94 protein-coding genes and 1 tRNA gene (2 of these 95 running past the window's edge) are annotated in these 115,343 nt (G+C 56.5%); 49 read left to right on the forward strand and 46 right to left on the reverse strand.

Going from position 1 to position 115,343, the window contains the following annotated elements:
* Positions 1–716, forward strand: the 3' portion of a protein-coding gene (locus ABD890_RS09685) for a winged helix-turn-helix transcriptional regulator (RefSeq protein ID WP_345088273.1). Its footprint begins 1 nt before the window's first position; only the last 716 of its 717 coding nucleotides appear in the window; only part of the start codon is in view: it crosses the left edge, with 2 bases visible at positions 1–2; it ends in the stop codon at positions 714–716.
* 351 nt (positions 717–1,067) lie between these two features.
* Positions 1,068–1,355, forward strand: coding sequence for a hypothetical protein (locus ABD890_RS09690; protein WP_345088275.1), 288 nt, complete (start codon positions 1,068–1,070; stop codon positions 1,353–1,355).
* 147 nt (positions 1,356–1,502) lie between these two features.
* Here ABD890_RS09690 and ABD890_RS09695 read toward each other — a convergent pair whose 3' ends face one another.
* The 3 genes from ABD890_RS09695 to ABD890_RS09705 form a co-directional block, all read right to left on the reverse strand.
* On the reverse strand, positions 1,503–3,362 hold the full coding sequence (locus ABD890_RS09695) for a sodium:solute symporter family protein (RefSeq protein ID WP_345088277.1): 1,860 nt from the start codon (positions 3,360–3,362) through the stop codon (positions 1,503–1,505).
* A gap of 3 nt (positions 3,363–3,365) precedes the next feature.
* A complete protein-coding gene (locus ABD890_RS09700; RefSeq protein WP_345088279.1) occupies positions 3,366–3,641 on the reverse strand; it encodes a DUF4212 domain-containing protein in 276 nt (91 codons plus the stop codon).
* A gap of 552 nt (positions 3,642–4,193) precedes the next feature.
* The gene (locus tag ABD890_RS09705) at positions 4,194–5,012 is read right to left on the reverse strand and encodes a formylmethanofuran dehydrogenase subunit C (RefSeq protein ID WP_345088281.1); all 819 of its coding nucleotides are present in this window, start codon (positions 5,010–5,012) and stop codon (positions 4,194–4,196) included.
* 68 nt (positions 5,013–5,080) lie between these two features.
* On the opposite strand from ABD890_RS09705, the gene mobA reads away from it, so the two are divergent.
* The 9 genes from mobA to ABD890_RS09750 all read left to right on the forward strand — a co-directional run bounded on the left by mobA (position 5,081) and on the right by ABD890_RS09750 (position 13,731).
* Positions 5,081–5,716: a molybdenum cofactor guanylyltransferase gene (mobA, locus tag ABD890_RS09710; protein ID WP_345088283.1), complete on the forward strand. Its 636-nt coding sequence runs from the start codon at positions 5,081–5,083 to the stop codon at positions 5,714–5,716.
* Positions 5,717–5,788: 72 nt separating this feature from the next.
* A complete protein-coding gene (locus ABD890_RS09715; RefSeq protein ID WP_345088285.1) occupies positions 5,789–6,298 on the forward strand; it encodes a DinB family protein in 510 nt (169 codons plus the stop codon).
* Positions 6,299–6,632: 334 nt separating this feature from the next.
* Positions 6,633–7,436, forward strand: a complete 804-nt coding sequence (locus ABD890_RS09720) for an ABC transporter ATP-binding protein (RefSeq protein WP_345088287.1) — start codon at positions 6,633–6,635, stop codon at positions 7,434–7,436.
* Positions 7,436–9,085, forward strand: coding sequence for a hypothetical protein (locus ABD890_RS09725; RefSeq protein ID WP_345088289.1), 1,650 nt, complete (start codon positions 7,436–7,438; stop codon positions 9,083–9,085). The genes ABD890_RS09720 and ABD890_RS09725 overlap by 1 nt, the downstream gene beginning before the upstream one ends.
* Positions 9,082–9,627 (forward strand): hypothetical protein, encoded by a 546-nt coding sequence (locus ABD890_RS09730; RefSeq protein WP_345088291.1) that lies wholly within the window; start codon positions 9,082–9,084, stop codon positions 9,625–9,627. The genes ABD890_RS09725 and ABD890_RS09730 overlap by 4 nt, the downstream gene beginning before the upstream one ends.
* A gap of 57 nt (positions 9,628–9,684) precedes the next feature.
* Positions 9,685–9,807, forward strand: coding sequence for a hypothetical protein (locus ABD890_RS09735; protein ID WP_345088293.1), 123 nt, complete (start codon positions 9,685–9,687; stop codon positions 9,805–9,807).
* A gap of 4 nt (positions 9,808–9,811) precedes the next feature.
* A complete protein-coding gene (locus ABD890_RS09740) occupies positions 9,812–10,666 on the forward strand; it encodes a hypothetical protein (protein ID WP_345088295.1) in 855 nt (284 codons plus the stop codon).
* Between the two features lie 24 nt (positions 10,667–10,690).
* Positions 10,691–10,900, forward strand: coding sequence for a hypothetical protein (locus ABD890_RS09745; protein WP_345088296.1), 210 nt, complete (start codon positions 10,691–10,693; stop codon positions 10,898–10,900).
* A 128-nt stretch (positions 10,901–11,028) separates the two neighbouring features.
* Positions 11,029–13,731, forward strand: a complete 2,703-nt coding sequence (locus ABD890_RS09750) for a recombinase family protein (RefSeq protein WP_345088298.1) — start codon at positions 11,029–11,031, stop codon at positions 13,729–13,731.
* Between the two features lie 100 nt (positions 13,732–13,831).
* Here ABD890_RS09750 and ABD890_RS09755 read toward each other — a convergent pair whose 3' ends face one another.
* From ABD890_RS09755 to ABD890_RS09780, 7 genes are all read right to left on the reverse strand, one after another.
* Positions 13,832–15,895: an AIPR family protein gene (locus ABD890_RS09755; RefSeq protein ID WP_345088300.1), complete on the reverse strand. Its 2,064-nt coding sequence runs from the start codon at positions 15,893–15,895 to the stop codon at positions 13,832–13,834.
* Complete coding sequence (locus tag ABD890_RS09760) at positions 15,885–16,901, reverse strand: PD-(D/E)XK motif protein (RefSeq protein ID WP_345088302.1); 1,017 nt, start codon at positions 16,899–16,901, stop codon at positions 15,885–15,887. Before ABD890_RS09760 ends, ABD890_RS09755 begins: the two co-directional genes overlap by 11 nt.
* Positions 16,894–19,752 carry a Z1 domain-containing protein gene (locus ABD890_RS09765; RefSeq protein WP_345088304.1) on the reverse strand — a complete coding sequence of 953 codons (2,859 nt, stop codon included), beginning with the start codon at positions 19,750–19,752 and terminating at the stop codon, positions 16,894–16,896. Before ABD890_RS09765 ends, ABD890_RS09760 begins: the two co-directional genes overlap by 8 nt.
* Positions 19,753–19,756: 4 nt before the next feature.
* Positions 19,757–21,319 carry an ATP-binding protein gene (locus tag ABD890_RS09770; RefSeq protein WP_345088305.1) on the reverse strand — a complete coding sequence of 521 codons (1,563 nt, stop codon included), beginning with the start codon at positions 21,317–21,319 and terminating at the stop codon, positions 19,757–19,759.
* Positions 21,320–22,000: 681 nt separating this feature from the next.
* Entirely contained in the window at positions 22,001–23,527 is a 1,527-nt protein-coding gene (locus ABD890_RS09775; RefSeq protein ID WP_345088306.1) for a DNA cytosine methyltransferase, read from the reverse strand.
* An 18-nt stretch (positions 23,528–23,545) separates the two neighbouring features.
* The gene (locus ABD890_RS25510) at positions 23,546–24,103 is read right to left on the reverse strand and encodes a very short patch repair endonuclease (protein ID WP_425548472.1); all 558 of its coding nucleotides are present in this window, start codon (positions 24,101–24,103) and stop codon (positions 23,546–23,548) included.
* 129 nt (positions 24,104–24,232) lie between these two features.
* Entirely contained in the window at positions 24,233–27,946 is a 3,714-nt protein-coding gene (locus tag ABD890_RS09780; protein WP_345088307.1) for a DEAD/DEAH box helicase family protein, read from the reverse strand.
* A 716-nt stretch (positions 27,947–28,662) separates the two neighbouring features.
* Here ABD890_RS09780 and ABD890_RS09785 point away from each other — a divergent pair.
* The 4 genes from ABD890_RS09785 to ABD890_RS09800 all read left to right on the forward strand — a co-directional run bounded on the left by ABD890_RS09785 (position 28,663) and on the right by ABD890_RS09800 (position 31,510).
* Positions 28,663–29,106 carry a hypothetical protein gene (locus tag ABD890_RS09785; protein ID WP_345088308.1) on the forward strand — a complete coding sequence of 148 codons (444 nt, stop codon included), beginning with the start codon at positions 28,663–28,665 and terminating at the stop codon, positions 29,104–29,106.
* A gap of 130 nt (positions 29,107–29,236) precedes the next feature.
* Positions 29,237–29,938: a hypothetical protein gene (locus ABD890_RS09790; RefSeq protein ID WP_345088309.1), complete on the forward strand. Its 702-nt coding sequence runs from the start codon at positions 29,237–29,239 to the stop codon at positions 29,936–29,938.
* Positions 29,939–30,111: 173 nt separating this feature from the next.
* On the forward strand, positions 30,112–30,369 hold the full coding sequence (locus tag ABD890_RS09795) for a helix-turn-helix domain-containing protein (protein ID WP_345088311.1): 258 nt from the start codon (positions 30,112–30,114) through the stop codon (positions 30,367–30,369).
* Between the two features lie 250 nt (positions 30,370–30,619).
* Positions 30,620–31,510: a tyrosine-type recombinase/integrase gene (locus ABD890_RS09800; protein ID WP_345088313.1), complete on the forward strand. Its 891-nt coding sequence runs from the start codon at positions 30,620–30,622 to the stop codon at positions 31,508–31,510.
* A gap of 264 nt (positions 31,511–31,774) precedes the next feature.
* Here ABD890_RS09800 and ABD890_RS09805 read toward each other — a convergent pair.
* From ABD890_RS09805 to ABD890_RS09835, 7 genes are all read right to left on the reverse strand, one after another.
* Positions 31,775–31,857: transfer RNA gene (locus ABD890_RS09805), tRNA-Ser, on the reverse strand.
* Positions 31,858–31,965: 108 nt separating this feature from the next.
* Positions 31,966–33,012: a phosphatidate cytidylyltransferase gene (locus ABD890_RS09810; RefSeq protein ID WP_345088315.1), complete on the reverse strand. Its 1,047-nt coding sequence runs from the start codon at positions 33,010–33,012 to the stop codon at positions 31,966–31,968.
* Between the two features lie 15 nt (positions 33,013–33,027).
* Entirely contained in the window at positions 33,028–33,639 is a 612-nt protein-coding gene (locus tag ABD890_RS09815) for a lysophospholipid acyltransferase family protein (protein ID WP_345088316.1), read from the reverse strand.
* A 124-nt stretch (positions 33,640–33,763) separates the two neighbouring features.
* Complete coding sequence (locus tag ABD890_RS09820) at positions 33,764–34,990, reverse strand: glycosyltransferase (RefSeq protein WP_345088317.1); 1,227 nt, start codon at positions 34,988–34,990, stop codon at positions 33,764–33,766.
* Positions 34,991–35,011: 21 nt separating this feature from the next.
* Positions 35,012–36,529 (reverse strand): lipopolysaccharide biosynthesis protein, encoded by a 1,518-nt coding sequence (locus ABD890_RS09825; RefSeq protein WP_345088318.1) that lies wholly within the window; start codon positions 36,527–36,529, stop codon positions 35,012–35,014.
* On the reverse strand, positions 36,526–37,395 hold the full coding sequence (locus ABD890_RS09830; RefSeq protein WP_345088319.1) for a polysaccharide deacetylase family protein: 870 nt from the start codon (positions 37,393–37,395) through the stop codon (positions 36,526–36,528). Before ABD890_RS09830 ends, ABD890_RS09825 begins: the two co-directional genes overlap by 4 nt.
* Before the next feature lie 10 nt (positions 37,396–37,405).
* Complete coding sequence (locus ABD890_RS09835; protein WP_345088320.1) at positions 37,406–38,473, reverse strand: GNAT family N-acetyltransferase; 1,068 nt, start codon at positions 38,471–38,473, stop codon at positions 37,406–37,408.
* Between the two features lie 480 nt (positions 38,474–38,953).
* Between ABD890_RS09835 and ABD890_RS09840 the strand changes: the two genes are divergently transcribed.
* The 4 genes from ABD890_RS09840 (at position 38,954) to ABD890_RS09855 (ending at position 44,003) form a co-directional block, all read left to right on the forward strand.
* Positions 38,954–40,423 carry a GumC family protein gene (locus tag ABD890_RS09840; RefSeq protein WP_345088321.1) on the forward strand — a complete coding sequence of 490 codons (1,470 nt, stop codon included), beginning with the start codon at positions 38,954–38,956 and terminating at the stop codon, positions 40,421–40,423.
* 62 nt (positions 40,424–40,485) lie between these two features.
* The gene (locus ABD890_RS09845; protein WP_345088322.1) at positions 40,486–41,886 is read left to right on the forward strand and encodes an O-antigen ligase family protein; all 1,401 of its coding nucleotides are present in this window, start codon (positions 40,486–40,488) and stop codon (positions 41,884–41,886) included.
* A gap of 7 nt (positions 41,887–41,893) precedes the next feature.
* A complete protein-coding gene (locus ABD890_RS09850) occupies positions 41,894–42,685 on the forward strand; it encodes a WecB/TagA/CpsF family glycosyltransferase (RefSeq protein ID WP_345088323.1) in 792 nt (263 codons plus the stop codon).
* Positions 42,686–42,770: 85 nt separating this feature from the next.
* Complete coding sequence (locus tag ABD890_RS09855) at positions 42,771–44,003, forward strand: sulfatase-like hydrolase/transferase (protein WP_345088324.1); 1,233 nt, start codon at positions 42,771–42,773, stop codon at positions 44,001–44,003.
* A gap of 23 nt (positions 44,004–44,026) precedes the next feature.
* Here the strand turns inward: ABD890_RS09855 and ABD890_RS09860 are convergent, their stop codons facing one another.
* Together ABD890_RS09860 and ABD890_RS09865 are read right to left on the reverse strand one after the other, a co-directional pair.
* The gene (locus tag ABD890_RS09860) at positions 44,027–47,959 is read right to left on the reverse strand and encodes a family 10 glycosylhydrolase (RefSeq protein WP_345088325.1); all 3,933 of its coding nucleotides are present in this window, start codon (positions 47,957–47,959) and stop codon (positions 44,027–44,029) included.
* Positions 47,960–48,321: 362 nt separating this feature from the next.
* Complete coding sequence (locus tag ABD890_RS09865; RefSeq protein ID WP_345088326.1) at positions 48,322–48,636, reverse strand: hypothetical protein; 315 nt, start codon at positions 48,634–48,636, stop codon at positions 48,322–48,324.
* A 485-nt stretch (positions 48,637–49,121) separates the two neighbouring features.
* Between ABD890_RS09865 and ABD890_RS09870 the strand changes: the two genes are divergently transcribed.
* Both ABD890_RS09870 and ABD890_RS09875 read left to right on the forward strand, forming a co-directional pair.
* On the forward strand, positions 49,122–50,105 hold the full coding sequence (locus tag ABD890_RS09870; RefSeq protein WP_345088328.1) for a DUF1559 family PulG-like putative transporter: 984 nt from the start codon (positions 49,122–49,124) through the stop codon (positions 50,103–50,105).
* A gap of 110 nt (positions 50,106–50,215) precedes the next feature.
* Positions 50,216–50,578: a hypothetical protein gene (locus tag ABD890_RS09875; protein WP_345088330.1), complete on the forward strand. Its 363-nt coding sequence runs from the start codon at positions 50,216–50,218 to the stop codon at positions 50,576–50,578.
* Positions 50,579–50,685: 107 nt separating this feature from the next.
* Here ABD890_RS09875 and ABD890_RS09880 read toward each other — a convergent pair whose 3' ends face one another.
* Positions 50,686–51,267 (reverse strand): hypothetical protein, encoded by a 582-nt coding sequence (locus ABD890_RS09880; RefSeq protein ID WP_345088331.1) that lies wholly within the window; start codon positions 51,265–51,267, stop codon positions 50,686–50,688.
* Positions 51,268–51,656: 389 nt separating this feature from the next.
* Here ABD890_RS09880 and ABD890_RS09885 point away from each other — a divergent pair, with 389 nt between their 5' ends.
* Positions 51,657–52,001, forward strand: a complete 345-nt coding sequence (locus ABD890_RS09885) for a histidine triad nucleotide-binding protein (RefSeq protein ID WP_345088332.1) — start codon at positions 51,657–51,659, stop codon at positions 51,999–52,001.
* 89 nt (positions 52,002–52,090) lie between these two features.
* Here ABD890_RS09885 and ABD890_RS09890 read toward each other — a convergent pair whose 3' ends face one another.
* The 6 genes from ABD890_RS09890 to ABD890_RS09915 all read right to left on the reverse strand — a co-directional run bounded on the left by ABD890_RS09890 (position 52,091) and on the right by ABD890_RS09915 (position 62,401).
* Entirely contained in the window at positions 52,091–53,215 is a 1,125-nt protein-coding gene (locus ABD890_RS09890; protein ID WP_345088334.1) for a hypothetical protein, read from the reverse strand.
* Positions 53,216–53,596: 381 nt separating this feature from the next.
* Entirely contained in the window at positions 53,597–53,770 is a 174-nt protein-coding gene (locus tag ABD890_RS09895; protein WP_345088335.1) for a hypothetical protein, read from the reverse strand.
* Positions 53,771–53,775: 5 nt separating this feature from the next.
* Positions 53,776–55,242 carry an arylsulfatase gene (locus tag ABD890_RS09900; protein ID WP_345088337.1) on the reverse strand — a complete coding sequence of 489 codons (1,467 nt, stop codon included), beginning with the start codon at positions 55,240–55,242 and terminating at the stop codon, positions 53,776–53,778.
* A 214-nt stretch (positions 55,243–55,456) separates the two neighbouring features.
* Positions 55,457–58,261 (reverse strand): beta strand repeat-containing protein, encoded by a 2,805-nt coding sequence (locus tag ABD890_RS09905; protein WP_345088338.1) that lies wholly within the window; start codon positions 58,259–58,261, stop codon positions 55,457–55,459.
* Between the two features lie 243 nt (positions 58,262–58,504).
* Positions 58,505–59,587 (reverse strand): alpha/beta fold hydrolase, encoded by a 1,083-nt coding sequence (locus ABD890_RS09910; protein ID WP_345088339.1) that lies wholly within the window; start codon positions 59,585–59,587, stop codon positions 58,505–58,507.
* A 93-nt stretch (positions 59,588–59,680) separates the two neighbouring features.
* Entirely contained in the window at positions 59,681–62,401 is a 2,721-nt protein-coding gene (locus ABD890_RS09915; protein ID WP_345088341.1) for a phosphoenolpyruvate carboxylase, read from the reverse strand.
* Positions 62,402–62,611: 210 nt separating this feature from the next.
* On the opposite strand from ABD890_RS09915, the gene ABD890_RS09920 reads away from it, so the two are divergent.
* Positions 62,612–62,833, forward strand: a complete 222-nt coding sequence (locus ABD890_RS09920) for a hypothetical protein (protein ID WP_345088343.1) — start codon at positions 62,612–62,614, stop codon at positions 62,831–62,833.
* A gap of 71 nt (positions 62,834–62,904) precedes the next feature.
* Here the strand turns inward: ABD890_RS09920 and ABD890_RS09925 are convergent, their stop codons facing one another.
* From ABD890_RS09925 to ABD890_RS09955, 7 genes are all read right to left on the reverse strand, one after another.
* Complete coding sequence (locus ABD890_RS09925; RefSeq protein ID WP_345088344.1) at positions 62,905–64,092, reverse strand: cytochrome-c peroxidase; 1,188 nt, start codon at positions 64,090–64,092, stop codon at positions 62,905–62,907.
* Positions 64,093–64,116: 24 nt separating this feature from the next.
* Positions 64,117–65,091 carry a DUF1559 domain-containing protein gene (locus tag ABD890_RS09930; RefSeq protein ID WP_345088346.1) on the reverse strand — a complete coding sequence of 325 codons (975 nt, stop codon included), beginning with the start codon at positions 65,089–65,091 and terminating at the stop codon, positions 64,117–64,119.
* Between the two features lie 201 nt (positions 65,092–65,292).
* Positions 65,293–68,238: a CHASE domain-containing protein gene (locus ABD890_RS09935; RefSeq protein WP_345088348.1), complete on the reverse strand. Its 2,946-nt coding sequence runs from the start codon at positions 68,236–68,238 to the stop codon at positions 65,293–65,295.
* 208 nt (positions 68,239–68,446) lie between these two features.
* Complete coding sequence (locus tag ABD890_RS09940; RefSeq protein WP_345088349.1) at positions 68,447–69,187, reverse strand: energy transducer TonB; 741 nt, start codon at positions 69,185–69,187, stop codon at positions 68,447–68,449.
* Between the two features lie 69 nt (positions 69,188–69,256).
* Entirely contained in the window at positions 69,257–69,460 is a 204-nt protein-coding gene (hemP, locus tag ABD890_RS09945) for a hemin uptake protein HemP (protein ID WP_345088351.1), read from the reverse strand.
* Positions 69,461–69,707: 247 nt separating this feature from the next.
* Positions 69,708–70,826, reverse strand: a complete 1,119-nt coding sequence (locus tag ABD890_RS09950; protein ID WP_345088353.1) for a GTP-binding protein — start codon at positions 70,824–70,826, stop codon at positions 69,708–69,710.
* Positions 70,827–71,032: 206 nt separating this feature from the next.
* Positions 71,033–73,027, reverse strand: a complete 1,995-nt coding sequence (locus tag ABD890_RS09955) for a methyl-accepting chemotaxis protein (protein ID WP_345088355.1) — start codon at positions 73,025–73,027, stop codon at positions 71,033–71,035.
* An 886-nt stretch (positions 73,028–73,913) separates the two neighbouring features.
* Here ABD890_RS09955 and ABD890_RS09960 point away from each other — a divergent pair.
* Both ABD890_RS09960 and ABD890_RS09965 read left to right on the forward strand, forming a co-directional pair.
* A complete protein-coding gene (locus ABD890_RS09960) occupies positions 73,914–74,873 on the forward strand; it encodes a DUF1559 family PulG-like putative transporter (RefSeq protein WP_345088357.1) in 960 nt (319 codons plus the stop codon).
* A gap of 78 nt (positions 74,874–74,951) precedes the next feature.
* Entirely contained in the window at positions 74,952–75,401 is a 450-nt protein-coding gene (locus ABD890_RS09965; protein WP_345088358.1) for a hypothetical protein, read from the forward strand.
* A gap of 149 nt (positions 75,402–75,550) precedes the next feature.
* Here ABD890_RS09965 and ABD890_RS09970 read toward each other — a convergent pair whose 3' ends face one another.
* From ABD890_RS09970 to ABD890_RS09980, 3 genes are all read right to left on the reverse strand, one after another.
* Entirely contained in the window at positions 75,551–75,805 is a 255-nt protein-coding gene (locus ABD890_RS09970) for a hypothetical protein (protein WP_345088360.1), read from the reverse strand.
* A gap of 169 nt (positions 75,806–75,974) precedes the next feature.
* On the reverse strand, positions 75,975–77,342 hold the full coding sequence (locus ABD890_RS09975) for a FecR domain-containing protein (protein ID WP_345088361.1): 1,368 nt from the start codon (positions 77,340–77,342) through the stop codon (positions 75,975–75,977).
* 80 nt (positions 77,343–77,422) lie between these two features.
* The gene (locus ABD890_RS09980) at positions 77,423–77,932 is read right to left on the reverse strand and encodes an RNA polymerase sigma factor (RefSeq protein ID WP_345088363.1); all 510 of its coding nucleotides are present in this window, start codon (positions 77,930–77,932) and stop codon (positions 77,423–77,425) included.
* A 347-nt stretch (positions 77,933–78,279) separates the two neighbouring features.
* On the opposite strand from ABD890_RS09980, the gene ABD890_RS09985 reads away from it, so the two are divergent.
* The 4 genes from ABD890_RS09985 (at position 78,280) to ABD890_RS10000 (ending at position 81,500) form a co-directional block, all read left to right on the forward strand.
* Entirely contained in the window at positions 78,280–79,206 is a 927-nt protein-coding gene (locus ABD890_RS09985; protein WP_345088365.1) for a DUF1559 family PulG-like putative transporter, read from the forward strand.
* Between the two features lie 82 nt (positions 79,207–79,288).
* The gene (locus ABD890_RS09990) at positions 79,289–79,711 is read left to right on the forward strand and encodes a carboxypeptidase-like regulatory domain-containing protein (RefSeq protein WP_345088367.1); all 423 of its coding nucleotides are present in this window, start codon (positions 79,289–79,291) and stop codon (positions 79,709–79,711) included.
* A 265-nt stretch (positions 79,712–79,976) separates the two neighbouring features.
* Positions 79,977–81,041: a DUF1559 family PulG-like putative transporter gene (locus ABD890_RS09995; protein ID WP_345088369.1), complete on the forward strand. Its 1,065-nt coding sequence runs from the start codon at positions 79,977–79,979 to the stop codon at positions 81,039–81,041.
* A 27-nt stretch (positions 81,042–81,068) separates the two neighbouring features.
* Positions 81,069–81,500, forward strand: a complete 432-nt coding sequence (locus ABD890_RS10000; RefSeq protein ID WP_345088371.1) for a carboxypeptidase-like regulatory domain-containing protein — start codon at positions 81,069–81,071, stop codon at positions 81,498–81,500.
* A gap of 78 nt (positions 81,501–81,578) precedes the next feature.
* Here ABD890_RS10000 and ABD890_RS10005 read toward each other — a convergent pair whose 3' ends face one another.
* The 3 genes from ABD890_RS10005 to ABD890_RS10015 all read right to left on the reverse strand — a co-directional run bounded on the left by ABD890_RS10005 (position 81,579) and on the right by ABD890_RS10015 (position 85,599).
* On the reverse strand, positions 81,579–82,682 hold the full coding sequence (locus ABD890_RS10005; RefSeq protein WP_345088373.1) for an alkene reductase: 1,104 nt from the start codon (positions 82,680–82,682) through the stop codon (positions 81,579–81,581).
* A 223-nt stretch (positions 82,683–82,905) separates the two neighbouring features.
* Complete coding sequence (locus ABD890_RS10010) at positions 82,906–83,187, reverse strand: hypothetical protein (RefSeq protein WP_345088375.1); 282 nt, start codon at positions 83,185–83,187, stop codon at positions 82,906–82,908.
* Positions 83,188–83,208: 21 nt separating this feature from the next.
* The gene (locus ABD890_RS10015; RefSeq protein WP_345088377.1) at positions 83,209–85,599 is read right to left on the reverse strand and encodes a hypothetical protein; all 2,391 of its coding nucleotides are present in this window, start codon (positions 85,597–85,599) and stop codon (positions 83,209–83,211) included.
* A gap of 203 nt (positions 85,600–85,802) precedes the next feature.
* Between ABD890_RS10015 and ABD890_RS10020 the strand changes: the two genes are divergently transcribed.
* Together ABD890_RS10020 and ABD890_RS10025 are read left to right on the forward strand one after the other, a co-directional pair.
* Positions 85,803–86,168 (forward strand): DUF7674 family protein, encoded by a 366-nt coding sequence (locus ABD890_RS10020; RefSeq protein ID WP_345088379.1) that lies wholly within the window; start codon positions 85,803–85,805, stop codon positions 86,166–86,168.
* A gap of 102 nt (positions 86,169–86,270) precedes the next feature.
* Positions 86,271–87,329, forward strand: coding sequence for an HAD family hydrolase (locus tag ABD890_RS10025; RefSeq protein WP_345088381.1), 1,059 nt, complete (start codon positions 86,271–86,273; stop codon positions 87,327–87,329).
* Here ABD890_RS10025 and ABD890_RS10030 read toward each other — a convergent pair.
* Entirely contained in the window at positions 87,283–87,828 is a 546-nt protein-coding gene (locus tag ABD890_RS10030; RefSeq protein ID WP_345088383.1) for a TFIIB-type zinc ribbon-containing protein, read from the reverse strand. The genes ABD890_RS10025 and ABD890_RS10030 overlap by 47 nt on opposite strands.
* Positions 87,829–87,875: 47 nt before the next feature.
* Positions 87,876–88,412, reverse strand: coding sequence for a hypothetical protein (locus ABD890_RS10035; RefSeq protein WP_345088384.1), 537 nt, complete (start codon positions 88,410–88,412; stop codon positions 87,876–87,878).
* Between the two features lie 276 nt (positions 88,413–88,688).
* Here ABD890_RS10035 and ABD890_RS10040 point away from each other — a divergent pair, with 276 nt between their 5' ends.
* Together ABD890_RS10040 and ABD890_RS10045 are read left to right on the forward strand one after the other, a co-directional pair.
* Positions 88,689–90,050, forward strand: a complete 1,362-nt coding sequence (locus ABD890_RS10040; RefSeq protein ID WP_345088386.1) for a PhoPQ-activated pathogenicity-related family protein — start codon at positions 88,689–88,691, stop codon at positions 90,048–90,050.
* A gap of 101 nt (positions 90,051–90,151) precedes the next feature.
* A complete protein-coding gene (locus ABD890_RS10045; RefSeq protein WP_345088388.1) occupies positions 90,152–90,556 on the forward strand; it encodes a hypothetical protein in 405 nt (134 codons plus the stop codon).
* Here the strand turns inward: ABD890_RS10045 and ABD890_RS10050 are convergent.
* From ABD890_RS10050 to ABD890_RS10060, 3 genes are all read right to left on the reverse strand, one after another.
* Entirely contained in the window at positions 90,553–91,041 is a 489-nt protein-coding gene (locus tag ABD890_RS10050) for a magnesium-dependent phosphatase-1 (protein WP_345088390.1), read from the reverse strand. The two genes, ABD890_RS10045 and ABD890_RS10050, sit on opposite strands and share 4 nt — an antisense overlap.
* Before the next feature lie 138 nt (positions 91,042–91,179).
* On the reverse strand, positions 91,180–91,632 hold the full coding sequence (locus tag ABD890_RS10055; protein ID WP_345088392.1) for a peptidase associated/transthyretin-like domain-containing protein: 453 nt from the start codon (positions 91,630–91,632) through the stop codon (positions 91,180–91,182).
* Positions 91,633–91,749: 117 nt separating this feature from the next.
* Positions 91,750–92,769 (reverse strand): DUF1559 family PulG-like putative transporter, encoded by a 1,020-nt coding sequence (locus ABD890_RS10060; RefSeq protein ID WP_345088394.1) that lies wholly within the window; start codon positions 92,767–92,769, stop codon positions 91,750–91,752.
* A gap of 436 nt (positions 92,770–93,205) precedes the next feature.
* On the opposite strand from ABD890_RS10060, the gene ABD890_RS10065 reads away from it, so the two are divergent.
* The 3 genes from ABD890_RS10065 (at position 93,206) to ABD890_RS10075 (ending at position 96,140) form a co-directional block, all read left to right on the forward strand.
* Positions 93,206–93,988: an alpha/beta hydrolase gene (locus tag ABD890_RS10065; protein ID WP_345088396.1), complete on the forward strand. Its 783-nt coding sequence runs from the start codon at positions 93,206–93,208 to the stop codon at positions 93,986–93,988.
* 114 nt (positions 93,989–94,102) lie between these two features.
* On the forward strand, positions 94,103–94,669 hold the full coding sequence (locus ABD890_RS10070; RefSeq protein WP_345088398.1) for a methyltransferase domain-containing protein: 567 nt from the start codon (positions 94,103–94,105) through the stop codon (positions 94,667–94,669).
* Positions 94,670–94,673: 4 nt separating this feature from the next.
* Complete coding sequence (locus ABD890_RS10075; RefSeq protein ID WP_345088400.1) at positions 94,674–96,140, forward strand: outer membrane protein assembly factor BamB family protein; 1,467 nt, start codon at positions 94,674–94,676, stop codon at positions 96,138–96,140.
* Between the two features lie 91 nt (positions 96,141–96,231).
* On the opposite strand, the gene ABD890_RS10080 is transcribed toward ABD890_RS10075, so the two are convergent.
* Entirely contained in the window at positions 96,232–97,995 is a 1,764-nt protein-coding gene (locus ABD890_RS10080) for a putative bifunctional diguanylate cyclase/phosphodiesterase (protein WP_345088402.1), read from the reverse strand.
* Positions 97,988–98,884, reverse strand: a complete 897-nt coding sequence (locus ABD890_RS10085; RefSeq protein ID WP_345088404.1) for a hypothetical protein — start codon at positions 98,882–98,884, stop codon at positions 97,988–97,990. Before ABD890_RS10085 ends, ABD890_RS10080 begins: the two co-directional genes overlap by 8 nt.
* Positions 98,885–99,477: 593 nt before the next feature.
* Here ABD890_RS10085 and ABD890_RS10090 point away from each other — a divergent pair.
* The 13 genes from ABD890_RS10090 to ABD890_RS10150 form a co-directional block, all read left to right on the forward strand.
* Positions 99,478–100,332, forward strand: a complete 855-nt coding sequence (locus tag ABD890_RS10090) for a DUF8091 domain-containing protein (RefSeq protein WP_345088406.1) — start codon at positions 99,478–99,480, stop codon at positions 100,330–100,332.
* A gap of 196 nt (positions 100,333–100,528) precedes the next feature.
* Positions 100,529–102,916, forward strand: coding sequence for a VIT domain-containing protein (locus tag ABD890_RS10095; RefSeq protein ID WP_345088408.1), 2,388 nt, complete (start codon positions 100,529–100,531; stop codon positions 102,914–102,916).
* A 401-nt stretch (positions 102,917–103,317) separates the two neighbouring features.
* A complete protein-coding gene (gene pgsB, locus ABD890_RS10100; protein WP_345088410.1) occupies positions 103,318–104,511 on the forward strand; it encodes a poly-gamma-glutamate synthase PgsB in 1,194 nt (397 codons plus the stop codon).
* Complete coding sequence (gene pgsC, locus ABD890_RS10105) at positions 104,508–104,996, forward strand: poly-gamma-glutamate biosynthesis protein PgsC (protein WP_345088412.1); 489 nt, start codon at positions 104,508–104,510, stop codon at positions 104,994–104,996. The genes pgsB and pgsC overlap by 4 nt, the downstream gene beginning before the upstream one ends.
* Positions 104,993–106,135: a poly-gamma-glutamate system protein gene (gene pgsW / locus ABD890_RS10110; RefSeq protein WP_345088414.1), complete on the forward strand. Its 1,143-nt coding sequence runs from the start codon at positions 104,993–104,995 to the stop codon at positions 106,133–106,135. The genes pgsC and pgsW overlap by 4 nt, the downstream gene beginning before the upstream one ends.
* 365 nt (positions 106,136–106,500) lie before the next feature.
* Positions 106,501–107,154: a DUF6580 family putative transport protein gene (locus tag ABD890_RS10115; protein WP_345088416.1), complete on the forward strand. Its 654-nt coding sequence runs from the start codon at positions 106,501–106,503 to the stop codon at positions 107,152–107,154.
* A 94-nt stretch (positions 107,155–107,248) separates the two neighbouring features.
* Positions 107,249–108,625, forward strand: a complete 1,377-nt coding sequence (locus tag ABD890_RS10120; RefSeq protein ID WP_345088418.1) for a TrkH family potassium uptake protein — start codon at positions 107,249–107,251, stop codon at positions 108,623–108,625.
* A 6-nt stretch (positions 108,626–108,631) separates the two neighbouring features.
* Complete coding sequence (locus ABD890_RS10125; RefSeq protein ID WP_345088420.1) at positions 108,632–109,297, forward strand: NAD-binding protein; 666 nt, start codon at positions 108,632–108,634, stop codon at positions 109,295–109,297.
* Positions 109,298–109,685: 388 nt separating this feature from the next.
* The gene (locus ABD890_RS10130; RefSeq protein WP_345088422.1) at positions 109,686–110,648 is read left to right on the forward strand and encodes a DUF1559 domain-containing protein; all 963 of its coding nucleotides are present in this window, start codon (positions 109,686–109,688) and stop codon (positions 110,646–110,648) included.
* A 114-nt stretch (positions 110,649–110,762) separates the two neighbouring features.
* A complete protein-coding gene (locus ABD890_RS10135) occupies positions 110,763–111,185 on the forward strand; it encodes a hypothetical protein (protein ID WP_345088424.1) in 423 nt (140 codons plus the stop codon).
* A 526-nt stretch (positions 111,186–111,711) separates the two neighbouring features.
* Positions 111,712–113,193: a glycogen synthase GlgA gene (gene glgA, locus ABD890_RS10140; RefSeq protein WP_345088426.1), complete on the forward strand. Its 1,482-nt coding sequence runs from the start codon at positions 111,712–111,714 to the stop codon at positions 113,191–113,193.
* A gap of 29 nt (positions 113,194–113,222) precedes the next feature.
* Positions 113,223–114,239, forward strand: coding sequence for a galactose-1-phosphate uridylyltransferase (gene galT / locus ABD890_RS10145; protein ID WP_345088428.1), 1,017 nt, complete (start codon positions 113,223–113,225; stop codon positions 114,237–114,239).
* A 163-nt stretch (positions 114,240–114,402) separates the two neighbouring features.
* Positions 114,403–115,343 carry the 5' end (the start) of an alpha-amylase/4-alpha-glucanotransferase domain-containing protein gene (locus tag ABD890_RS10150; RefSeq protein WP_345088430.1) on the forward strand. It continues 1,234 nt past the right edge of the window, so only the first 941 of its 2,175 coding nucleotides appear in the window; its start codon is at positions 114,403–114,405; the stop codon falls past the right edge of the window.

Here is a 115,343-nt window from a genome sequence, read left to right on the forward strand (position 1 = left end):
TGATTATCGAGAAAGCCGGCGGCCCGTTATACACGGTCGCCCAGAACCTGCAGCAGACCGGCTGCATGGTCTATCATGCCGCAGGCATGCGCGATGGTTTGCAGCAGGCGATGGAGTACGTTCCTGACGTGGTCGTCTTGTCGCGCACCTTGCCCGAGAACGACACCCTCGATTTGTGCCGTTCGCTAATGCGAAATCTGGGAGACGAAACCACGCCGGCGATTCTGATCGCGCCGACCGGTTCCAGCTTGACTGATATCGATGACCCAACGCATGACTCGAAGCTGGCCGAATCGCTGGCCCTCGACCTGCTGGCCCAGTCGGTCAAGACGCTCACCTATCGAGCCCGGCAAACGGTCGACACCCAGGCCGTGCTCGAATGCCACGGGGTCCGGCTCGACCCTCGCTTTGCCCTGGTTGAACTGGATGGGCAACGACTCGATCTGACGCCGACCGAGTACCGACTGCTGCAGGCCCTGCTATCGCGGCCAGGGCATGTCTTAACGCGAGCCCAACTGGAAGAGGCGGCCGGGCTGCCTCACAAGGACAAAGAGACCGAAACCGAGTCCGACCAGGCCAGCCGCACCCGGCGGATCGACGTGCACGTCAAATCGATCCGTGGAAAGCTCGACCGCAAAGGCATCCTGATCGAAACGGTCCGTGGTGTGGGTTACCGATTCCGCGAACCCGCGTGGAATATAAACTCTTTCCTATAATAGCTTTACGACAACAACCACCGGCCCGAGGCAGGCTAGTACCTCGCTCGGGTTTTTGTTCAAAAGTCTGTATTCGATACTTGAACGTGAACGAGCGATTAAGGTATCGTTAATCGGAAATGGTGAAGCTTGCCCTGATCCTTAACGCAGGGACAATCAAGTTCGCCAAGGATGCCGTGCTAGCAAGTACGGTCGGCAATCGAAGCCGATCGGAAAGGATTCCTTCCCAAGACAGGAAAGCACGGCAGATTCGCGTGCTAATCAGGCGTCATTGAAGACCCTGCGACATGGAACGGATTTCCTTCCCATGATGTTCTTCGATCGAATTGTCGATATGAAGAAGGAAGGAAGATGGAAATCATGGTCGGTTTGAAAGTGAATAGTGGTTTGAGCGGAACAACCCTGTGGGAACGTCGAGAGCTTCTACGAAGCCAGGAAAACGTTCACTTCGTCGATCCTGAGCAGTTCTGTGCCTTGGCGGTCTCTTGCCGCAGAATTACCCGCGCCGACCAGTCTGCTGCCGGCTTGAAGGGTCTGTATACGGAGGACGAAGGAAAGACCTACTTCGTCGAAGAAGAACTGCTCGATCGCTATCGCGAAGGCGCGAAGACTCCGGTTCCGTCGCTGGAACTGGTCTAGGCTCGCCACGCAAAACAAAACACGCAAACATCGCGGTCCAATCACCGCGATGTTTTTTAATGCGCTGAGATCGCTTGAGATCTCGATCTTCTGCCCGACAGCCTGGCCCATTTGTGGGCGAGGCCATCTTCTGGAAGCCGACGCTTCTTACGGGTTGTCGGCTTCGGCGTCAGTTTCGTCGAAGTGTGCTTCGGGAGCGTGCGATCCACGCGGGATACGAACACTATCGACAAGTTCTTGAACGTCCTTCGGGGGCGGAGGCGTCAGTCGACTGATGACAAGTGCCACGGCGAAGTTCAACAGTAAGCCAATCGCACCGACACCTTCGGGCCGCAAGCCGTTCGGAATCCACGAGCTTCCCTCGAACCATGGCGACATGAGCGGCTCTGCAAAGCCGAGCACGCGGTCAGAGCGGCACGCGATGATGTAGAAGGCGGTGAACAGAATACCGGTCAACATGCCGGCGGTGGCCCCCTGACGATTCATTCGCTTGTCGAAGATCCCCAGGAAGATGATCGGGAAAAAGCTGGCAGCCGCTAACCCGAAGGCAAACGCGACCACCTCGCCAATAAACCCAGGCGGAGAGATACCAAAGTAACCTGCCACCAGGATCGCCCCGATGATCATGATACGAGCGATGAACAAACGTCGCGGTTCGGACGCCTCTGGCTCGATAAAGTGAACGTACAAGTCGTGAGCCATCGAGCTTGAAATCACCAGCAACAAACCGGCTGCCGTGCTTAAGGCGGCGGCCAGACCACCGGTCGCGACGATGGCGATCACCCACGGAGAAAGCTGAGCGATCTCAGGCGTCGCCAGCACCAGGATGTCTTTGTCGATCTTCACTTCGTCGAAGTTGCCATCGACGTTTCGCAGCGACAGGATGCCGTCTTTGTTCTTATCGTCGATCGTGATCAGGCCAGTCTTCTGCCAGGTTTCGACCCACTGGACCGGGACTTCCTTGCCATCTTTCTCGACCCGATAGACCGGCACGTATTCTTTGTCGTCCCCTTCGTCCTTGGTGACCTGGCCGATGTGAGCACCTTCCAGCGTCTGCAAGATCGTGTAACGAGCGAACATCGCTAGAACCGGAGCCGACGTATACAGCAAGCAGATAAACAGCAACGCCCAGAACGCGCTGTAGCGAGCCGCACGCACGTTGGCCACCGTATAGAACCGCACAATCACGTGAGGCAGACCAGCGGTACCAGCCATCAGCGCGAGCATGATGAAGAAGACGTTCGCCATATCGTAATTGGTGAACGGCTGCGTATACGAAGCGAAGCCGAGGTCTTCCTGAATGTGGTTGACCTTCTCGCTGATGTCGCCAGTAACGAAACCGACCTGCGGAATCCAACTATCGGTAAGCATGCTCGACAGAGCGACCGTCGGAATCAAGAACGCCGCGATCAGCACGAAGAACTGCACCACCTGGGTCCAGGTAATCCCCTTCATACCACCTAGCACGGCGAACACGCCGACGATGATCATCCCCAGCACGACTCCCTGCCAGGTTTCCACTTCCAGGAAGCGGGCAAACACGATCCCGACGCCACGCATCTGACCAGCGACGTAGGTAATTGAAATGAAGACTGCACATACGGCCGCGACGATTCGAGCCGTTTCGCTGTAATAGCGTTTCGCCACGAAGTCAGGCACCGTGTACTGACCGAACTTTCGCAGATACGGAGCCAACAGCATCGCCAGCAACACGTAACCACCGGTCCAACCCAGCAGAAATACCGAGCCATCCGAGCCGAGGCCGCTGATCAAACCCGCCATGCTGATAAACGATGCGGCGCTCATCCAGTCGGCGGCGGTCGCGGCACCGTTGGCGATGGCCGGGACCCCTTGGCCGGCGACGTAGAACTCGCCGGACTCGGTCACGCGGCTACGCCACCCGATGTACAGGTAGATCATGAACGTGATCGTGACGAAGGTAAACGTCCACGCACGCGTCGCCGTCAACGCCGTTCCCAACAAGGGAAGCATTTCCATAAATTCCATGGACTACTCCTTCACGTCATGTTTGCGGTCGAGGTAGTCCATCACCAGGGCGTAGACCAGGATCAAGATCAAGAAGACGTACATCGCTCCCTGCTGGGCGAACCAGAAGCCGAGCGGTAAGTTTCCGATCTTGAATTGATTCAGCCACTGGATAAAGAAGACCGAGCAGCCGAAGGCTACGAAGGCCCAGATCGACAGCAGCACGCCGATCACCATCAGGTTTTGACGCCAATAGGCGACCTTAGGCTCGGGAGGTTGCGAAGGAGGGGTCGAAGACATGCGGGATTTCCAGGGGCTTTTTTTCGAAAGAAAAAGAAAAGTTGCCGCTAGGAAAATCAATTCCGCTGCGTCTGTCAACTAGACGCGTTCTAAAGAAGCACCCTATAAAGGGGGTGAAGAGCTGCAAATCGGTACGATCCGGGGAAAGCTTTTGTGCTTTGGTGTCCTTTCCCGATACGATCCGAGTGCAGCTAATTCCGCTCCAAGGTTACTTGACCAATCATGGCCCATGTCGCCAGAAATGCGACGCCTAACCAAGCGTGGAGTAATTCGACAGGCATTTGCTACGTTCCCAACATATGTGGTTTCGCTTGCCCATCCATGAGTCACTTCACCCATCCGTGGCTACAAACAAGTATCGACGCATGTGGTCATTCTTTTTTCACATTTCGTCGTCCCTCGGATTTAAAGGATTAAACCCTACGTACGACCCCAACCGAGTCGGCGACAGACATGACATGGTTTGCCCCACCGCGCGCAGGCTATGCCGATCGTAGCGGTTACAACACCCCGAACTCGTTCGATCAGGGGAAAGGCACCGCCAAACGGCACCTACGCAGGCATCAAGATCTCGCCGCGTCCCATTTGGGCCAGATCGCCATGGAACAGATCGTACGCGGCTCCCTTCGAGACCAACCGAGCCGCCTCAGGCACCTCCAACCGCGTGAACTCGCGCTGCAGCAGTGGAATCATCGTCGGTTGAAACCGGCAGCCATGTGTGAACCCCGGCAGCAGTTCGCCAGCCTGGTTCTGGCCGAGAACGATCGTGCCACGTCGCATCGAAAGACCGACCGACTGGCCTGCTTCGCCGCCGACGATAATCGTGCCAGCCAGCATTTCGTAACCGAGGTAATCGCCGCAGTCGTTCACCACGGCGATCGTTCCGCGCCGCATCCGATGTCCGACTTCGTTGCCGGCCGTGCCCAAGATGAACAGACTTCCGCCTGCCATGCCTCGCTTTTCACCCGGTAGTGGACAGCCGACGCGGTCGCCGACGTTTCCGAGAACCTTGACGAAGCCCCCCTTCATGCCTTCCGCCAGGTTGTTGCCGACGCGGCCATGAATGTACAGCGATCCGCCCGTCATCGATTGCCCGGCGTGGTTTCCGACCGGACCTTGCACGAACAACGAGTCCGCCTCGAGCCCGGCCCCGACGTTGTCCGCCTTCGACAAGTCGCCAATGATTCGCAGCGTATCAGGCCGACGCCCTCCCGCTTCGATATCGAACAACTCGCCGAGTTGCACCTGGTGTTTGCCCTGCCAAACCGTCACGCGCGAAGCTTCGTCGGCCGACATCGGCAACAGCCGCGACGGCAAAACGCCTCGTAGATCGAGAGAGACCGTGATATCGTGACGTAGTCGGAGCTTCATCGCACAAACCAACCGGTGAGCAGTAAAAAGAAGACCCCTTCAATATAACCGACCCGGAAATCGACATCATGACCACAGTGCCCCTTTCCAAACGAGCCGCGTTGATTGTTTGCGGTGGTCGCAGTCGCCGCATGGGGCAATCGAAGCCGCACCTTCCTTTCGGCGACGAAACGATGCTGGAACGTGTCGTTCGAATCGTTTCGCCGGCGGTGTCGGATGTCATCTTGCTGACCGCCAAAGAACAGACACTGCCGGAAGTCCCTTACGACGTAACCATGCTGCCTGATCGCGTGGAAGACCAAGGCCCCGCGGCGGCGATCTATGAAGGCCTGAAGTATGTGACCGGCTGGTCCGAGGCCGCGATCGTGCTGGGATGCGATCTGCCGTTGGTCTCGGAAGTTCAAATCGAGCTTTTGTTTGCTCGCTTACGTTTTCACGATGCCGTGATCCCTCGTTACGAGGGTTTTCCCCAACCTTTGGCCGCCGTATATGCCAACAGCGCGATGGAGAAATTCGAGGAAGTTCTGTTTTCAGGTAACCAGAAGCTGCTCGACTGCATCGAAATGCTCGATACGTGTTGGGTCACGCCGGAAGAGATCGCGCGCGTCGATCCCCATCAAGGCTTGCTCAAGAATGTGAACACGCCCGAAGCGTATCGCGAGGCATTACAATTGGCTGGGCTGGCACATCCGCTTGATTCCTAGCCGGCAAGGCAATTGCCGTTACCCCACACAACAACCTGACAACTCAACTCTTTCTGCTATTGGAATGATCGAATGGCTGACGCAGCTCAATGGGAACTGACCAAGCAACGGATCGCCTTCACCGACCATATGATTCGCGAATTCATCGAAGGCCTGGAACCAGAGTTGTGGTTCCGCATGCCTCAGGAAGGCGTGACCCACATTGCCTGGCAGGTCGGGCACATCACCATCGCTACCTATGGCCTGGGTATGCTGCGGATTCGAGGCAAGCGAGCGGATGACGCCGCCCTGATGCCGGAAAGCTATTCGGCCCACTTTGGCCGTGGCAGCGTTCCCTCGACCGACCAAACGATCTACCCGTCGGTGGAACGCATGGTCGAGATCTACAAGAAGGTGCACGACGCGTTGAAGGAAGAGATGGAAACCTACACGCTCGATCAGCTCGACGAGCCTAGCCTGCCCGATCATCCGCTGTTCAAGACCAAGTTCGACACGCTCATTTTCTTGCCGTATCACGCGATGATGCACATGGGGCAGATGGGTCTGCTGCGTCGCCTGGCAGGCAAAGATCCCCTGCGTTAAGCCGAATCCATCAACCAATCCTAATGAAGCACCCGTCGTCGAAATCCCCGATGGCGAGTGCTTTGTTCGTTTCTTGATCCGATTCCGAGCGTGCGCCACCCACATATTTCCAATAATCGCTTGAATTTACGTAACAAACTTCATCGACGATTGTGCGGAAAATCGAATTCAAAGGTTTGAACTTGGAGAAGCAACCGCTTATCATGATGGTCCTATTCGGGGGGGAGGCAACGCCTCTTCCCTGCCTACTTAACCATCTATCTTTTTGCGTGTGACCTTCCCGATCGGCCCTGGGCAAGAATCGATGGAAACGTCCTGAGCCTGGGAACACTTCGTGATTGAAGTAGTGAACCTCGTCAAAACCTTCGGCAGCAACACGGCGCTGCAAGGAATCAACTTTACGGTTCGCCCCGGCGAAGCCACTGGTTGCCTGGGGCCCAACGGAGCTGGCAAGTCGACGACGTTGAAGATTCTCGCAGGCCTGGTGCGTCCCACCTCGGGCGAAGTCCGCATCTGCGGCCACGACCTGTTGACTGAACCGCTGGAAGTGAAACGCCGCATCGGATACGTGCCAGAGACCGCGGCGATGTACTCCGGGCTGACCGCCAACGAATACCTTTCGCTGGTCGCCGAGTTGTATCACATCGATCGCGAGCAAGCCGCCGACAAAATTCGTACGCTGCTGGAAGGCTTCCAACTGACCGAAGCCGCCGATCGACAGATCGATGCCCTCTCGAAAGGAATGCGGCAGAAGGTTCTCATCAGCAGCGCACTGCTGCACGACCCCGATGTCTTGATCTTCGACGAACCGCTCAATGGCCTCGACGTAAATGCCGCGCTGACGTTTCGCCGGCTGGTCGAAGGCCTGATCGATCAAGGCAAAACGGTCCTCTACTGTTCGCACATTCTGGATGTCGTCGAACGGCTCTGCAGCCGCGTGATCGTGCTGCATCATGGACAGATCGTGGCGGATGACCAGACGAAAACGCTTCTCTCGAGCACGCCGAAAGGTTCGCTCGAAGCGGTCTTCCAGGAGCTGACCCGACTGTCGCCCGAGATCGAACGCGATGCCGCGATGGTCAGTGGCCAGTCGCCGATTGGCAATCCTCCTTCGTCACTGCCACGGAGGAATGGTTAATGATTGGCTGGCTGGCCAGTTTGCTCACGGCCCAGGGAATCGATGCGCGGCAGTTCTTCGCGCTCACGAAAGCGTTCCTGCTTTCTGACCTGCGCGGCATGCACTACACCAAAGCGACCGGCACCAAGCCGTCGCACGTGGTGAGCCCTTTGTTTTGGGTGGTTGGTCAGTGCCTGACGTTGTCGGCAATTGCCAGCCTCGTGCTGTTCATGCGGGTCGAGGTCTTCTTCTTTTCGTTCGTGAATCTCTCGCTGGCGGTCGTGGTGATTGCCACGACGGTACTCGTCGAATTTCAAGAAGTGGTGCTGAATCCGAAAGACCTGATGATCCTCGGACCACGTCCGATCTCGCCACGCACCTACACCGCCGCACGCTTTGCCAATCTGCTGTTGTACGTCGCGATGATGTTCCTGGCACTCACCATTCAGCCAGCGATCGTCGGCATCGGCCTTCGCGACACCGGTCCCTGGTTCGCGCCTGCTTACCTGCTCGCTTCGTTCACCGGCTGCAGCGTGATGGTATGCGTGGTGATTCTTGGCCTGTCAGCGCTTGGCAATTCCGAGACGCTGGAAGGTTGGAAGACCGTCCTGGCCTGGACGCAAATCATCTTGATCCTGGTCGCCGGGTATGGCGCTCAGATGATGTTTCGCGACAAACAATCGCAACTGGAAGTCTGGGGAGCGTTCCCGCCAGAATGGATCGAATATTTGCCGACAACCTGGCTGGCCCGCTTCGTCGAACAAGCCTCCATCACGCCCAGCTTTTCGACGCTAACCATTGGCGGACTGATGTTGTTGTTCACGGCGGTTTGCCTGGCGGTCACGGTTCGCTGCGTCGCTTTCCTCTACAAGTCGATGCAGCCGCTGACCGTTCAGATTCGCCATCGTCCGATGAAGCCTGGCACGCTGGGTGGCCTCGCGTTTGGAGCCGGCCATCCGCTGGCTCGCGGCCCAGAGCAGCGCGTCGGCTTCTGGCTCTGCGGCAAGCTGTTGTGGCGGGATGGTAACCTGCGAATGCGAAGCTTGTTGCCGTTCAGCATGCCCTTGGCCGCCGTCGGTTTGGCGATCGCGACCGGACAGTTCGCCAACCCGATGACCAATCACGATCCCGCCCAGGTCACCTTGCCGATCTTGGCCGTTTACCTGATTGCGTTGAGCGTTCCGCATTTGATTTACAACCTCACCTTCAATGACGATCACGACGCTGCGTGGCTGCTGCGATGTGCGCCACTTCGCCAGCCGATCGGCTTGGGGTTGGGAGTCGCGAAAGCGGTCATGTTCTGGATCATCACCCCGACCTGCGTCGCCTTCGCCGGCGTCGCGCTGTGGCAATGGGGCGATCCTGCGGCGGCGCTGCTTCATGCTTCGCTGGCGTGGCTTTTGTCTTGGGTGATGGCGCTCGCGGCGCTATGGCTGGCCGTGCCAGACCTACCCTTTTCCAGGGCCCCTGACCGTGGCGGTTCGACCGGGCCGGTACTGGTCACCGCGGCCTTATCAGGCCTGGCGATGCAGTGGGGAGCGTTGCACTACTTCTTTGCCGCTTCGATCTTCTTTTGGATCGTCAGCTTCGTGGTAGCGCTGCTGCTGATGATCCCGCTGCTGAAGAAAGCCGACCATCGCTTCCGCAAACTGGCAGGAGGCATGGCGTGAAGATCTCGAAAGCTGAACTTCGCTCGGCCAAAATCCAAGGCCTGATGCTGATTGGCGTGCTGCTAGGTGCGATCGGTTTGGCCGTCGTCTCGCTGTGCGTTCGCGAACTGTTCTTCGAGAAGTACGTCCGCGAGAAGTTTCCAGAGATCACCGAAAAAGTCACCAGACGAGCCCAGTTCCTGGTCGAGACCAATCCCGCCAACAATCCCAATCCGGTCGAGTCGACCGAAGAGGAATGGTTGTACGCGGCATGGATTCAAGACGAACAACTCGATCCCCAGGGAAGCCTGGCTCAGCAATTATTTGAACTTGCCCCCGAACACATGCTCGATCGCTGCTGTCGAACCCTGGTGGTCGGCAATATCGAGCAACGCCAGCGAGCGCTGCAGCTGTTAAGCTTTGCACCGCCGCAGGATCATGTCGACGAAATTCGTCGGCTGGCAACCTATGCCCGCGAGAAGTCTTCTCGCCGGGAAGAAGCTGCCTTGGTAACCGCGGCAGATGGGCTGTTGGCCCGTTTGCCCCAGGGAAAGAATCCCTGAGGACTTCCTTTTAACTCGTTAACAACGAACTTCGGCAAATGAAAAAGGAAACACATCATGAGTGATGATGGCGACGGCGGAATCATGGGTTGGGTGATCTTCATCCTGATCTTTGGGGTTGGCAACTTGATCCTGTACATGACGACCGGGATCTTCTTCATTCCAATTCCACGACGATAGAGACGTGAGCACGACCCAGTCTCCTCCGGCAACTTCTCCGGCCCGAACTCCGCCCCCCAAGTACTGGCTGTGGCCGATTCGGATTCCGGCGAAGATTGCCTCGCGAACCTTGCGCATGGCGCGGAAGCTCGACGATCGACTCGCGCCGTGGTACCTCTGGTACCCGGCCGCGATGATCGCTGGCTCGCTTCCGATGCTGGTGGCCTATTTGCTAGGTACCCCCGGCGGCCAGCTTGGTTCGTCCTTGCTGTTAACCCCGCTGCTGGTCGCGGCCGTATCGCGAGATTCGATGCTGCGCGGCCTGGGTGCGCTGGCCCTTGGCTTTCTGGCCCACTGCGCCCTGGTAATCACGTTGACCTACAACGATCCCAACGGAGTCGCGGCGATCTATCCGCGCGGTGAAGATTATTGGCAGGTCACACTGCAGTGGGTCTTATCGGGCCAAAGCCCTGAATATGAACTAAGCCATTGGCTTTGGGCTCATGTTCAGTTGATGCTCGCGTCGACCTTCTTCTCGTTCACTTCGCTCGGCTCTGTCACCTTGTGGCAAGGCTTTCAGGAAGTCGACTTGATGAACTGCTATGTCGGCAACATGCTGATCCACTCGAAGAACCCATTCACCACGCTGCTGGTGGGCTGGCACATCTGGTCGATTACGCGTGGGTTGGGCTACCTGCTGCTGACATTTGAGGTCACCAGTTACTCGCTGGAAAGAATGACCAAGGTTCGCCTCAGTACCCGGCTACGGCGCATCCGGCGCTGGCAGATCGGGATTGGCTTCCTGGTTCTCGACGGCGTTTTGAAATACAACCTGCTGGAAATCGTCCGGCAATCACTCGAAAACAACCTGACAACGTGATCCACTCTCGCAAGGAGAATGCATATGGTTAAGGGTCCCGGCTATACCATCGACGACCTGATTTATTACACCGGCCTCTTCGCAGGCCTGATCGGAACCTTCCTGACGCTCAACGCAGTCGTCCCGGAATGGCCCCACATCGTCAAGCTGATCATCGCCGGTATCGTCGGCATCGGCCTGGGCTGGTGCTGCACCACCTTCTTCAGCCGCAGCAGCAACGACCGCTTCGACTAACCCAAGTCGAAAACTACCCCCAAGAAACAGCAAAAGGACTTAGGCCATCAAGGCGTAAGTCCTTTTCTGCTCGAATTTTACCGTAAGCGGAGGACAAGGGATTCGGCGTTCCACGTTTTCGCAAACTATTGACCAATAACGATTTCGGCGCTAAGCCGTTGACGCAACTTGAGTTAGCCTCATCCGCTTCGACCGGCCTTATCTCGTCAAAACCTGGCTCAGGAGGTCACCAACAGGGACAAAACAGGGACAATCTTCCCCGAGAACTACGCAGCAAAACCTGGCAAGTCTACCTTGTCCTACTCCTGACGTTTTTTCTGCTCGCTGCGACTGTCGGGCACAACGATACGGCCGATCTGCTGCCCCGCGCCAAACGTCGTCGCCGACGTGCCCAAAAGGACCGCGGTCTCCCTGCCGACGAGGAGTTGCTTGCTCTCGCCAAGTCTTACCTGCAGTGGCAGCACAAGCTATGGCCCGAGCTGTCGAGAAAGGGCAAGATCTCGAAGTGCACGTCAGCGATCCTGACTGAAATGGTCGCTGACCTTAAACATAGACACCGCGGCGGCTCGGTCAACGTCACGACCCTCGAAGTCTTTCACAAGCTGAAGCTGAAACTGGCCGGCAGCTACTGCCGGTTCAGCTGCGACCGGAGCGATCCGACGTCGATCATCGACCAGTTGACCAACACGCTCACGAAGGCCAAAGAACGGGGTTACTTCATTCCCTGGGAGCTTGTTTACTGCGACTATGCCGTCAGCGGCCTCACGGCTAGCCGCCTTGGATACACGTCCTACAAGAACCTGCTCTCCGCCAAAGATGTGCTCTCGGCCACGTTCATCGATGACTTCACCCGCGCCTCTCGTGAGGAACTCGAATGGTGGAAACTCGCGGCGCTCTCCAAGTTCCATCGTAAGTCACTCTATGGCGCCTCCGACGGCTTCGACCTGGATGACGCCAACTCGGAAGTCATGATCACGGTCTATGGCCTCCTTTCGCGGCTCTTCATTAAACAACTTCGACAGAAGGTGAAGCGCGGCATGGGCGGGGCACACCGCCGCCGTCATGTACTAGGCCGACCTCCGCTCGGCTTCACCCGTAGCCGTCTCCGCGACGAATCAGGGCATCTCGTTCGTGACTCCCAAGGCACGCCCGTCAATGTCATCGCCATTGAACCTCGAACCAGCAAACTCGTCCGCTTGATCTTTTGGCTCTTTGTTAAGAAGCTCAAGTCCGCATACGAGATTGCCCAGTTTTTGAACTTGGTATCGGCTGACGACTGGAATGGCTGGACTGAGAGCGGAATCAAGAAGATCCTGTCCAACCATGCCTACCGAGGCCTGTTCATCTGGAACAAGACCAGGAAGGAGTACAACCCAGAGACCGAACGGGACGAGGTCATGCGCAACCCGCACAAGGAGTGGGTCATCCAGCGCCATCGAGACCTCGCGTTTATCCCCAAGCAGCGGTTCTTGGCCGCATACTGGCGACTCAAGCAAACTCGCAGGAAGTCTCCAACCAAGCGAAGCCGCAATCAGCTTTCTGCTTCGACACTTTTCAGTGGCACGCTCTTTTGTGCGTCCTGTGACCAGGAACTGAAACTGATCCGCTCCGCCGGAAAGTATCAGCAAATCGCCTGTATGAACGGTTCGTTCCGTGTCCATGGCTGTCAGCTCACGACGTCGAAGAGCGTTCGCATTATCGAGAAGTGCCTCTTGAAGTACATGCTCGACGTCCTCCTGACCGAGGAGGCGGTCGAGACGCTCGTCTCACGGGCCAATAAGTACTTGGCCAGCCAGAGCCTGAAGCCGCGGCAAAATGACAAACGCTTCAAGAAGTCGATCGAGGAAAAGCAGGCCAAGATTGATAAGTTAGTCCGCCTGTCAGAAGATGCCGACGACGACCTCTGCCAAGGCTACAAGAGACGAATCCTCGCGATCCAAAACGAGGTGAACCAACTGAAGGAAAAACTCAGGGAGATTCGCAAACACAATGCGTCTGTCCCTCCCCTGCTAGATACGCCCCAAGTGAAAGAATACCTGAAGGAAGCTCGCGTCCTCCTCAACCAGGACATCCCTGTCGCCGCCGCAGCGATTCGTGCCCTAACAGGCAATATCACCATTTCCCAAGAGCCTATCCCTGGCCGGAAAACCGGCGCTCGCTGGATCGCCAAATTCCGGCCGGATTTGGTATCCCTGCTCCGCCGTCTGGCCCGAGATCAGAATTATCCAGATTCCATCACTTTGGAGTACCTGAGTAACGCAAACTGGACAATTCCCGAGATGGTGGAAGTTCCCCTCGAACACATCACACAATATCAAAAACTAGGTCCGAAATTCGCTGAACTATTCCGTCAGGGTGCCAGGGTACAAGAATTGGCCGATTCATTCGGCATGCCCTGGAAACAGGCAAAAGAAATCCTAGACTTCGGCCTCACCGGCAAACTTCCACGTTGGACGAACAATGGTCGTCCCGAAAGTAAGAAACGGGGGCAGGCGAAGCACCTTGTGATCCAGGACGACGTCGTCCGACTCCGTGACGAAGAACTGCGAAGCATACTTAAGATCAAATCATGGCTGCTCAAGAACCGGGATATTGAGGTATCCGAGTCAACGATCCGCAGGGCCTACGCGGAAGCTCACAAAGACGAGATCCATAACGCCGTCATGAAGGGCGAAACACCCAATCGTGGCCGGTCGCGCCGGATTTCTCGTGAGACAATCCAAATGATTCGCAAGCTTTTGGTAGAAGGAAAGCTCACGGCAAGGGAGATTGCTCGGAAAGCCGGGGTGAGCTCCCAAACGGTTGAGAGAGAAAGGAAGCTGCTCAAATAAACAACTCCGGCCTCCCAGGAGCCGCTACACCATGAATAATCGGCCTTCAGATTTAACATGGCAAGTAGAATCGGCTCTGGAGCAATTGTAGACGTGACTTTCACGTGAAAGCATCAAAATCCTGAGAAGCGATTTCGAGTATCTTTAGTGCCTGAGCTGCCTGTTTAAGCGAAGGCACCCGTTCCCAACCATCAGAAGCGTATCCACTCAAGGTGTGAGCAATACCCGATTGCCATGCCTTTAGTTTCCCAGAACGCCTCCCCCAGTCACTAATCTCAAACCAAGTTGCCGCTGGAATTTGCATAACTCGAGCGATCGATTCCTCATCGGCAGCGCTCAACCGATTGGTGGCGTTTCGTGTCTTTTCACCAACCATCGATTGAGGTTGAATCGCAGAAAGTTCTACTTGTAGCGCTGCTGGAATGTGCAACGAAAGTGATCGCACCTGATTCCAACACTCTTCCTTCTTCGCCCATTCGGTAACGTTCCGTCCCTTTGCTCCTTCCACAATGGCTTCATAAATCAAAGGGGCCCACTTCCTCAATGTTTCCTCAATGCCAGCACTTATGTTTTGAGTTCCCCAAATTGTCTTTAAATCAAGTCTACCTGCACAGCGATGTGCAAGGTACGCGACAGTGTAGCAGACAACATTTGCCCCATATGCGGGAATCTTTAACTGTCGAATAACCTTCTGGGTTTTCAAGAACAGAATCGCTTTTGCAATTAGTTCTTTGTAGTATTCGGTATCCGGTGACCACTCTTTTGGATGCTTCTGCACTCTGAGCATGAACTCTACGAAGTTCTTCTGGGCACCACGGCTGACGACATTTGGCAAGAGATCCCAACTGTTGATAAATTTCGCAAGGTCCGTCTTGCTAAATTTCTGAGATGTGGGGCACTTCGCCTCGAATTGACGTTTTCTGGCAGGTGTAGATGCTTCTTTCGCTTTCGCAACTTGGTACTGACCGCGGGCACGTTCATAAAACCAACGACTTTGTTCACCAGGGCACCACGTTGTTTCCGAAAGTCTCTCAATTTCAATATGGTATACATCATTCGCGGAGAAATCTGCTTCTCTGACAGCATTTTGACTGTTTGCATATCGCGAGATCAATGGAACGATCTCCTGCATTCGCGAAGGGGAAACAACCGTAATCTTTGCCTGCACGAAGACATTGGAAAGATCTGCCTTATCTTCCTTTGCGGCTCGATGAATTGAAGCAGTTGTTTGGCCTCCATTCACGATCTGAAGGTCACGAATTAGGGCAATTCCTGATATACCACCCTCGTGAACTAGCTCAACATGTTCCGCGGTTGCAGAGATACCGTTGTTATATGCAAGGAATCGTTCTGGTTGATTTTTTAAGGTGTCACGAATTCCTCGATTAACCTTTCCCTTCGCCTGAAGGAATGACCGAACGTTCAATTCGAGCAAGCGTGACCCGAATTCATCATATAGCTCACTTAGCATTGGACCAGGAATCATCGCAACGTACGCGGTGTAATCCTGAAGATCCTGAGGAATACTTAAGCACCTCAATGGACTGCCGAAGCGTTTCCGAAAGTCAATAGTTACAGATTCATGGGGACTCTGTGCGAGCGATACCCGGAAGAGTCGCTCGATATCCCATACTTCAAACCGGATGTGAACTCCAGAAATCTCAGTCTCTGGTAGTGAAGACAATGGAGATAGACCATCTGTCAAAAAGAAACATCGAATACGTTCAATTTCAGCCCGTAACTCAAATATTCTTTCCACCATTCCATAGACTTCATACGCCTCCTCCATCTCTTTATGCAGGCCATTAGTTGCGACCCGGTAAAAACGGACCAGTTGTTCAATCGTCCGTGTTACTTCACTTTTCGCAAGACGCGACGGAGATTCACTATGGGAATAGGTCGTAACGAACAAATCAAGTTGCCGCGTCTCTTCGTCGACTGCAAAGGCGTTAATCTTCACGATACCCTTGCCTGTTCTTCGGCAAAAAAAACAGACTTCAGCGTCGTCGATCACTCCTGCCTCGGCAAGGTATTCAGCAACAAGAGTCGTAAAAACATTCTCTCTGAATTCTGCTTGTCCGTCTTCAGCATCTACAGTTGCCCGCGCCAATACTTCGGCCCGAAGCTGCTGCGAAAAGTGGAGTAATCCTGAGTCATCCGCCATAGTTGTTTCCCACAGTGTCCAGGACAGTAAGCATGTCTTCTTCGAATGGCAGGCATGCCGTCATCTCGATGGAATAACGAAGGTCACCGATTCCACTTGGGAGAAATTCTGGTGCGATTCGGGGAAATCCCTCGCGTACATGGAAAGTTCTACACTCACGTGCAAAGTAAGTAACGGCCTCATACATCGACCGGTGAGCATCAAGGTAGCCAGCTGCAACTAGCCGATTCGCAAGAAGCTCACGAGCCACGGCACTGGAAGCTGCAAGTTCCCGAATTTCATCGATCAGTCCTGGAAGCGTAACACCACCACTGGGGCGGACATCCAGTAGCCAGAAAAGGAGATAAAGATACTCCAGCCCTGAAGGGTCAAGTTGTCGCGAATTACTAATACGGAGTTTTACTTGGGAGTTTGCCGACGTTGATTTTACTTCCAATGCAGACATGCCGATTACGAAGTCCTGATTAGCTCCTTCCGGCCCAGTCCAGGCTGAGACCGCAGCGGTAATTCCAAACTTCGGTGCAAGAATGTCCCGGATCGTTAGTAGCTCCGAATACAAACCTTGTTGTTCTTCCTTCCCTAGTCCTGCCAAATTCTTCCGAAAAAACGCCTGCCAATGATGAAGTCTGTCAAGAAACACCGTCAGTGCATCAGCTTCGGTGGTAGCCTTCAACATCCGAGAAACGATGTCTTCACAGAGAGCCTTGAACACATCATCATAAGTTCCGGACACAGAAGAAAGCACAATGCGGACACGGCCCTCACGACCGGGAGCAATCAATTCTGGTTCAACTGTAAAACCGGCGCAGACCGGGTAGACGACCTTACCGGAAACAAGTTTAGCGGGAATCTCAATGAATAACGCAAGACGATTTTCTGGTCGGTGGATGCCTACGAAAACATCGCAAGGGGCATCAGAAGACACGCGGAGATACGCGAGACCATTCTGAACCGATTGATCGCTATATAATTGCCGCCAAACGGTCACAAATCGGTCTTCAATCACTCGTTTCGTACTCCTGTGACCAGTAGACGTTGTTCACTTCAAAGCTAACCTCGATGGCGTTTGGATCCTCCGGAAAACAAGCTGCCATACCGATAATAGGCGCGCCGTTCTCGCCTTCGCGGGATCTACCTTTTGGATCGATTGGATATATGAGAAGAAGTCCTCTCGACTTAGGGCGTGCTTTCCTCATTTCCGTTCGCATCTGAGAGGTCTTCGGCCGCTTGTCCTCCTCCGGAATCTCTTCGTCGAGCAATCTTGCATCGTAGGCCATTTGGAAAGCTCGTTGATACTCGGCCGAGTTCAAATCCAATGCCTCATCTCGAGCACTGCCGACGCGACGGATCACAAACGAGTCATGATTCTCTTGTTGGTCCTCGGGTATTCGACCGTGCCACTTTCGCTGAACCATTGATATCTCCCCGAATGGGAATCCATCGAATGCCCTACCATCTCCGCTCAACATCGCCAATGTCCAAGATGTCAAGCATCCGCGAGAGTTCTGTCGCTCAATAAACTCAGCAATTAGCCGGGTATTGATGCTTCTTGGATGCGGAAGAAAGCCATTCAGATACTCACATAGAATGTCAGCAGGCACATCTTTCCACGCAGCCGCCCCTGTCCACTTATGGCCTCTACCGTGCAGCCTGTCTCTGACAGGATTCCTCTCTATTGGAATTCCCGATTCTTTTAATTTGCGAATCAAAGAGACTGTTGCCGCCATATTAGCTTGCAACTTATCCTCATCTCTATGGAAAACCGTTGTCTCGGAGACTTTACCAGCGAATGAAATATCTAGACGCGTGCCATGCCGCATCTTTACCTGAGACGTAACCAGCAACTGCGGGTGTGAACGTACTTTGAGCCCGTAATCCTTTGGCGTGCCACCTACATTTGCCATATGATCAAATTCGCGACGCAATTCATCATTCGCTACAGCGATATGCCCGAACCACTCAATCAAGTCCGGTGTAGTATAGAGCCGACATAAGTCGATATAACCTGGCCGGTATCCAAACCATCGCCCCATTTGCATGAGCGTATCATACATCTTGGACGAACGAAGGAAATAACTAACGGATAGCCCTTCCAAGGTGAGCCCCCGTGCGAGTTTGTCGCCTCCGATCGCGATGACGTTCAGACCAGTCTCTCGATGGGTCTCGTAATCTATGACATCTCTTGCGGAACCGTTGAACTCGCGAACCTGGATAGAAGCTGCTGACTGAAGAAGAAACGGTTCAACTTCTTCCCAAGTCACTAAATCGCATGACTCGTCATCGATTGCGGACATTGTTGTCTCATAATCCGATGTCCATAGTCCAAAGAGCTCATCTGTTATTCTTGGAGTGGCATCGCCATCCCCATATTTAAGTCGGTTGGTTACGCTGGCCAGTGCAGCTTCAACCTGACGACAAACGATATGCTGGACGTCCACAAACCGTGTAACATGCACAAGCATCGAATTGTGCTGTCCCACCTGCCCGCGTGCGAGCCGAACAGCCCTAGTCAGAATGAAGGAAAGAATTGCTTTCCGCAACGAAGGGGGAACTTCATCTCTGCCGTTATAGCTTGGTTCGTGGTGGCGAGTGTGCCTAGGAGGCATCCATCCTTCCCGCTCATCAAAATCAAGCGAGTCTGCATGATCGTCGACTTCGCGGGTGATCGGCAAGCCTTCGGCGCCATCAATGTCCGCGTCCCGATCGTCGATTCCGAATATTTCCCGCGGTCCATAGTAATTCGAAGGAGCCTTCAAATTTGTAATAAAACTTCGGGGAAATAGGTCGTCTCCGTATCGTTCATGAGGCGCGCTATCGTGAATAAAAATGTTAGCAAACGGCGTCGCGGTGTAACCAACATACGAACTTTGTTGAAACAGGTGCAGCAGTTCACGGATCCGCTGATTGGTTATCGTTGGGTCATAATCTTTCTGTGGTACTCCCTGATCGTCTAGCGGAACTTCCTTGGTGTTAACTGAGCCATGATCCGCTTCGTCGTCGATAACTAGAAGTGGAACATTCGTCACATAAGGTCGTCCATTCAGTTCGTTGTTTGCTTTTCTCCTGAGAACCGCAAGCAAATTCTTCAACACAGAACCGTTTTTCTTCACCACGAAAAGTAGAGCATTGTTGCCCGGGTGAATATTAAAATGATCGGCGTTTGCCTTCTTGAAGTCACCTTTTTCAAGACGATGTGTGTTTGTATCTGGCCGCAGAGATCGATCGATCAGGCCAACTCCGATTGGCGGCGTTGCACCATCATGCTCCTGAGTCGGATCGCTGTTGTAGCCCAAGAAGCCCTCATCCAGCCGTACCTGAGTCTGACTTCGCAGACTGTTCGTCAGACCTGCGAGTACTACAATCAACTTGTACCCCGCGTCAACAGCCTTACAGATAAGGCCCGTATAGTTTGCGGTCTTACCTGACTGCACGTGCCCAACGACCATACCACGACGGTCCCATTCTCCATCTCGCTTTGGATTACCTAGTCGAGCCAGGGTTTCATTCGTTAATCTCTCAAGACTTTCAACACTCGCTGGGCTCCATCCTTTTTGCTGCAACATCTGCTTATATCGCGACCAGTAACGCCATTCAATTCCAGCTCGAGCTTCAGCAAGCCACGGAACATGCCCAGTGGAATCCTCAAGGGTCCTTGCGATGCCAACCGTTTGAACAAGCATGGTTTCAAGTTCCCTGATCAGCGATTCGCGATCGACACCATCCCAAGTGCCCATGCTAAGCACAAGATCAACTTGTTGCGTGATTGCTTCACGCTGTAGTTGCCCCTGGGCTTCTTCTCGTTTCTTTTGCAACATCATCGACGCCATCGATCGAACAATCTCGTAGTTGGAATTCACTGAACTATTCCTCGCAAACTATTGATGACAGAAGATGCATATGCTCTCGAAACGGAGCCATATTACCTAACCGTTTGCACGCTTGGTCGTGCGTAAGTCGCTCGACACTCCTTAGAGCTCGATAAACGCTGGTCATTACCTCAATTACAATTTTATCTTCAGCACGCTCAAATGGGCGGGCATGCGTGTCCGGGCGTTCCGCAACGTCAAGCCAAATCTGCTGGACTGGAACGGTCTCTTCCAAAAGCTTTAACAAGCTCTCAAGCTCTTTTGAAACTTGCTGCCCTGCTTGCATTAGCTGGCGGACGGCTGCACTTCCCCGATCAATCCGGTAAATCGTCCGTCCGTCACGAACACCGGGCTTCCACACATGCTCGACTTCTGTAGATTGGCGACGACTCGAGTAAACTCCCCGATGCGCAAACACCTGCCTGGCCTTGTCCCGGACTAGTTCCGCGAGTTGCCTCAATCGTTTTCGCACTCGAGCAGGTGGACGAGCGGTTGACTTCTTAACATCAATTTGCCATTCCCCATCCACACTGTTAGGGATATCAATTGAAATTCGACTAAGTTTGTAGTGCTCATCCTTTGTCCAAGGACGAGGCTTCCCTAGACCCAGCCAACTACCGGCCACTAGCATTCTTTCGTTTCGGTAAACATAAAAACCCTGCTGAGAGTTCCAGCCTCTGGGTCCTGCGGCGAACTGATGTTCTTCTTCTTGCAGCTTATCCTTATGCGGAAGCACAAACCCCTGCACGACCACCTTCTGGCTTCCGAGTGTGATTGTTTCCTGAGGCTGCCATAATGTGGCAGAATGTGAGCTCATAAATGGATCCCACGGGGTGATCCGATGTTCTTCATCAGCACCATTGACATAGATTGACAATCGAGGCCTGCTTCCTTCGAGAAAACGATGGAACACCATTGCCAAATGTGTTACGACAGAATTTGCGATCTGATAAAAACGCTCCTGAGCGGAAGTATCAGAAACTTCGGAATCCCCTACGATCCGATCCAATTGCTCCCATAGAACCATAGTGCCATTCTCACGTTCTTCTAGTGGCGCAAGAAACGCTTCAGAGCCGGGAGCAGCTGAGCGGAGCAGACGCCAGCCCGAGTCGGATCCCGAGCTGGAAACTTCGGCGAGGTAGTCCAAGTCCCATCTCCGCACTGCGATAGGATCTCCAGACCTTCGGGAACCGACAGTCAAGCGGCGACATTGAGAAAAGGAGGCCGACTTGAGCCCTAAACCAAATCTTCCTAGATCCTTTGGATCACGCTGCTCCAAGGGGTGACGGCTTCCCGGTCGCATCGCGCAAACGAGCTCAGCCTCATCCATGCCGTTACCATCATCGGTCAACGTAATTCGGGAGTTCCGGCCACTCCAATGGAAATGAAGCCATACTTTCTTAGCTCCTGCCGAAATGCTGTTGTCAATTAAATCTGCAAGAGCAGTTTCCAACGTATAACCGAATGCGCGCATCGACTCTACTAGCGCAGACGCACATGGCTCAACAAGATCGAAATCAGAATCGTGGTGAGATGGGCTTCGAGGCGAGGAATTCATCGTAAGGGCGAGCGGCTCGTGAGGGACGTTAAAGCCCCCATTCTAGCGGCAGCATCCTAAGAGAGCCAGTCTCTTGGAGGGCAAATCAACCACCGGTGCTGGTGGTCTCTCTTTGCATCAGATTGCCTTCTTCGTCGAGCCGTATAAATGGAACCGGCCATAGAAGGTCGGAAAGAAAGGAAATGTAATCATTGCCTGGTGAATCAATGGGGCCCGACCTGAGAACGTCGGCATAGCAAGCAGCAGACACGGGTATCGGGGATCCGATCTCTGGTGTTCCAGTATCTACTACGCTCAGATCAGTTATGTCTGTCAAAGGACTTAGCAAGAGGCCAGATCTGTGGAGAAAGAAGGCGACATTGTTAGGTCTTTTATCCAACTCAACACGGATCTCATCCCGACGCCGGCCTATAGCTTCTATGACATCCCCCTTAAACACAAAAGCATTGCAGATAGTGAAATCACCCGGAGGCAATGTGATGGGGCAGACGACAACTAGAGACTTTCTCTGCTTAAGAAGCCCTAGAAAGTCCGTGTTTTCAATATTCCAAATCCCAATTCGGAACCCTCCCTTAACGGGAAAGGGTGTATTGGATGCTCCCGTCGCCAAACGCTCACGAAACCCCTCTTGAAGTTCTTCCCAAAGCTCAAGTCGCTTTTTGAATGCCTCTAATTGGTCGACTATCCGCATCGGATTCCCTTTCCGTAGTCACTTTCTCTGATCGATGCCCTAAGTGTTGCATTCATCCGTTTCGCAAGTGCATAAGCCATCAATGGAGGAACGGCATTTCCAATTTGCCTAAACGCCGGATTCATAGTTCCCAAGAATCGAAATCCATCTGGGAACGACTGAAGTCGTGCAGCCTCCCGTACGGAAATAGTTCGAGCCTGCGAGTCGTCGTAGTGGATATGAGAATATGTATCTTTACCGAGATGAGCCAACAGTGTTCTTGAAGGTAGATCGGACTCGAGCTTTCTCCATTTGTTTGGGAACTTACTAGGATCGTAAGGCGGTATGATTGAGCTTTTCAACTCTTCATGCTCGGGCGAATCAATACGGATGCGCTTCTTTTTCCGAGTTTCCTCACAAATCTGCTTTGCCAACTCATGGGCTTCTGGGTATTGGTCCCCTGGTCGCATACGGGCAAAGATTTGGTAATCACGCGGGAGGCTCCGTATCACATGATCAAAAACCCCCCCTTCATTCTCGAAACCTGGCCAACTTCTCATATCAAGTGCAAACTCGGACGGTTCCACATCATTGCAATAGGGACTGAACTCGTCGAAACGGCGCACGCCCCGTCGGAGTTCCCCCATCCGATGCAGCTCTCTTGCCAAAATCGGCTCAAGATCCTGTATGGCATCCCTGACAGTGACCGCCGGCTGAAGCCCAGGATGCGCCGATGGCGGCTCCTGGAAATAGTTCTCCGATTCATCATCAATCGGCAGGAGACGTTGTCCAGTTCGGTAACCATTTTCAACGAGAACTCTCATCGCAACATTGCGAGTTCCGTCGTAGCCACGCGGCAGCTGAACCCAATGCGTTGGTTCTGGAAACTCGACTGATGCACCGAGTTCCTTGCGGTACGCGATAAGGAACATCCTCTCACGCATCTGCGGAACCCCGTAGAATGCGGCGTTCAGCAGCGTGTAACTACAGGAATAGCCAATCTCATCCAGAACCTCTGAGACCTCGTTAGCCACGTTATGACCACCGAAGTTCATTACGTCCGGAACATTCTCCATGAGAATTGCTAGTGGCTGCAGCTCGCGAACGAATTGTAGATATCGGAGGTAAAGATTACTTCGTGGATCTCTCAGAAACGCTTCAGGATGTTCATCAATCTCACGAAGTTTCGCTCGCCCGACCCTTGCAAAGGCTTGGCATGGAGGCCCACCAACTATGACGTCAATGGAACTCCTCGCATGGCCTGGAATCTGGAGTGCCCTAAGCAGTTCCGCCGGTTCCACCTCAGTAATATCGGTCGGTACGGCATGAGGAGAGGTCGAGGTAATTCCATCATGAAAATTGTTCGCATGTGACTGAACGGCATGGGGATCATTTTCTAACGCCGCAATAATGTCGAACCCTGCCCTCTGAAACCCCAGTGAAAGCCCACCACATCCTGAGAAAAGGTCGAGGACACGCAAGGCCTGCCCTGACGCGAAACGGCTGATTTTGGCAGCAACCGACTTTTTTGCTTTCATTTGTCTTGCCCGTCTACTCTACGGCTTCGGAAGCCGGTTTCTTCGCTTCAGCGGTGGAAGTGTCTCATTCGCATCGTGTACCGCCTTCCAGTTCGCTCGCAAGACTCCCGCCCGATCCACAATTCGGGCGATACAGTCAACCGCATCCGCCTCAACTTGGTGCTCCCATAAGCGAATGACCTTCCACCCCCTTCGCCGAAGCTTGCGTCTATTCGAGGTGTCACGCTGACGGTTTCTTTCAATCTTCTGCCGCCAAGTATCGGAGAGTCGATGCTTCCATATGGGAAATCGCCACCCGTGCCAAAAGTCTCCGTCCACAAATACTACCGTAGAGGCCCGTCGAAACACGAAATCAGGTGTTCCAGCCAGATCACGACAGTGCTGCTCGAATTGCAAGCCACCAGCCGTTAACAGGCAGGCGATGTAACGCTCGGGGGTGGTATTTTTACCCTTGATGCGTGACATTAGTTTACTACGCTTTTCGACCGACATGATGTCGGGCATGCCTAGCACTCCTGGTTCGATGCACTCAAATCGGCGTCTATGGGATTGGAGTGTAATGGAACGTCCGCGCATCGCAAGGGTCAGCCGGTGTTACCGTTTTTGGCGTTTCAGTTGTATACATTCGGTAAATCGGTAGTTTTCGTAATTTTGCCAATTTGAGCAGCGAGCCGATATTTCATAAAAAAGACTTTCCGGCGCCGTTTAGCCCTCACGGCCTCCTATCACACCCACAAACTCATCCACCACGCGAATCTCATCCGCATCATCTTCCGTAATCGGGATCGGACAGTAGACAGGGTCTGGGTTCAAAGGTTGAAGCTCAATCGTTTGGTGAGTCCATCCATCTTCGTCAACTCGCTTGGTGGAGTGATAGCGTTTGACCGTGTAGCGCCCGCCGTCTTCGGGATCGAGATGCCTATTGACCTGCACGAGCAGCAGTCGACCCTCGCGAGTGCCCTGGGGACATGGCTGGAAAAGGCACCACGAACCAGACGGAATAACGGGCTCCATCGAGTGGCCGGTGACCTGGGCGGCGAACATCCCTTTTCGTAGTCGATACTCAGCGGCAGGAATCCAGCCGATCGCCGTAGTAGGACTGCCTGAGTCGCCCCAGCCGCCTGCAGCGACTACAAGGTCGTATACCGGGACATGGGTCGTGTACTCGTTCTCGGCTGCAATAGAATCAAGGATTTCCACGACTTCACTCTCGTCTGGAACCTCCGTCGTGGCGACAGGAGGATCGTCCGGTATACCTTCCGGCCTGGCATGCCACTCACCATTTACGGTGGTGAATTCAACCGAGAATCCTGTCCCAGGCAGGCCTGCATTTGGACCGAACCAATTTTGAAGCAGCTTCCCTAGTTGGTTAGCGGACTCTCCCATTGGTTTCGCCACGTTGCAAGCAACCTTCACAAATCTGAATTCCCAAAGTTCGCCATTAGGTAGCCTTACTGGCGTCACTCCAAAAGGCCGACCAGGTACCTTCGCCTTATCGGGTACAAAAAGAATCGGGCGACCATTTGCGTGGGAGACCTTGGCGACAAAGGTGACTTCGCCCAACTCAGGTTCGACCAGTCCTCTACTCTTCGCATACGCCGCAAGCCGCCAATCGACGATCTCCTCAGTCATCGCTTCAAGGGTAGGCCTCAATCGTTCGGGAATATCAAGAGCGAGTCCGAAACGATCACCATCTCGGTAAAACCAAATTTGTCCATTTTGAGCAGCAAGCCAGCGGCCAATCGGCCACTGAATCCACCATGCCGCCCAGGCGGCGTCGTTCGCTTCATCATGATCGATCGCGTGCCCGTCCCCTTCGATATCACGGCGGAGAATTTGGTGATTCTGAAGGTATCGTCGGCAACTCGCGGCGAACGCCTGCAGGTCAACTTCGCCAAACAACTTGCCCTGATCGAGCAGTACTCGCAAGACTACCATTTTGTACGACTTGTTTAGGTTGGTCGTCTCCAACACCTGTAGCCAATCATTAAACTGCGCTGCTACAGATTGTTCATCTGCGTCTAGGTCGCCTTCGGAGTCGGCAAAAGAAAACCAGCTCTCAGCTCCGGCCGAAATCGCACGTGGGAGAAAGCCACGAACGAAAACTTCCAGCATCGTCGGCCGCTTCCCAAGTTCGTCTCGGATACCACGGTAACCTTCGATCCCGGCTGTTCTTCCAGTGGGCAGAAACTCCTTTAGCATATCCCGGGCATCTAGTTCTACATCTAGCAAGCATCCTTCTGGCAAACTAGGAGGATCACCTTCGAGCCATTTCTTCAGTGCCTGCCAGCCTTCTTGTGATCTATGCAGCGACAACAGATGAATGATCCGATGGGCAAAGATGCGGTGATTTCCAACGAAATCGATCACGAGCAAACGAGACTTCCCCTCGCTTGCTCGAAGCCCGCGGCCTAGCTGCTGAAGGAAAATGACTTTGGATTCCGTTGGTCGCAGCATGACGACCCGATCAACGGCTGGGATATCAAGCCCCTCGTTAAACATATCGACCACGCACAGCGTCTGTAGTTTGCCCGTCCGCAATCCTTCGAGCGAGTCGCCGTAGCTATCGCCGCCACCGCCGGAAAAGACGGCTGCTGATGTCATGCCCGCTGATCGCAACCAGTTTCTAGCAAACAAGGCATGCCGCCGCGAACAGCAGAAGACTAATGTCCTTTCGCCATGGTGCGTCTGCAAGGCCTGCCAGAGCCGATCCATTCTCTCGCTCTTTTCGACCCGTGCCTCCAACTCTTCCAGATCGAACCGACCGTTTCGCCACGGGATCTGCTCGAAGTCAACCGTATCCTTTATCTCGATGTAGTGAAACGGCACGAGCGACTCTTCAGCAATGCCATCGCCAATGGTCGCATGATAGGCCAAATTGTCATCGAAAATTGCAGCCACATCAAAGCCGTCCGTCCGCTCAGGCGTCGCCGTCAGTCCTAGGAAAAAGCCAGAGCTGATCTGTGCCAGGACGCGCCGATAGCTTGGAGCATGGGCATGATGGACTTCATCGACGATCACATAGTCAAACTCTTCCTGGGCGATCCGCTCCAGCCCCTCAGGACGAGATAACTTCTGCACCGAGGCAATCACCAGATCGCCGGCCAAGTCGCTTCTACTGCCGATGTACCAGGCCGTTATACCGTCGGAAAACGCAGCGTCGAGAACTCGTGAAATGGCCGCCTCTGCTTGGGCGAGAATGTGTGCACGATGAGCAATCACCAAAACCCGGGGACGGCGATTTAGAGCCGTGCCAACCTGCCGGGCGTCAAATGCTGCGAGCCAAGTCTTCCCCATGCCGGTTGCTACCGCGATGAGCGCCCGCTGGTATCCGGCAGTTCGCAAACGATCGAGAGCGGCCAGAGCCTCTTTCTGCCAAGGACGAGGTGTTAGGTTAACTTCACGGACATCGCCTGATTCCGGGACAAAATGATCTGTCCGGTACTTGGCGGCAAGTTCTGCGTAGCGCTCGACAATTTGTGGAGTCAAGGGTGAAGCGAGTTTCCAAAATGATTCAAACTCACTGATACTCTGGGCATGCGCTTGTGGATCTTGTTCCTGCTTCGATAGTAAATTCCACTCAATGCCTGTCTGCAAAGCCGGCCCAGACAAGTTACTACTGCCAACCGAGAGAAACCCGCGGTGGTCATCCGCGATTCGCCAAGCCTTGGGATGGAATGAAGCCGGTTTGGTGGGAAGCTTTGCAATCTCGACTAACTTGACGAATAGTCGTTCTGTTTGAAACTCCTCGGCCGCTAAATCGCACCATCCCAAGAGCCTTCGCAAAGCCTGGGCATCGGAGACATAAAGGTAATCGCTTACCAATATTCGTACCCGGGCCTCGTTGCGAAGTGCGTCAAAAAGCCTCTCTTCGATCACATCAAGCCCTGAAAGCTGAACGAAGGACGCTAATACATCGACAATTTTGGCTCCAGCAATCCTCCATGAAAGGTGGTCCCAAAGTGGTGAGTGAGGATGCCCAGAACTAAGTCGTAGACTCGACGGTCGAACCGTAGAATCACGCTCGATCGAAGGCTCCGCCAAATAATTTCCCATCTCGGGAATCACATGTCGAACGCCACCTCGGGGATCCGGCATATCTCCCAGGTACCTCGGAATCACATGGATATGCACATGCGGTACAGTCTGACCTGCCGCATCGCCAGCATTAAATCCAACGTTGTAACCATCGGGCGTCGGATCAAGCACCTCATCTAATTTAGCCCTGACTACATTGACTAACTTCATCAATCCAGCCTGCTCCACTGCAGACGCATCGAACCATGTCGGAACTAATCGTCGCGTAATTACCAAGGTATGCCCTGGGCTGACAGGAAATCTGTCAAATACAGCAAATGCGACCTTGTTAGAGGCAATCCAATCCGCAGGAGGAATAGAAAGAAACGGCGATGACGCCATGATGTGAACCGGAAGGCTTAGGGGATAATTCAGCGAGGCTAATTTGCAGTTGTCCCATGATCGGATGCCGGTGGTTTGGATGCAAGTGCTACGATCACGATGGATCAGAGCATCGATTGAACAGGACTAGAGATAAGTTCCACACCACTTTCTTACAAGTACTGCGTTTTCATTCGCTATATTAATCCTTTTGTTTCAAGGATTGCAGGAGTACTCGTTAAATCACCAATTAGGTACCTAGCGTCTTTTATATAGTCTTGTCTAGCAGGTGAGTCATTTCTCCTCGGAGGAGACTCCAGCCATTCTGCATTCTGCGGCGGCCCACGTTGGGCCGCCTTTTTTTTGTTTCTTGCTACCTATTTTCAGAAAGGAAACGTAATGTTTCGACTTCACGGAAAGAGCCTACATCGGCTCACACATGTAACGCATGCCGGCCGACGCCGGTCGCGAGACGGTGGAAAACCTCGGAGGCGACAAAATCGTAATCTCCGAAGCCAGAAACGATCACGAAGGGCATGTTGATGCAAACGCGAGATTTTGAAAACGAACAAGCTATCGATCAGTTGATTGAGCTTGTTAGTCGGCTTATCGCACGTGCCCAACTCATTGAATTTAAACAAGAAGATTCAGAATGCGAGGGATCGACCAGCCGTAACGGAGAGGCCCACTAGGCCGCTTCTTTAACTCGTATTTCCAATGCCACATAGGAGAACTAAATGAGCTTTCATGAGGATCGTCGACGACTCCAGGCGTTCAACCTGTCGATTCGACAACGGTTGGAGCAAGCAGAGGCCAGAATCCCTGAGATTAACCAGTTGATCGATCGTGTTGCCTGGCTCGGTGTAATGCCAAATTTGGCATTACTGGGTGATGTCGTGATCCAACGACCATATGGCGGAAACACCGGTCCGCAAGACTCGAGTCAAATCTTGCAGGCGGGGCTACTTCTGCCAGGTGGTCTCGGTGCAACGTTTTGGGATATGGAGGAACTCCTCCAACTTCGGAAGGAGAATGGTGGCATAGTTCCACATGCCGCGTCCCACTTTGTTCCGTTTGACGAACTCTCGCCAGGCGAAAAGGCAATTCTGTATCCGCATTTGGAAACGCTAGTCGATCGCTTCTGGCACCTCTATTTGGCCGAGATCGGTCGAACTGAGTAGGTCGGAATTCTCGCAAAATCACAGATGGTCTGTGATCGAGATTCCTATTGACAACCGGCAGCTGGATATTCCAGGTTGGCATCTCTTCTGAATCGACTTTTACTGAAGACGTGTTGAGCTGGGGGATTCCATGGTCGACCACATAAGTCAATCGAGCATCGAAAAGCCACCGATGCTGCCCAAGAGTCCAAAAATCCATGAACAATTGCTAAGTGATGCTCGAGAGATCATCAGCCGCCTCAGTATTGTCCATCGCCATCAACTATATCTTGCTGAGACGATACGCCTGCTCTCTAAGGACGCCGAAAGAACGTTGCGAGAACGTGATGCTCGGTTGGAAGAAGTGATGAAGGTGGGAAATCGTCTTTGGGCGGAGAGTATTCCGCCTCTTAAGCTGTTATGGCCGTATTTGGACATGGCTAAGCATTCCAAAATTATTCGGCGCTTACCAGTCGTACGTAATGAGCTTTGTATTGCGGTTGAGAACGGGGTATCGAAGCCACATGCCGTTGCTGATGCCCTAGAGTCTATGGCTGCGATACTTCAGAAGTACATCAATTTTTTGATCGAGTTCCGAGGTCAAGTCATGGACAAGATGGAACTTCAAGCGGACACATGCGCGGACGGGAGAAAAAAAACGTTCGTAAAACCGCCTGAAAATGGCGAGATCATTCGACTCCACATGCTGCTAGAAAACGGTGTTGCCGAGGAAATGGGCATGTCCGTCAGAGCATTTGCAATTGATTTGTACGAAGGTGATCAAAAGAAAGCGGACAGTAACCTCCGCCAAGTCCGACGCTATCGAAAAAAGCTAAAGGAGGCTGAAAAGTGAGTAGAACAACGCGGACACCTTAGCCTGTCCGCGCCAAACATCTAGGATCATGCCGGCACATTCAAGGTGCCGGCCTATTTGAATTCGACCAGAAGGCGGCCGCTCCTAATGAGCGGCCGCCTTCTTTTTTTGTAATCGTCGCGAACTAGCGGCAAATCAGAAAGGGAAAACACATGACCATTAACAAGAAACGTCTTACCAAAGGCGAGATAGCGAGTGCGTTTGTCGAGGGAGAGTTCTCCAAGTACTCCCCCATCCTCACGACCAAGGAAGCTGCCGAGATGCTTCGCGTGAAACCAAAGACGGTAAACGCTTGGAAGAACGCCGGATTGCTTGAGGGCACGTATCGGCAGCAACGTGGCGAAGACCGCTACTGGCGAGATCGCCTCATCGATTCCTTCTTCAACGGGCCTACCTGGGATGCCACCTAGAAAACCTAACCAAGTTCGTATCAAGGTTGTCGAACGCGTCTGCTTGGTGCAGGGGGAGTCCGGTATTTGGCGCATGGACTTTCACTACCAGGGACACCGACGCCGGACTACTAAAACCCGAAATCTGAAGGTTGCCAGAGCTAAGGCTATCCTACTGGCAGCGCAGCTTATCGACGGTACTTTCACGCTCGATAAGCCTGAACGAAAGGAGGAGTCCGATATTTCTATCGCAGACGCGGTCGATCAGTTCATGGCCTATCGTGAAACGGAGGGAAACCGCCCGGGGACGATCTCACGCTACAAGGCCATCCTCATTCGCTTTCGTGACTTTGCTGCGGAAGCGAACGTGAAGATCGTATCGAAGATCACTCTTCCCCTTGTCGACCGCTACCGGAATGCCCGCAAGCCGAAGATTAGTGGGCATTCGTTGTGGCAGGAGTCTCGATTACTGAAGGACTTTTGTCACTGGTGCTACGCACGCGGGTATTCAGAGACCGACGTGCTAGCAAATGAGCGGTACCAAGTACCCCACGTCAAACAGAAGACCGTTCTTACTCTGGAACAGGTCAACCAGATACTCGAGAACTCGACGCCATCGCGGCAAACCATCTTCAGCCTACTCGCGTTCACCGGTATGCGATCCGGCGAATGTCGAAACTTGCGAGTCGAAGATGTGGACCTCGAGAACAACGTGATCCATATCCGATCGCGGCCAGGACTGGAAACGAAGACCGGTAAGGACTGGACTGTACCGATTCACCCACGTCTGCGGGAGCTACTTGAGCATTTAAAGCCTAAGAAGAAAGGTTGGTACTTCACTGCTCAGGCCAGCGACAAATATCCCAAAGGCGACAACCACATCGATCCAGATGATCTGAACGATGATTTCAAGGTCGTGCTGAAGAAGTTGAAGATCCCGGCCGGTAAGAAAGATGGTGGGTTCACGCTTCATTCTCTCCGGCACTTCTTTAAGACGTACTGCCTCGGTCAGCGAATCCCTCGGGAATACGTCGATGCCTGGCAGGGACATGCCCCGAAGCAGCGGACTGCTTCAGACCATTACGTTCACGTGACCAACGACGACAGCCAGCGGCCGATGCTCGAACTCGAATTCCCAGAAAAGACGAACGCGGCCTCGTAGGCCGCACTATGTCATACACGGACTAATGCCCGTGGCCGGTGAACATGTCGGCCGCGGGCAATTTCATTCATTACCCACCCCTTTAGGAGTACGCAATGTTCACTCACTTATTCGCCCTTTTGATGGCGTTTGCCATCATCTTTAACCCCGCCGAATCGAGGGTTTTGACCAGGGACAAAACAGGGACAATTGCAGACCAAGCCAAAAAAGAAAGCTCGCAACTCCTTGGTGTACAAGAGGTTGCGAGCTTTGGCGTATCGCCAGCGGAGGACAAGGGATTCGAACCCTCAACCGGTTACCCGGCACTTGATTTCGAGTCAAGCTGCTAGCCAGTTCGCGTATCCTCCCGGTTTGGAACTCTCCAGTTTATCGACTCTTGGAATCTGATCAACCGGTGGTCCGCCACGAAAGTGGCATGATTTTTTAAGAGGGGCAATCTTCGCCCAAGGTTCACGCTAGCTGCCGGCCGTTGTGAAGTAGTACCGCGTCAGGTGGAAGAAGACTGGGGCGGCGAAGCAGATGGCGTCGATTCGGTCCAGCACGCCTGCGTGCCCCTCGACCAGGGTTCCATAGTCCTGGACGCCACGGTCTCGCTTGATGGCACTCATGGCCATTCCGCCGGCGGCTCCCATGACCGAGATAATGATCGCCATCACGGCACTTTGCCAAGGATTGAACGGCGTGGCCCCGGTCAGGCTGAGCATCGCCCCCACGACCGCCGTTACGCCGGTTCCGGCAAAGAAGCCTTCCCAGGTTCGGCTGGCGTTGATGTTCGGGGCAATCACGTTCTTCCCCAGCAGTCGGCTACAGACGAAGTGCAGCAGGTCGCTGAGCTGAGCGATCAGCAGGAAGTAAAACAACAGACCGGCCGTGCTGCGATGCGAGTACTCTGGGTCGGTCCAGTCGGTCAGATACAGCAAAGCTGGGGCGTAGCTTAACGAGTAAACGCAGATGTAGAGCCCGGCCTGGATCTTGGCGATACGCTCTAAGAACCGCTTGTAGTCCCCTGCCACGGCGATTCGTGCGGCAACAAACAGGAAGCCGTAAACCGGGATCAAGATGCTGAACAGTTCGTACTGCGACTCCCCCATCGCCACCAGCACATACTGGGCAGGGGTCAGCACGAAGAAGACCCAAAACAGCGTGCGATGGTCGCCCAGGCGGGTCGGCGTCAACGTGATGAACTCGCGAAGCGCCCAGAACGAGATCAAGAAGAACAAGATCACCGTCGCCACCGGCGAAGGAATCATAAAGGTGACCGCCAGGATCGCCGTCATCAGCCACCAGGCTCGCACGCGGCGAATGAAGGCCTGGACAATGGCTGGGTTCACGCTCGAGTCAGGCTGACGCCGGAGGATCTGCCCTGCCCCGGTGGCAATCAACAAACAACTGATCACGACCCCCAGCAAGATCCCGGTGGCACCATCCAGCAGAAATGCCGTTTGTTGGGCCAACAACGGTGCTAAGAGGTTCGTGCTAAAGGATTGATGCAGCAAGTCCATGGTGTCGCTTCAGCGTCAAACGTCTCGCAGCCGAGAAACCGATTCTCGGGCACGAGCTAGAAAGTCCGCTTTGGGTTCGCCGTTCTCTAGCCAGATTGGCGGTCCGAAGATCACCCGGCTCAACAAGGGGACCGGCAAGTATTCCCCTTTCGGCAAGATGCGAGTCATATTGTCGACGTAGACCGGAATCAATTCCAGGTCGGGTCGCTTCTTCGCCAGGTAAAAAAGCCCACTTTTGAATTCGCGGAGCGTCGTTCCGTCGTTTCGACTTCCCTCAGGGAAGATAATCGCCGAATACTTGTCGCCGATTTCTTTCAGCATCGATTCCACAGGGCTGCGATGAACTTTGATATTCTCGCGGTCGATCAGCATCGCATTGAGCGAACGAGCCAGGTAACGTCGAAACCAGCCGCGATCCCAATAGTCTTTCGCCGCCACCGGCATGGTCAGTTCTCGACAATGCTTGGGAAGCGAAGCCCAGATGATCACGGCGTCGATATGGCTGGTGTGGTTCGCAAAGTAAATCCGCTGACACGTGTCGGGATGGCTATCCACCCAGCGCACGCTGCTGCCGGCGACAACTTTCGCCAAGCCGGCCAAGAACGGACCCGTCAGATTGAACTTCACCTTGCGACTGACCCCTGGGACAGCAAACCAATTTCGCAGACCTGATTCGATCTGCTTTATGGTAACGCACCGCCGCCAGGACGCCTAGCCGTTGGAACAACGAAACCCGTGTGCTGACAGAAGGTTACGATGCCTTCACGTCAGACGGATTCCCCAGCAGCACACCGCTTGAAACGGGCTGTCGCACGGTGCTCGCCGCCTTCAAAGCCTTTTGCCGATAGACGGTTGTGACCAGGTCCTGATAGCCCCCCACCATCGCGTCGAGCGAGCCATAACGCAGCACTTTCTCGCGCGCGGCGGCTCCCATTTCGGCTCGCAAATTGGCACCCTGACTCAGGGCGATCATCGCGTCGGCCGTCTCGTCGAGACTGCTGGCCTCGACCAGCAAGCCATTGATGCCATCGTCGACGGCATCCGGAATGCTCCCCACCCGGGGGGCTACGATCGGCAATTGGCAAGACATCGCTTCCAGAATCGAGACCGGGCTCGCTTCATTCTTCGAGGTCAGCACGAAGGTATCCATTCCACAAAGCAGGTCCGGCACATCGCTCCGGCTGCCCATCATCGTCACGTGATCTTGCAAACCAAGCTCGTCACGCAGGGCTTCGATCGCAGGTCGCTCCGGGCCATCGCCAACGATCACGAAGTGCGAACGAGGGCAACGCTTCACCACACGAGCGGCGGCGTTCAGAAACAACGCATGGTCTTTCTCCGGTCGCAAAGCGGCGACGATACCACTCACAGCGGTGTCGTCACGGACACGCCACTCGTCGCGCACACGTCGACGAACTTCCGGATCGACCACGAATCGGTCGGTGTCGATCCCGTTCGGGATGACCGTCACCTTTTCGGTCGGAAAGCCTTCGACTTCCACCAGGTGCTTGCCATGCGGAGCCGCCACGCCGATGAACCGATCGGTGATCGAGGTGAGGCGACGATTGAGCAAGTTGATCGAATCGGGCCAACCGGTCGAGTGAATCGCCGAGGCAATCACCGGAACGCCAGCCAGCCACGCACAAAGACGTCCCCAGAACATCTTGTCGCCCGCACCGACCGTCACCACGGCATCGATCTCGCGAACGCGAAACAGTTCGCTCAGTCGCGAGACGACTCGCAGGTCGTACTTGCTGCTGAGCATCTTGTGGAACGTGGGCACTTCCTGCTCCATGACCACACCTAGCGGGCCGAGCTCTTTCATGCAGCACAGTTCCGGAGCGAAGCGGGAACGGTCCATGCGACGAATCAGGTTCACCAGCAAGGTTTCCGCACCCCCGACCGGCATGCTGGTTACCAGGAACATGACACGCAGCGGGCCACGGCTTTCCAGTGGTTTGATTGTTCGTCGTCCCATCGTCTTTTCCCTTGGAGGTGCTCAGCGAAATCTCTTGGTGAGCACGCCAATGCCTTCGAGTAGTTGTTGTTTTTCGTCTTCATCAAACAGCCAGTTGGCTGTCGTCGCTTGCCAGGCGAGCACAATCCACAGGGCGATCGCTGGCATCCAGCCCAACCCCAACAGCAGCGGTGCGGCGGCAAGCAGTAAGGTGGCAAGCTGAACTTGCATGCCATGTCGTTTCGAGAGACTCAGGGCCAGCGTAATCGCAATCGCGTTGGCTAATGCCGTGGCAACCACCGCTCCGGTGAGTCCCCACGTCGGCAGCAGCAGTGCGTTCAAGGCAACGTTCGCTGCCAGGCCAATCCCAAAGACAATCGCCCCGGCATGGGTCTTCTCGGCACAGCAGAAATAGAGCATCGCGCAGCCACTGAGGCTGTACCAGACGCAATAAGTCAGCGTCCAAGGCAGCACCTGCAAACCACCGCTGTACTTGCCCTCGAAGACATATTCAAACAGGAACGGCGCGGTCATGCCGATGACGATTGCTCCGGCCATCATCACCATCGAGGCCATCTTCAGCAGCAGATTGATCTGCCGCCCGACCTTGTCGCGGTTGCCACTTTCCCAATCGGCCGACAGGTGAGGCAGCAAGATTCCACCAAACAAGTTGGCGACCGCCACCATCAACCAAGGCACGACGCGGCTACTGTGATAGTCGCCCACCAGGGTGATACTTTGCTCCGGCGAGAGGCCGCTGAAATGAACGATCATGTAGCGGTCGACCACTTCGAACAAGTTCGACAACAAGTTGATCGCCCACAGCCAGGCGGCAAACGGAAGCAGCTTTCGCCAGAACTCGTTCTGCGCCGGCACTTCGGTTCCCAACGGCAGCGTACGCCAATCACGGATGAGCACCCAGACGCCCATTGCCACCGTCACACTGCAGGCCACGCCATACGAAATGATGACGCTCTCGGCGCTGGCTTCGTACCACAGCAGAAGCCCAAGCCCAACGACGGCGAACAGTACACTGTTCACAAACTGCAAAGCCGAAACCATTCGCATCTGCCGCATGGCGATGAACAGTTCGACGAAATAGTTGAAGCCGATCACGGCCGTCAGCGTTAACGCCACCACCGGAATGATCGAGGCGAGACTGCGATCCTTAAACAGCACTACCGCCGCTTGTTCGTGGAACAGCCACAACGCACTGCAGCCCACGGCCGACAGAACAACCGTCGCGACGGTTGTTCGATAGAGAAACGTGCGAAGCTGGCCCTTCTGTCGATAATGCTCGACATAGCGGCCGAACGAACCTGGGATGCCCAACACGACCAGCGGGCCGGCCAGCATCAGAAAACCAAACACCAGGTCCCACAGACCAAGTTGTTCCGCCGGCAGCCAACGGCAAAAGAGCACCCCGCGCACGAAACCAATGCCGCGTTGGAACACGGTCAGCATTGCCAACAGCAGCATGCTTTCCGCCAACGAGGTTGTCCGAAACGAATCGGTCTCTGGCAGCGGTGCCGCATTATCGACCGACGAGGCGGAACTCATTCGCTGCCTCCCAGGGGACTTACCGGCTTGGTGTACCGAGGCTGATACCGCGGCACGCCATTCACCTTGCGGGGATCGATCGTCAACCAGTTGCGTAGGCGAGCCATGTCTGGATCACCATGAATTCGCTGGATGTGATATGGATCGTCGCCAGGGAAGTTATAGCCACCGTAGGCCGAGCAGAATCCTTGGATCCCCTTCTCGCGCAGCAAGTTGATCGCCGTATCATTCAAGTTAGAGTGTTGCCCGAACGGAAACGCGAAGTAACGAATCGGCTTGTCGATCAGTTGCTCCAGACCTTCGGTCGCAAAGATCACTTCATCTTTCAGCAGCAACAGATCGCGCATCTTGCCGACATCAGGATGTGTTCGCGTGTGTCCGCCGATTTCGATCCAAGGGCTTCGAGCCATCTCGCAGATTTGCTGCAGGGTGTTCGGTGGAGCGTTGATTCCCAGGTCAGCATCATGTGGAAACGGTCGACCGGTCAGAACGTTCTCGAGCGTCACGAAGTAAGTCGCCGGCATCTCGCGGCGAATGAGTTCCCCAATCGCGAAGTCGCAGTTCTCGCTATAGCCATCGTCGAAAGTGATCGCGACGCAAGGCTTGGTGTTATAGCGCGAGGCAATCCGCCGCTGAGCTTCTTCCAGCGAGACCACTTCGAGGTGGGCCTGCAACCAATCCAAGTGCCGACGGAAGTCGTCGTTGGTGATCGTCCACGGATTCAAGTTGGTATCCGCCACGCGATGATAAAACAACACCATCACCGGCGCCATTGCCACGCGGGCACGCACCTTGCGAAAACGAGCTCGCCAGGGCCACGTCGCGGCACAGTAGCCATCGATCAATGCACTTTTGATTCGATCCATCTCTCCCTCCTCAATCTTTCCCCAACGAAGCTTTAAACCAGCTTTTCACCTGAACCTGCGTCGACCAGATCCCATGGCGGATCAGGCCGAACGTAGTGTTGGGGACTACTCGGATCGTCTCACAAACGCGAGGCTCGGCTCGCCAATGGGCTTTGTAAGGTTCATCGCCCCGCAGGAAATCGACCGCGGTCTTGCCTTGTTCGATCGCGCGACGAATGACGGCAATTTGCATCAAGCTGCCTGGCTCTTCTTTGATTCGTGTCGGGTCGATGCCGGCCTGATAGGCGTAGCAGATCGTTTCGGTCGGAAAGTGAATCTCCGCCGCGATGGGTGCTCCGTCCAGTTCCAGCCATAAGATCTCGCAGTTGCCGCTGGGGATCATTTCGTTGGCCGCTTCGTACAAGAAGCGTCGAAAACGATCGCACGCGAAGCAGCCTGACTGATCGAGTGCCTTGCGGCGGCGCGTGTGCAGGTCGATCAAAATCGGCATCGCTTCGTCGATCTGCGTGATGCTGTTGCAAACATGCAACTGACAACGATCGGTGTCGAAGACTCGTTTGATCAAACGACGAATCTGCTTGCGATGCGACTTCGACTGCAGCATCTCGAACTCGTACCAGCTTTCCGGAAGCTCGAGTCGCCAGCAGTTCTGAGCAGGTCGTCGATGCACCATGGCTTGGGCGCCGGCAAGTTGCCGCGTTAGCTCTTCGACCAGCGGCGTGCCTGACTCGATGCCATCCAGTTCCATCGCATCCCACGAGTCGCTCGTCGTCAGTGCTTCCAGCAACCAATCGACCAAGGGCGAAATGATTCGGTTTTCATAACCCGGGGCGGCGAGCAGATCGAGGTAATCGGAACAGACTTCGCCATCGCCCAGAAAGCGAAGCGTACGTCCCCCAGTCTTGCCGGCCGAACGATAGAACGGGGCCATCCCCACCAGGCGATCGCCGTCGAACACTCCTAAGAGATACAGAGGGCAATCGTCCGCATAACGTCGCCACCACGACATCAACCACTCGAAGGTTCGAAAGGGAACACCTCCGGCCATACCATTCCAGGCGGAACGCCAGGAGGCCACCGATTGAGCATTCGTAAACCGTTCGACATGCATGATTTTGTGAGGGGACGATAACGCGTTTGGGGCCAAGGTTTCCACCGCGCAAACCGATACCATGGCGGCCCATAGACTCTCAAACATTCCCCACTGCTAGATAAATGCAAACGAAGTCTTCGCGGATTGAGAGGGATCCCGAACCAAGGTCCACGATTCGTTTCAGCAACGCATCACATGATGCTTTTTCGCTACATCGCATCCTCTTTTTGCATCACGAAGACACCAGCATCCTGGGGTGCACGAATCGTGTTTAAGTGCTTTCAGCACGAAGACTTCCAGACGCATTTGGAGGGTTATGCCGGAAGTTTGGCATCCTCTTTGCCCATTAGATCCAGCGAATCGGGGTTGTGGGAAGCAACGCCCAGGGTCGTATGCCCTTGGCTTGCTTCCCGCACCTTTTTTTGTTTCTTGCTTCTCGCTTGCCTATCGACTGAGGCACTTCTTATGTGGAACCCGGCCGACATTCTTTATGCCCTTCTCCACTATCGACTCCGCTGGATCATACCGATGGTGATCGTCGCGGCAGGTGCCTTGTTCTACGCCGCTATCAAACCGAATTCGTGGGATGCCACCCAAGCGATTGTGCTGCGTGACGAAGCAGTCAGCAGCCTTGGCCGCCCCGGCGAATTCAATCGCATCGAAGATATGAAACACGCCCAGGAAACGGTCCTGCAGTTGACCCGTTCGCGGGAAGTGATCGAGGCAGCCCTCATCCAGTTGGGTCCGCCAGCCAATCGCTGGACCACTTCCACCTGGCCATCCAAAGAGGACATTGCCTCGGCTCGCAAATCGATTAGCGTGCATTCCCCCAGCGGGACCGAATTCGGCACGACCGAGATGTTGTACATCAGCGTCGAAGCCGACACGCCCGAGCGGGCCCGGCACTTCAATCAACTGATCTGCGCCGAGCTCGATCTGAAGTTGGGTGAAATGCGAAACAACCGAGCCCAAAGCCTGGTCGATGAATTGAACTACCGCGAGCAACAAGCAGGCAATGCCTTATCGAGCGTAACGAGCCATCTTTCCGAGATGGAATCGAACGTCGGGACCGACCTGGCCGAACTACGGATTTTGAACGAAGTCGGCTCCGGCAATGGCAACCTTCGCGAGCAAATGGTCGAAATTAAAAACGAGCTACGTGCCGCGATGGCCAACCAACAAAGTGCCAACCAACTACTTCAGATCTTGGCAACTGCCCAGCAAAACACGAGCGAATTGATCGCCACGCCGAACCAGTTACTCGATTCGCAGCCCGCCCTTCGCCGCTTGAAAGAGGGACTGATCGACGCCCAATTGCGTTCGGCTCAACTGCAAGGGATTCGCACCAATGACCACCCTGGCGTGATCGCCGCTCGCCATGCCGAAGAAGAAATCCGCGCCCACCTGCATCAAGAGATCGGCCTGGCCATCAGCGGGCTGAAAGCGGAACAAACGGTCAACGCCAGCCGCATCGCTCAATTGGAAACGATGCTCGACGATGTCAGCCTGCGAATGACGAAGCTGGCGTCACTCCGAGCGAGCTACAACAACCTGGTGAGCGAAGTCCGCGAGAAGAACGACAAGCTGACGAGGATTCGGACCGATCTGGCCGATGCCCGCAGTTCCGTTTCGGCGGCGACCACAACCAGTTTGATCACCAAGGTCAGCACACCCGAGGTAAGCGATTACCCGGTCGGCCCTTCGCGAAAGCTGATTGCCGGGGCAGGTATGCTGGGCGGGCTGTTTTTCGGGATCGGTGTTCTTGTACTGACCACTTCGCCCATGCCGTTGCATCCGTCACAACCACTACCATCGGCAAACAGCCAGACGAATGGTTCCAGTAGTCCATCGTCCGAGGCTCCCCACGCTGGGCATGGCCTATCTTTGAAGGAGGCCTTATTTCACCTCGCGAACCGGACGCCATCGACCAACTGAGCTTCGGTTTTCAGGCTTCAGCGACAACGTAAAACCTGCGAACTGAAATCTGAACCGCCACCATGACCCCGATCCTGATCATCTTTGCTCTCGTAGGCCTGGTATGGGGAACCATTCTGGCGATCCGAGGCAACTTGCTGTTAGCTTCGGTCGGGCTGCTGGTGGCGACGTCGGCATTCGGCGTCTACTTCTTTGAATTCAAGTTTGGCGGCATCAATCTTTCGATCGACCGTCTGGCAATCGTGGGTCTGGGCGTTGCCTTCGCCGTGCAGTGGAAGCTTGGAAAAATCGAGCTGCGTCCCTGGATGGCTCTCGACACGATCATTGCCATCTTCTTCGGAGTGCTGATCTTCAATACGTTCAGCCACGACATCCGCAATCTCGCCCCAGACCAGGTGCCACCGGTGCAGCACTTGATCAACGGCTATTTGATTCCGCTGTCGGTTTATATCGTGGCGAGAAATTTGAAATACGACGAACGCCAGGTCGACTGGTTTCTGATGGCGATGACTGCCTTCGGCGTCTACCTGGCGGTGATCGGCATTATGGAAGGGCTCGGGCTGTATGGCTTCGTCTTTCCACGCTACATCGCCGATCCCAAGATTGGCCTGCACTTTGGACGTGCTCGCGGTCCGATGGTGCAATCGGTCAGCTATGGCGTCTATTTGTGCGGCTGTTTGCTGACGACCTGTTTGCTGTGGTCGCGTGCTTCGGCCAAGACCAAAGGCTTTGTGTTGTGCTTGATTCCGCTGTTTCTCGCGGCGATCTTCTTCACCAAGACTAGAACCGTCTGGGCGGGTGCTGGCGTCAGCTTGATGGCTGGGATCTTCCTGACGATGCAAGGCAAAGCCCGAACGGTTTTGCTGACTGGCATGGTGGCGTGTGGCCTGTTGGCGGTGGCTGCCAAGTCGGATGCCATCATGGGTCTGAAGCGAGAAGGCACCGTCGAAGACACGCGACGTTCGGTCAGTATGCGAGCCAGCTTCACGTATGTTTCGTGGGAAATGTTCCTCGACCGGCCGATCCTGGGACATGGCTTCAGCCAGTTCCGCAAAGCGAAGTTGCCTTACCTGGCCGATCGAAATGTCGATCTGATTTTGGAATCGATTCGCGACTACGACCATCACAACACGTTCTTAAGCGTGCTGACCGATCTCGGCCTGCTCGGCTTCATTCCGTTTATCTGCATGTATGGCATGTGGCTACGCAATGGTTGGCGTCTGGCCCGCAGCGAGTCCCCTCCGTGGGCCAAAGCGGTCGGAACCCTGGGGGTTGGCACCGTGCTGATTGCCTTCTGTCAGATGGTGGGTCACGAGATCACCTTCATGCCGTTTGAACATCTGTTGATATTCCTGGTTGCCGGTATGAACGCCGCCCTGGTTTACGACTTTGGACTCGTTCCTCGTTCCCATACCCCAGCCCCTACCACCCCTTGGCCGGCACAAGCTGCCGCGCGAGGTTAATCGTCCGATGAGCAACGAACGCATTTCCATGTTCGGTATCGATATCGATGCCATCCGCATGCCTCAGGCTGTCAGTCAGTTGATGACCTGGATCGAAGGGGAACGGGGCGAGGCTACCAAATTTGTGGTGACCCCCAACGTCGATCACACCGTGCTGCTGCAAACCAGTGCCGGTCTGCGCGATGCCTATCGCGATGCATCGATGGTCCTGGCCGACGGTTGGCCGGTGGTCTTTGCTTCGCGAATCTTTGGCAAGCCGCTGCCGGAACGCGTAACCGGAAGCGACCTGGTGCCGGCTTTGTTCAAGGCGGCGACCGGAGCCGGTCCGTTGAAGACCTTTCTGCTGGGTGCCGCCCCTGGCGTGGCTCAGCGTGCGGCGGTCAACATTCATCGCCAATACCCCAACGTGCAGATCGTGGGAACCTACAGCCCACCGCTGGGATTCGAGAACGACGCCGAAGAGAACCAACAGATCCTGGAACGGATCGCCGATTCCGAGGCCCAGCTTCTGGTGATTGGCTTGGGCGCACCGAAGCAAGAAATCTGGATCGATAAACATAAGCACCAAGTGACCGCCAAGGTTGCCCTGTGTGCCGGAGCAACGATCGACTTCCTCGCGGGCGAGAAGAGCCGTGCCCCGAAGTGGATGCAGCGTACCGGGTTGGAGTGGGCCTATCGCATCGGCACCGATCCGAAACGACTCGCCAAACGGTATGCCAAAGATGCCGTGGTGTTCCCGCGACTGCTGTGGCAAGAGTGGATGCGGCCAGGGATTCGCCGCCCCGACTTTTCCAAATAGCCCCGCACCTCTATAGTTGCGGCAAGGAACACCGATCAATTTAAGGGTACCCTGGGGGTACCCATTTCTTTTGGGAAGGTCGCTTGTGCGTCGTGCACTGGTCTTAGTCGTCGATGGTTGGGGAGCCGGATTTCTCGGCTGCTATGGAAACTCGTGGCTCGATACGCCAGCGCTCGATCAGTGGGCCTGCCAGTCGGTGCTGTTCGAGCAGTGCATCTCGGAATGCCCTGACCCGCTGGTGCTGTATCCACATCTGTTCGGTGGCACCCACCCGCTAGGCTCGCAGGATGAAAGTGGCCTGATGACAGCATTGGCCGAGGCCGATGTTCCGGTGCACTTACTGACCGACGATCCTCGCCTGGCGGTGCTCCGTGATACGACCCGTTTGGCTTCGGTCGAAACCTTCCCGGAAGTCGCCGAGGTCGCGGCCGGCAGCGCCGAAGAAACGACGCTGGCTCGCTTCGCCAGTGTGTTGTTGGATTGGCTCGAAGAACCGGCCCGCGAAGAAGTGATCTGGGCTCATATGCAAGGAATGCTCGGGCCCTGGGATGCGCCATACAACTATCGCCAATACCTGGCTGACGAAGAAGACCCGGCGCCGCCTGAGATCGTGCAGCCCCCCTTCGAACGCGAGAACCGCGAGTTCGATTCCGATCATGTCCTTGGCATCACGCAGGCCTATGCAGGTCAGGTCACGGTGCTCGACATGCTGCTGGGAGAAATCCTGGCCACCATCGAAGAGCTTCCCGCCGACCAACAACCGCTGGTCGTGTTGACCTCGACCGGTGGTTATCCGCTGGGACTGCATGGACAAATCGGCCGCGTCGAAGATGGCCCGGTACGGCTTTACAGCGACACGCTTCACGTACCTTTGCTGGTACGTCGACCGGACGCGGCGGAAGGCCTGACGCGATGTCAGGGCATCGCCCGGCTTGGCGATGTCTTGCCAACGATTGTCGAATCGTTCGGGCTGGAAGTCGCTCCTCAAGATGGTTTGAACCTGCTGCAGGTTCGCCTGAACGATTCGCGCGAGTTCGTTCTATCAGGACTGGGCGACCAGCGCTGCTTCCGTACGAATCACTGGAGTCTGCGGTATCATCTGCCTGACGACGTGACGCCGCTCGATCAATTAGACCTCGATCAGATGGCGACCGAGCTGTTCGTTAAACCGGACGACCGCTGGGAAGTGAGCAACATCGCGGACCGCTGTAAGAACATCGCCGAAACAGGTCTGCGGACTGCCTTGGCCATCGAACAGGCCTATCGCGAGGGCAAGCTGATGCCTGAGATCCCGGAAGAACTGCTAACCGAGGTCTAGTCGGCCAGCCAAGACCGCGACGCCTATTGGAAGCGAGGCAGTCGCGGCGTGTAGCTGCGGAAGGTCTCGAACCAGGTCTTCGGCGGCGGCTCTTCTTTCGGAGCATTTCGCTGGGCAACATTGGCGGCTCGATTCTGTTCGAGCTGCTGGGCCAACGCCGGAGCGATCGGGACGTGCTTCTCCAAATACTTCACCCAATAGCCGTTGAGCAGTCGGTAACAATCGCCCACTTCGGCCTGCTGGTAGCGCGCATAGGCCAGCGTCACCAGTTTATTGAGCTGATTGATCTCGCTGTCGCGGAACGCCACGTCGTACAGTTCGACCCGGTCGACCAGCACGTTGCCGTCCCCCATCATGTCGAAGCCGATCTTGGCGGTTTCCAGTTCTGGCGGAAGATCGAGCACCGGATAGGCGAACTCGCTCCATTCGGCCTGCAGCGGGAATGGCGTGCCGGCGCCGACCGAGACCGGGCGATAAACGTTCTGCGTGCCGACATAACCATCGAGCACGATTCGTAGATTCGGCTGGGCCCCTGGAGCGTCGTTCAGCAGATGCATCTTCAGCATCAGCCGGCGACTTTCCGGGATTTCAATCTCTTCACTCCGGGCCCAAACGACCTGACCGGTACTCTTCAGCCGGAGCGATTGATTGCCTTCATAGATCTTTTGCTTCTCGATTCCAACGGCCGTGCCGGGCTGATTGCTGAGCGTCCACGCCGGAATCAAACCGTCGGTCGCTGGCTGCTCGAAGTCGCCATTGGCCAGCAGCGCGACGGGTGGCAGCGAGCGAATGCTTCGTACTCGCAGGGCCAGCTCTTCCAATCGCTCTCGCATGATTCGCATGACGCCGGTCGGCAAGTAAACCTTCGCCCCGGTGATCGCGACGTCGTAAACATCGACCTTGCACGCGATCAGACCGTACGCCGGAATCGTGATGCTCCACTGCCCTTCCCCTTTCGGTTGAGGCCCGCGCGAGATCTCGCTGGAGGCAAGCGGCGTAACGATGCCATCGCTCGGCAATTGAACCGTCAACGCTGCGTTCAAGTCCCACGGAGTAGGATTGACGAAGTAGAGCGTCGTTTCCGATCCGGTCGAAAGCTTGCGAATCACCAGCGGCTGCGACTGTGGCACGTTCAAGCGATGGTAGTTGCCGCGGGGCAGCATTTTGTAGATCGTCAGGAACTCGTGCAGCGCTGCGTCTTGCCCCATCGGCACCGTCCATCCGCCGAAGAAGATCGACAAGTCATCCTCTTGCGCCAGATGCTCGACCAGTGGTTTGCGTGCGTCCGATCCACTGCCGATGAACTCGGAGGCGACCCAAGTGAAGTTGCCATCGCGACCAAAAGGCTTGGCTTGATCGAAGCCAGCCACGTGCAGCGTATCAGGGACATGGAAATGCAACACGCCGCGATTGTCTTCGTCGGCGTAAGAGACTTCGTCCTCACGGGCTGCCTGGTAGTTGATATACCAGCGGCCTCGCTTCGGATTGCCACGCGGGCGAACGAAGTTGGTATCGAGCAAGGAAATGTTGGGATGCGTGCGATAGCGTTTCGCGTCGATGCCCAGTTCCAGCAGCACATCAGTCGAAGTCGCCGTGCGTGGCAGTTCTGGCGTCAGACGCTTCTTGGCATGTTGCCCATGGAAACAGCCGGCCGTGTTCAGGTACAAAACCGCATTCGAGTTGGCACTTCGCATGATGGTTGCCAATCGCGAATGCAACTGGAACATGCGCTCGCCACGCCATCGGAGCCAGCTATCCCATTGCTGCTCGAGCACCCAGTCGCTGCGGGTTTTCAAATCGGGAGGCAGGTTCGCGAATATCTGCTGCTGAACCGGCGGCAGGCTCTGGGCGAAGCGAAGCAGCGTGGCGTTATCCATCCCCCACTGCGGCCCGGCCAGGACGGCATAGCCATCGCAGTCCAAGTTCAATGCCAACCCCGAGAACGACGGGTGATGGCCATAACGCGAAACGAAGTCAAGCACCAGGTCGCTGATCGCCTGCTGCACGTCCTCATCGAGTGGATTGTAGTAGGCCCCTTCGCCTGCCGAGACGCCAGTGCGGTCGATCGCGGGCTGGCCAAGATGATTCAGCGGAGCGGCGTAGTTTGGATCGAGCGAGGCGACGCGGCCTTCTTCCAAGCGAACCAGCGGAGCGTTCAACTCCATCGCCGGTATCAAGCGGAGGTTAGCGCGATCGAACTGCCGGAAAAGCAGCTCGGCAACATCTTTCTTGAACGGGTCTCGTCCGTCGTCGAAGAACAAACCTTTGTCGAACTTCGGCGTCGAGCGGAAGTGGGGGCTGGGGTATAGCGAACCACCTTCGCTCATCATGCTGATGCAAGCGGCATTGAACCCGACTCGCTTCAGGTGTTCGATCACGCGATTGCTTCCTTCCAGGAAGGTAAGCCAATCTTCGAGTGAACGATTCGAGGCGATGTTTAAATCTTCCGGAGCACCGAACCCTTTCGAGAAGAGCGGCTTGTCCCAGTAGGCGATCGCCAGTCGGTCGTCTTCCACCTTCGCTGCGGCGGCTGCTTCCAGCGCCGAGGCAGGCAGCCCCAACTTCGGCCGACCGGCCAGAACGCTGATCCGACCATAAGTCGACGGCAAAGCCTTGTCGCGACAGGTCAGCAGCAACATCGGGGTGGAAGTGCGTGGCCAGAAAACGAGTTGATGCTTTAGTTCGCCTGGCTTGTCGCCTGGCTGCGGCGGAGAAACCTCGACGCCTGAGTCGATCCCGATCGGCGTGATCATGCCGGCGGCATCCGGTTCGATAATGCTGATTCCCAGGCTTTGCGGCAATTCGGAGGGGTATTCGACCTCGACCACCAAAGGTGCCCCAATCGCTTCGATCGGTAGCGGATAGGCATGCCAACCGGTCGGCTGCAGTTGCTGCCACTTCCGTTCGTTGTGGTCGATTGTCTTGGTCAGGTTATTGTGCAGTTCGGAAGTCTTCGACTTTTGCCATAAGCTATACGAAGCGAGCTTCGACAAGCGAGGCCACCAGTCGGCGGCGGTTGGATCGAACGAAGCGATCGGCCGCGGATCTTCCTGACTCGGTGTGAATTCTAATTCCGGATCGATCACCACAAACTGCAGAACCCGCTGATGCGTCGGCTTCGACGCAAACACCAGGCTCGTCAGTCGCTGCTCGGTCATCAACACCACCAACTCGTACACCCCTTCGTCGACCGGGACCTCGACATCGATGGCTTCCCCCAGATGGATGTCGCCACGATTATCGACTGCGGTGGTGAAGGTCTTTTCCCAGATCGATCGCCCTGCCCTGGCCGGACGCAGTTTCACCAGGACTTGTACCGAAGTTCCTGGCGGGAAGTTGGTGCGATAGCCGGTGATGGTAGCCCGAAACGTTTCTTCCGGAGCGAAGACCAGATGGTCGCGATTGAGATCGGTGCGGATCGTATCGCCTGGGGCACGCTGCACGAGGATGCGCGAGCCTTGTTCGTCGAGTGCGGCCTGGTAGGGCTGATGCATCAACGAACTGATCGGAATCGAGATCGGTTGGGCCTGATCGGTTCCGGTTCCTGAAAGCTGAATGGTGAGTTGAGCGCCGGCGGGGGCTTCGATCTGAATGTCGAACCCATCGTAGATGCGCGGCGTGAGATGATTGATTTCGACGCGACCTTGGGCAGAAAGAACGGCCCGGGCCTCGTCAGCTTCCATCCCTAGCAGATTGACTAGCCGAATTTTGCCAGCAGTCAGTGCCAGCGTTCCTCGCCAACGGCGTTCCGACGAACCACCCCAGGCAACCCGGAGGGTGCTGCGGATGGTTTCCACCGGCGGAGGCCCTTGAGCCTGAGCTTGGGCGGGCGAAGCGACGGCGAAAACGAGCGCACAGAGCAAGACACACCGCAGCGCGAGGTTATAAATCGCGGGACGGAGCAAGACATCCATGTGCTGTCGGCCTGGACTTCCCTGTACCAGTCGTGCCAGCATGACGCTGCGTTTCTCGGAGGAACGGAATAATGTGCCCTAATGGGACAATGGCCGCGGATTATAGACAGAGATTCAAATCCGCATCCAGAGGGAAATCGATGATTGCGGTGGCAGAAAGCACCCTCGAGTGCCAGAACGTCGGCGAGTGCGCCGGGTGGTTGAGAAATGGGGCAAAGGAGAGAAACCCTCCAATACCCAGAACTGGAGAAGATCTCGACTAGCATTTCTCAACCACCCGCTGAAGCGCTACTCGCTTTGGCGTCCACCGAGAACAGGAAACTCGGCGGGATCGCCCGGGAGGGTGAATTGGAGAGAGGTCTTTGTTGGCTGCAAGGCGGCACGCAGCCCACGTCGACGAGGAACTAACTTTCGGTCACGGTAGCTTCGGCGGAAGCCGTGCGGCGGCGACGACGCTTCGGCTTGGCAGCTCCCCATTCCTTGGTCAACGTTTCAAAGACTTCTGGAGATTCGTAACGAACAATCGCTTTGCCTTCCGGCATGGGCCCAATCAGGCCACGGAATACAGGCATGCCACGCAGGGCCAGGTCGGTGCTGCTGTCTTCGGTACCTACCTGCGAGTGCATCTTCAGCAGTGGTTCGGCCGAGTCATAATCCTTGATGCGGATCTCGCCATTGGCGCCTCGGGTCACCACGCGAAATGTGTCTTTCTTTGCCATATCTTTCGATGCCTCCACAATTCCAACTGGCTATATTGCCTTTGACAGAATCAGGTATCGGCCAGAGTGCTAGCGAAGACAAACCTTTTTCTGATGGGAAGTTACATCAGTCTCTTTAGGCACAGGACGAACAGTCCCTACATCGTGCAGTTCCGGCAGACAAGGCGGATCGAAGGTGCCTCCGGTCTGCAGAATCAGACAGCAGTAGCGCACTAATAACTATCTGGTCCGATTCGGGAAGAGGCAAGATTCGGTGAGGGTTCCCGCGTCCCCCATCAACAGGGAACTCAGCGTTGCTGCGTTTTTTTATTGCATTCAAATCCAGGATGTTTTATACTTTTTCCTGTACTTTTTACTAACCAACAGTGACGAGCTTCCTACCTGCTTGCCACATCGATTGCCCTGGCTTCTTTCGCCGGGCAAACCTCCAGCGCGGTCGATCTTCTATCTCTTTTCTTCATTATCTGATTCGTGGAGACCATGTTATGCCTAAGCAACGTGGATTTACGCTCGTTGAGCTCCTCGTGGTAATTGCCATCATTGGCGTCTTAATTGCCTTGCTTTTGCCTGCCGTTCAGCAAGCTCGCGAGGCAGCCCGTCGCATGACCTGCACCAACAAGCAGAAGCAGTTGGGCTTGGCGATGCACAACTATCACGACACCTTCAACTCGTTCCCACCAGCCTGCGTGGTGTTGGATACGGCTGGTGTTCAAGAAGACACTTCCGTCGGCGCGTGGTCGCGTAATCGCGACTGGGGTGCGACCTGGGCGGTGATGATCTTGCCGTTCATCGAACAGAACGCCTTGCACGATCAATACGACAGCCGTCAGTTGGCTCGCAACGGCAACGCGACCAGCGGCAACAATCGCGTGACGCGTCAACGTCCTGATGCGTACCTCTGCCCAAGCCATCCGAGCGTTACCTCGCTGCTGACGCAAGACTTCACCGGCTTTGCCAAGGTGAACTATGCCGTCAACGTGGGTGCCGGTCGCTTGTGCCGCATGGCTGACTACAACGACTCGACCAAGAAGGGTCCGTTCAGCGTCGTGGGTCAGTATGGTGCCAAGTTCCGTGACATCACCGACGGTACCTCGAACTCGATCCTCTTGAGCGAGATCATGGTGGTGAACAGCGGCGGCGACGACCGTGGTGCGTGGGGCTATGCCACCGGTTCCACCTTCAGTGGCAGGAACCATCATGGTGGGGCGATCGTGATGACGCCGAACACGTCGCGTCGCGTCGATGCTTCGCCTTACTCGTACAACAAGACCAACGCCACAGTCTATGGCGAGAACAGCAACCCAGACAGCAGCACCGAATCAGGCGTCGCGGCGCGTAGCTTCCATCCTGGCGGCGTGGTGATGTGCCTGGCCGATGCCAGTTGCCAGTTCGTTCCTGAAACGATCGACGCGACCATCTATGCCAACGCGATGGCCATCAGCGACGGCAATCCAACGACGCTTCCTTAAGCCTCGCGGATCCTTCATTGAATGCGTCGCGTGCCGAAGCCCACTTCTGGCACGCGACGCTTTTCTTCTTTCACTTGAAATCACGCCAGACGCCAAAGGTCGTGTCCCCCATGAAGCTATCCCACGTTTCGCTCTTGATGGTCTTGTTGCTGTCGAGCGTTGGTTGTTTGTCCTCTTCCGGCGAGCAAGGTGCCGGTACGACGAATCCGGAAGTCGCGCAGCAGGTGCGAAGCCAGGTCGAAGAGTTTGTGACCGCGGCGCAGAAGTCGCCTCGTAATGCGCCGGCGAATCTTTCGTTGATGATCGAATCGCTGGAAGGTGCTTCCGATCGCTCCGATGCGTTCGTGCACGTTCAGGACGAAGCCCAGAAGCTGCAAGAGCTGTACCAAAGCAAGGCGGCTAAAGATCAGATCGCCACCCAGCTCACGCAGCTCCAAGAGGCGGCCAACCAGTTGGTGGCCAACGAGAACTAAGCCTTCGACCGGAAGGTTTGTCAGCTAAACGCTCGCGGCGAGTTGCCTGCGAGAACGCATGAAGGGGCACCAGCGAGTGCCCCTTTCCTATTTGGCTTCGCGGCCATCTAGCGGCGAAGCGTGCTCATGGCGCTCGGTGCCGAAGGGCCGACGCGTGGCATACCATCTTGCAGGTTCGAGACACCACCGATCGCTTGCCGCGAAGCGACATTCGTCTGCGTAGGTGCCGGCGGAGCAATCGCGACACGGGTCACTTGTTGCTGCTCGACCATCTTCAGCGTGGTCACCGGACGCGAGACCGTCCGTTCGGCAGGGACCAGTTCACGACGCGTAACCGGCGTGCGAACCGTTTCGGTGCGTTGTTCCCAACGTGTGCGTGGCACCCAGCGATAGGCAACGCGAGGCGGGGCGAACGGATTGACCGAGAATGGCGTGTACGCTTCCCAGCGATACTCGGTCACCGGCGTGTAATAGGCCCGCTGCGATTCCTGAATGTCGGTCGTCAGGCGTTCCTGATAGAACTTTTCGGTATGCGTTTGATACGTCGTTTCCGAGACTGGTTTGGTATAAGTCTGGACGACTTCCCGATACGTAATCCCGTCTCGCTCGACGTAACGAACATCTTCCGCCAGAACTGGTTGAGCAGCTCCGAAAAGCAGCATTCCCAGCATTAGTCCGCGGCAGCGCATCCTGCGTTCCCCCATGCGTCCAAATCGAAAGTAGAGAAGAGTTGGTCGAGCGCATCCATGCACGGTTCCAATTCCGATCGGAGCCAGCCGGAAGTTCGCAGCTTGCCGCGTTTCCCAACTTCTCCTAGTAACCGTTTCGGCACGCGGTTTCACACGAATTCACACTATTTGCCTCGCTAGCGTTGGCGGCAATCCGATTGCCAGGGTGGATCGACGTTTTTCTATGGAAGGTAAGTCGAAAGTTGTCCATGGATTGCTGAGCCGCGCGGCCCCTGCGGTACCGTTCGCATCGATAAGCACTTGTGCGAAATTTTCGTCTGCCAGCTTGAAGCGAACCTGGGAATTGGTAGCCTGAACTCCCCATTCGATCCCCCGAGAAAGGCACCAGGATGTCGGAAAAGACCATCTTCAAACGTATCATCGATCAGGAAATCCCCGCCGACGTTGTCTACGAAGACGACCTTTGCCTGGCGTTCAAAGACATCGCCCCGAAGGCCCCGGTCCATGTGCTGATCATCCCGAAGAAAGAGATCGCCACAGTCGACGACCTGGCCGACGACGACGCCGCTTTGATCGGGCACATGTGGATTGTCATCCGGAATCTGGCCCGCGAGCTGGGGCTGGAAGAAGGCTACCGCGTGATAGTGAACTGCAAAGAAGGTGGCGGCCAGGAAGTCCCGCATCTGCATTATCACCTGCTCGGCGGCCGCAAAATGAACTGGCCACCAGGCTAGTCGCTGCGAACACCAAACCACCAACGCAAAAACGGCCGCCCAGGTTTCCCTCAGCGGCCGTTTTCATCACGTGTGGACGGTAAATGGTTCTATCGATACAGCGAAGTTCCGCCAGGCAGATAGAACGTCGGTGCACTCTTGCCGCTGGCCGAAACTGGCATGGCATCGATCTGGCGAATCTCGCGTTCACCACCCGGCAGGGCCGAGGTGCGTGGCTCGTTCGACTGCGAAGCAAGACGACCACCATTGGAGTAGAAACCTCCGCTGACGCCTGGCTCACGCGGAGCGATATCTTGTTCGTAGCCCACTGGCATGATCGGACCGGTCAAAGGAAGTGGTGCCGGCTGCTGACCTTGAGCCGAAGCGACTTCGCGGCTCGCGGGTTCCGGGCTCTGACCACGAACGACGCCGGTGGTACCAGTGTTCGAGACCAACTGGGCCGGAGCGTATTCGCCAATCATGCCTTCGTTCGAGCCATCGCGAACCCAATCGAGCCAGGCAATTTGCAGGCTGCTGAGGCTTGGATGACCGTAATACTTGTTGGTTGAATTTGTCCAGTTGTTGGTCTGCATCCCTTCGCCAACATATTGGACGAACTTCTGTTTGCCACCCTGAGCGATCAGGAAACGAGCCAGTGAGTAGCCCTGGGCGTACAGCGGAAGGATGTCCGCCGGATACTCTTTCATGGCGAACATCTGATTGAAGGCGATGCCGCGGTCGGTCTTCAGAAATCGGTAGAGCAACTGGGTGTTCTTGTCTTTTTCCGACATGTGCTCGACCGTCGTGCAGGCCCCTTCGTCGGCCCAGCGTGGTAGCGGGCAACCAAAGTGCGTGGCGAAGATCGTATGCAGGATTTCGTGAGGCAACACGCTGTCGAGAATGCGATCGCGTGGGCCGAAGATTTCCATCGTCCAGTTGAATGGAACGTTCTGATGGAAAGCGAAACTGGTCTGTCCGCCGGCACCGCCACCCACCTTCACGGTGATGGGGCAAGGCTGCGACCAAGGAGGCAACTCGCGTCCCAACCACTCGATGGCCAGGTCTCGGCGATAGATCTCCGCCGATTCCAGCACCTGTCGGGCTAGTTGAGGATCTTGAGCGGTAACCAGAAAGTTAGTCCCGCGAACGCTTGCCGCGGAAGCGACCGTCAACAGAACGGTCCACACGAACATCGTCACGATAGCGTGACGGATCACGCGAGCATCCATGCTCATCAGCAGGCTCCAGGCGATTGGGTTGCCGACAACGCCGCCGCTTCATGCAATGGCCTCGTGACAACAATTTGAGACTTTGCTGTTGTGCCTCCCTGTGGTTGTTGGGGTCATCGGAGCACAGACAGCCGATTTCGATACGATCCCCGGCGTCAATCCGTTCAGCCTCAGGGGTTCTTATCGCCGACTTGTAAAGTTTTCAAAGGCTAACTAAATGGCCGCGAAGCTCCTAGGGCAAATTCCTGGAAAATCGCCGCTAGCAGGCAATTTTCGCTCAAGTCGCCCTGAATCAGCCCCAGTCAGCGGCGATAGGCCCTGCGATCCTGCGGCTATCCTCAAGACCGATCGAAATCGACTCATGCATAGCGGCCGCCGGGGTTCCAATCACTTCGATTTCACCGCCGCCATCACCGCTAAAACAATCACGACGACGGCCAGGACAACCATCCCCACGAAGAAGCCAACGATCGCCAGCAAGATCATCAACTCGAACATCCCGATGCCTTGCACGAAGGCCGCCAAAGGCATCGAGATTAGTTCGTGGGGCAACATCGGCATGGGACCTACTTGGCCTTATCGAGCATCGGAATCGGAAACATTTCCGAAGGCGTGTGAGCCTCTTTCATCGCTGCTTCGATCTTCGCGACGACTTCCGGATGCGACGCGGCGACGTCGTTCGATTCGCTCGGATCTTCCTTCAAGTTGTACAGTTCCAGCTTGCCGGCATCGGGACGCTTCGGTCGCATCATGTTCTGGCGAATCCCTTTCCAATCTCCCATTCGTACGGCCTGTTGTCCACCGTAAGCCCGGAACTCCCAGTACATGTAATCCGCCTCGGGCTGCTTTTCGCCAAGGAGGGTTGGCAAGAAGCTGGTGCCGTCGATGTCGGCCGGAGCTTTGACGTCCGCAATCTGAGCGACCGTCGGCAGCAGGTCGTAGAATGCCGCGATGTGATGCGTCACCGTGTCAGGCTTGATCTTGCCAGGCCAGCGCACGATCAGCGGCACGCGAATGCCCCCTTCGTACAAGCTTCCCTTCAACCCTTTGAAGTTGGCGGACGACTCGAAGAACTCGGAATCGCTGCCACCCAGGCGGTCGTAGGTTGGGCCATTGTCCGAACTGAACATCACCACCGTGTTGTCGTCCAACCCTTTCGCCTTGATCGTATCGAGGATCATGCCGATGTCGCGGTCCATATGCGTGATCATCGCGGCGTAACCAGCATGCGGCTTGGGATGCTGCAAGTAGCCCTTATGAACGTAGTCGCTCTCTGGCATGTCGGCGTATTGCTGCAAGTCTTCGTCTGGTACCTGGATCGAAAGGTGCGGAATCGCGAAGGGCAGATACAAGAAGAATGGCTTGTCGGCGTTCGCTTCGATGAACTCGATCGCCACGTCGCGGAACTGATCCTGCGAGAACGTTTCCCCCGTCAACGTACGATCGTTACCAGGCTGGACTTGCTTGTCCCGATTTCGCCAGAGGTACTCGGGATAGTGATTATGGGCGTGACGCTGACAGTTGAAGCCATAGAACAAATCGAAGCCTTGCTTGTTCGGATCGCCCGTCGTACCGAAGTGCCCCAGGCCCCACTTGCCGATCGCGGCGGTGGCATACCCTTTCTGCTTGAGCATCTCGGCAATGGTCAGTTCTTCGTCCGGGATAGGATTTTGACCAGGGAACTCGGCTCCCAAAGCTTTCGTTTCGGGAAGCATCTGGCCTGGGTCGCCGTTGTCGCGAATGTAGGCGTGGCCGCCATGCTTGCCGGTCAGCAGCACGCAGCGCGAAGGAGCACACACCGCATTGCCGCTGTAGAAATCGGTGAAACGCATCCCCTCTTTCGCGAGGCGATCGAGGGCAGGCGTTTTGATTTTGGTCTGACCGTAACTTCCCAGTTCCGAATAGCCCAGGTCGTCCGCCAGGATGAACACGATATTGGGGGGACGCTCGGCAGCGTGGGTCGTCGTTGCCAGGGCGGAAAGACAGATCGCGGCCGTAGCCAACACGATCCGAGCCAGGTTGCGGTGAGCCATCAAGGACACTCCCAAGGAAAGCAATGCGTATAGTCGGAGTCGAACGGGGTTTAGTCAGTATGTTTTAATGGTTTGCGGGGGTCAATGTCGCGGGATATTTACATTACGTCACGCATTTTCTCGCGATTCGATCCACCCCCACTACAGAAAAGGCCAGGCCCCGCTGAGCGAGACCTGGCCTTCGAGTGAACTGTCGAAACCATCGAGCGAGGTCCTAAACCTCTTGGTAGATGCCATCTTCGTCGATGACGGTGTCTTCATCGATCGCGAACAACGAGTCGATCGTGTTGTAGATCTCGTCACCGAGTCCAGCCGCCTGGACGGTGCCGATCGCTTCGTTGTCCCTGAAGAAGCTGTCGATAATTGCAAGGTCGCCATCGTTGAAGATCGCGCCTCCCTTCTCTCCAGCTTCGTTGCGGGCGAAGAACTCGTCGGTCATGCGAACATACCCACGACTGTTGATCGCGCCCCCTTGGATGCCGGCGACGTTGTCGACGTAACGATTCCCTTCCAGAATGGTCGTGCTGCCGGAACCGATCTGGATACCACCACCATAGGTTGCGGCATAGTTGTTCCGCAGGACCGAGTCGTACACTTCCAACGTGCCGACCGGGCCGGCGTTTTCCATCGCCCCACCCACGCCCACGGTGAAGGAGTAGTTCTGCGGATTCATCCCCAGGGCCTGGTTGCCGGTGAAAGTCGAATTTCGCACGACAGTCGTGCCACGGAAGTTAATCAACGCACCGGTGCTGACATCGGCGATGTTGTCGGTGAAGCGTGTATCAGTCACCGTCACATTGCCATAGTTGTTGTGCAAACCGGCGGTGAAGTTGGCCGTGTTCCGCGCGAAGGTCGAATCGTAGAAGTTGGCAGTTGAACCAGCCACGAAGACCGCACCACCACGGTTACCATCATTCTCGATGAAGCGGGTGTCGTAGACATTCGTCGTAAGGTTTCCGCCCAGGTAAAGACCACCGGCGTTGTTATACGACACGCCACCTTGGAAAACCGAGTCGCTGATGTAAGCGTTCCCGTTTTGCAGCACGGCACCGCCACCTCGGTTGGCGCCGAAGTTATCGATGAACCGCGAATAGGTCAGCTGGACCTGACCACTGGCAAACAAACCGCCCCCTTCTTGCGAAGCGGAGTTATCCTGGAACCGTGTCCCATCGATGGTGATGCCGTTGCCGCTGAAGAAGATACCGCCGCCAGATCGACCCGAGTTTCCGCGGAAGATCGAATCGGTCACAACGCCAGTTCCACCGACGGCATAAACCGCTCCGCCTTGATTTGGCGTACTGTTGTCGAAGAACCTGCTGTCGTCGATGGTGAAGTTACCACCGTTGATAAAGACAGCCCCGGCGATTTCCTGGGTCGTGTTCCCTTCCAGCACCGAACCAGCGATCGTGATCGGTCGAGGTTCCATCATGGCGATCGCCCCACCTTGGGTGACGGCCGTGTTGTCTCGCAGCACACTGTCGAACAGCTGCAACTCGCCTGAGACCATGTTGATGGCACCACCGCTCGAGTTCGACTGGTTGCGGAGGAACTGCGAGTCGGAAACAGTCAGCCCGCCGGTTCCTCGGATTTCCAAGGCACCGCCTGAACCGCCGGTGACGTTGTCGGTGAACCTCGAGCCATTGATCTCACCGGCACCGGTATTCACCAGAATGGCACCACCACGGAACTGCGAACTGTTGTCGATGAAGCGGCTGTCTTCGATCAGGTAGCTACCGCTGTTGAGCGTCATCGCGCCACCTTCGTTCGCCTCGCTTCCTTGTACCAGCGAGCCGCTCATCGAGAACGAGGCCCCGCCGATTATCATCACACCACCGCCAGAGTTCACGGCCGTGTTGTTGATCAGTCGCGTCGTATCGATGCTAAACACCGAGTCCCGACCTGAGACACCACCACCAACGCTGCTGGAGCTGTTGTTGTAGATCCGCGACTGCTCGACGTTGGTCGTGCTTCGCAGACCACGGATCGCTCCCCCTTCGGCCGTGGCGGTGTTGCCGTCGAAGTAACTGTCGATGATCGTGCCGGTATTCGATTCGACCGCGATCCCACCGCCGTAGCGGGCGAAGTTGTCTTCGAAGTCGACGTTATCGATCGCCATCTGCCCCGAATACAGGAACGCACCACCGCCGGTACCGTTGGCAGCCGAGTTCCCCTCGAAATTGCTGTTGGTCACGATGACGTCGGTCAGATTGGTCATCAAACCACCACCGAACGCGCCGGAGGTGTTGTCGATGAAGTTCACCGAGTCGAGCACGATCGTGCTGTTGTTGGCGTTCATACCACCACCGTAGTTCGAGTGATTGCGCTCGAAGTTGCTTTTGGTAATCGTCAACAGGGTGCCGTTGTTCGCGGTCAGACCACCACCGGCCGAGCCGGTGTTGTCCAAGAAGTCGACATCGTTGATGGTCAGCGTGGCCGCAGAGACGTAGATCCCGCCGCCGCTGCTATGCAGGTTCGATCCGAGCGCGTTGCCGTCGACGATTTCCAAACCATCCAGCACCACGCTGGCGTCGACAATCGTCAACACGTTGTGGGCGTTGTCGCTGTTGTCGTTCAGCACACCCAAGTCGCCACTCAGCGTGGTGACGAACACGTTCGAGTTGCGCTGCTCGGGGTTGTTCAAGTTGGCGGAGTAACCACCTTTGATGGTCACACCATCGACGACGGTGTAGGTCGAAAGCCGGCCCGTGCTGGTCCCGTTGGTCGGCGTATAAACACCTTCCGCCACGCGAATTTCATCCGCGCCTTCGGTCAGCGAAGCCTGCGACAACGCCGCTTCCAGCGTGGTATAGGCATTGGTCCAATCAGATCCGTCGCCAGTGCCGGTCGCGTCGAGGTCGACGTACAGAATTCCGGCGGCGTCGAGCATCTGACGCTGTTCGACTGACTCGAACTTCATCCGCCGCTTCATCCGTTTTTGGGCCGCTTGCCGAGACTTGGCCGTGCGGCTCGATTTGCCATTCTCACATACCGAGTTGAGAAGAGAAGTAAAACTCACCATGGGGCATTTCCTGGGATAGAGGAGTGATTTTCATTTCACCACTAAGCACCGATAGGGGTAGAGCACTGCCGATCTTAGGAGGGGTCTGTTCACACTACAACCAAAAATCCCAAAAATTAAATATCACTGTAAATCCAGTGAACAACTTGCGAGGCGGGCATTAAACTGCTAACGGAGAGATCGCTGCAAACATCTCAGGCATCTCGAGTTGCAGCGCTGTTAGCAGCAAGTAACCGAGCGTGGTTACTTCAATAGAAAGGTCGCGATCGCCGGAACACGCAGCTCCCAGTCGTCGGGAAAATGGTGCCCCCCAGGGTGAGTCTGGCTCTCGAACATCCACTTCGCGTTGCCACATTCGCGCGCCCATATATTGACCAGCGGGGCGTGCGGTTCTTCCTCGCCATGAATGAAGACGATCCGAGCCGCTCCCTTGGTCGAGTCGAGCGACGGACGAGCCAGTTGCTGGATCATATTTCCGCCGGGCGACAGCGCGACGACGCCGGCGTACTTGTCGGGATGGGCCTCAGTCACCAGCATCGCGTGCAGTGCCCCTTGCGAGAATCCCAGCAGATAGATCTTCGACAGATCGACCACGCCATCCAAGAGCTGCGAGTGAACGATCGCCTGTAGGTCGCCGTGGGTGGTCTCGAACGAATCGAGCGACCACTGGAAGGTATCGCCGTGCGTCGGAACGCTGCCAGGCACCACGATCGCGACGAACCCTTGCCGAGCCCACAATTCGGCCTCGTCGAGATAATTCAGATGGGTATCGCCGTAGCCATGCAGCATCAAGATAACCGGCCAGCCTGCTGGAGGCTTGTCGGTTTCTGGTCGGACCGCGATCGGTTGGCCGACATGCTTTCGGGCCGCGATAAGATAGCGAGTTCGAATGATTTGCAAGTCGTTTTGGAAGTCGCTTCGTCGACGAATGCGGCCGAGCTCTTCGTCGGTGGCCGCCGTCGGGAAGTCGTCGAAACCGCGTGCCATCGCTTCGCGAAATGCCAAGACGGCGTCGTCATGCTGGCCAGCCAGTTCGTAGTTGCAGGCCAGTTGATACATCGGAAAGGCGAATTCTGGATCAGCATTCGAGGCGGCCAGATATTGCTCCTTGGCCGCGTCGTACATTCCCATCCCCTTCAAGGCGTCTCCCTTCTGCAGGTACTGATCAGCTTCGCTGCGTGTGGCCGAGACCTTGGCCGGATGCCAATTGTTCAGCCATACCACAGGCCTGGGCGGCAACCGCGGAATCGAGAGATCGGCAGTGGGACCACAACCAATGGCGAGGGCGAACCATCCCCACAGATATAGGTGGCGAATGCGAAACATGATCGAACGGTGGGTGGTGGGAAAAGGTCAGGGGCTAGGAACGTAAGTTTAACCCATCGAAATGAGATTCCTAGCGCTTCCCCCCGCCAGCCGTTAGCCGGTCGAGCGAAGACCGGCGGCAATCCCTTGAATCGTCAGACGAACCATCTGCGACAAACCATCCTGATCGTCTTCCGCTTCGGTCGAACCGTTTTCGCGCGACTGCTTCATCAGTTGAATCTGAATCAGGTTGAGCGGGTCGACATAAGGGTTACGGCTGCGAATGCTGCGATTCAACCAACCGATCTTCTCGAGCAGTTCGTGCTGCTGGCGAATCAAACAGATCGCACCGCAGGTCAAACGATACTCTTGATCGATCAGGGCCCAAATGCTGTCGGTCGCGACGCCAGCCAGTTCGGCATAGTCGCGGGCGATGTCCATGTCGGCCTTGGCCAGCGCCAGCTCGGCGTTGTCGATGATGGCCTGGAAAACGGGCCACTCTTGATACATCTCTTGCAGCGGTTCCCAGTTCCCTTCGTGGGCATCGACGAATGAACGGATCCCGGTTCCCATGCCATACCAGGCCGGCAGCAACTGCCGCGACTGGGTCCACGCGAAAGTCCACGGAATAGCGCGCAGGTCTTTGAGCGACCTTCGTTGCCGTCGACGTGCCGGCCGCGATCCGATCGGCAGGCTTTCGATCTCGCTGATCGGCGTGGCCTGGTCGAAGTACTTCAGGAAGTCGTCGTGCGAAACGAGCTCGCGATACTTGGTCAGTGCCGCGTGCGACATCGACTCGGTCATTTCCTTCCAGTTATCCATTTCATCGGAAGGGGTCGACGCACTGACCAGCAGCGTGGCGTTGGTCAACTGTTCCAGGTGACGATGCGCGATCACGGCGTTGTCGTACCGTTCGGCCAGCACTTCGCCTTGTTCGGTCAGTCGCAGCTTGCCATCCACGGCTTGCGGTGGCAACGACTGAATACCCCGGGCAGCCGGACCGCCGCCACGCCCAAGGCTACCACCACGACCATGGAAGATCGTCATTTCGATATGATGCTTGGCGGCCACTTCCGCCAGGCGTTCTTGAGCCTGGTGCAGCTTCCAGGAAGCGGTGAGGTAACCACCATCCTTCGTGCTGTCGGAGTATCCGACCATGATCATCTGTTCCAGCCGTGGCTGCTGCGACAAGTAGTCGCGATAGACCGGCTGCTTCAGCATTGCCTCGAAGATGATCGGAGCACGCTCCAAGTCGTCGATCGTTTCAAACAGTGGCGAGATCGGCAGGTAAGGTCGCGGCTTGCCAGGATACTTTTGATTCCAGACATAGTTCCACAACCACAGCACGGCGATTACGTCGGTTGGCTCGTGCGTCATACTGATCACATAGCCACCAAACGGACGCAGGCCACCGCGATCCATCGTGTCGGCCAAGACACCAAACGTGGCCAGCACTTCCTGCGTCATCTCGCTAAGCTTCGAGGAATCGATCGCCGGGACCTGTTTCAGGTCGGCCAGCTTCTTGAGCCATTCCGATTCTTCGATCTCCTGCTCGGCCGGCAAATCGGCGAACAAGATTTCGCGAAGGGCATTGCGATGGACTTCCGAATCCTGGCGAATGTCGAGCGAGAAGAAGTGGAACCCAAACGTCAGCAGACGATCTTTCCACGGATCGAGATAACGTTCCACGACGCGACGCCCGCCATACTCGAGCATGCTGTCCCGCAGCAGTTCGACCTCTTCAGTCAGCTCTTCGGGCTGGTGATAGGCGACATGTTCGTCCCCTTCGACAAAGACCTGCCCCAGCGAAACTTCGAGACGGAACTCGATCATCTTCAGGAAGCAGCGATAGACTTCGCTTGGCGAGATCTCTTCCAGGCGGTTTCGCAGTTCTTCCCAGCTTTCGGTCGCCTTGGTCAGGCGTTCGCGAATTTCGCCGGTGACTTCCACCTGGCGATCGGACGTGACCAGCGTCTTCTTGAGTTCGCGGCAATAGGCAAGGTGACGTTCCAGGGCGGTCTTCCGCAGCAGCCCCAAAGTCGTTTCGGTAACCTTTGCCGTGACGAACGGATGACCGTCGCGATCTCCACCGATCCAACTGCCAAACGTCAGGAACGGTTTGATTTCAAATTGATGGTGCGGGAAGTACCGCGCCAACGCCTTTCGCATCTCGCGATAGATCTGCGGAGCGACGTCCCACAGGGCTTCGGCAAAGAAGAGCCCTCGTTCGACTTCGCCCATCACGCCGGGACGCTGCGGACGGAGAGAGTCGGTCTGCCATAGCAGCGTCAGGTCGCTCAGCGCGGCATCGAAGTCGTCGTCGGTCGGTTCGACTTCTAAAAACGGCAGATGATCGCGAAGCCGACGCAGAAGTTCGCGCGTCGTGCGACGCTTCGCTTCGCTCGGATGGGCGGTGAAAACAGGCGTGATCGCCAGACGATCAAGCCAATCTTGCATCTTGGCAGCGCTGCAGTCACTTTCAGCCAACTGACGAACCGCGTCGGCAATCGATTCGCTGCGAGGCAAACCTTCCGCTTCGGCCTCGTCGGCACGCAGGTCAAGGATCCGCACCCGGTGGTAATCTTCGGCCAGATTGGCCAGGTCGAAATAAAGGCTCAGCCAGCGAATCACGCTACGGAGTTGCTGCTTCGGAATACGACCGATCTCGGCGAGCAGGCGTTCTTCGGCGTCTGGCAAACCGGCCCGACGCTCTAAAGACATGCGACGAATACGGCCCATCGTTTCGGCCAGCGCGTCGCCAACTTGCTCTCGCACGACCTGATCGAGAAGTTCGACCAACAAGTTCAGGCCCGGTACGTGTTCTTCGTGATACATGGCAGCTGTCGCCCTTCTACTTCGATGTCTAATCTTCGCCTAGGTAAATAGGTTACCTCGAAGGGAGGGAAGTTCGTAGGGGCCGTGTGACAATCCAGAGGCAATTCAGGCCCCCCTTGCCGTGCTAATTCGAGCAACAATGGCACGCAAAGTGCACCTTAACGATTACTTAATTCCGAGCCTCATTCCGTCCAAAACAGGAGACGAGCCATGAGTAATCACTGGGGACTTTGCAAAAACTGTAAGTGGTGGCAGATTGACCCCGATGCCAGCGTGACCGACCAAACGGCCGGCTTATGCATCGAAGAAGATCTGCAGCCATTCAACCTACGAATCACCGGCAATGGCGGCTGCAACAGCTATGCCCATGGCGAACCAGCCCGGGCCGAGGGTTCCAGTGCGAAACCACCCGAAGCGGCTCCGCAACGTTAACCGCCTTCTCCGGCGAAACGATGACATCCGACCAGAACTCGTTTGCTCCGAGTTCTGGCCTCGCAATCCATTTACGGTGCTGGATGCAGCCCTGGCAGTTCCGGCGGACGAACTCGCAGCTTCGGTTCTTCTAACGAACCAAGAAACGCCGCGAGATCTTCCAGGTCTTGCTTGTTCAGCCCCAACGGTTTGAGCAGCGGTGACTTGGCAGGAAAGAGTTCGTCGTCTTGCTGGTGCTCTTTCCGCTTGATGGTCGGCATGCCGGCGTTGTACATGTTCAGCACGCCAGGCAGATGGAAAAGACCATTGTGCATCAGCGGCTGCGTCGCAGTCACATCACGAAGTGGCGGCGTGCGAAAGCGACCGACATCTTCGGCCAGCCCGGTAATGTTGTACCGGCCGAGGTCTTCGTATTTGCGGCCGTAATAACTGAGCCCTACTTCGTGGAATTCGCCGTCGCTGAAGATCGGCCCATGGTGGCAATTCATGCAGCGTGCTTCCCGGCGAAACAAGTCCATCCCTCGGATCGCCGAATCGGACATCGCGTCGTGCTTTCCTTTCAGAAACGCATCGAACCGAGTGCGACCATTGACGGCGGTTCGCTCGAAGCAGGCAATCGCCTGACCAACGCGTTCTAGAGTGACTTCTTCGTCACCAAACGCTTCGCCAAACATCTTCTGATACGGCGTGATTGCGGAAACCGTTCCGACGACGTGATCGCGGGTCGAATGCATTTCGTCCGGATTCAACAGAACGGCAACCGCTTGTTCTTCCAGCGTGCCGGCCCGACCATCCCAGAAAAAGGTCTGCTGATGGGCAGCGAACCGGGTCGTGGGTGCATTTCGGGCCAGCATCTTTCGCGAGTGACCGAAGCTGGTCGTGCGACCATCCGACCAGGCCAGGTCCGGGTCGTGACAAGAAGCACATGCCATCTGCCCGGTGCCAGAGATTCGAGGATCAAAGAACAACGCTTTGCCGAGTGCTTCTTTCGCGTCGCTGTGCGGATTCTCACGTGGATGTACGACCTCGGGCAGCAGGCCGATCTCTTTCCACTTCACCCCTTCATCGACATGGGGTGCAGGCCACTTGTCGGCCGGCTGCGAGTAGACGGTCCGCAAACCTTCGGCCCGAGCTTGCCGCTGAAGCTCGGATTGTTCAGGACGAACGGTTCGTTTGGCCGTGGCAGTTGCTTCCTGGGCAAGCAGTGGCTGGCCAAGGAAAAACGAGACAACCGCACATAGGGAAATCGATCGAAGCATGATGGGGGCGTTTATGCAGAAGAATTAATACTCGCCAATTACTTCACGACCAGCGATCGTCAGCAATGCAGCAACAATATCAGCACTAGTGGTTTCCGAAATGAACTGGACAGATCCATCTACCATACTGACGTTAGCACCACCCGGATGAAATGCGTAAATACTGTACCAGTTAGAACAGTTCACCATGCATGGACCTGGGTAATCGTAACGGTCAAATTCGTCTTCAATTGTTTCATCGTAGGACCAACCACGCAGGTAAGTTCCATTAGGATCAGCGAATCCACACACTGCGACATACTTGGCTCCCGTGTTAGTGGTACCAGAGTCAGGTACCATCTTTCGGCCGTACCACATCTGTGGTCGTGCAGCGCTTTCCACCAGAGCAATTGTGTTTGAAGTACCGTCTCGCACGTCGCGAATTTGATTCCCTTTCCGCCCCTGTACGGTCACTTTCTCCAGGAAGAGCCCTTTGTATTGCGCAGGCTGTGGGTAAGAAATAAACCCGCCGGTATATTGATTGACGCTTGGTCCATGGGAAGCCATATAGTCCGTTCCCCACGAGCTCCATCCTGATGATCCCGGTTTAAACTTGGGATGAAGAATGGGACCACCTGGGGTGCTGGGACAGCTCATGAACGGAATCGGAAATTGAACAGCCTCTTTATTGGCTTCACTATTGAAGGTCGTATTGAAGTCATAGAGCGCGGCAATCTGACTTTGCTCCATGTACGGCAACAATTGAGGCCCCCAGTAATACGTAATATTGTCCGCCGAGCCAGCTCCTCTTGGGTCGACTACCGTTGAAGGAAAGCAACCGCGAGCCGCATGAAAGTTCTGTAACCCAAGACCCAATTGACGCAAATTATTCGAGCATTGCATCCGGCGAGCCGCTTCTCGGGCTTGTTGCACAGCGGGGAGAAGCAAGGCGATCAGCATGCCAATGATGGCAATCACCACCAAAAGCTCGACCAGGGTAAAACCGCGACGGCGAGACATAGTTCAAACCTTCGACATGGAGGGGGCAAAATGACATGTCTGGAAGGCTGGCAGAAGGCTTGCCCCAAAAGAGACACGATCTCAATAAGCAAGCATTTAGCTTACTAACTGCCTGCCGAGAGCGTCTACAACGCGGCAGAGCGTGCTGGCACCACCTTATTTAGCGATGCCGATCGGAAGAGAGTGCCAGGCGTGCCCTGGCTAGATTTCGATCGATTCCTTCGCCGCGGGATGGAAACGCTGGATCGTTTCGATCAGTCGATGACGGTCGATCGGCTTGGTGGTGTAGGCGGTGCAGCCGGCGTCGAGGCACTTTTGCAGATCGCCTGCCATGGCGTGGGCGGTCAGGGCCACGATTGGCATCTGGCACCCTTTCTCGCGCAGCCGAATTGCCGATTCATAACCATCCATCACCGGCATCTGCATGTCGGTCAGCAGCACGTCGAATGGTGGCGGCGAGCGAAGTTCGCCATCAACGGTTCCGTCGACGGTAAGCTGTTCGATGGAAAGCTTTCCATTTTCGACCGTAAAGACTTCGGCCCCTGCCTTCCGCAGATGGAACGAAATCAAACGGACGTTGTCGGGACCATCTTCTGCCAACAGGACTCGCATTCCTTGGAGCGCCGTCGAGTTGACCTTCTGACTCTTTTTCTTGGCGACCTCGTCGTCCGCATTGTTCTGGCCGCGAGCCATCGAAGGCGTGATCCATTGATCGTCTGGCACATCTTCGACCTTCAGCGACAAGCAGAAGACACTGCCGACGCCAGGTTCCGAAGTCACCGTAATGTCGCCATCCATCATCTCGGCCAGACGCTTGCTGATTCGCAGCCCCAGCCCGGTACCGCCGAAGCGGCGCGCGGTCGAGTTGTCGGCTTGAACGAAGGCTTGGAACAACTTTCCGATCTGTTCGTCGGTCATTCCGATACCCGAGTCTTCGACCGACAAACGCACGGACTTGTCCGACTTCACATAGCTGACTCGCAGGCGAACTCGCCCGATCTCCGTAAACTTGATTGCGTTGCCAACCAGGTTCACCAGGATCTGGCGAAGTCGAATCGGATCGCTGTGGACGATCATCGGTATCTTCGTCTCGAAGATCGTGTTGAGCGTGAGCCCCTTGGCGGTCGCTTTGACTTCCATCAGGTCCATCACTTCGCGAACGAGTACATCGATTCGCATCGGGACCGTCTCGAAGGTCATCATGCCTGCTTCGATCTTCGACAGGTCGAGGATGTCGTTGATGATTGTCAGCAGATGCTCGCCGTTGCGACGGATCGTACTGATATATTCGCCGGTCTCCGCGTTCGCATCGCGATCGCGTTGATGATCGGCCAGCAGGTCGGTGTAACCGAGGATCGCCGTCATTGGCGTGCGGATTTCGTGGCTCATGTTCGCCAGGAATTCGCTCTTACTACGGTTCGCTTCTTCCGCCTTGATGCGAGCTTCGCGAAGATCTTCTTCGGCCCGACGCTGTTGGGTAACGTCTCGCAGCACCGTCAGAATCTGGATTGTGCCGGCTTCGCTGGTCGTGTTGAGCGTCACCACCGAGTGCAATTCGATCCGACGCCATGTGCCGCGTAGCCCCATCATCTCGAATTCGATGCAAGATGGTTTACTGACCAACGCATCGCACAAACCCTGAACGACGTCATCGCGTGAGTTCCAGGCGACCTGATCCAAAAGCGACATACCACGAATCTGTTCCGTCGACTTCGCTTCCCACAACGAGAGCGCGGCCGGGTTGCTGTCGATCACGTTGCCATGCTCGTCCAGCACGTTCACGCCGATCGGCACCCCGTTGAAAATCGTCGTAAAGCGGCGAACCCCGTTTTCGGCTTCTTCCTTGGCCGCCTTCAGGTCCATGGTCATCGACTCGGCCATTTGAATGGCCCGCAGACGGGCCGCACTCATGTTCCAGATCATGATCACCAGCAGCAAGGTCACAATGCCGCCAATCGCCACCGTGATGGCGGGTCGCATGAAGATACCGCTGGTGTCGAAATTCGGATTGCTGCGAATCAGGACCGTCCAGTGCCGACCGCCGAAACTGAGATAATAGCTTTTCTCGAACAACGCCATGTATTGGTGGGCGTCGGCATGGTGCTCTTCAAATTGATAGCCATGCTCTGCGAACAACTGGGCATCGGGATCGTCGACCGCGCGATCGTCGAAGACTTCGATATCGATCTTACCGTCCCCAGACCAGACAATCCCATCGAGGGCCAGTTCCGAGGTGATCGGCATGTAAACCCAGCCTTTGAACGCCTTCTGCCGCTCTTCGGGCGTTCGCAGCGGCAGTCCTTGTTCGTACACGGCCAGATAATAAAGGAAGCCGTTATGATCGAGGTTATCTTGAACCAGATCGATCTTTGCCGATAAGGTTGGCAAGCCGGTGTTCTTCGCCTTGATGGCGGCGGCGCGACGATTCACTTCCGAACCGACATCCAAACCCCACGCCTGACGGTTAAGAGCCAATGGTTCGATATGACAGATGACCAGATAATCGTCGGCGTTACGTATCGAACCTGCCGAGCGAATCGTGAAGTCGCCTCCCAGGTTCTCGTGAGCCCATTCTAGAAACGGCCCCACTTCGTCTTTCTGAACCTGGCGGATAAATCCCTGGCCCATCGCCCCCGGGAAACAGGCAACCGGATCCACCACCTTGCAGTAGTCGCGGAACTCGGAAAGGGTCAGAACTTCGCTCGCTTCGTGCAGACCACGCAGCCCCTTCAAGCCATGTTCGAACTCGGTCATTCGACGCGTGACATCGATCTTCACTCGTTCAGCAAGACCATCAAATTCGTTCTCGGCCTGGCGATGGGCTTCACGCGCCAGCCAGACCGCCACAATCGAGGTGAGCCCGACCCCCAGGAACACGATCAAGAAGATCGGCCGCATGACGTCGCGCATGCTGCTTTCCTTGGGATAGGCTTCTTCGCGCGGCGGATTCCTCCAGAGCGAGAGCACACGCAAGATGATATAGGGCGCAATAATCAAGGCACTCGACGCGATGTCCAACACCCGCGATGCGTATTCCGGCAGGCTTGGGATCACCTCCGGGAGCAGAAATTGTGTGACGATATCTGCCGCGATCACCACCAAAACCAGTTCGATGACGATTCGCAACAGAACCTTGTTGCATTGCATTGGATGTCCTTGCTAATTCGATCAAGACCGCACTTCGGCCCGAAGCAAGTAAACCTGCTGATCTTGTGCAAGATCGCACACAGTTAAAGAAGTTGCCGGGTTTCGGCGTCCGTTTCGTAACCGGAACGGACGCCCGTAAGCCAGTCAGAAAGACAATGCGTCCTGCAACGATTATTCTGGCGAAGATGCCGTGCAAACCCGCAGCAAATTACCGTGAAAACCGCACCGGCAAGTACCGCACAACCGCTACAGGCTGGCCACCAACCGTGGCCGGAAGTCCTTTCCAGCGACGAACGGCCTCGACGGCTGCGTCGTCTAAGATGGTGTAGCCACTGCTCTTGGCGACGATCGCTTCACTGACGCGGCCATCGAGTGCGATGGTCAGGCGCAATAAGACTTCTCCCTTCCAGCCATTGCGTTTGGCTTCCGCCGGATAGTCGGGCGGAGGATTCATCGAGAAGTCAGGCGGCGTCTTCTTCACGTTGCCGACCGGGATCGGAACGGCGGAAGCGAGCGTGGCGACCTTGATCGGTCGCGACTGCCGTGGAACCGGCTGCGTGCTTGGCTTGGGGGGATCTGGCTGGCGCTGAAATTGTCGTTTGTTGGCCAGCCGGGCCTGAGGTGTCTTTTGCAACTCGGCGACCACAATCTCAGCCTCTTTGCGGGTCGGTTTCAGATCAACCGACTGCCGCGCGACGAGGGCTTCGGCGGCGACTTCAACGGTGGTTTCGGTGGCGTCCATCTCGCTGGTGACGATATTGACCGGCTGCGGCTCACTCAAGGGAACCGGCGGGGCGAATGTCGCCGCGATGGTAACCGCTTTCGACTCGCCCGCGAATTCCATCCGCTGCAGAATGGTCGCTCGCTGCCAGACCATCAAGCCAACCAGCAGCATATGCACGCTGATCGAAATCGGAATGGCAAATTGAGGAGTCGCAAGTCGTCGCATGGAAAATTACTTTGCCACGACCGCGCAGTGCGGGGGCACGCCCGAAGCGAGCCCCATTCCCCAGGAGCCCTATTTGGTGAGATAAAGACGTCCGTTGGACGTGGCCTTCAAACAGTAGAGCGTTCCGCCATGGTCGATCCAGACCTGTCGCTGACCTTTCAGCAATTCCTTCGATGCAATCGGAGACTCTTGCTCAACGGTCACTGCTTCGCGACGTACCAATGGTCGAGTGGGGACTTCGGCAACGCTCACGCCATCATAGCTACGATGCATGGTGATGAACACTTCTGCTAAAGGAATCGGATGAACACCCCTGCAGGCGTTCAAAGAATTTCGAGCGGACCCGGATTCCCCAAAAATGTGCGGGAAATCGGGTCGCACCCCCTCTATGCAAGTGGCGCGCCGGCGTCGAATCCCCTCGTTTTGGCTTCCAATCGGCGAAAATATGTCGCTCAGGCAAACAATCGTGTCGCGCCAAGCGACATCCACCTACATCTCGCCCGCAACAGCCCATACCCCGCTAGCTGCTGGCATCCGAGAACCGATGGGTCGGTACTGGACGACCGGGTCGGAAGCTTTGCGTTTGATGGAATTCGACCGTGATTCCCATCCGTTCCACCAGTTGATTGACGATCGCCTGGACGTCGTCGCGAAGCGTTTCCGGATCGACAGCGACTCGGGCATTGACCACCACGTTCGCTTCCTTCGTAGTGCAATTGGACGGCAACGAAAGAACGGCCGGCGTGTCGCTGCTCACCAGGTTCGCGACACCATAAGCACCTTCCCATAGGCCAATCGTTTTCAGATGAGCGGTCTCGGCACCGTCGCTCGCCAGGCGTTCCCGCAGGCCTTCCACGATCCCCAACAACACGTCGTCCAACGCGAATGGCTCGCGGCTGGTCATCTGCATGCTGCTGTTCAGCCAGCCCAGTTCCGCCTCGCCTTCTGCGTAGACGTCGTAGTCGAGATCGAGGATCTTCTGCCCGAACGCACCGCGCTGCTCGAACATCTGAATCAGGCCATCCATCCCTTCGCCGGTCTTGGCTGACAATCGGAGCAGCGGCGTTTCTGGGGCGAACTTGCTGAGCAGGTCCGAAAGCTCGGCAATCTGTTCCGGGCTCAACTCGTCGATGCGATTGATGATCAAGAAGTCCGCCTCTTCCAACTGCTTCTCGAAGATGTAAGCCGCTTTGGGTGAGAACCCCATGTTGGCTTCTTTCCGTAAGATCCGTAGCCCGTGCGACGGTTTCAAAATCACGCCATACGGTGCGACATCGAACTCGGCATCGAACAACTTCATCAGCGGCTGCACGACCGTCGCCACCAGGTCGGTACAACTGCCGACCGGTTCGGCGATGACAACATCGGGCCGCTGATCGGCCGACAACGTTTCGACGGTCGAAGTCAGTTCATTGAAGTTACAGCAGAAGCAGGCGCCGGCGACTTCCCCCACCTGCAAGCCTTGCGAACGCAACAGATTCGTATCGACCAGGTCGGCAGCCTGATCGTTGGTGATCACTCCCACCTTCAGACCTTGGTCTTGATAGGTTTGGGCCAGTCGACCGATTGTGGTCGTTTTGCCAGCCCCCAAAAAACCACCGATCATGACGAAACGGATTTTGGGAGTATCGGAAGCCATAGATACGTTCCTGAGGGGATGCAGAAGTCTCAATCATTCAAACAATGATTAGAATAACCGTCCTCCGGCCACGCTTCAACCAAGCGCGTTGCCACCGACGGCACCCCCAAGAATCGGCGAAAGGGGCCTCCGTCTTCGCGACGGGCCCCTGCCACCCAAAGGCCGAACTCTTGGATTCGGCCCTTCCCTTAGCTTGGTTCGGCTGATTAGCCGTGCATGTCGAAGCTTTCGACCAGGTCTCGCAGCGACTTGGCCTGGGCACCGAGTTCTTCGGCACTGGCAGCCATTTCTTCACTGGAAGCGGTCGACTGTTCGGTGACCGAAGCGACCTGCTGGATCGTATCGAACACTTCTTGCGACATGCTCATCTGCTCGTCGGTCGAAGCGGCGATTTCGGCGATCTTGGCCGAAGTCGTTTCGACAGCGGCGACGATCTTTTCCAGGGCGTTGCCGGCCTGCGAACTCAGTTCGACACCATTGGCAACACGAGCGGTCGATTCTTTGATCAAGGCCGAAACGTCCTTGGCGGCGTCGCTGGCACGTTCCGCCAACTTGCGAACTTCGTCGGCGACGACCGCGAAGCCAAGACCATGCTCACCGGCACGGGCCGCTTCGATCGCAGCGTTCAAAGCCAACAGGTTGGTCTGGCTGGCAATTTCGCTGATGACCTGGATGATGTCGCCGATCTGTTCTGAAGACGCCTTGATCAGGTCCATCGCTTCGCCGCTCTTGATCACCGCATGGCCACCTTCGATGGCGATCTGGCTGGTTTGGCCGGCAAGACGATCGGTTTCGTTCGCACGATCGCGAACACCTTGGATGGAACGAGTCAACTCTTGAGCCGAAGCGCTGATTTCTTCCACCGCGGCACTTTGAGTCTGGGCACCTTCAGCAACCGACTGCGAGCCTTCAGCAACCGTGGCAGCACTTTCGCTGAACTGGTTGGCACTTTCCATGACGTTGACAATCAGGTTGGCCATGTCCATTCGCATCTGGACCTGCTTGGTCACGTCGGTGGCGTACTTCACCACTTTGTAAGGCTTGCCGTTGAGATCGAAGATCGGGTTGTAGCTGGCCTGAATCCAGATCTCGCGACCACCCTTGGCCAGACGCTTGTATTGGCCGGCATCGAATTCACCACGGTTGAGCTTCGCCCAGAATTCGCGATATTCGGCGCTGGCGGCGTAGTCGTTTTCGACAAACATCGAGTGATGACGACCTTGAACGTCCTTCAGGCTGTAACCGAGGGCATTCAAAAAGTTATCGTTGGCCGAGATGATCGTGCCATCGAGGTTGAATTCGATGATCGCCTGCGACTTGCTGATCGCTTCCAACTGGCCAGCCTTGTCCGCCATGCTCATCTTCGAGGCGGTCACGTCGGTGGCGTACTTCACCACCTTGAATGGCTTGCCGTTCAGGTCGAGGATTGGGTTGTATGAAGCTTGAATCCAAACTTCCTTGCCACCCTTACCAATCCGCTTGTACTCGGCGGTATCGAATTCACCGCGATTCAGCTTTTCCCAGAAACGCTTATATTCTGGGCTGCGAGCGTAATCTGGCTCGACAAAGATCTGGTGATGCTGGCCCTTGATTTCGCCCAGGGTATAACCCATGGTCGTCAGGAAGTTGTGGTTGGCCGAGAGAATCGTCCCGTCCATGTTGAACTCGATCACGGCCTGAGCCTTGTTGATCGCGGCGATCTGACCACCGGTATCGGCGGCTTGCATTTTCTGCTGGGTCACGTCGGAGGCGTACTTCACAACCTTGATGGTCTTGCCAGCTTCGTCCAGGATCGGATTGTACGAAGCCTGAATCCAGATTTCCTTGCCACCCTTACCGATTCGCTTATACATGCCGGCCGAGAAACGACCATGGCTCAGCTGATCCCAGAATTCGCGGTATTCGATCGAACAGGCTTCGGTCGGATCGACGAACATGCGGTGATGCTGGCCTTGGATTTCCGCCAAGGTATAGCCCATCGCGCCGAGGAAGTTTTCGTTGGCCGTGATGATCGTGCCATCAGGATTGAATTCGATGACGGCCTGCGACTTGTTGATCGCTTCGTTCTCGGCCTTCAGCGTGGCGATTTCGCGCCGCAGTTCAGCTTCGACCTGGCTCACCTTCGGAGTCGACGCCTTCTTGCGCGGGGAAGTAGTCGTGGTATTCTTCGGAGCCTCAAGCGTTGCACCAGCGGTTGGCATGATTCGTTCTCCTGCCCTTTTTTGCGAATATCTAAGTTGAATGAATTCGTGTTCGACGTTGAAACGTCCGCTGTAGGGTGTCGCGGGATTCGCTTTGGCGTCTGAGCTATCTACGTTGCTGCTAATCGAAGTCAAATGATCGCTCGGCCCGAGTTGGTCGAGTTTCTCCGTTTTGAAACCCGTGATTCCATACGGGAACTTCCGTTGCTGAAACGACTTAAAACCGCTTCCGCGGTGTCGGCCGTACCCCCAAAAGTGACCTGGGAAGGATGCATTCGAATTGCGGGAAACCCGGTCAATTTCCTCCCTGCAATGACGGGCTTGAAGAGTTCGCGGGCTAACTGTCCCCTTTGCCCTGGGGCAAGCCCCCTTAAAGAGGCTCAATTTCCATATGCAATGTTCTATTTCCGCGCTCAAAATTCGACCGCTAGCTGGTCGTCGGACGAGCAAAACAGAGCTCAATATCGAGTGGCCCGGGCCGCCCTAGCCGACCCGGTCACCGACGTAAAACGGGAAATTCGGTTGTTTTACGTTGGCATCTCTGCCGGTAGACGACCCTTCCAAGAGAGCTTACCCACCCCGAAATAAGTATCGAAACAAGGGTGGTCAAAAACAGAGCACCCGACTTTTATGCGAATGGCAGCTTCGCTAACCCGCACTCTATTGGGATGCCGATTCCTTTACAGTTAGATGACGCCTGAAAAACGCGGTAACGGTTCTCAAAAATTAAACGTCGCTTCTCATTCACTTTCTAAAAAAGTACGGGAAAATCTCTTTTACAAGATTGACTTTCGTAGGCCCTATTTTTTGACGGATCCCTTATCAAAAGTCCGTCGCTCATCCCAATCTCATCGTTTTGCCGCCTGAGCGGTGAAAGGCATTACTCATGAAGTCGCTTTGCATCGGAAAAGGCTCCTATACCCGCCGACACCGTGGTTTCACCCTCGTCGAACTGCTGGTGGTGATTGCCATCATTGGTGTTTTGATCGCCCTGTTGTTGCCTGCCGTGCAACAGGCTCGTGAAGCTGCTCGTCGCACCCAGTGTGTGAACAACCTGAAGAACATCGGCCTCGCGCTGCACAACTATCACGACACCTTCCAGAAGCTGCCTTACCTTGGCTTCGACAACTGGAACGGCGACATGATCTCGGTCTTCGGCCGCCTGTTGCCATTCGTCGAGCAGCCAGCCATGTACGACACCCTCGATTTCAACGTGCGAGCCAACGGTGGTAACAACCGCCTGTACCGCACCACGCCGCTGGACATCTACAGCTGCCCTTCGGAACAAGTCACCCTGGGCGAAACGACGACCGACTTAAACTGGTCGCACCAGCGTTACAGCTACGCGGTTTGCGTGGGTAACACCAACTACCGTCAGGAAAACGCCAACAACTGGGACGGTTTGTGGACTTACAACAACGGTGGTTCGGCCTTCCAGATGGGCACCAAGATCCATGGCCTGGGCTCGATCACCGACGGTACCAGCAACACCGTGATGGTTTCGGAAGTTCCGATGAACCAGAACACCAGCGGCTGGCAGGGCATGTACGCTGCCGGCATCTACGCATCGGGTGCTGGTTTCACCGGTTACCTGACGCCAAACACCAAGGCTTCGGTCGACGGTGGTCGCCGCTGCTGGAACCCAGACGATTACCTCCAGAAGATTCCTTGCCATAACAATGGCGACAACTGGGGAACCGCCACGTTCGCCGCTTTCAGCATGCACCCAGGTGGTGTGAACGCCAGCAACTTCGACGGTTCGGTTAGCTTCGTGCCAGAAACGATCGACATCTGGGCCTGGCGTGCACGCACGTCGACTCAAGGTGGCGAAGTTATCGGCCAGTAACGATCCTCCGCGATTCGGTCATGGCCTGCTCTATCGCATCACCATGACCTCGCTCGCGACAGTCGGAGTACCCTCATCATGAAATCGCTACGCTTAAGTGCCTTCGGTGCGGCCGTCACCACGCTGTCTCTTCTGGCTTTGCTGACCGGTTGTGGTCCGGACGACGGACTGCTGCATGTCAGTGGTACCGTCACCCTGGATGGTCAGCCGATCGAGAACGGGTCGATCTCGTTCATGCCAGTCAACGGCGGAAGCATGGGTGGTGGTCTGATCGAAAATGGTCAGATCGATGCCCGATCGGCTCCGGGTGAAATGGCTGTGCAGATCCACGCCCACAAGACGGTCCAGGTTAAGAATCCCTCCCAGGAACAAATCGAACGTGGTCTGACCGAAGAAACGGTTTCGATCCTGCCGGCTCCTTACAATCAGCAGTCGAAGCTGCGAATCAAGGTTGATTCGAGCAACCATCATTTCGACTTCGACCTGAAGAAAGATGGCACCATCCCGGAAGGCATGGGCGTCAAATAATTCATTTCTCATGACGATGAGATGGGGGTGGCGAACCTGGCAGGGGTCGCCGCCCCTTTTTTATGCGCATAGTGGTTGCCTGAAGTTTGCAAACGAAAGATTGCCACAAGAACCGAAGTGGCGAGAGGTGAGCAAATGCAGGCGAGAACTCAGGCAGGAAACCGTGTCTGGCGTTCGATGCGGCGAGGATGGAAGCTGGCCCAGCTCATACTTAGCAGCATGTCGATGCCTGCTCCGACGAAGAACCCGCCAATGATCAGCTTCGCCGGATTCTCCAGCAGTTGGCCCCCGGTCATGTAGGTGGCAACCAGAATCAATGCGACCAACATCGCAACTAAATGGCCGCCGCGTCCCAATGCAGTTCGTACCGCTTCTTCCCATTCACTGATATCAAAAATAGCCATTGCTCTGTGCCTTATCGACGTGTGCTCTGGGCAGAGCACGGATTGAAACCAGGCCATCAATGCCTTGAATTCGGTTTCCTGCCGGTCAATAAGATCATCGAGCAAGCCGCCGCCGCGTTGCGTGAAAAAAAGAGATTCCGCGGAGATTGCCAGGCGGCGGTGGTAAACCCTACGAAGCGGCTTCCTGCTCTTCGGCTGCCGGTGGCGGTTCGCCGGGCGCCGTGATCGACATCTCGTCGACGATCAACCCAAGGTCGCGGTGCTGGGTCGAGACAATCACTTTGAAGATCACCAGCCCTGGTCGGGGTGGATTGATCGGCGACTGGGAGTAGCCAATCTTCGGGTCTTTGATCGTGCGTCGAAATTCAGACAACGGAATGTCGACCGTGTGCCAGCCAGCCTCCCTCTTATTGCCATAGTTGCGAATGATGTACTCGTACGTCACATCCGACTGTTTGAAGCTCGGATCGCGGGTCAGCAAGATCATTTGGATCCAGCCTGCTCGCTGAGTAAAGAACCGCATCTGCAAACGCGACTCGTCGTTGACCATGCAAATCCCGCGACTCCAACGGTTGTACGATTCCACTTCGTACCACGTTACCGCAGGGTCCCAGAAGCTGGGACGTTGTTCGGCCCGAGCACCTCCCTTCGAGCCTTCCGGCAAGGGTTGATCGAGCCAGATGCCTTTGATCCATTCGCGAGGCAGACCGCTCTCGAAGTCCACCTTCCACGTGTTACCGACTGGACTGCGGGGACGACTCGACAGAGGAACCTTCCGCGAGACGACGGTTTTTTCCCCAGCTGTCACGTCAACCGTGCTGCGATCTCCCGTACGTGCCACGCGAACCTTTCCTTCCAGCACGTCGACATCGGTGCGTTGCGGCGAGACTTGAATCGCCAGGACCGTTCCCAGAACGTCGGTAATCGAATGGAGCGTGATGATTTGTAGAGGGTGTCCTTCCGGCTGAGGAGCGACATCGGCCACCACATTTCCCTGGAACACCTCGACCTCTTTGCCAGCCCCTTGGCGGCAACTGATTTCGGTCTGATCGAAGATTTGAATCGAAGTGCCGTCGGCGAAGAGCAGCGTCGCAAAACTGCCGATGTCGCGCGAGGCAATGTGCTGATTGTCGTACAGCAGATCGCCATGACGCAGTTGGCGTTCGCTTCCATCTGGGTTGAGCAATACGATCTGCCCCTCCAAGTCGCCGACGCGAACGACGTACGGGGGTTGCCAACTCGACCAGGCAATCGCGGCCACAACGGCCACGCTGACCGCCAACGCCAGCCACGACAACGTCGAGCGTCGCCATACTGGTGAAGCAGGTTTCGGCTCGGCCACCACGGCGGCATGCTCGGCAATGGTGAGGGCCTGAAGCGCGGTATCGTGGAAGATCGACAGCGCGCGGTCGTCTCCCTCGAGCAGCGCCATTAGGGCGACCATTTCGTATTCGTCGAGTTGGCCATCGTGATAACGAATGATCAACTCGAGCAGATCGTCGTCTGGCAAGTCAGAAGATTGGGCAGCATCGTTCATTGGACTAGCTCAGCCCCTGATAGTGGCCGGCACGGGAGACATGCCAGTCCACGGGTGTTTATCGGTATTATAGCGGCGAATCACGACGTTTCTCCCTGTAAAGCCACTTCGACACATTTTCTCAGCTGGCTATGGGTGCGGGAAAGTCGTTTGTAGATGGCATCGAGCGTGGTTCCGATTCGCGTGGCGACTTCGGCACAGCTCAGCCCTTCTCCATATCGCAGGCGAATCATCTCGCGTTGCCGCGGTGGGACCGTTTTCAAGCAGTTCCGCAGGGCATCCTGGCGTTCTTTCAGCCCCTGGGCATCTTCGTCCGAAATGGTCCAGATCCGATCCAGCACGCCGGCATCCATCACCTGCGACTTGCCACGTTGCCGCAGAAAGTCGACCGCCAAATTCTTGGCGGTCGTTCGCGACCAGGCCATCAGGTGACCTTCGTCGGTGAACTGATCGTGCTGCTTCAGGGCTCGGAGGACGACCTCCTGGAAGATGTCTTCCACCGTCTGCGATTCGCGCACGATCGACCAGATCGGCACGGTCAATCGAATTCGTGCCTCGAGCAGGCTTCTTACTAAGTCAGTCTCGACCATCAAAAACCGTTTCGCATCAATGCTGCTGGATATCTTCGAGCGGAAAAAACGTGGTACTTGTTGCTAGATCAATACCACCCACAGGAACCCTAGCTCGAAATTCTCTGGCAGAACGCACCCAGGCCGTCCCCCATATCAACGGCTTTAGCGAGAAATCCTGACATGTTTAGACCAACTTTGTGCGCATCTAATGCATTTTTGTCATCAGAAAATAATTTTCCTGATTTTCCTGTCAGGAAATCGTCCGTCGCACGTTAAGGGAGATTGGAGTGCCTCTGAACAAGGGGCTGCCCCGCTTTCTTATCCATAGTCCTTTTCGGTTTCCCCATCATTCTGAGGTACTCGCCATGAAACGTTCTTGGAGGCCCCGCGGCTTCACGCTCGTTGAACTTCTTGTTGTGATCGCGATCATCGGAGTTCTGATCGCCCTGCTTTTGCCCGCCGTGCAACAGGCTCGTGAAGCGGCCCGTCGTATGTCGTGCAGCAATCAGTTGAAGCAGGTCGGCATCGCCCTGCACAACTACCACGACACCTACCTGACACTGCCACCCGGGCTGGTGACCAGCAACCAGGTGTGCTGGCTGACGCAGATTCTGCCGCAGATCGAACAGTCTGCCTTGTTCGACCGCATCGGCGCTGTCGGTGGTTTCGACGAACCATGGGAAGATGTTCCTGAAATGGTTTCGACTGGTAACCCACCGCTCGCCAAGACGGTTCTGCAGGGTTACATCTGCCCGTCCGATTCGAGCCGTGGCGATGGCTTGAACATGCGTCTGGGCGGCACTGGCAGTAACAACTTCGGCAAGTCGAACTACATCGGCATCTTCACGGCTTATTACAACGCCACCGATCCGGTCGCCACCAACGGCGCCGGCGGTACCGATCGTGACGCCACGTTCTACGACAACTCGTCAACTCAGTTCAGCGATATCACGGATGGCCTGAGCAACACGGTCATCGTCGCCGAACGCGCCGAACGTCCATCCAACGGCCCGACCGGTTCGCTGTGGATCGGCTATCACAACGACTTCGGCGGCCCCATCAGCGGCAGCATCGCCCCGTTCCAGGTTCGTCTCCGCATGGAACGTTCCTCGAACGACACCGACTACGTCATCAACGGCAACACCGTTTATAACCCCAGCAGCAATCACCCAGGCGGAGCTCAGTTCCTGCGTGGCGACGCCAGCGTTGTCATGCTGAAAGAGACCATTCCGCTTCGCGTTCAAGCTGCCTTGGGCACGATCGATGGTGGCGAAGTGATCGGCGAGTACTAATCGTCGCCATCTTCCGGGGCCGGTTCCCTCGTGGAATCGGCCCTTTTCTTGTTAATCCTGGATTTCCCCACGAGTCAATTCCATGAAATACGCCCCCGCGCTTCTTCAACGTTTTTTCATTTTGCCATTGGCGGCACTCGCGCTGATGACCCTGGCCGGCTGCGGTTCCGGCTCTGGCCTGGCTTCGGTTTCTGGCACAGTGACCCTCGATGGTAGCCCGCTGCCTGACGCGCTTGTTTCGTTCTATCCGGAAGAAGGTCGTTTTTCGTCCGGCACCACCGACTCCAGTGGTCACTATGTGCTGGATTACACGGCCGACGAACAAGGGGCAGTCGTCGGTAAGCACACCGTAAAGATCACCGTCGCCACCGTCCAAGGTGAAGGCGGCCCGGCCCGGCCTCCTAAAGAAAAGATCCCGGCGAAGTACAACGAAAAGTCCGAGCTGACCGCTGAAGTGAAACCCGGCACCAATGACGATATGAACTTCGATCTGCAATCGAAGTAAGTCCCGCACACTTCGGCCGATCTCCCTCATACAAGCCGCCGATAGCCTTTCCCGCTACCGGCGGCTCATTTCTTTCTTGTCAGCATTTTTTGATTCTGCGTGAAAAACCTTGCACCTCTGGGCATTTACCAATAGCCTGTTCGAAGGGGTTTAGTGAGGGGCAGATTTTGGCGATACCCACCTTAATGATCGCTGATGCGCTTCTCTCGGATCGTGTGTGCCACAACTGGCAGTCGTCACAAACAAGGGGAAGGAGACGATCGTCATGGGGGAATTCAATGGCCAGCAGCTTACTTCTATTTCAGCGAAACCTGTTTTAAAGAAAGGCTTTACGCTCGTTGAACTGTTGGTGGTGATCGCCATCATTGGGGTTTTGGTGGCGCTGCTTTTGCCTGCGGTGCAACAAGCCCGCGAGGCTGCTCGGCGAACACAATGCGTCAACCATCAGAAGCAGTTCGGAGCGGCGATTCACAACTTTCACGCCGCCTACAACGGCATGCCTCCGGCCACCACCGGCAATACCGGACTGACGCTGTGGGCAATCTTGCTTCCCTTTCTCGAGCAGCGGACCTTGTCCGATCAACTCGACATGGAGGCCTCTGGCGGAGTCGACGCGTGTACCAACGCTGCCCACATCGGCGCCGATGCCGCGGCGGCCAGTTCACTCAACTTCAACCTGCTGAAGGAGGCACGCATCTCGCTGTTCGCGTGCCCTTCGCGCCGCGCGGCTTCCGATGCGGTGAACAACTACAACGTTCCGACCGGCGACTATGCCGTGATCATCGCCGGACCGCAGAAGTGGCTGTTCTGGAGTTCGCCAGATACCCAGCAGCAAGCACTGCGAGTCGCTCGGGCACCAGGCGATACTAACCTGACCAACATCCCGAACGGCCCAGTCAGCGCACCGGTCGATTTTCCCAACCGCGGCTGGCGACCACGCGATGATTTCTCGTGGGTGAACGATGGTTTGAGCAACACCGTGGTGATCGGCGAGAAACATGTCACGCCGAACTACATGAACAAGTGCTGCAAGAACAATCATGGCCCCGAAGGTCGCGACGGTTTCATCTTCTGGAATCGCAGCAATGGCCGTGGTGGCTATGGCGAGTACTGGCTTGCCGGTTCGGTCAATCTTGGGTTGGCACGGTCGGCCCGGGAAGGTGAAGAGCTGAACGTCAGCAGCGCGCCTGCCCTCGGAAGTTGGCACCCAGGGGTGAGCAACTTTCTGGCAGCCGACGGATCTGTTCGCAATCTGAGCGTCACCATCGATCCGGCGGTGCTGATTGCCCTGGGGACGGCCAACCGTGGCGAAGTGATCTCTCTTCCCTAATCGCGTTTCAGGAAGGTAGTGAACCCGATGATTCATCGTGGCTGTCTGATGCTCTGTCTTGGTTTGGCGGCAAGTTCGATCGCGTGTTCCAAGACCGGACTCGTTCCGATTCAAGGCGAAGTGAAATTCGCCGATGGCCAGCCCCTTGCCAACGGCCGGGTCGTCTTGCACAACCGAAACCCCAAGGCAAAAGTCTCGTCTTGGGGTTTGATCCATCCTGATGGTAGCTTCACCCTGGGAACCTTCGACGTCGACGATGGCGTCCCGCCAGGGCGTTACCTGGTATCGATTCAGAATGCCGAATCGCTTCCACCTGCCGATTGGGGAGACCGTGTTTTTCAGGCTCAACCGCTGATCGATCCTCGGTTCAGCGATCCCGAGCAGTCGGAGCTAATCTTCGAGGTCCCCGGCGATTCGTCCCACTGGGAGATCACCGTTCAACCTCCCGCTGGCCGCTAGACCTAGATTACTCGGCCAAGAAACAAAAAAGGCCCGCGATCGAAAGCTCGTTCGCAGGCCTCTCTCTTGCGTTGTCGTTTAGACTGCCGACAAGGTCGGGAAGTCGGTGTAACCTTGGGCGCCGGTCGGCGAATACCACACCGCGAATTCCGCCTCCGGATTCAACGGAGCGTCTTCAGCGAAGCGGGTCACCAGGTCTGGGTTGCTGATGAACGGTCGGCCGTAAGCGACCAGGTCGGCATCGCCACTGGCGATCACCTCTTCGCCTGACTCTTTCGTGTAACCGACGTTGCCCATCAAAGGTCCGTGGAAGACCTGGCGGAACTCGCCCAGGGTCATCGGCTCGCCCAGCTCATGGAAACCAAACCCGGTGCCATCCATCACATGCAGGTAAGCGAGCGGATACTGATCCAATTGCTTCGCGACATACAAAAACTGCTCGCGATAGTCAGGCGACCCCATGCCGTTGTAGACCCCGTTCGGCGAGAGACGCACGCCGACGCGTTCGGCCGACCAGACATTAGCAACCGCTTCGACCACTTCGCCGAGGAAGCGATAACGGTTCTCGATGCTGCCGCCATACTGATCGGTACGATGGTTCGACTTCGACTGCAGGAACTCGTCGATCAAGTAACCATTGGCCGAATGAATCTCGACACCATCGAAGCCAGCTTCTTTCGCGTTGGCAGCGGCCTGGGCGTAGTCAGCCACGATGCCGGCGATCTCGTCCGTTTCCAAAGCACGCGGGACCTCGCGAGCTTCTTTGCCATTCGGCGTGTGCTGCATTTCGCCGTCGTCGATCATGATGGCCGACGGCGCGACCGCTAACTGACCATCATGAAAGCTGCTATGCGACGCCCGACCGGTGTGCCACAACTGCAGGAAGATCTTGCCACCTTCCCCATGCACGGCGTCGGTCACCTTCTTCCAGGCCTCGGTCATCGCTTCGGTATAGATGCCCGGCGATTCGCTCCAACCGTTGGCCTGCGGCGAGATCGTGACCCCTTCGGTGATGATCAGCCCTGCTCCGGCCCGTTGTCGATAATATTCGACCATCACATCGGTCGGGATGCGGTCTTTGCCGGAACGTGCCCGCGTCATCGGAGCCATCGCCACGCGATTGGCAAGCGACAGACCACGCAAATCGAACGGTTGAAGCAGCGGTGATTGATTCTGGCTCATCGTATTTCTCTCGTGTGTCTCAGGAATTTCCCAATATGACTCGGTCCACCGACGCAAGTCATCCGCCCCCGAGCGGACTTGATCTCGATGCATTTACTCTACATGACTTTCATTTATATGTAAATCATTTACACCAAAAGAATGTTACTCTGTCTACTTAACTAGTAACAGCACAAGGAGTTGTGTCTGCTGACTTTTTTCTCTCGAGTCGCCTCTTAGCCGATCAGTTCGGCCCGTCGAGCCGTTTCGAGGCTCGAGAACGAGACCAAATGTATCCCACAAACGAGCCCAGGCCGGCGAATTTGTAGCCTGGGTCGACGTAGTGCTGGATGACGTAGAAGACGAAGTAATAGGCCCGGCAGAACGACCAAATCGCGAGGCCCAATAGCAACGCGATCTGCCAGTCGCCGACCTTCGCCAGCAAGATGCCGGACGCGAACAGTCCGAGCAGAACGAACAGAAGCCCCTTCAGATAGATCAGTGTCGGTGACTTGAGATCGCCCATCAGCCCTGGCTCTCGTTCGGGTTACTTGGGTTGAAGTTCGCTCGCGAGGACTTCGACTTTATCGTCGGCGTGCTGCTGAGGATCGTCGCTGACCCGAATTGACTCGGCGACCTTCACCATCAGCGGATAGAACTCGTCGAACCGCGTGGGCGGGGCACTTCCTTCCACGCAATAGGTCTTCCCGTTCAGCTCGCCTGCGAAGACGAAGTGCTTGCCGAAGGTATTCTCGAAGATGCACGAAGCCGTCTTCTCGAAGCCGGCAACCTTCACGACGTCTCGCTTGAGAACCTTGGGATCGGCGTGGCTGTTGTTCTCGATGATGCCTTTTACGGCATCTTCGGCCGACCCGTCGGCGTACCAATCAAAGAACCGAATTTCAACCGGCCCAACATCGCCCGACCAACTTCCGATCTGATCCCAGCCCGATTCCTTCAGGAAGAAGTCGCCGTCGACATCGCTGGTTACCGGCCACTCGGAAGGATAACTGATCGAGATATTGTCACGCAGCTTGTGCCGCTGGAAGACATACTTCTCGACCGGTGACTTCACCACCGTTTCGTCCAGGATGACGGTCATGTTCGGCATCTTGGCCACCAACGCCTTGGCACCTTCCGGCGTCACGGCTGAGCCCTGGGCCATCAACACGCTGAGCTGCGTCATCGGAGCGAGGTTCGCGATCGCTTCGTCGGTCACGCCATCGCCGCTCAAGTAAAGCCGCTTGACGTTCTTCAGCTTGGCCAAACTCTGGAACGGTTCAGGCGATCCCTGATCAATCGACAGGTTGACCAGCGTCAACTTATCTTTCCCTTCCAGGTACTTGAGCACCGAAGAATCGAGCCCGCCCGAATGAATCGACAACGTCTCCAGGTCGTTCATATCGGCCAGCACAGCGTACGCTTCGGGGTCCTCGACTTTGCTGGTGGTGAGGTCCAGCTTCTTCAATTTGGTCATGCCAGCTAGGCGACGGACTGTCTTCTCCCCTGCCCCTTCGTCGGTCAGATACAAATCTTCGAGTAGCTTGAAGTTCTCGAGCCCTTCCAGACCGTCATCACCCATCTCGACATCGTACGTGGGATAAAGACTCAGGTTCTTCAGCTTGGTCAATCCTTTGAGCGAAGCAATCGAATCGACGCGGGTATCCATCAGGCTGAGGAACTCCAGTTCGGTCGCTCCGGCGAGGTTCTCGATCCCTTTGGTGGTGACGTCTGCCTCGCTGATGTCGACTCCTTTCAGCCCCGGCTTCGCGGCGAGAAAGGCCAGCTCCATATCAACCACGCCGGACTGATTCATGCTAACGAAATCGATCGGTTCGCCCAGCTCGCCGGTGTACTCAAACGTTCGTAGAAAGCGTTCGCAGGCCATCAACTGTTGCTCTTCGTTCAAATCGTTGAACCGAGCATAACGGCGAGCATTCATCGCGGCGACTGCTTCGCGATCGTAGTCACCATCGATCCAGAAGTTGATGCGAGCCCACGGAGCAAGCTGCTCGAACTTGCCCAGCAGTTCCGGCGTCAGCTCGACGTCGCCATCGAAGCTCAACCGGTCAAGCTGAGGCAACGCGATCACTTTGTCCCAGCCTGCCATCGTTAGCTTCGGCGAGGAAAGGAAGACGGCGTTGACCTCTGGATTTTTGGCGATGATCAGATCGATATCTTCGTCGACCGGCTCGGTCAGATTGATCTCTTGGAGCATGCCCAGTTCGTAAGTGTCCAAAGCGTTCTTGTTCTCGACCAGCGGTGCCATCCCTTCGCTCCAGCCAGGGCTCGAAGCCTGGCTCAGCGCGGTGGTCTTTGCCCGCAGTTCTGGGTTGCTGTAGATCTGCTGGTTGGTGTTCTCGACATTGATCCGAATCAGTTCCGCGAGACCTGGGTCGTCTGTCTCGACCCCTGCGGCTAAGGCGAGCAATGGCTCTTTATCCCAAGGACGCTCGCGAACCGCGAACATCAGCTTCTGGACTGGTGTCAGATTCAACTGCAGGGGCGGAACCTTGGCAGTCGTCGTCGCGGCTGGCTTTTCCTCGGCTGGCTTTTCCTCGGCTGGCTTTTCCTCGGTGGACTTGGTGTCGGCCGGTTCGTCGGCGGATGGCATCGGATCTTCTGGCTTCATCTCCATCGGCTCGGGCGTAACAGGCTCTTCGACAACCGGGGTTTCCGGTTTCATCTCAGGCGCTGGCGTCACAGGCTCGGTGGGCGTTTCCGCCGCCGGAGTTTCCGCAGGGGTCTCGGCCGGCTTGGTGGTTGGCTTGTCGTTCAACGACATGGTCTTCACCCCCTTCGGCTTCGCATCGGCGGGGCTCTCGGAGGAAGTCTTGTCGGGGTTGGCCTGGGCAACCGGGTCGGCTTTGTCCGTCGAGCAGCCTACCAGGCAAACCGAAACCACCAGTCCAAGCCGCCAGTTCAAACGAAGAGTCATCGATCTGTTCCCTCAACCGAGATGTGCAAACGGGCGAAGCGCGAGACAGGTTCCAACCGGCTCATCATAAGGATTGAAAATCGCTGACGCCACTAGAAAGCATCCCGACACAGACTTTCGCATTTCCTCGGTTCACGTTGCCTCGCTTCGCCCCGAACGGTAACCTGATTCTGCCCCGAACCTCTAGCAATTCCCGATCCAGTATGAGCCCCTCGAAACGACTCAACCGCGACGCGTTCATTCAGGCGATCGAGGCACAATTTCCAGAAGTGGCCGAGACCTTCGACGAGATCGATCAGGGACTCCTCCACCTGGAAGTCGCCGCCTTTCGTCGCTGCGTCGAGCGGGCGATGGACGAAGGTCGCGGGTGGGATGTCGAGCGTTACTGCCGCTTCGTGGTGGATGCGCTAGTTAACGCCGACGATTCGCTCGACAACGCAATCGGCGTCTCGTTTCTGGAAGACTTCGCGCTGGGCGATTTCACTTCGCAGCGACACGAGGCCGTTCACCAGCGGATGCCTGGCAGCATGCGAGACGAGATCGTCCGCATTGACGATCGCTGGCATTAAGTTCGCGGAATGGAATCGATCAGGCATCATCCATTCTTAACAGGCTTCTCGGTTTGCGCATACTGTCACGTCGAATAGCATTTCGTTGTGTCCCGCGAATCGATGACGTACACTTCAACTGGTTCGCCGGGATCGATCGGCGGTGCGACTCGTTCTTACATGGGAAGTGATGACGGCATGAAAACGCTGGCGACTCTTTTGCTGCTGCTGATTCCAAGTTTGGTCCTGGCCGAAGATCCACTTCCCTCGTGGAACGAAGGGCCTGCCAAGCAGTCGATCATTGACTTTGTCGAGAAGGTGACCGACAAGAACTCCGACAGCTACGTACCGATCTACGACCGGGTCGCAGTCTTCGACAACGATGGCACGCTATGGTGTGAAGCACCGCTGCCGATGCAGGTCTATTACGTCCTGGCGGAACTGAAAATCAAGGTAGCCCAAGATCCGACGTTGGCCGAGAAGCCAATGGTCAAAGCGGCCCTCGCCGGAGACTTCGAGAAGCTGCTGCAAGGTACGCATTACGACGGGCTGGTCGAGATCATCGGCCTCACACACGCTGGTATGACGACCACCGAGTACGACGCAGCCGTGAAGGCCTGGGTGAAGACCTTCCGACATCCTCGCTTCGATCGCACCCTAGCCGGGATGACCTATCAACCGATGCAAGAGTTGCTGCGATACCTGCGGGCAAACGACTTTCAAACGTTCATCGTCTCAGGCGGCGGGGCCGACTTCATGCGAGTCTTCGCCTATCGCATCTATGGGATTCCGACCAATCAGATCGTCGGGACAAACACGCTGACCAAGTTCGAGCTGGTCGATGGCAAGCCAGTGCTGATGAAGACAATGGAGCACATGTTTGTCGACGACAAGGCAGGCAAGCCGGTCGGTATTCACCAGTTCATCGGCCGCCGACCGATTGCCGCGTTTGGCAATTCGGATGGCGACCAACAAATGCTCGAGTACACCACGATCGACAATCCTTATCCCAGCTTCGGACTGCTGGTGCATCACACCGATGCGAAGCGGGCCTATGCCTACGACAGCCATCCACCATCGAGCGGCAAACTGGTGACCGCATTAGAAGCCGCACCGAAGTATGGCTGGACCGTCGTCAGCATGAAAGACGATTGGAAGACGATTTTCTTTGGTAGCGAGTAAGCAGTGCCTCGGCTTCTTCCACCAGTCGATCTCGTTTGGCGAGATATTCCTTGCGGTCCCGTTCGTAGTTGTCCGCAAGCAGCTTGATGACCAAGCCAGCAGCCGCGACGACGCCGGTCGCCATTAGCCATAGCGGTGCCTGGAAAAAGATCGCACACGCGATCGTGATCCCACCACCGCCTATCCAGATGAGGATTGCCAGTTCCAGCGTAGGCACATCGCCGTGGCCATATTTTGAAGGGAGGCGATGTCGATCCTCGATGTCGCCCCACTCGCGATCGAGCCTTTCAATTTCTTGCTGGATCTGCAACTGCCGGATTTCGACCTGCATGCTATTGGCATGCTTTTCGAGTTGCTGGACCATCTCTGTAAATAGCACCGATCCGGAATGCCGAACGACGAGCGCCGTCCCGCAATGGCCGCACGTAACGTGCTTCAGCTCTGCGGGAACATCCAGTGGAGCCCCGCAGTTCTGGCAACTAACCGCAACCATGTCCATCGACGTCTTATCCTTTCTCTCGCCAACACTCCGTTGGCGACCTCTTGCTAAAAATAGTGACCATTGCGAGGGTCGTTCCGGTGCTTCGCCAAAGGGTCTTTGCCACCTAGGCCCTGACGCTTTGCTTCATACTTCGCGCGTTCGTTTTGATAGTTGCTTGCTGCGATCGTCGTAACAAACATACTCAACAGCCCCAATAGGCCGACGATCACCGCAAACGTGATATTACCCTTGGCGAAGAGCAGCCCCGCCACGATCACGAATATCACCATAGGAATCACAGCAAACTCTTGACGAGGAACCCCGCGTCCATATCGACCATAACTGACTTTGAGAGACTCACGTTTCGCCTGCCAAGCGGCATCCAGCCGCGCGATTTCGACTTCGGTGCGCAAATCGTGAAGTTGCTGTTGCACGTTCGCGGCCGAGTCTTCGCTGGCATCTTGACGCTGCGTGAAGATCGATTGTCCCTGGTACTGGATCAGCAAAGGCGTTCCGCACTGACCACAGGTCAAATGCACCGTTCCCATGGGGACCTTTAAAGACGCCCCGCAATGCTGGCAGCTTACGGCGACGATGTCCATTTCCGGCCTATCCATTCCACAAATAATTTCCAAGTTGACAGGTGTGCTGGTTATTCGTTTCCAGGGTCATTTGCTTGGCGAAAATCGGGCGAAATCGAATTGCTTGATTCCGGTCTGGCAATGCCAGAGAATGGGCCCCGTGGGTGGTCGCTGCATTAAGGAGCGAATCTAAATTGAAACTTATTGCCCTTGGCGGTGGTAAGTGAAAAGAACTTACCTTTGCCCTTACGCGGCGCGACTGCCCAACCCCCTCTTCCCCATCAGGAGCTTTCTCCCTTGAATACTCAACGCCTGCTTGCCAGCTTTTGTTTGCTGCTGGCTGTCGCTATTGTCCCACGTCCGGCATCGGCTGTCGAACCTGCCGACGCGCTGGCCACCTACGTCGCCAAGGCGGACGACAGCTATGGCTGGAAGGTCCGTCATCACGAGAAGATCGGTACCTGCGACGTTACCGAACTGACGCTCACTTCGCAAACCTGGCACGATATTGTTTGGAAGCATCGCCTGTTTGTGATCTTGCCCGAAGGGGTGCCGAAAGAAACCAGCGCGGTCCTGGTGATCGCAGGCGGTTCGTGGAAAAACGAATACGACCAACCGATCGCCGAGGGCGGCAGCTCGATCCCGAAGGAAGCCCGTCTGCTGTCGACCTATGCTCAGCAAGTCGGTCGCCCGATCGGGATTCTGCTGAACGTTCCACAGCAACCGATCTTCGATGGGAAAAAAGAGGACGCGATCATTGCGTTGACCTTCGATCAATACTTGAAGACCGGCGAAAGCGACTGGCCGCTGCTGCTGCCCATGGTCAAAAGCGCCGTCCGCGGCATGGACGCAATGCAAGAGTTCGCCGCCAAAGACCTGGACATGAAGATCGATGGCTTCACCGTCACCGGGGCCTCGAAGCGCGGCTGGACGACCTGGCTCGTTTCGGCGGTTGATCCGCGCGTGGAAGGGCTCGCCCCGATGGTGATCGATACGCTGAACATGAAGGCGCAGCTTCAGCATCAGCAGAAATCGTACGGCGAACTTTCAAACCGCATTCACGATTACACCGAACGCAACCTGCAAGAGCGGATGCTATCGGATGAAGGGGCGGACCTGCGGCGAATTGTCGATCCTTATTTCTACCGCGATCAAATCCAGCAGCCGAAGTTGATTTTCCTGGGGACCAACGACGCCTATTGGACGGTCGATTCGCTGAACTTGTATTGGAACGATCTGGAAGGCAAGAAGTACATCGTCTACGTTCCCAACGCCGACCACGACCTGGCGAACGACTGGCGACGCGTCTTTGGCAGCCTGCGTGCGTTATGCCGCGATGTCGACGGCCAGAAGGCATTGCCGAACCTGGCTTGGGATTACACCACCCCCGGCGGCGATGTTCCGCTGAAGCTTACCGTCAATCCTGGCGAGAAGGCCGCGGCCGTCCATCTGTGGACAGCCCAGTCGCCAACCCGCGACTTCCGCAAAGCGAAGTGGACCAGCACGCCTCTCACGCGAGACAGCGCTGGCGTGGCGACCGTCGATCTGCCGCAGCCGGAAAGTGGTTACACGGCGTCGTATGCGGAAGTCATTTACGCTCACGACACGGTTCCGTTTCACCTAAGCACCACGATCCGCGTGCAAGGCCCGGCCGAGTAATCGGGACGGATGTTTGCTAAAATAGACGAAGCCCCCCAAGGTCGATTCCTTCGGGGGCTTTTCGTTTTCCCTTCCCTGCCAGGCAGCCTTGGGCCACGCCGATGAATGAAATCAATCCTTTCCATTCGCCAACCTCCGACACCTCGCCGCAACTGGTTGAAGGAATTGCACCGTCACCAACGCGAAAGCTGCCAGCGATTGCCATCACGCTGCTCGGATTGTCTGGCATGATCATCGGCCGATTGCAGCTGATCCCGACGCTGTTCGGCTTTTACACGCTGTTGTCGCTGCTGTTCGATGTAACGCTACTGCATGCTTCGTTCGCAGCGTTGATTCTGCCCGGGACAATCGCCTGTTGGCAGGAACTGCGAGAGAAGTTTCGCGGCGGCTATCTGTTCGTGCTGCTGCTGGGAATGATCGGCTGCCTCTACTGGCTGATCTTCATGGGAGGCTTCGTGTATGGCTTCATCCAAGGCTTTACGAAGGCCTGGTACGCGAACTTCTAGGCGTCGCGGTTAGCATCAGCAAACTGCTGCAAGCTGTCGTGAAACAGCTCGTTGGACAGCCCCTCGCGAACGTAGATACTGGTCACGCTTAGCTCGCCCACCTCGCGAATGTTTCGCATTTCGTCGTCGAAGAAGAGCATCGACGCGTAGTCCCAGCCGGTCGCCTTCTGCAACGCGGCGAAGTGACGCAGCTTCGATGACGGATAGATCTCGGCGAAGGGAAAGCGGTGCGTGATGTCGAGCATGTCGAGAAGTTCGCTCGCCCAGCGCGGCTGCTCGGTTCGCGAGGCCAGCCCCATCGTGATTTCATGTTGATCGCAGTAAGCCAGGATCGCGTCGACGTCGTCGTACAGCCGAACATGCCGGCCCGTTCGATCAACAATCTGGCCGTGCTGTTGACGAAATGGCGGGCTGAGACAATCGCACCATGTGCCGCCGCAGTCCCACAGCGTGAAATCGAGATCGAACACAATCAATCGAGGCAACAACGTCGCATGTCCTTCGGAAAAAGTTCCAGGCAAAGCAGACGCTGTTCTACCATCGGCGCATAAAAAATGGGACCAGGGTCGCTTCCGGTGGAAACGTCCCTGGTCCCGGTGCTGGTTTGGTAACCAGGCCGACGACTAGCCATCTTGCGGTGGGTATTTGTCTTTGTCGGCGGTGACATCGAAGTCGAGCGGGTTCTCGCCGGGTTTGACTTCGACCGTAATTTCTCGGCCGCTGGCGTATTCTGGCGGAAAGCGTTCTGGCTTGCCAGGATCGGTCACGCGGCGATTGTCGTCGACGCGAGGTGCGATGTACGTGGTGATTCGCACTTTGTTGACGCCCACCTTGGCACCCTTCACGCCAGGCGTGTAGTTCAGTTCATAGCTGCCGTCGGCTTGGGTTGTGGCCAGTGCCGAGCGTCCACCTTCGGCCGGCGAAAACGTGATGTCGGCACCTTCGACCGGGCTGCCGTTGATCGTGACCACGCCGGTGACGTGACCATGCTCACTGGAGGCCCCGCAGCCGATCACGGCCGAAAGCGAAAGCATGACCGCGGCGGCCAGCAACTGTTTCTTGGGTTGAATATGCATAATGGGGTTCGATGCCTTCTGAATCGATGATTTCCACGGGCCTCGTGGGCGAGGCGACCTCCACCGCTTCACGCAGAGCATTTCTCGGCGTGAAGTTGCGGAGGAATAGATCGCAAGTTAGAAGCTGCCGACAACCTGACCGTCGTCACGCTGCAACAGGTACTCGAAGGTGCTGTTGGGGGCGTCGTCGGTGTTGTGATCGATCGTTTCTGGAATGAACCGCACCGAGCCATCACCCAGCACGAAGTTGGCACCGCCAGGATGGTTCGAGGCGAACCCTTGGCGATGACCGTTGCTGCTGCCGCCGTTGGTCGAGTTGATCGGATAGTAGCCAGCACCAGCGACGTAGAAGAAGCCGGTCTGAGCTGCCGCCGAACCACCACCGGTTTCGTTACCAGCGTGCCCCCAGACAACACCGCTGCCGATCTTTTCGCCACCCAGTTGGTAGCAACGTTCGCCCATGAAGAGCGTGTTGGACAAACCATCCGAGATGCTGGCGAAGGTCAATGGCGGAGTGTAGCGAGTCCAAACCCACGAACCATCTGGCCAGGTATTCGAGGCGACGTCGCCACGATTGATCGTGTCGGCATCGTTCACCACCACATAGTCCGCACGGGCAAGGTACTTGGTGCCGTTGCCGCTGTCGTAAGGAATTGGCTTCAGGTCGTTCAGTTCTGGGCCAGCGGTCGATGGGCACATGAAGGCGGAAACCGGCGTTTGCAGCACACCGAGCAGGGTCGAGTTGTTCACGGCGTCGTGCAGTCGATTGCCGCTCGTCTTGTAGCCCCAATTCTTGTTCCAGTTGTTCCCTGCGGTCGGATCCAACGCTTCGACCGTGTTGGACAATTCGAGGAACGGCATCAGCAGGACGCCCCAACCCCAGTTGCCATGAATGTTCTCGTCGCCCCAGTCCTCCGTGCTCATCGGAGCCATCTTGCCATAGGTATCGTGGAAGTTGTGGATCGCCAGACCCATCTGCTTCAGATTGTTGGTGCACTGCATACGGCGGGCAGCTTCGCGAGCCTGTTGAACGGCCGGCAGCAACAACGCGATCAAAACACCAATGATGGCAATCACGACGAGAAGCTCGACTAGCGTAAAACCACGCAATCGACGACCCGATCCGAAAGTAGGCATGAGAACTCTCCAGCACGAGAAGAAAAGGAAGTATGAACTGACCGGAAGAGGTACGAATTTGCGCCCCTACGTCGATCAGGGACGTAATATTTCTCTATTTGTTTGTTTTTTGACACCCCACCAATGGCGCAAATTCATGGATGAATCGCCATTAATTGCCCATTGCGGGGTACTGCATTCCACAAATACCTCTCTTTACGAACTTAGCGGCATGTAAAAATGACCGTCATTTTCGTAAAAATTCTCAGTGACACCCACAAGACACGACCACTACGCGGGAACCGATATCCCCCTATATCAACTAGTCACCTAGGCCGGGCAGGGACCACCCTGCCCCAGCACCGCGATGCCGAAACCGACTCGCCCCAGCGACCGACAAAGAGAATCAGGCAAGCATTGGCGAGGATCGCAATAACGGTCCGGCGCGGAGCAAGAGATGCCTACCGATGCCAACAACTTCTATCGAAGCGATCAGGTCACCACGCAGAAGGTCTCGTTCGCAAACCAATACCAGATGCAGGTCGTCGGCAACCTGATGGTGAAAAACGCCCTCGATCGCAGCCAACCGTATCCGGCGATTGTGGTCGGACATCCAATGGGTGCCGTCAAAGAACAAATCGCGAACCTCCACGCGACCAGGTTAGCCGAGCAAAGCTTCGTCACGCTGTCGATCGATCTGACGTTCTGGGGCGAAAGCGAAGGCCAGCCCCGCAACGCCGTTTCGCCAGACCTGTATGCCGAAGCGTTCAGTGCGGCGGCCGATTACCTTGGGAGCCAGCCTTTTGTCGCTGCCCAGGCGATCGCCACGATCAGAATGTACGACATGGGCGCGACCAACCGCCAAGGGCTACGCCATTCAACGACCCTCCAGCAGCGAAAGCAGATCCTAGCCATCGCGGCTGCCCAGCGCAACGTCGAGTTCGCTGGCGGCAAGATCGAGTACACCAGCGGATCGGTCCATAAAATCAACGAAGACTCGCACCCAATCGAGCGCGAGTTCTACGACTTCCATCGTACGCCTCGGGGCGAATACACGTCGCCTGGTTCGCGGGAACTTCTGACGACCCACCCGACCTTGTCCAGCAACTGCCCGTTTCGATCCCGCGTTCGCCCCAGTGCTAGCAGCTGGGTGAAGCGAGGAAGTCGAACTTCTATGGCTGCGATTTACCGACATCCATCGCTGGTGACTCGTACAAGCCACTATCTATCAAGCACTTAGTGTCGTTCTTGCGAGTTTGGCTGCGTGGCAGATCAGTCTTGTTGAAAATCGAGGCTTTCTTTAGATTTTCGCCCGAATGATATCTTTCCCCTCATAGGTTCTCGTGGTCTTTTCATGCGGCAATATCCTCAATTCGTGCGTGTGGCTCAAACGGTGATTCGCAAATGGAGTCGAGGGAGCGACCGTCGTCGCTGGGAGGCCTGGGACGCTCAGCGCTATGCTTCGCGAACCGCTCAGATGGCACCTCATGTCGGCCAAGGTAAGACGGTGCTCGAGTTCGGTGCGGCAGACCGCCTGATGGAGCAGCACCTATCGCCATGCTGCACCTACATCCCTAGCGATTTCATCGATCGCGGCCCCGACTACTTCGTTTGCAACTTGAACGATCCGGTCCTGCCGGAGTTCCCTCGCTGCGACGTGGTGGTTATTGCTGGTGTGCTGGAATACATCCACGACGTGCCGCGCGTCGCCAACAAACTCTCCCGAAACGTTCCTCGGATCGTCGTGTCGTACTGCACGAAAGAAGGTTATCCGAGCTTGTGGTTTCGCCGTGGCTGCGGCCAGGTGAACGAGTACAGCGAGGCCCAGTTCGTCGCGATCTTCGAGAACGCCGGCTACCAGTGTCTCTCGCGTGAAAGCTGGACCCAGCAGCGAATCTTTGTCTTCCAACTTCCCGAGTAAGGTCATGATGCGAATTCAACCTATTCTGGCAACCACGGCAATTCTCGGTGTCTTGTCGGTTTGCGGCTGCTCGAGCGAGAAGCCTGTCGAAACAACTTCGGCCCCGGTCGAAACCAAACCGGAACGAGCCGATTTCCTGAGTGGCATTTCCGCGTCCGAGATGCAAGAGCTCGGCTGGAACAGCTTCCGTGGCCCTACCGGTCAAGGTTATGCGTTTGCTACCGATATCCCGACCGACTGGAGCAATCCCGAAACCATCCAGTGGCGTACCTCGCTGCCGGGCCAAGGTTATTCGACCCCGATCGCTACCGAAGATACCATCTGGGTCACCACCGCCCATGGGCCGATGGTGGATGGCCGTGAAGTGGTCGAGCAGTACGAAGATCCAGAAACAGGCCAGATGATGGCTCGCGTCAGCCGACTGGAAATGCGGCTCCTAGGAATCTCGCGGGAAACAGGCGAGATCACCACCAACGCACTGCTGTTGGCTCGTGAAAACCCAGACTCGATTCAACAACCGCTCAACAGCTATGCATCGCCCAGCCCTGCGATTGCGGATGGCAAGATCGTCGCGTCGTACGGTTCGAACGGGATGGCCTGCTATGACATCGCCACCGGTGAAGTCGCATGGACCAACGAAGAGATGTCGGTCGACCACGTGGTGGGTGCTGGCAGTTCGCCGATCATTGTCGGCAAGCACGCGATCCTGCATTACGATGGCATCGATCAACAAGTGGTCGTCGCTTATGACATGAGCACCGGCGAGATTGCCTGGAAGACGCCACGCACGGTCGAGCTGAATCCTGAAAAGCAATTCAACAAGGCGTACAGCACGCCGATGGAAATCACCTGGCAAGGCAAGCCAACCGTTCTGAGTGTTGGCCCGAACTGCATCTACGCCTACGATCCGAACGACGGCCGAGAACTGTGGAAGGTCCCCTTCCCTTGCGTTGGCTATTCGATCGTCCCTTCGCCCACCTACGACGGCGACTTCTGTTACTTCTCGAGCGGATGGGGCGATACGACGATGATCTGTATCGACCTCCGCAAAGATCAGCCGACCCTCGTTTGGGAAACCCGAAACATGGCTCCTCGACTTTCGTCGCCGATTGTCGTGGGAGATCAAATCTACACGGTGACCGACCTGGGTGTGATTGCCTCGCGAAGCATTCACGACGGCGAAGTGACCTGGAAGCACCGCCTGGGCGGAACGTTCACCGCGTCGCCGATCCTGGTGGAAGGCAACCTGGTGTTCTGCAATCACCTGGGCGAAGTCTTCTTCGTGAAGCCAGGTCCAGAACCCGAAGTGATCGCGACGAACATGGTCACCGAACGTCGCACGAGCGACTTCCACGAACGCGTTCAGGCCTCGCCGTTGGCCGTTGATAACCAACTGGTGATTCGCACCGAGACTTCGCTCTGGTGCATCCGCAAACCGCCTGTGAAAGTGGCGGCCAAGCCGGAACATTAATCACAGTTCACAATCGACCCTCATGCCACCTCGTGGCATGAGGGAGATCTGCCAAGATGCCCGGGACGTTGGGTCCGCGGGCTTTTTTTGTTTAGACCCCGTTCAATTCTTTGAAGGCGGTCAGGCGTTCTTTCCAGGGGCTGGGGAAGCTGAGGTAGCCTTCGACGGTGAAGGAGTTGCCGGCGAACAGCTCGAATTGGGCTTCGAAGTCTTCGGCCGAGAGTGGTTTCGAGAAGTAGAAGCCTTGGGCCGAGTGGCAGCCGAGCTCTTGCAGCACGGAAATCTGCTGCGGCACTTCGACCCCTTCGGCCACCATCTTCACGTTCAAGTTGCGGACCAGGATCGCCAGCGAGTGGACGATGGCGGCACGGTCGAACGAGTTCACGATGCGCGAGACCAGCGACATGTCGAGCTTGATCGTATCGATCGGAAAGCTTTCGATTGCGGCAAAGGTCGACGTGCCGGTGCCGAAGTCGTCGATGGCGATCTTCACCCCCATCTGCTTCAACTGGTGCATCCGATCGATGACCAGCTCCATATCCTTGTCGCCCAGATCTTCGGTGATTTCCAGTTGGATTCGTTCGGTCGGAACGTCGGACGATTCGATGATCGTGCGGAACTTCTCGATCATGTGCGGATCGGAGAACTGCTTCCGCGACACGTTCACGCTGATCAGTTCCGGTGCGGTGTGCGGATGGTCTTTGACCCACAAAGCCATCTGGTGCAACGATTCCTGCAGCACCCACGTCCCCAGGTCGAAGATCAGTTCGGTGTCTTCCGCGATCGGCACAAACTCGGCCGGGCTGATCGGGCCCATGATCGGATGGGTCCAGCGCAGCAGCGCTTCGGCACCTTCCAGTCGCCCCGTGTTGAGCGACAAGATCGGGTGATAGAAGACGTGCAACTGGTTGAAGCGGATCGCGTCGCGGAGGTCTGCACTCAAGCGAGCTCGTCGCGTCAGGCGTTCGCGCATGGTTGGCTCGAAGTATTTCGTGCGGCCGCGTCCTTCCGACTTGGCCTGGTACATGGCGGCGTCAGCGTCGGCGAGCAGCTTCTCGGTTCCTTCCGATAGATCGCCTTGCAGCACCACGCCAATGCTGGCGGTTGCCGAAATGTTGGCACCTTGCAGGTAATACGGCAGGCTGAGGGCCGTTTCCAACTGGCTGACCAGGGAACGGATCTTTTCGATGTCGTCGATGTCGCGGACCACGGCGACGAACTCGTCGCCGCCGAGCCGAGCGACCGCGCGCGACGATTCCAGCGCGGGCAAACCGCCTGGCAAGCCGAACACTTCCAACGAACGTCGGCCGATCTCGCGCAGCAGCTCGTCACCGACATGATGCCCGTGCAGGTCGTTGGCCTGTTTAAAGCCGTCGATATCGAAGAACACCAGAATGGTCGAGTGGCCGCTTAGCGAGTAACGCTCGAGGTATTCCAACAGCCAGGCCCGGTTGGGCAAGCCGGTCAGAAAGTCGCTGAGGGCCGCGTTGCGGAGGTTGATCTTATCGAGCTCGATCGTTTGCTGCGCAAAGATCAATTCGGCCAACATCTGGTTGCGTTCTTTCAGCAGTTGCAGCGATTCGCGGTAACGCCGAATAAAGAAGATGAAGCCAACCACCGCGAAGACATTCATCGCGATGACCATCTCGTCAACTTCCCAGTTGTCGTGAGCCTTGCTCATTTCGGCAACCAGTTCGAAGACGTCGAACCAAATGCACAGCCCTAGCACGGCCACGCCGACAAGTGTCAGCACGACCAGGTCGGTCCACATCTTGCGTCGGAATCGTTCGCCAGCTGCCTTGTCTTGGATCGCCTGGTGGATCAGGTTTTCCGTAGGCATTGGGTCGTTAGTCATTATCGCCCCCAAACTCCAGCACCATCAGCGCGAAGACTCCGAGTTGTGGGGCGTCGTCGTTCAAGCCAATCGGTAGCGAAGCTCCAAGTTGCATGCCGCGGCTTGGCTTCCAGAACAAACCTGGAGCCAGCACGATCGGTTTCTTTTCTTCTTCCCACTGCAGTCCCAGTTCCAGCATCGGCACCCAGTTCCCCATCTCGGTGAAGGCCGAGAAAGCGACGTTGCCGGCCACTTCGGTTTCTTCCTGCGCGGTACCCACTTCCAGTCGACCCGTCACATTCAGCGCGACCGGGCCGAACTCTTGATAACCAACCACGTAGGGCGAATGCACCCACAAGCGGTTGCCTTCGTCATCCAGCTCGGTGGCCACTTCGATGTCGTAGCCGACACCAAACGCACGGCGGATGTGCGGGTTGTTGTAAAAGTTGTAATAGACACCCATCTCGATCGCGTTCACGCCGCGCTCGAATTCCTCTTCCGGCGATGCCACGTCGAGCGGGCACTCGAACGAGACCTGGAAGCGATCGGTGATGCCATATTCGATCTCGAAAGGAACCTGGGCGTCGTTCAGCCACTCGTTCCCTTGGAAGTAACCGGTGTCGAACTGCAGTTCGCCCTTCTCTTGCGGATAGATACTCGTCCCCAAGAAGACTTCCTGAACGATCTGCGGGATCATGTCGTCGTCGCGGTCGTCCTGGTCGTCGGCGGCGAAATTGTCGTCGTCGGTGGCGAAGGGTCGAGCGTCATCTACGTCGGGCCGATTGTCTTCTTCCAGCAAAGGAATCCCCGGAAACGAAGGCCCTGGCCCAGCTTGCTGAGCGTCTGCCACGTTGACGAGAATGGCCGAAATGAAGACCGCCAGCGCGGCCAGATGCTGTTTCAATACCATCAGAGCATTGCCCAAGACTGCTAGACGCCCACTGGATATTTTGGGTGGTACGATCGCTTCAACTCTGGGATATCAACGACTTTCGCGCGGCCGAATTCCTAGCAATCCAGGGTCACTTTGCGGGTACCCGAGACCAAAAGATGGGGGGATCAGCGTATCCAGGAAAGCCTCAACGAGCATTAGCTAGCTCCCAAATTCCAGTTCCCGGGTGGGGAACGATCCTCTGCGCTTCCCGCGCAAACGAGGTTCGCATTCGTTATGAATTGAGCCGCAGCTTGAGCCACAACTTGAGCCAGACATTGAGCCATGGAGTGAGCCACCACTTGAGCCACAGGGTTGGCACGCGTTGAGCCATATAGAAGAAGAAAAAGAAGAACAAGAAGAACCAAAACTCAAGAAGAACAAAAAGCCCCAAGGGGGCCCCTTTGGGGGAGAGCCGACGAAAGAGCCTGGGAGGCAGCAAGTCGCCGGAACGAAGAGTCGCGGGGTGGCGTTGGGTTCGATTCGGCTGGATATGGCTATCGGTGGATGCCGAAATTGCCTACAAGCGTTGTTTCGCATTCGCCGTTTCTCCAGCCCCTGCAGCTTGCCGGATGGAAACCTCCCTGCACAAAGCCTTGAAAGAACACTACGCCGGCAAGAAGGCCGAGACCGAGGTCCGTCTGGGTCGGTACATCATCGACGCCGTCGCTCGGGGTCAGTTGATCGAAGTGCAGTGGTCTGGCCTGGCTGCCATTCGCGACAAGATCCGCGAGCTGTGCGACGAGCACCGGGTCCGGGTCATCAAACCGATCGTCGCTCGGAAGAAGGTCGTGCGGCGTGACAAGAAAGGGGGCGAGATCGTTTCGGCTCGCTACAGCCCGAAGCGCTGCGACCTGTATCACGTCTTCGAGGAACTGGTTCACTTCACCAACGCGTTTCCGCATCCGAACCTGACGCTCGAGATCCCGCTGATCGAGATCGAAGAGATTCGCTACCCAGGGCATGGCAAACGCCGACGCCGTCGCGAGAACGATTTCGTCGTCGAAGATCAACTGCTGACCGAGATCGTCTCGTCGCATCGCTTTCGCAAGGCGGCCGATCTGCTGAAGCTGCTGCCCGCCGGCTTGCCGCGGCAGTTCCACACCGGCGACCTGGCCCAGCAGTTGGCTCGACCTCGCTGGATCGCCCAGAAGATGGTCTACACCCTTCGCAAGACAGGCGCCCTGGGTGTGGTGGGGAAAGAAGGCAACTCGATTCTGTACGCCAAGCAGCGAGCCGCCGTCTCGAAGCCCGCCGTCTCGAAGACGACTGTTGCCAAAACGATCGTCTCGAAGGCTGTCATCACGAAGGCATCGGTTGCCGAGGACTCGGCCGCGAAGCCAGCCGCTCGGAAGAAGCGGGCGACCCGTTCGGTGACCGCCAAGTCCGCTCCGGCCAAGATCGTCGCGAAGATCGAAGCGGCGTAAGTCGCTCGGTCAGGCCAACTTCCTGCGTCGGATCGCCCTGCTCCGATGTTCGCCGTACCAGGCCATTTTGCGGCTGAACATGAGCGAGCGTAAGATTTTTCTGCCGCGGCGGAAACCCAATCGCGAGCCGGTTCGTCTTTACTGACAGACCAAGAACCGAACGCGAACCTTCTCTCCGCTTTGGGAGTTTGCCCCCATGTCCCGCATTGCTTTGATCGTCCGGTCGTTGTTGTCGTCGCTCGGCGTATTGCTGTTGGCTGGCACCTTATCGGCTCAAGGGGTGATTGTGATTCATCACCCGCATCCGATTCCGCTGCCACGTCCCATTCCGCGACCGATGCCGACGCCTCCTCCGCAGTCGTACAAGATCAGCAAGCTGGAAGTGAACGCCAAGGTCACCGATCAGGTCGCCCAGGTGCAAGTCGCTCAGCAGTTCACCAATACCGGCAGCCGACAGATGGAAGTTTCGTTCCTGTTTCCGTTGCCTTACGACGGAGCGATCGACAGCCTGACGCTGATGGTCGATGGCAAAGAATTCCCTGCCAAGCTGCTGCCGAAAGATAAGGCCCGCGAAGTCTACGAGTCGATCGTGCGTTCCAACAAAGATCCGGCGCTGCTGGAATGGACCGGCACCGGCATGTTTCAAACGAGCGTCTTTCCAGTTCCGGCCGGGGCCAGTCGCGAGGTCAACATCACCTATTCGCAGTTGCTGAAGAAGGATGGCCGGCTGACCGATTTTCTGTTTCCCCTATCGACCGCCAAGTATACCGATCGCCCGATCGAGAAGGTTAAGGTTCGCCTCGCGTTGGAAAGCGCGAGCCGGCTGAAAAGTATCTACAGCCCGACGCATGAAGTCGACATCCAACGCAATGGCAAGCAGCGGGCAGTCGTCACGTTCGAGCAAGAAGACTTCATCCCGACCAGCGACTTCCGTCTCTTCTTTGAAAGCAACGACCAGAAGCTTTCGGCCAGCGTGATCAGCTATCGCCCGGACGACGACGAGGAAGGTTTCTTCCTGATGCTCGCTTCGCCGCCGCCCCGTAACGAGGAAGAAGAGCCGCCAAAGAAGACGGTGCTGTTCGTGGTCGATCGCTCCGGCAGCATGAGTGGCGACAAGATGGACCAGGCCCGCGAAGCCGCCAAGTACGTGCTGAACCATTTGAACGAACACGATCTATTCAACATCGTTGCCTACGACAGCGATGTCGAAAGCTTCCGTCCTGAACTGCAAAAGGCGAACGCCAGCAGCATCGAAGAAGCGATCGGCTTTGTCGATGGTTTGTACGCCGGCGGCAGCACCAACATCGACGGCGCGTTGAGCTCGGCGATGAAAATGGTGCAAGACGACGATCGTCCCTGCTATATCTTGTTCCTTTCCGATGGTCGTCCGACGCATGGCGAAACGAACGAGATGAAGATCGTCGAGAACGCCCGGAAGCATAACCAGCACGATGCCCGGATGATCAACTTCGGCGTCGGCTACGATGTGAACAGCCGCCTGATGGATCGCCTCTCGCGCGAGATCAAGGGGCAAAGCCAATACGTCCGACCAGATGAAGATCTGGAAGAGCATGTCGCCCGGCTGTACCGCAAGATCAACGCCCCGGTGATGACCGACGTGAAGATCAAGTTCGACCTGGAAGATGGGGGCAGCCACTTCGTCAATCGCCTGCTTCCCAAACAGATTATCGACTTGTTCGAGGGAGAACAGTTGGTGCAGGTGGGCCGCTACAAGAAGGCCGGCAAGGCGAAGATCACCATCAGTGGCAAAGTGAATGGCAAGACCGAGAAGTTCGACTTCCCAGCCAACTTTGTCGAAGAGAGCCACGACCAGTCGCATGCCTTCGTCGAGAAGCTGTGGGCCGTTCGCCGGATTGGCGAGATCATTGATCAGATGGACCTGCACGGACAGAACGACGAGCTGATGACCGAACTGGTAACCTTGTCGACCGAGCATGGCATTCTGACCCCTTACACCAGCTTCCTGGCGGACGAAAACCAGTCGGTCGAAGAGCTGGCCTTGTCGCGGCGCGGTGCTGGAATGGGTCTCGAACGTTCGCGTGCCGAGGCCGAGAAGCTGGGCGAAACGACCGGGCGATCCGCCTTCTCGCAGCGTGACTTCAAGTCGCGTTACCAGAACGCCCAGAACGCCCCGGCGGCGACCGCTCCGGCACCTGGCTTCTCGAAGAACGCCCCAGCCGACAGTGCCGGTCAAAATATGGGCGGCTTCGGTGGCGGAGGCTTCGGCGGACCAGGCAACGGGGCCGCCAGAGGCAACGTGCGTTCAGCCGTGACCGGTCCGGTGATGCAAGACACCGAGACCGACGAACTGAAGGTGGTCGAGTCGGTCCGCAACGTCGGCAACCGTACGCTGTACTACCGCAACAAGACCTGGGTCGAGGAAGAAGCGGCCACGGCGGTCGAAAAGAAGAAAGACGCCGTCGTCGAGATCGAACAGTTCAGCCCGACCTACTTCGAGCTGGTCGCCAAGAACACCAAGGACGAGAACCTGGTGCTCTCGCAGCAGCGACCTGGCGAGCAGCTGCTGGTCAAGCTTCGTGGGAAGGTCTACCTGATCAAGTAAGCTGGCAGCCGACGATAGCGTCGGCCAGCGATCGTTCACCATGGCAGAGGCAGCCATCCTGGGCCGGCAGCAAGCAATTGTTGCCGGCCTTTTTTCGTTCCGAACCAAACTGCGGTAAATCGCGTTGTTGGAAATTTTCGTTTTCCCGGCTTTCCCTCCAGTTGACGCTGGGAAAAAACGATACATACTTCCGAAATCGACACCGGACCGTGTTTCTAAGAGGCCTTCTCACCTCCCCCAAATCGGTCTGGTTCAATCGCGTTTCAGGCGGAACGTGTCGATCGTTCTCGCGGTGATTTCCAGCACGCACCAGTGCTAAGTGGTAGGTCGGTCCTCGGGATGACCCTTGCCGCGATCCGACATTCTCCGAGGTCCCTTAGGCACCCCATCGCCTAGGCCCCATGGCAACTATTGTTTTGCTGATCACTACCGGTCTGTTGATCGGTTACGGGGTTTGGGAGCTGTACCGACATCGGCAACGGCTCGCCAAGATTCCGATTCGCGTCCATGTCAACGGAACGCGTGGTAAATCGAGCGTCGCCCGGCTGATAGCCGCCGGCCTGCGCGCATCGGGCATGCGTACCTGTTGTAAGACGACCGGCACCTTGCCGCGGATGATCGTCCCCAACGGCACCGAGTACCCGGTCTTTCGTCCTTCCAAGGCTAACGTCATCGAACAGGTTCGTATCGTCGACATGGCGGTCGAGTTCGAAGCGGAAGCCCTGGTGATCGAGTGCATGGCGCTGCGGCCGAACCTGCAGTGGCTATGCGAATCGAAGCTGGTTCGGGCGACGCATGGTGTGATCACCAATGCCCGCGAAGACCACTTGGATGTGATGGGTCCGACCGAAAAGGACGTGGCGTGGGCCTTGGCCGGCATGGTTCCGGTGAAGACCAAGCTGTTCACCGCCGAGCGCGACCACCTGGACGTGTTCGCCCATGCCTCGAAAGACCGCTCGACCCAGTTGGTCGCCGTGACGGAAGAAGATGTCGACGCGATCACGCCGCTCGACCTGGCCGGCTTCATGTATGTCGAACATGCCGAGAACGTCGCTTTGGCGCTCAAGGTGTGTGCCGATCTGGGTGTCGACCGGGCCGTCGCTTTGCGAGGGATGTGGGCCGCCAAGCCCGACCCAGGCGCGATGACCGCTCACGAGATGGACTTCTTCGGACGGCAGATCAACTTCGTCAACGGTTTTGCGGCGAACGATCCCGAGTCGACCGAACGGATCTGGAAGATGGCCCTCCAGCGCTATCCGGAAGTCGAACGCCGAGTGCTGGTGGTGAACTGCCGCCAAGATCGCCCCGACCGCTCGCAGCAGTTGGGCGCCTCGGTCACCAAATGGCCGCCAGCCGATTACTACGTGTTGATTGGAACCGGAACGTACATCTTCGCCAAAACGGCGACAGAAGCCGGGATCGATCCATTGAAACTTGTGTTCGCCGAAGACATGGCCGCTCCGGACATCTTCGAGACGATTTTGGAATACTCAGGCAAAACCTCGCTGATCATGGGAATCGCGAATATTGGTGGCGTCGGTCTCGACGTCGTTCGCTACTTCGCCAACCGCAGCACACAGAAGACCTTTAAATGACGGGGATTATCACAGTCGCAATCGGGGTTGGCCTGGCCGTCAGCCTCGTGTTTTCCGAAGTGTTCGGATTGGCCGCCGGGGGCATGGTCGTCCCAGGCTACTTTGCGTTGTTCCTGGATCAGCCGGTGAATGTCTGCATGACGGTCGTGGCTTCGCTGCTGACCTTCTTCCTGATTCACCTGCTGTCGAACATTGTCATCGTGTACGGCAAACGCCGCACGGTGCTGATGATCCTGGTCGGCTTCCTGGTTCGCTCGCTGTTCGATGCCTTGCCGGTGTGGGCCCTGGCTCCGCTGCACGCATTGCAGATCAGCCCCGCCGAATCGGCCGAGCATGCCCAGGTCATCGGGTACATCATTCCGGGTCTGATCGCCATTTGGCTCGATCGTCAGGGTGTGGTCGAAACCCTTAGCGCGTTGTTTATCGCCTCGACCGCCATTCGTTTGATCCTCATTCTGGCCTTCGGTACGGAACTCCACCTGTGAAGAAGATTTATTGGCGACCTAAAACCGTCTCGCGAACCGCGCTGATGCTGATTGCCTCGGTCGCGGTGGCCGGCCTGGCCATCGTCGAGAACGTGCGTGTCGATCGCAAGACACGCTATTACGAAGAAAAGCTGATCGCCACCGAAGCCGCCTCGAAAGGGATGGAAACGCTTTACCTGGCACGCGCCGAGCTGGGCTACGAAGTCGATCCGTCGCTCGACCCAGGTCGCAGCGGCATGATCGGGCTGACCAACTCGCCGGTGACCAGCATGGTGGGCGATTTGCCTTCGAAGCTGGCTTCGGCCAACCCCAACTTCGCGGCGATCTTTGTCGACATGCTGAAGGAAGTGGGCGTGCAAGAAGGAGACGTCGTCGCGGTCGGCATCAGCGGATCGTTTCCGGCGTTGAACTTGTGCATGCTGACCGCTTTGGAAACGGTGGGTGCCAAACCGATCGTGATTGCTTCGGCCAGCAGTTCGCAGTGGGGTGCCAACATCCCGGAACTGATGTGGCTGGACATGGAACGAATCTTGAACGAAGAACAGATCTTGTCGACCCGCAGCGTGGCGGCCTCGATGGGTGGCGACAACGATCGCGGTCTCGGCTTGCCGGAGAATGGCATCGAGATCGTTCGCAAAGCGATCGAGCGGAACAAGCTGCCGTTGATCGAAGCCCGCGTGAAGGAAAGCACCGATCAGCGGATGAAGCTGTATCGCCAGTACGCCGGCCAGAAACCAATCCGCGCCTACATCAACATCGGCGGCGGCGTGGTCTCGACCGGACGTGCCCTCGGCAAGCAGTCGTTCAAGACCGGCGTGAACCTGGTCCCTCCGCCAAACATCGACCAGATCGACGGCGTCGCGCCACGCTTCATTCAGGAAGGGGTGCCGGTGATTCACATCGTCAACGCCGCCCTGATCGCCGAAGAGAATGGCCTGCCGGTTCCACCGACCAGCTTCCCTGAGGTTGGCGTCGGCCCGGTGTTCGTCGTCAACGACTACAACAAAGCCTTGGCAGCCGTGCTGCTGGTGCTGATCGTGGGTGGCCTGTATGGCTTCATCCGGTCCGACATCGGCTTCCGTCTGCTGCGTGTCGCCTCGCCGAAAAAGACAAGCGGTCCACCCGAACCGATGGTCTAGCCGGCTGGGGGTTTACGTGCTTGGTAAACGCCAACCAATGCCCTCTCCCCTCTTGCGGGAGAGGGACGGCGGAGTGGTTTCTTATGGAGGCGGCAAATCGGATCGTCGAAATGAAAAAACGATTGGGCTTCTATCAAACCGCTTAGCAAACGACGGCAACCTGTTGTCATCGCTTGGCTTAGGAGATCTCAAACCGAGATCGATAACGACGATCCCCTCGGCAGAAGCCTCTTCCGGCGGGGTAAATCGACTTAGGACGCGGGCGTTTGCTAGCTTCACGGGGAGAATGGTTGACGTTGAAGGGCCATTCTTACGATACTTGGGGGATAGAAACCCTTTAAAAGTAACGACTAACGAGACGTGGCATGCCCGATTCGACCTCAACTTCCGCTCAACGACCAACTTCGCTCCGCATCTGGTTGGTGGTCGGTTTGTGCCTGGCATACTGTGTCGCGATTCGTGTGCTGCCTTATGTTCTGACCGCGATGGGCACCCAGGCCGAATGGTTCACGATGAACTTTCCCTGGTCGTTGACTCCGATTCTGGCGGTTGGCTTGTTCGCCGGAGCGACCTTCCGCAATCCTTGGGTTGCTGGTGGTTTGCTGCTGGCAGCCCTGGTCGCGAGCGATCTGGGGATTTGGGCGGTGAGCGGTCACTTCAACTGGGCGTTCTACGTCGGCACGCCGTTCAACTATCTGTGCATGCTGGCGACGATTGGCTTGGGCCTGACGCTGCGAAACGATCGGAGCTGGATCCGTCCGATCGGCACCGGTCTGCTGGCCGCCCTGGTCTTCTTCGTGGTGACCAACTTCGCCTCGTGGATCACGCTGCCGGAATACACCAAAGATCTTTCGGGACTGGCTAGCTGCTACGTCGCAGCCATCCCGTTCTTCCGTAATATGATGATTGGCACCGTGGTCGGAACGGTTCTGCTGTTCAACCCGGTGGTGCTCAGCTTGCTGCAGCCAGGGCAAAGCGGCGAAGTCGCCGGCAACCAACGCCCATCGTTCGGACGATAACCAGGCATCGACGCCCAGCGGAATGTGACGCGGCTCGCCAGCGCAACGGCTTGGGTCGCGTCGGCATGATGGGTTCTCTTTCGGCACTATCGCTATGCCTCAACTGACTGGCTCGATCGTCAAATACCCGGCGCGGAACCTGGTGACCTGGTACCTGGTTCTGATCATGCTCGGCACGTTGCTGCTGACGCTGCCCATCTGTCGCGGTTCTGGCTCGACGAATGTCTCGCTGCTGGATGCCTGCTTCACGGCGACCAGTGCCAGCTGCGTGACCGGTCTGGCGGTTCGCTCGACGCCGCATGGCTTCAGCTTCTGGGGCCAACTGGTGATCCTCTGCCTGATTCAGGTCGGCGGGATCGGGATCATGACGATCACGACCTTCACCATGTTCAACCTCGGCAGCAAACCGAGCCTTCGTGCGAGAGCGATTTTGACGGAAACCCTCGGGGCCAGCGACGACGCCGACCTGAAGTGGATTTTGCGGCACGTGTTGATGGTGACCGCCATCACTGAAGGGACCGGGTTTTTAATCTTGCTGGTCCGCAACTTGTTTCTGTACGACCCGCTGACCGCGGCGTGGCACGCGCTGTTCCATTCGATCTCGGCGTTCTGCAACGCCGGCTTCGCCCTGCACGACGACAGCCTGATGCAGTTTCAAGGCGACATCGTGGTGAACCTGACGATCTCGGCCTTGATCATTGTCGGCGGGATTGGCTTTCCGGTGATGGTCGACCTGCATAAGAACTTTCCGCTGGGAATTACCCGAGGGTGGCAGAACCTGCACATCCACTCGAAATTCATGCTGACCGGGACGGCGTTCTTCCTGCTGATGGGTTTCGGCGGAACGCTGTTTCTGGAATGGGATGGCGTGCTCGATCAGATGCCGCTGTGGAAGAAGATGATGGTCGCCGGTTTCCATTCGGTGACCTGCCGCACGGCCGGTTTCAACACGATCGACCTCGCCTCGCTGACCAACGCGACGCTGTTCATCTCGATGATCCTGATGCTGATCGGGGCCGGGCCTTGCTCGACCGGTGGTGGCTTCAAGGTATCGACCGTGGTGGTGATGGCGTTGCACGCGTGGAAGACATTTCAAGGTTCGACCCGCATTAACTTCGCCCGCCGTACGATCCCCAACGAAGTGATCCAGGCCGCAACGGCGACCGCCCTGCTCTTCTCGGTGGTGGCGATTGCGGCACTGACTATGCTGCTGGTGGTCGAACAATCGACGATCCCGCATCCGAAAAGCCAAGGCGTATTCCTCGATGCCGCGTTCGAGGTGGTTTCCGCCTTGGGTACCGTGGGCCTATCGACAGGCCTGACCGGTACGCTTTCGATCATGGGTAAACTGATTATCATCGCACTGATGTTCCTCGGCCGAATCGGTCCGATTTCGGTGTTCGCCGCGTTGTCGCGATCGGAACGAGCGGTGCCGGTCGAATACCCCAAAGAAGAACCTCTCATAGGATAGGCCGATATGCCTCCGGTGAAACATTTCTACATCTTGGGACTCGGTTCCTTTGGCGCAGCCTTGGCCAAGCAGCTGCATAAGAACGGCTGCCGCGTGACCGGCGTCGATAGCTCGCGCGAACGGGTCGAAGAAATCAAGGACGAACTGTACGAAGCGATCATCGCCGACGCGACCGATTACGACACGCTGCAGCACCTGTCGCTGAAAGACGCCAACGGCGTGTTCATCAGCATGGGGGAAGACATCAGTCCTTCGCTGCTCGCCACGCTGCATGCCAAGGAACTGGGTGCCAAACGCATTATTGTCAAAGGCGTGAGTCACGATCACGGCAAGCTGCTGAAAAGCCTTGGCGTCGAACGAGTCATCTTCCCCGAAGCGGAAATCGCCGCCACCTTGGCCGACCGCATGACCTGGCCCAACATCATCGACTTCCTGCCGATCGATCCGGAATACAGCTTCATGGAAGTCGCCGTACCCGATAGCATGATGGGCAAGTCGCTGATGCAGCTCAACCTGCGACAACAGTACGGCGTGTGGGTTGTCGGCGTGAAAGATCCGATGACCGGTAAGCTCGAGATGTTCCCCGATGGTGGCTACTCGCTGGGAGTCGACCAACTGCTGTTGGTGGTTGGCAAACAGTCTTCGCTCGAGCAACTTCGCAACCAGGTCTAGCTACGGCGCGACCAGCGCGAACGGCTCGCTGCGGTGGTCATTTCGTGCTCAAACATCGGGAAACGCCCCCTCGCTTATCTCGGGCGTTTTCCGAGCGAAATTGCACCCTGTGGACTTCGCCCACGCAGCGCGACAACTCTAAACCATGGCATTGGTTGCGTCGTCCAGTTAGCTGCCTCTTAACTGTCTCGAGTCGCAGGCATCAACGCATGTCGATTGCAAATACGTCACGCGGTCATTGCTAAAACGCGACAAATTCCTGAATAACTTGCCATTTTTTTGTGGTTCCAGTAGAGTTGGCGGTCCACTTCTAGCGAATTGGCTGCCCCTCGTATTCATGTCTTTTAAGGTGGATACGCCAACTCGAACTCTTATCCAGGAATCGTCTATGTCTCTCCGAAACAAACGAACGAAAGCCGGTTTTACGCTGGTTGAATTACTCGTCGTGATCGCCATCATCGGTGTCTTGATCGCCCTTCTACTGCCAGCGGTCCAGCAAGCACGCGAAGCTGCGCGACGCATTCAATGCACCAACCATTTGAAGCAGTGGGCCTTGGCCACGCACATGCATATCGATACCTATGGCGGCTGGTTTCCGCTGGGTGGCATGAATGGTACCAACAACCCAACCAAAGTTCAGAACGGCAAGTCGTACCATCGCATCACGTGGGCTGTCCAGTTGTGGCCCTTCATCGAACAAGGTGCGTTGTACGATCAATACGACTTGAATCAGCACTTCCACGACGGCCCGAACATGGCCACGCTGCGGGTGCCGGTCGACATGTACTATTGCCCTTCCGACAAGGTCGGTGCGACCCAAGATCAGAGCGACACCTATTGGCGTGTGATGGGTAACTACGTCGGTAACTTCGGCAACGCTCACTTGCACCATACGTCGTCCGACGCGGTGGCCTGGTTGGGGGCTCCGTTCCGGATTCGTCACGTCTCGCGAATGAGCGAAGTCACCGATGGTACCTCGAACACGGCGTTGTTCTCGGAACTGCTGATCGCTTCGCCAGACCGTCTGGACGATAACCGGGGCGACTTCCTCAACAACGAAGGCAGCCCTGGCTTCATGTCCCTGCTGACGCCGAACTCGTCGACGCCAGACCTGTGCCGTCAGTGCAAGGCTTCGACCATGGACCCCACCAGCAACGACTATCGCCGGATGCCATGCTCGACCGTCAGCCAGCCGCACGAAGCTTACAACGCAGCTCGTAGCAATCACCCAGGCGGCGTCCTGGTGGCCAACTGCGATGGCTCGGTCCGCTTCGTGGGCGAGACTGTCAATCAGTCGACGTGGGAAGGGATGCTCTCCGCATTTGGTGGCGAAGTGATCGAAACCCCGTAAGTGGTTCCCTTGGCTTGAACGCCACGTGAAGGCCGCCGCATCGCCACCACGCTTGCTGCGGCCAGAAGCGATTGGCTTCGATTCCGATCTGAATATCTCTCGCAGGAAAACCTCATGCGTACTCCCCCTTACTCGTTCCTGGTCACCCTGATCGCCCTGTCGCTGTCTGTTGGCTGCAGCAGTGGCGGCAAGTCAGGCGAAGTCGAAGTGAAAGGAACCGTCACGATCGACGGCCAACCGATTCCCCGCGGGTCGCTTTCGTTCGTGGCAACCGACAAAGCCGCACCAACCGGAGGCGCGGTGATCAAAGATGGCCAGTTCATGGGCTTCACTATGCCTGGCGAAAAGAAGGTGGTCATCATCGGCAACAAGGTCGTCGGCCAAGAGAAGCTGTACGACACGCCTGACAGTCCGACACGCGACAAGCTCGAAAGTGTCGTTCCCGCCCAGTATGGTGCTCTCCAGACAACTCCGTTGACGGTCACCATCGATGGACCTCAAGACGACTTGAAGTTCGAGCTGACCAGCGGCAAGTGACGTACTAACCGTCCTCCAAGCAGAAGGGTCGCCCGGTTGTCAAAAGCGGGGCGGCCCTTTTTTTATTGGCTGCGACATCCCCTTTCCTTGCTGCCATACCCAGCGCAATGTGGCGTCCAGAACCGCCGATTCGCGGTGCGGATCAGGCAGTTTGATTTGCCCGGCAAAAAATTGACGGATAAAATTACGCACGATTCGCGAAAAGCGGAAGTCGCGTTCTCCTACCTCAAGTCCTGCCTGTGGGCGATCCCTTACCACTAGCCCACCCTTCTGGCCGGAATGCCTCAATTTAGGCACCCTTAAGAATTATTTTCATTTGACACTTAAGGCCCGTTGGGGGGATCCAATTTCCCACAATGCGTGTTTATAACGGTGCGAACGCCCCAACCTCCGAAAGGGCCTAATCGCCACATTCGACGAAAACCTCCTTTTTTCACAAGGCTATCCCGGTAGCACTTTTCATGTGTTATTATTTGACGCAACCTTGCTGATTACCGGAAGATAGCCACCCACGGAGCAATCCCTCTTGAACGTTCTCTTTGCCAGCAGCGAGGTTTTCCCGTTTGCCAAGACTGGGGGTTTGGCAGATGTAGGCGGCGCGCTACCAATCGCCCTGCAAGGGTTGGTCGACCAGGTTACGGTCATTCTTCCCGCGTTCCGACATATCTATAAGTCGGGACTGCCTATCGAAGAGTTGCCGATCTACTTCGACGTACCCGTTGGCGGTCAGGTTGCCTCGGGCCAGCTATTGCGATCGCATCTGCCGAATTCAGATGTCCCGATCTACTTTGTCAAAAACGACGAGTACTTCGATCGCCCCGAGCTTTATCGCGAAGCGGGAACCGACTACCAAGACAACTGCGAACGTTTCGTCTTCTTCTGCCGCAGCGTGCTGGAAGCGATTCGTTTGCTCGACCTGAAGATCGACCTGATCCACTGCAACGACTGGCAGACAGGTTTGATCCCGGCGTACTTGAACATTGAATACCGCGCCACGCGTGGTTACGAAGACATCTCCAGTGTCCTGACGATTCACAACATGGCCTACCAGGGTAATTTCTGGCACTGGGACATGCTGCTGACCGGGCTCGACTGGAAGTACTTCAACATGCATCAGATGGAGTTCTACGGCCATCTGAACTTCCTGAAGACCGGCATCGTCTTCGCCGACGCGATCACGACCGTCAGTCCCCGTTATGCCGAAGAGATCCAATCGCAGCCGATGGGTTGCGGACTGGAAGGCGCCCTGCGTGAACGTCGCAAGGTGCTCGAAGGGATCGTCAACGGTGTCGACTATACCCGTTGGGATCCTGCGGTCGACGACGCCTTGATTGCCAAGTACGACTTGAGCAACTGGGAAACGAACAAGCCACAGTGCAAGAAGGCCCTTCAGGAAGCTTTCCATCTGCCGACCAACCCCAACGTGCCGGTGATTGGCATGGTGGGCCGCATGGCCGACCAGAAAGGCTTTGACCTGGTCGCCAAAGTGATTCGCGAACGTGCCAAGACCTGCGATTGCCAGTGGGTGATCCTGGGAACCGGCGAACCGCATCACGAAGCGATGCTCAAAGAACTGAACGCCCTGTACCCGAACAAGATCGGCGTGCGTGTCGAGTTCTGCGAAGCGAAGGCTCGCCGCGTGGAAGCAGGCGCCGACATGTTCCTGATGCCGAGCTTGTACGAGCCATGCGGGCTGAATCAGCTCTACAGTCTGCGTTACGGCACGGTGCCGGTCGTTCGAGAAACGGGCGGTCTGGCCGACACGATCACCAACATGACTCCGGCCACACTCGAAACAGGCACCGCCAATGGTTTCAGTTTCCGCGAGTACACTGCCGAAGCGTTGCAGGACATCCTGGAACAAGCCATCACCACCTATCGGGAACAGCCTGATACCTGGAAGCAGATTGTCGAAACCGGCATGGCCCAGGACTGGTCGTGGGATCGTAGTGCCCAGCAGTACATTGAACTCTATCAAAAGACGATCGAAGCCCGACGTTCCCTGTAACGCCGGGCTCCGCCGACAAGGATGTCGCCGTGAGTCGTAGCTCTGACAATCAACTTCGCCGAGACCCTTTGCTCGGCTTTGAAGTCGTCGTCGCCGAGGGACGTGAAGATCGTCCCCAGCAATGGAAGGCCTCGATACCGGCACCTTCCGCCATGCGTTGCCCTTTCTGTGGCGGCCATGAAGACGCCACCCCGCACGAACGACTCGTTCTGCCAGGCAACCTGTCGCGCACCAGCGATCACCTGCCGTGGGAAGTGCGCGTGCTGCCGAACATCTTCCCCTCGCTCTCGCCCAACTTTCCAGACGAAGCCGCCTCGACCGACGACTTCTTCCAGACACGTTCGGCCAGCGGTGTGCAGGAAGTGATCGTCGAATCGCCGGAACACGTGACTTCGTTCTCGCGCTTGCCCGATCGCAACGCGGTGCTGACCTTTCAGGCGTATCAGATGCGGCTGAACGCGCTGCGCGAAGAAGGCCGTTGTCGCTACGTGCAGTTGTTCAAAAACAACGGTCCGGCGGCCGGGGCTTCGCTGGAACATGCCCACAGCCAGTTGATGGCGACCAAGGTCGTGCCACCGATTGTCCAGCACGAACTGACCGCCAGCCACGAATACTTCCAACGCACCGGCCGCTCGTTCTGGAGCGACCTGATCGAGCGCGAACTGGCCGACGGATCGCGCATCGTTTACGCCGACGACAACCTCGTGGCGTTCTGTCCTTATGCCTCGCGATTGCCGCTGGAGATGTGCATTCTGCCGCGGCAACCTCAGGCCGATTTCGGAGACGCAAATTCTACGCTGTTAGAACAGCTTGCCTTGTTGTTGAAGTCGCTGGTAGGGCGAATGGAAAAGGCTTTAAATTTCCCGGCATATAACTACCTGATTCACACGTTGCCGTTTGACACATTCCCTGCGGAGCACTATCACTGGCATGTAGAGGTTTTGCCACGTGTAACGGTTAGGGCCGGGTTCGAGTGGGGCACGGGTCTGTACGTGAATCCTGTTTCTCCCGAGCGGGCAGCGCAACTCCTTCGCCAGCCGGCCTGATCGATATAGACCGGACGACCCCTCCAGCTTAGAGTGACTCGTCCGGCAAAGTCGTTTGGAAAAGCTAGCTAAAGAGCAATGGTTCTGCCGATTCGTCGTGTATCGATCAGGCGAACACCGCCGAAAACCTCCCCGACTCCCAGGAAACTCCCCCGAGAAACCTATGAACAACACGATTCGTCTGTGCCTGGTACTGCACAACCATCAACCAATCGGCAACTTCGATGGCGTTTTCGAGCAGGCTTATCAGGACAGTTATCTTCCCTTCCTGGACGTTTTCGACTGCTACCCAGACATCAAGATCGGTCTTCACACCAGCGGCCCGCTGATGGAATGGCTGGACGTTCACCATCCTGAATACCTCGATCGTCTGGCGGCCCATGTCCGCAGCGGCCGCATCGAAATCATCGGTGGTGTTTTCTACGAAGCCATTCTGCCGATGATCCCGCCGCGTGATCGCGTCGGTCAGATCTCGACCTACACCCAGTGGCTGACCGATCGCCTGGGTGCCAAGATCCAGGGCATGTGGATGCCGGAACGGGTCTGGGAACAGCCCCTCACTTCCGACATTGCCGATGCCGGAATCCAGTACACGATTCTGGACGACTTTCACTTCAAGAACGCCGGCATCCCACAAGACGAACTGTACGGTTACTACGTGACCGAAGAATGCGGCAAGCTGTTGTCGGTCTTCCCTGGCAGCGAACGTCTGCGATACCTGCTGCCCTTCGCACCAGCGCAAGACACCATCGAATACATGCGTGGCATCGCCAACCAGTTCCCGAACTCGGTCCTGGTGTTTGGTGACGACGGCGAGAAGTTCGGTACATGGCCCGACACCAAGGCGCACGTCTACGATCGCGGCTGGTTGGCTCAGTTCTTCGAACTGCTGACCGCCAACAAAGATTGGCTGCTGACGACCACCTTAGCCGAAGCGACCGAGGCCCTGGCTCCGATCGGCAAGACCTACATCCCAGAAGGCAGCTACCGCGAAATGACCGAGTGGGCGATGCCTGCCGCTCAGCAGATGGAATTCGAAGACCTGGTCCACTCGCTGGAACATGAAGACAACTGGCCGAATATCAAGAAGTACATCCGTGGTGG

The organism is Bremerella cremea (assembly GCF_039541315.1).
Classification (GTDB): Bacteria; Planctomycetota; Planctomycetia; order Pirellulales; family Pirellulaceae; genus Bremerella; species Bremerella cremea.

Bases quoted from the DNA above. Each gene is read 5' to 3' on its own strand.
- ABD890_RS10025 (WP_345088381.1), top strand. From the start codon at position 86,271: ATGACGTACACTTCAACTGGTTCGCCGGGATCGATCGGCGGTGCGACT.
- ABD890_RS10020 (WP_345088379.1), top strand. From the start codon at position 85,803: ATGAGCCCCTCGAAACGACTCAACCGCGACGCGTTCATTCAGGCGATC.
- ABD890_RS09735 (WP_345088293.1), top strand. From the start codon at position 9,685: ATGAGTGATGATGGCGACGGCGGAATCATGGGTTGGGTGATCTTCATC.
- ABD890_RS10090 (WP_345088406.1), top strand. From the start codon at position 99,478: ATGGAAACCTCCCTGCACAAAGCCTTGAAAGAACACTACGCCGGCAAG.
- ABD890_RS09985 (WP_345088365.1), top strand. From the start codon at position 78,280: ATGAAACGTTCTTGGAGGCCCCGCGGCTTCACGCTCGTTGAACTTCTT.
- ABD890_RS09845 (WP_345088322.1), top strand. From the start codon at position 40,486: ATGACCCCGATCCTGATCATCTTTGCTCTCGTAGGCCTGGTATGGGGA.
- ABD890_RS09950 (WP_345088353.1), bottom strand. From the start codon at position 70,826: ATGGCTTCCGATACTCCCAAAATCCGTTTCGTCATGATCGGTGGTTTT.
- ABD890_RS10085 (WP_345088404.1), bottom strand. From the start codon at position 98,884: ATGGTATTGAAACAGCATCTGGCCGCGCTGGCGGTCTTCATTTCGGCC.
- ABD890_RS09940 (WP_345088349.1), bottom strand. From the start codon at position 69,187: ATGCGACGACTTGCGACTCCTCAATTTGCCATTCCGATTTCGATCAGC.
- ABD890_RS25510 (WP_425548472.1), bottom strand. From the start codon at position 24,103: ATGCGCGGACGTTCCATTACACTCCAATCCCATAGACGCCGATTTGAG.
- ABD890_RS09830 (WP_345088319.1), bottom strand. From the start codon at position 37,395: ATGGATCGAATCAAAAGTGCATTGATCGATGGCTACTGTGCCGCGACG.
- ABD890_RS09785 (WP_345088308.1), top strand. From the start codon at position 28,663: ATGAGCTTTCATGAGGATCGTCGACGACTCCAGGCGTTCAACCTGTCG.
- ABD890_RS09910 (WP_345088339.1), bottom strand. From the start codon at position 59,587: ATGTTTCGCATTCGCCACCTATATCTGTGGGGATGGTTCGCCCTCGCC.
- ABD890_RS09895 (WP_345088335.1), bottom strand. From the start codon at position 53,770: ATGCCGATGTTGCCCCACGAACTAATCTCGATGCCTTTGGCGGCCTTC.
- ABD890_RS09795 (WP_345088311.1), top strand. From the start codon at position 30,112: ATGACCATTAACAAGAAACGTCTTACCAAAGGCGAGATAGCGAGTGCG.
- ABD890_RS10135 (WP_345088424.1), top strand. From the start codon at position 110,763: ATGCGTACTCCCCCTTACTCGTTCCTGGTCACCCTGATCGCCCTGTCG.
- ABD890_RS09810 (WP_345088315.1), bottom strand. From the start codon at position 33,012: ATGGACTTGCTGCATCAATCCTTTAGCACGAACCTCTTAGCACCGTTG.
- ABD890_RS10120 (WP_345088418.1), top strand. From the start codon at position 107,249: ATGCCTCAACTGACTGGCTCGATCGTCAAATACCCGGCGCGGAACCTG.
- ABD890_RS10060 (WP_345088394.1), bottom strand. From the start codon at position 92,769: ATGCCTACTTTCGGATCGGGTCGTCGATTGCGTGGTTTTACGCTAGTC.
- ABD890_RS09725 (WP_345088289.1), top strand. From the start codon at position 7,436: ATGATTGGCTGGCTGGCCAGTTTGCTCACGGCCCAGGGAATCGATGCG.
- ABD890_RS09850 (WP_345088323.1), top strand. From the start codon at position 41,894: ATGAGCAACGAACGCATTTCCATGTTCGGTATCGATATCGATGCCATC.
- ABD890_RS09960 (WP_345088357.1), top strand. From the start codon at position 73,914: ATGAAGTCGCTTTGCATCGGAAAAGGCTCCTATACCCGCCGACACCGT.
- ABD890_RS09880 (WP_345088331.1), bottom strand. From the start codon at position 51,267: ATGCGCTGCCGCGGACTAATGCTGGGAATGCTGCTTTTCGGAGCTGCT.
- ABD890_RS09705 (WP_345088281.1), bottom strand. From the start codon at position 5,012: ATGAAGCTCCGACTACGTCACGATATCACGGTCTCTCTCGATCTACGA.
- ABD890_RS09755 (WP_345088300.1), bottom strand. From the start codon at position 15,895: ATGGCGGATGACTCAGGATTACTCCACTTTTCGCAGCAGCTTCGGGCC.
- ABD890_RS10010 (WP_345088375.1), bottom strand. From the start codon at position 83,187: ATGGGCGATCTCAAGTCACCGACACTGATCTATCTGAAGGGGCTTCTG.
- ABD890_RS09780 (WP_345088307.1), bottom strand. From the start codon at position 27,946: ATGGCGTCATCGCCGTTTCTTTCTATTCCTCCTGCGGATTGGATTGCC.
- ABD890_RS09905 (WP_345088338.1), bottom strand. From the start codon at position 58,261: ATGGTGAGTTTTACTTCTCTTCTCAACTCGGTATGTGAGAATGGCAAA.
- ABD890_RS09865 (WP_345088326.1), bottom strand. From the start codon at position 48,636: ATGGCAAAGAAAGACACATTTCGCGTGGTGACCCGAGGCGCCAATGGC.
- ABD890_RS09870 (WP_345088328.1), top strand. From the start codon at position 49,122: ATGCCTAAGCAACGTGGATTTACGCTCGTTGAGCTCCTCGTGGTAATT.
- ABD890_RS09825 (WP_345088318.1), bottom strand. From the start codon at position 36,529: ATGAGTTCCGCCTCGTCGGTCGATAATGCGGCACCGCTGCCAGAGACC.
- ABD890_RS09965 (WP_345088358.1), top strand. From the start codon at position 74,952: ATGAAATCGCTACGCTTAAGTGCCTTCGGTGCGGCCGTCACCACGCTG.
- ABD890_RS09930 (WP_345088346.1), bottom strand. From the start codon at position 65,091: ATGTCTCGCCGTCGCGGTTTTACCCTGGTCGAGCTTTTGGTGGTGATT.
- ABD890_RS10125 (WP_345088420.1), top strand. From the start codon at position 108,632: ATGCCTCCGGTGAAACATTTCTACATCTTGGGACTCGGTTCCTTTGGC.
- ABD890_RS09925 (WP_345088344.1), bottom strand. From the start codon at position 64,092: ATGCTTCGATCGATTTCCCTATGTGCGGTTGTCTCGTTTTTCCTTGGC.
- ABD890_RS09935 (WP_345088348.1), bottom strand. From the start codon at position 68,238: ATGCAATGCAACAAGGTTCTGTTGCGAATCGTCATCGAACTGGTTTTG.
- ABD890_RS09885 (WP_345088332.1), top strand. From the start codon at position 51,657: ATGTCGGAAAAGACCATCTTCAAACGTATCATCGATCAGGAAATCCCC.
- ABD890_RS09990 (WP_345088367.1), top strand. From the start codon at position 79,289: ATGAAATACGCCCCCGCGCTTCTTCAACGTTTTTTCATTTTGCCATTG.
- ABD890_RS10045 (WP_345088388.1), top strand. From the start codon at position 90,152: ATGAATGAAATCAATCCTTTCCATTCGCCAACCTCCGACACCTCGCCG.
- ABD890_RS09915 (WP_345088341.1), bottom strand. From the start codon at position 62,401: ATGTATCACGAAGAACACGTACCGGGCCTGAACTTGTTGGTCGAACTT.
- ABD890_RS09775 (WP_345088306.1), bottom strand. From the start codon at position 23,527: ATGAAAGCAAAAAAGTCGGTTGCTGCCAAAATCAGCCGTTTCGCGTCA.
- ABD890_RS09860 (WP_345088325.1), bottom strand. From the start codon at position 47,959: ATGCTGGCACGACTGGTACAGGGAAGTCCAGGCCGACAGCACATGGAT.
- ABD890_RS09920 (WP_345088343.1), top strand. From the start codon at position 62,612: ATGAGTAATCACTGGGGACTTTGCAAAAACTGTAAGTGGTGGCAGATT.
- ABD890_RS10005 (WP_345088373.1), bottom strand. From the start codon at position 82,682: ATGAGCCAGAATCAATCACCGCTGCTTCAACCGTTCGATTTGCGTGGT.
- ABD890_RS09975 (WP_345088361.1), bottom strand. From the start codon at position 77,342: ATGAACGATGCTGCCCAATCTTCTGACTTGCCAGACGACGATCTGCTC.
- ABD890_RS10030 (WP_345088383.1), bottom strand. From the start codon at position 87,828: ATGGACATGGTTGCGGTTAGTTGCCAGAACTGCGGGGCTCCACTGGAT.
- pgsB (WP_345088410.1), top strand. From the start codon at position 103,318: ATGGCAACTATTGTTTTGCTGATCACTACCGGTCTGTTGATCGGTTAC.
- ABD890_RS10015 (WP_345088377.1), bottom strand. From the start codon at position 85,599: ATGACTCTTCGTTTGAACTGGCGGCTTGGACTGGTGGTTTCGGTTTGC.
- ABD890_RS10075 (WP_345088400.1), top strand. From the start codon at position 94,674: ATGATGCGAATTCAACCTATTCTGGCAACCACGGCAATTCTCGGTGTC.
- hemP (WP_345088351.1), bottom strand. From the start codon at position 69,460: ATGCATCGTAGCTATGATGGCGTGAGCGTTGCCGAAGTCCCCACTCGA.
- ABD890_RS09890 (WP_345088334.1), bottom strand. From the start codon at position 53,215: ATGAGCATGGATGCTCGCGTGATCCGTCACGCTATCGTGACGATGTTC.
- ABD890_RS09790 (WP_345088309.1), top strand. From the start codon at position 29,237: ATGGTCGACCACATAAGTCAATCGAGCATCGAAAAGCCACCGATGCTG.
- ABD890_RS09770 (WP_345088305.1), bottom strand. From the start codon at position 21,319: ATGAATTCCTCGCCTCGAAGCCCATCTCACCACGATTCTGATTTCGAT.
- ABD890_RS09955 (WP_345088355.1), bottom strand. From the start codon at position 73,027: ATGCCAACCGCTGGTGCAACGCTTGAGGCTCCGAAGAATACCACGACT.
- ABD890_RS10080 (WP_345088402.1), bottom strand. From the start codon at position 97,995: ATGACTAACGACCCAATGCCTACGGAAAACCTGATCCACCAGGCGATC.
- ABD890_RS10130 (WP_345088422.1), top strand. From the start codon at position 109,686: ATGTCTCTCCGAAACAAACGAACGAAAGCCGGTTTTACGCTGGTTGAA.
- ABD890_RS09875 (WP_345088330.1), top strand. From the start codon at position 50,216: ATGAAGCTATCCCACGTTTCGCTCTTGATGGTCTTGTTGCTGTCGAGC.
- ABD890_RS09820 (WP_345088317.1), bottom strand. From the start codon at position 34,990: ATGGGACGACGAACAATCAAACCACTGGAAAGCCGTGGCCCGCTGCGT.
- ABD890_RS09700 (WP_345088279.1), bottom strand. From the start codon at position 3,641: ATGTCTTCGACCCCTCCTTCGCAACCTCCCGAGCCTAAGGTCGCCTAT.
- ABD890_RS10055 (WP_345088392.1), bottom strand. From the start codon at position 91,632: ATGCATATTCAACCCAAGAAACAGTTGCTGGCCGCCGCGGTCATGCTT.
- ABD890_RS09715 (WP_345088285.1), top strand. From the start codon at position 5,789: ATGGCTGACGCAGCTCAATGGGAACTGACCAAGCAACGGATCGCCTTC.
- ABD890_RS09800 (WP_345088313.1), top strand. From the start codon at position 30,620: ATGGCCTATCGTGAAACGGAGGGAAACCGCCCGGGGACGATCTCACGC.
- ABD890_RS10115 (WP_345088416.1), top strand. From the start codon at position 106,501: ATGCCCGATTCGACCTCAACTTCCGCTCAACGACCAACTTCGCTCCGC.
- pgsC (WP_345088412.1), top strand. From the start codon at position 104,508: ATGACGGGGATTATCACAGTCGCAATCGGGGTTGGCCTGGCCGTCAGC.
- mobA (WP_345088283.1), top strand. From the start codon at position 5,081: ATGACCACAGTGCCCCTTTCCAAACGAGCCGCGTTGATTGTTTGCGGT.
- ABD890_RS10000 (WP_345088371.1), top strand. From the start codon at position 81,069: ATGATTCATCGTGGCTGTCTGATGCTCTGTCTTGGTTTGGCGGCAAGT.
- ABD890_RS09840 (WP_345088321.1), top strand. From the start codon at position 38,954: ATGTGGAACCCGGCCGACATTCTTTATGCCCTTCTCCACTATCGACTC.
- ABD890_RS10095 (WP_345088408.1), top strand. From the start codon at position 100,529: ATGTCCCGCATTGCTTTGATCGTCCGGTCGTTGTTGTCGTCGCTCGGC.
- ABD890_RS10070 (WP_345088398.1), top strand. From the start codon at position 94,103: ATGCGGCAATATCCTCAATTCGTGCGTGTGGCTCAAACGGTGATTCGC.
- ABD890_RS10035 (WP_345088384.1), bottom strand. From the start codon at position 88,412: ATGGACATCGTCGCCGTAAGCTGCCAGCATTGCGGGGCGTCTTTAAAG.
- ABD890_RS09970 (WP_345088360.1), bottom strand. From the start codon at position 75,805: ATGGCTATTTTTGATATCAGTGAATGGGAAGAAGCGGTACGAACTGCA.
- ABD890_RS09690 (WP_345088275.1), top strand. From the start codon at position 1,068: ATGGAAATCATGGTCGGTTTGAAAGTGAATAGTGGTTTGAGCGGAACA.
- ABD890_RS09980 (WP_345088363.1), bottom strand. From the start codon at position 77,932: ATGGTCGAGACTGACTTAGTAAGAAGCCTGCTCGAGGCACGAATTCGA.
- ABD890_RS10065 (WP_345088396.1), top strand. From the start codon at position 93,206: ATGCCTACCGATGCCAACAACTTCTATCGAAGCGATCAGGTCACCACG.
- ABD890_RS09900 (WP_345088337.1), bottom strand. From the start codon at position 55,242: ATGGCTCACCGCAACCTGGCTCGGATCGTGTTGGCTACGGCCGCGATC.
- ABD890_RS09995 (WP_345088369.1), top strand. From the start codon at position 79,977: ATGGGGGAATTCAATGGCCAGCAGCTTACTTCTATTTCAGCGAAACCT.
- ABD890_RS09745 (WP_345088296.1), top strand. From the start codon at position 10,691: ATGGTTAAGGGTCCCGGCTATACCATCGACGACCTGATTTATTACACC.
- ABD890_RS09695 (WP_345088277.1), bottom strand. From the start codon at position 3,362: ATGGAATTTATGGAAATGCTTCCCTTGTTGGGAACGGCGTTGACGGCG.